The organism is Magnetospirillum sulfuroxidans (assembly GCF_018224925.1).
Classification (GTDB): Bacteria; Pseudomonadota; Alphaproteobacteria; order Rhodospirillales; family Magnetospirillaceae; genus Magnetospirillum; species Magnetospirillum sulfuroxidans.
Genome location: NZ_JAGTUF010000005.1, coordinates 1 through 111,398, shown reverse-complemented (window position 1 = coordinate 111,398; position 111,398 = coordinate 1). Strand labels below are relative to the sequence as shown.

Sequence of the window (111,398 nt, the reverse complement as noted above, 5' to 3'; positions counted from 1 at the left end):
GACCGCCCAAGGGCAGCGCCCCCCGGGTGGAAGAACCGCCGCCATCCAGTCGGGCCGACGAACCGCCGACCGGCTGGCGGTTGTGGCTGGCGGCCATGCGGCCCCGCACGCTGACCATCGCCGTTGCCCCGGTCATCGCCGGCGCCGGCTGGGCCTGGACCGAGTTTCACGCCTTTCGTCCCATCCCCTTGCTGGTTGCCCTGCTGGCGGCGGTGTTGATCCAGGCCGGCACCAATCTGTGGAACGATCTGGGCGATGCCTTGCGGGGCGGCGATCAGCCGTTGCGCCAAGGCCCGCCTCGGGTCACCGCCTTGGGCTGGGCCAGCCCCGAGCGGGTCCGGCGGGCGGCGCAATTGTGCTTTGCCGCCGCCGCCTTGGCCGGGCTTTATCTGGGCTGGGTTGGCGGCTGGCCGATCCTGGCCTTGGGGGCGGCGTCGCTGGTCGCCGGCTGGGCTTATTCCGGTGGACCGCGTCCCATCGCTTACACGGCGGTGGGCGAGGTGTTCGTGATCGCCTTTTTCGGTATCGGCGCTGTCGCCGGCACGGTTTGGCTGCAAGCCGAGGCTATCTCAGCCCGCACCGTGTTGCTGGGATTGGCCATCGGTTTGCCGGCGGCGGCGGTGCTGATGGCCAACAATTTCCGCGACCTGGAGCATGACCGCATGGTCGGGCGACGGACTTTGGCGATCCGGTTGGGCGGGGCGGGATCAAAAATGGCTTATGCCGCCCTTGTCCTGCTGCCGTTTCCGCTGTTGCTGTCGCCGATGATGCCGGTGGGGGCTTGGCTTTGCCTGTTGGCGGCCCCCATGGCGGTGCGGCTGTTGCTGGCCTTTGCCGTCACACCGCGCGGTCCCGCCTTTAATGCCATCTTGGCCGGCACCGCCCGCTTTCAAGTGCTGCTGGCGGTTTTGCTGGCGCTTGGGATTGTCTGGTGATCACCGAAATATTGTTGCCGCTGGCATTGGCGTTCATCATGTTCGCCATGGGCCTGACCTTGCGGCCCGGCGATTTCGCCTTGGTCTTCACCCGCCCCAAAGCCATGGCGTTGGGGCTGCTGGCGCAGATGGTCGGCTTGCCGGCGGTGGCGGTGGCGGTGATTTGGCTGTTCCGCCTGCCGCCTGATTTCGCCGTTGGTCTGCTGATCCTGGCGGCTTGTCCTGGCGGGATCACCTCGAATTTGCTGACGCATCTGGCTGGCGGCGCCACCGCCTTGGCGGTGTCCTTGACCGCCATCACCAGCGTCGCCGGCGCCGTCAGCGTGCCATTTTTGGTCAATTTGGCGCTGGTGCAGGTGGGCGGGCAGGGCGGCACGACGGATTTGCCGGTGGCACGCATGACCATCGGGGTGTTCGCCATCGCCACCTTGCCGCTGATCGTCGCCATGATCGTCAATGCCAAGGCGCCACAGGGGGCGGCCCGGCTGGAAAAGCTGGCGCGGCCGGTGGCCACGGCCTTGTTCGCGCTGATTGTCGCCGGGGCCTTTGTCAGTCAATGGCGGGTGATGTGGGAACATGCCGCCGACGTGCTGCCGCCGGCTTTGGCCGTCAATGCCGGGGCTTTGGCCGTGGCCTGGGGCATCGGCCGGCTGGGGCGGCTGGAACGGCGGGAAAGGCTGGCCGTTATCCTTGAGGCCGGTTTGCAAAACGGCGCCTTGGGGATCTTCATCGCCGCCACGTTGCTGGCCTCGCCGGCAATGATGGTGCCCAGCATCGTCTACGCCTTGGTGATGAATGTCACCGCCTTGGCGATCATCGCCTGGGTCAGGATCGGCAGAAAAGAAAAAGGCGGGGTTTCCCCCGCCTTTCCCGAATAAAGACTTTTTCCTTATCCCGACGCGTTGGTCTTATCGGGATTGGGGATCATGTCTTACTTTTCGAAATAGACTTCGACGCGACGGTTCTTGGCTTCGACCACGCCGTCCTTGGTCGGCACGGCCAGCTTGGTTTCACCCAGCGACTTCAGGTCCAGAACCTTGGTGGGCACGCCCATCTTGGCCAATTCCTTGGCCACGGTTTCGGTCCGCTTGATCGACAGAGCTTCGTTGGTCTTGGCGCTGCCCGAAGTGTCGGTGTGACCGGCCAGATAGACGCTGGTCGGCTTCATCGAGGATTCGTCCTTGACCACATCAACCAAGGTCTTCTTGGCGGTGGGGGTCAGGACCGACTTGCCCAGGTCGAAATAGACGACATATTGCTTGATAACCTTGGGCGAGGGCGGGGCGGCGACGACAACCGGCTTGGGCACGCACAACGGGATGGCCTTGTTGTAGCCGTCCTTGGCTTCGGCGATATGGTCGGCCTGGAAGCCTTCTTCCAGCTGTTCCAGCCAATGGTCATGCCAGGTCTGGGCCAGGGCGCAGGCGTCCGGGGCGTCCTTGGTGGCGTTGGGAACGGCCAGGGCGGCGACCAGCTTTTCGTGCGAAGCCTTGACTTCGGCATTGCCGGCAAGGCCGCGTTCGGACGGATGCTGCGGCGCCGGGGCGATACCGGTGGAAGCCTGACGCGCCTTCTTGGTGAAGTAATCGACGTCGTACCAGTCGGATTCGCCCTTTTCGAAGCGGGCGCGCTCCAGGTAGCGGGTCTGCAACGCCTTGGTGAAGGCATCGCCCGCATTGGGGGTGGCGGCGACGCCGTCGATATCCCAATGCGAGGCGCAGGCGCCCAAGCTCAGCAAAGCGGCGCCGGCGATGGCGCGGGTCAGAAATTTATTCATTGATACAGTCTCCTAGTGAAAGTGAACGCGAACTACTTAACGACCGAACAGGCTTCCCGGATTGATCGGGAGGGGGCCAGCCTTTTGTTCGTTTCCAGAACCGCCCCCGACAAGCCCCCCCAAACCGCCGGCTTTGCCGCCGATGGCATCTTGAATGGCCTTGCCGGCCTGACCTTTCAGCATGGCTTCCAGGTCGGGGCGATAAGAAAGATTTTCCCAGGGGCCTTCGATGATGACCGGCACCTGAATGCCGCCGACATCGGCTTTGCCGCCTTGGCCTTCCAGGCTGGCCACGGCCTTGGGCTCGACCCGGTAATGCACCGTGCGCGGCGGCAATTCGACACTGCCCTTGCCTTCGACGCGCAGCAGCGGCGATTTCAGCGCCAGATCCTGGTTCCTGACGATGCCGTCGGTAATGGTGAAGGTGCCGCCCAATTCGGCGAAATCGGTCTTTTGCGCGCTGCCGCCGCCGCCAAAGGCGGTGGTGACGTTGCGGACCATTTCGGCCAGATTGATTCCCTTGATGGCGCCGTCAAGGAACGAGACCGCGCCCTTGCCGTTGAGGGCGGAAACCAGCTGGCGTTCGGTGCGGCCCCGACCGCTGACTTGGACATCGAAATTACCGGTGCCTTCCAGTCGGTTGAAATCGGCGGCATCGGTGAGGAACGGCTCGGCCTGCAAGCCCTTGAGGACGAAAGAGGCGTCAAGGCCAATGCCCGGCTGGCTGCCGTCCAGTCCGATCTTGCCCTTGCCGCTGCCTTGATACAGGGCCAGTTCGGTCAAATCGGCATTAAGCCGGCCGTTGTTCAGCACAAGCTTCAAGGCGCTTTTGCCGACCTTGATTTTATTGACGGTGATCGAGCCGACCGACAGGGCGAAATCGACATCGGCGGCTTTCAGGCCCGAGGCATCGATGGGATCATCGCTCCAGCCTGATTTGGCCGCCTTGCCGCCCGCGGTCGCGGCCGGAGCGGCGGAGCCGCCAGCCGAAGACGCCGCCGGCTTGTCGGCGGGCAAATAGGGGTTAAGGTCCAGGGCTTCCACGTCCAATTTACCCTTGAGCGCCGGTCGGGCGCCGCCGGTATCGACGTTGAAGTCGCCCTTGGCCTTGATGGCGTCGATGGCGATGTTGGTTTGGGTCAGCGATATCTTGGTGCCGGCGGCGGCCAATTGACCGTTCAACGCCAACGGACCCAGGCCGCTGCCGGCCATGGCCAGGGGCTTGCCGGTGGCCCATTGCGCCAAGGCGCGGATGGACGGCACCGACAGATCCAACGCTCCGGTGGCGCCGGCATGGGGGCCGCCATTGGCTTGGCCCTTGAACGACAGCTTGACCGTCTCGGAATTGATCGAAAGGTCGGCATCGGTGCTTTTGCCGTCCAGCAAGGCCCGTGGCTTGGCCACATTCAAGCCCAAATCAATGGCCTTGGCGTGCCAGTTCAGGCCGCCCTTGACCGCCAGCGGGGCATCCAGGCTTTTCAAGGAAACGGCCAGATTGATGCCGTCGACGTCTTCCTTGGTGCCGGCCGGACCGTCGATATAGGTCAGTTTGCCGTTTTGGATGCGCACGTCACCCAAGACGATGTCGTCAAGACCGGAAGCCGAGCCCGAGCCCGAGGCCGAAGTGGCCGGGGAAGGGGTTTTTTCGGCCGGGGCCGGTTTGCCCTTGGCGGCGGTGGCGGGGGTATCGAAGACCCAATTGGCCTTGCCCTTGCGGTCCACTTCCAAGGTGATGACCGGATCGACCAGAACGAAGGAATCCACCTCGACTCGACCCGACAGGATCGGCAACAGCTTCAGCTTGACGTCCAGCGCCCCCAGACGGATCAGATCCTTGGTGGAAAAACCGGCCGGGTTGGCCAGGGCGACATTGTTGACCTCGACCCCCAGGGAGGGGAAGGCGGAAACCGAAACCTTGCCTTGGATCGACAGGTCGCGGCCGGTGGCGGCCTTGACCTGGGCCACCACTTCTCCCTTGATCTTGTCAGCCGGGACCAGCGATGGCAGCGCGACAAGCGCGGCAATCAGCAGAACGACGATGACGCCGACAATGGCGAGAATCTTTTTCATTCCTGGCCCCAAGTTCAGTTGGAGAAAACCTTACGCAGAATATCGGTGGTGCGTTTGGCGGGATCCTGGCGAATGGCGGTTTCTTCCTTGGCCAAATAGGCGAACATCCCCGACAGCGCATAATCGAGCACGTGATCGGTCAACAGGCTCTGGCCGTCCATTCCCGGCGCCAAGCCCTTGGCGGCGCTGGTCATGGAATTCAGACTTTTGACCGCCCCCGCCGCGGCGACGTTTTTATCGACCACCGGGCGCATGGCGGTTTTCAGATCGGGGCTCATGGTCCGTTTGAAATACTGGGTGGCGGCGTCTTGGGGGCCATTGAGAATGGCGCGGGCGTCGTCCACGGTCATTTTTTCCAGCGCGCTCCAAAAAATGCGCTTGGCTTCGGGGGTCGCGGCCTCGGCGGCGCGATTCAGGCGCAATTCCAGATCGTCGGCCAATCCCGACATCCCCACCATCTTCAAGCCCGACTGAACCTTTTGCAAGGTCGCGGGCAGCGGGATGTGGATGCTTGGATCGGCGTTGAAACCATCCTGGGCCCCCAGCTGGCTGGTGACTTTCCCGGTTCCGGTTTTCAATGCCTCCTTGAGGCCGCTGGCGATGTCGCCGACCGACAGCGACTGCCCCAGCGCGCCGGAAGCAGACGTGCCGCCGCCATTCATTTGCTGCCGGAGCGCGCTTTTGCCAAGGTCCATCAACGACCCTTGGGCGAAAGCCGCGGAAGTGCTGGCAACAATCAAAAATACTGGAAACAGCCGACGCATCAGCCCCCCCGCTGAATATCCGATATGTAGGTATGGTACTCGCATACGCTGTGCACATCCATGCAGAATTCTATACTCCAACCAAAGAACCAGTTCTAGGTCAGCCTTGTTGACGGTTGTTCACACAGGCCTTACATCCATCATGGGAAAAAATTGAGGCAAAGAAATGACAGCGCTATACCTGGAAGATATTGCCGTGGGGCAAAAATTCGGCACGGGCACATTCACGGTGACCGCGCAATCGATCAAGGACTTCGCCGGCCAGTGGGACCCGCAAGTCTTTCATTTGGATGAGGCCGGGGCGGCGGATAGTTTTTTCCAAGGTTTGGCGGCCAGTGGCTGGCAAACAGCCTGCATCACCATGCGATTGCTGGTGACCGGCGATTTCCAGCCGGTCAATGGCGTCATCGGCGCCGGCATCGAGGATTTGAAATGGTTCCGCCCGGTCCGTCCCGGCGATGTCTTGCGGGTCGAAGCGGAAGTATTGGAAATCCGGCCCATGCGATCGAAGCCCGGCTATGGCATCTGTCGTATGCGGACCACCACCTTGGACGAGGCTGGTGAAGCGGTGCAGGTCTTCACCACCCCGCTGGTGGTGCAAGGGCGCGGATAAGGAAAATCCCCCGCGCAGGGGCTGCGCGGGGGATTGAAACGCGGGCTGGCGGGCGATCGCATGCCCCGGTGAAAATCAGTGGCTCATCAGCACCGGCAGGGTCATGTGCTTCAAGATATGGCGGGTGCCGGCACCCTTGAAGAAGGGCAGGTGATAGCCGCCGTGGCCCCCCATGACCAGCAGGTCGCAGCCTTGGTCAAAGGCGCGTGACAACAACAGGTCCATGACGCCGATATCCTCGCCGGCCAGAACCTCGCGCGTCACCTTGGCGCCGTGCTGGGTCATGTGCTCGATGATGCTCAACGGCGGCAGCTTGGCGTCGGGGGAGCGTTGCTGTGCCCGGACCGAGATGATTTCCACCGCTTCGGCGCCTTCCAGCAACGGCATGGAATCGTGCAGGGCGCGGCTGGCCTCGCGGCCGCCGTTCCAGGCGACCATGATATTGCTGCCGATGGTCGGATAAGTGTCGACCGACGGCAAGATCAGCACCGGCCGGCCCGATTGCAGCACCAATTGCTCGATCAGATCCTCGGGGGCGTCCTTGCCCTCATGATGCTGGCCGACGATGACCAGATCATGGAAACGGGCGGCGATGGCGGTTTCCGCCAGCACATGGCTTTGCTCGCCATGTTCCAGCCGCCACCAGCGGGTGGGAATGCCGGCCGCGGCGGTGGTTTCGGCGAATTGCCGCTCAGAGATCAGCGCCGCCGCCTCGAAGGCTTCGGAACCGCGGCGGGCGATCACCGCCACGCGCTGGTTCTCGGCCCGGGCGAACAGGCCGGTCAGGCGGCCGCCGAAGCGCTTGGCCAGGATGGCGGCGGCCTCGATGCGCAGCGGATCGCGATGGCCGCCATCCAGGTGAACGAGGATATCCTTGTACATTTTGTTCTCCTTAGGCCTCGATGCCGCGCTTTTTCAGCAGCGGCGCGAACACGCCGACGATGCCGGCCCGGAAGGCCAGGACGCAGATGACGAAGATGAAGCCCTGGATGATGGTCACCCACGATCCGGCCGAGGCGAAATAATTCTGGATGGTCACCACCAGATAGGCGCCGGCGGTGGGGCCAAAGATGGTGCCGACGCCGCCCAGCAGGGTCATCAGAACCACCTCGCCCGAGGTATGCCAATGGACATCGGCCAGCGACGCCAACTGAAACACCAGGCTTTTCACCGAGCCGGCCATGCCCGACAGGCCGGCCGAGATGACGAAGGCGATCAGCTTGTAACGATGAACCTGATAGCCGAGCGAGATGGCGCGCGGTTCGTTGTCGCGGATGGCCTTGAGCACCTGACCAAAGGGCGAATGCAGCACCCGGTACAAGAACAGCACCGCCAGAACGAAAACGGCGAGGACGAAGTAATACATGTTCATGGTGTCGGACAGGTCGATCAGCCCGAACAGATGACCGCGCGGCACGCCTTGGATGCCGTCTTCACCATGGGTGAAGGGGGCTTGCAGGGCGACGAAGTACATCAATTGAGCCAAGGCCAAGGTGATCATGGCGAAATAGATGCCCTGGCGGCGAATGGCCAGCCAGCCGACCACCGCGCCCAGGGCGGCGGCGGCGGCGGTGCCCAGCAAGATGGCCAGTTCAGGCGTCAATCCCCATTCCTTGGCCGCATGGGCGGTGATATAGGCCGACCAGCCGAAGAACATGGCATGGCCAAAGGACAGCAGTCCGACATAGCCCAGCAACAGGTTGAAGGCGGCGGCGAACAGGGCGAAACACAGCCCCTTCATCAAGAACACCGGATAGACGGCGAACGGGGCGGCCAGGGCCAGCACCAGCAAGATGCCGACGAAGATGGTCTGACGCGACGGTCCCGACGATGGGGCGGTGGTGGTAACGGATTGCGAGGTCATTGTCTCAGGCTCCCTTGCCGAACAGGCCGGCGGGCTTGATCAGCAGCACGATGACCATGACCATGAAGATCACGGTTCCGGCCGCTTCCGGGTAGACAACCTTGGTCAGGCCTTCCAGCAGACCAAGCATGAAGCCGGTCACGATCGAACCCATGATCGAGCCCATGCCGCCGATGACCACCACCGCGAACACCACGATGATCAGATTGGAGCCCATCAGCGGGTTGACCGAATAGATGGGGGCGGCCAGAACACCGGCAAAGGCGGCCAGCGCCACGCCGAAACCATAGGTCAAGGTGATCATCACCGGCACGTTGATGCCGAAAGCCTGCACCAGCGCCGGATTTTCAGTGGCGGCGCGCAAATAGGCGCCCAGCTTGGTCTTTTCGATCAGCACCCAGGTGCCCAGGCACAGGATCAGCGAGGCGATCACCACCCAGGCGCGATAGATGGGCAGATACATGAAGCCCAGATTCCAGCCGCCGGCCAATTCCTTGGGCACCGCGTAGGGCATGCCGGAAATGCCGTAAAGCTGCCGGAAAAAGCCCTCGATGATCAGCGCCAGACCAAAGGTCAGCAGCAGCCCGTACAGATGGTCGAGCTTGTACAGCCGCGACAGCATGGTCCGTTCCAAAAGGATGCCGAAGGCGGCGACGATCAGCGGGGCCAGGGCCAGCGCGACCCAGTAATTGGTTCCCAAATAGGTCAGCCCCAGCCAGGCGACGAAAGCGCCCATCATGTACTGGGCCCCATGGGAGAAATTGATGATGTTCAAGAGGCCGAAGATCAGCGCCAGCCCCAGGCTGAGCATGGCATAGAAGGCGCCGTTGATCAGGCCCAGCAAAAGCTGGCCGAACAATGCGCCGGCGGGGATGCCGAACAGGGTCATCATGGTGGCTTGGTCTCTCTTCGCTGTCAGCCGACCGATTGGGGCGCCGCCTTGGCGACGCCCCGTTCAGGACGGAAAGGTCTTACTTCTTGACCAGATCGCACTTGCTTTCCGACAGCGGCTGATAAGCGTCGTCGCCGGGAATGGTGCGCAGGATGTTGTAATAATCCCAAGGAGCCTTGGAATCGGCCGGCTTCTTCACCTGGGCCAGGTACATGTCATGGACCATACGGCCATCGGCGCGGATCTTGCCGTTGATGGCGAAGCCCGAGGCATCCTTGATCGGAATGGCGCGCATCTGTTCGGCGACCTTCATACCGTCATCGGTCTTGGCGGCGGCCAAGGCCTTCAGGTAGTGGATGACCGAGGAATAGGTGCCGGCATGGACCATGGAGGGCATCTTGCCATCCATCTTGGCCGACCAGCGCTTGGACCAGGCGCGGGTTTCGTCGTCGCGGTTCCAGTAGTAACCGGTGGTCATCATCATGCCCTGGGCGGTTTCCAGGCCCAGCGAGTTGATGTCGGTGATGAACACCAGCAGACCGGCCAGCGACTGGCCGCCCTGGGTGATGCCGAATTCCTTGGCCTGCTTGATGGCGTTGATGGTGTCGGCGCCGGCATTGGCCAGACCGATGATCTGAGCGCCGGAAGCCTGCGCCTGCAACAGGAAGGACGAGAAATCCGAGTTGGGGAAGGGGTGACGGACGGCGCCCTTGATTTCGCCGCCATTGGCCTTGACCACCCGCTCGGTCTGAGCCTGGAGGTCATGGCCGAAAGCGTAATCGGCGGTCAGGAAGTACCAGGTCTTGCCACCGTTCTTGACCACGGCGTTGGCGGTGCCATTGGCCAGGGCGGCGGTGTCATAGGTCCAGTGGAAGCCGGTGGCCGAGCACTTGGCGTTGGTCAGCGCGGTCGAGGCGGCGCCCGAGATCAGATCGATCTTGCCGCGTTCCTTCGACACTTCGCGCACGGCGACGGCGGCGGCGGTGGTCACCAGTTCGGCGACGGCGTCGACGCCTTCGGCGTCATACCACTTGCGGGCGATGGAAGAGGCGATATCGGCCTTGTTCTGGTGATCGGCGGAGATGATTTCCACCGGCACGCCGTTGACCTTGCCGCCGAAATCCTCGACCGCCATCTGGGCGGCGATGATGGTGCCCTTGCCGGCCAGATCGGAATAGGTGCCCGACAGATCGGTCAACACGCCGATCTTGATCTTGTTGTCGCTGTACTGGGCTTGGGCCTGGGCCGCGCTGAGCGCGGTCAGGGCGACGGCGCCGATCAAAGCTTTCTTCAACATATGAATGTCCTCCCGTTGATTTATTTTAGGGTGTTAAACCCCCAGATAGCCCTTGAGCTTGCCCATGTTGGCTTGCAATTCGGCATTGGGAATCATGTCGATGACGTGGCCGTGTTCGACCACGTAATGGCGGTCGGCGACGGTGGCGGCGAAGTGGAAATTCTGTTCCACCAGCAAGATGGTGAAGCCGCGTTGCTTAAGCTGGCGGATGATTTCACCGATATGCTGGACGATGACCGGGGCCAAGCCTTCGGTCGGTTCGTCCAGCAGCAAGAACTTGGCGCCGGTGCGCAAGATGCGGGCGATGGCCAGCATCTGCTGTTCGCCGCCGGACAGCTTGGTGCCCTGGCTGTTGGCGCGTTCGGCCAGCCGGGGGAACAAGTCATAGACCTCGGACAGGGGCAGCCCGCCCGGCTTGATCACCGGCGGCAGCACCATGTTCTCGCGGACGTTGAGCGAGGCGAAAATGCCGCGTTCTTCCGGGCACAGGGCCAGACCCAGGCGGGCGATCTTGTTCGACGCCATGGCGATGGTTTCGGTGCCTTCGTAAGCGATCGAACCCTTGCGCTTGGCCACCATGCCCATGATCGAGCGCATGGTGGTGGATTTGCCGGCGCCGTTGCGGCCCAGCAGGGTGACCACTTCGCCGTCATGCACCTCGAATTTCATGCCGTGCAGGATGTGGGATTCGCCGTACCAGGCTTCCAGCCCCTCGACCTTGAGCAAAGCGCCGTTGTCGTTACGCATGGCTGCCCACTCCGTGTCCCATGTAAGCCTCGATCACTTCCGGGTTTTGCGAGATTGCGCTGTACGGCCCTTCGGCCAGAACCTTGCCCAGTTTCAGCACGGTGATGGTGTCGGACAGATCGGCGACCACCGACAGATTGTGCTCGACCATCAAGATGGTGCGGTCCTTGGAGACCCGGCGGATCAGTTCGGCGGTGCGGGCGACGTCTTCGGTGCCCATGCCGGCCATGGGTTCGTCCAGCAGCAGCATTTCCGGTTCCAGCGCCAAGGTGGTGGCGATTTCCAGGGCGCGCTTGCGGCCATAAGACAATTCGCCGGCGGGGATATCGCGATATTCCTGCACGCCGACATCTTCCAGCAATTGTTCGGCCTGTTCGTTCAGCGCCGCCAACGAGCTGTCTGATTTCCAGAAATGGAACGAGGTGCCCAATTTGCGTTGCAGGGCGACGCGCACGTTTTCAAGGGCGGTCAGGTGACCGAAGACGGCGGAAATCTGAAAGCTGCGAACCATGCCCAGACGGGCGATGTCGGCCGGCGCGGTATTGGTGATGTCGCGACCATTCAGCAAGATCGTGCCGCGCGATGGCGGCAGGAACTTGGTGATCAGATTGAAACAGGTGGTCTTGCCCGCCCCGTTCGGTCCGATCAGGGCGTGAATGGTATGACGCCGAACCTTGAGGTTGACGTCGGAAACCGCAACGAACCCTTTGAATTCCTTCGTCAGATTCTTTGTCTCGACGATGAAATCGTCACCCATGCATGCCTCCCGAGGGTTACCCGCCTTAACCTCGGCCGAGATTCGGCGGTGAGGGAGCGGGGTTCCTGATGGGCCATGCGGTTTTCGCAAGGCACCCATCCACTTTTGCCGATATTAAGGGCATGCCTCTGGGCGCTTGTCAAACACGACGTGGCAAAAACCGGGATATTTTTTCCGATAAAATCAGTAATGAAGCTGTACAATTGGTTACATTTGGCAAACTTTCAATAAAAATTGAGTTTTGAATGCTGTCGCGGCAAGTATAATTACATGGCCTAGTGTTATGCTTGTGTTGTGTGAATGAATTTAAGTCATTGGCCTGGAAATCTCACTTGATAATCGCCACATGATTGATGGATTTGGGGAGCGCCGTGTTGAAAGCCAAGTGTCCGCAACACGAAAGATGTGATTTAGCCGCCCTGGAATTGCGGCTTTGGCTGTTTATGGCGGTGGCGGCATTGGCCGTGGCCGGGGCCTTGGCCCTGGGGCTGGCCTTGGCGCGGACGCCGGGGGTGCAAGATTGGTTGCCGTCGGGGCCGGCGTTTTTTCACAAGGCTCTGGTCACCCATGTGGTGTTTTCGTTTCAGATTTGGCTGTTGGCCATGCTGGCGGCGGCTTCGGTCCAGCCGGCGGCGCCGCGTTGGCCCGGCTTTGTCGGCTTCGCCCTGACCATTTGCGGCTGTCTGGCCTTGCTGCTGGTGACCTTGGCCGGTTGGGGCGAAGCCTCCTTGAACAATTACGTCCCCATCCTTGACCATCCCTTGTATTTCGTCGGCCTGGCCTTGTGTGCCGGTGGTATTGGCGGCGCATTGTTTCGTCCGCGCACCGGCCTGGGGCTGGTGGCGTCAGCCTATGCGGTGGCGCTGCTTTGTTTCGCCTTGGCCGCTTTTCGCCTGCCCAGTGATTTGGAACCGGCTTTCCGGCACGAACGGCTGTTCTGGGGCGGCGGCCATGTGCTGCAATTCGTCAATACCGGTCTGGTCATGTGGGCGTGGCAACGTTTGAGCGGGCAGGCGCAGACCCGGCTGTCTGCCCTGGCCTTTGCCTTGTTGGCGGTGGGAGCGCTGGCGGCCTTGGTGATCGAGGCCCGCCTTGATCCCCAAGGTCTGGCGTGGCGGCAGGCCTATACCCAGATGCTGTGGTATCTGCTGCCGGTGCCGCCGATGCTGCTGGCCGGTCCATTGCTGTGGCGCTTGCGGCGATCCTTGGATTGGCGTTCGCTCGCCGGCTTGGCCTTGCTGGCATCGTGGCTGGTGTTTGCCCTGGGCGGCGGCGCCGGCTTTGCCCTGGGGGCCGGCGATACCCGCACGCCATCGCATTATCACGCCATGATCGGCGGCGTGAATGTGGCGTTGATGGGCCTCGTTCATGTCGTGCTGTTGCCGCGCCTGGGGCGGGTGGTGCGGTCGGTTCGGCTGGTGCGCTGGCAGATCGGCCTTTATGGCGGCGGGCAGATTTTACATGCGCTTGGTTTTTATCTGGCTGGACTGGCCGGGGTGGCGCGCAAGACGGCCGGGGCCGAGCAGGGGCTGGACAGCGTTTTCAAACTGGTTTCCATGGGCTTGGTCGGCATTGGCGGCGCCATCGCCGTGCTGGGCGGGGTGTTGTTCGTCGGCCATGTCCTCACGCGGTTGGTGCGCCATGATTAAGGGTCTGATCGCGGTGGCTTTGTTCGCTGTGCTGGCCGGGCTGTGGCCGGGCTGGCGGATGCCCGAAGCCGGGTCGGGCCAAGCGGTGGATCCTGCTGTTTTTATCGACCAGGTCCGCCAATTCGCCGCCGCCCATGACCAAGACGGCGTGGTCGAGCCGCCACCGGGGGATGTGCCCATGCTGGCTCGCCGCTTCGAGTTCTGGCCGGCCGTACATTTGCAGGCGGGGCAAACCTATCGTTTGCGGCTGATGGCCGAGGATGCGGTTCATTCGGTGGTGGTGGCGGGGCATGAAATGCTGCTGGCGCCCGGCCGGGTGCAGGAACTGACGGTGACGCCACAGGCCGGCGATACGGTGGAATTGCGCTGCAACGAATATTGTGGCCTGGGCCACAACCGCATGCGGTTGAAGATTTATTGAGCCGCGTCGCAACGCTGGCGCAGGCTGGCGACGTCGTCGATGCGGACGGCATTGCCTTCGGTGCGCACGCCCATGTCACGCAGGCGCGCCAGCACGCGCGACAGGCTTTCGCGGCGGATACCGACGCGGCTGGCCAGGATTTCCTTGTTGAAGGGCAGGGCGACGATGGCTTGACCGTGGCGGGCGTCGGTCAGCGCCAGCAGGAACTCGGCGACGCGCTGCCACGGCGGAATTTCCTTGAGGTGACGGATTTCCGAGCTGAGCCGCTGATGCCAGCGGCACATGCCGGCCAGCATGCGATATCCGACCACCGGGTCAGAGCGCAAGGTGGCGACAAAGGCGCGGCGGCCGACACGGATGACGGTGGCGTCCTCGATCACTTCCGCATGCAGGGGGAACATTCCCATGGACAGCATGGCAGCTTCGCCGAAAGAGGAAACCGGGGTGAAGACCTCGACGATGCTTTCGCGCCCGTCCGGGGTCAGCGCCGACAGTTTCACCTGACCATCCAACACGATGTAAAAGCAATCGGCCACGGCCCCGGCGGAAAACAGCAAGGATCGCCGCTCCAGGCTCAGGGCGGTGGAATCGGCCATCAGCCGTTCCAAGATGTCATGTTCCAGGCCGTCGAACAGCGGCAGCGCCATGACCTGCTTGGCCAAATGGGGGCCGGTGGCGCGATGGCGCGGCAACTGGCCGCGGACCTTGGTGCAGTCCGGCTTGGGCACCAGACATAACGCGCGACAGGGACAGGTCATGACATTTCTCCGTCCGCAAGCATCTCCAGCGCTTCGCCCAGCCGCCGCAATTCGGCCAGATCGGCAATGGCGACGCGGTCGCCCCGTCCGCTCTCGACCCCGATTTCGCGCAATTTGGCAAAAGCTCGCGACAACGTCGCCGGCTCCATCCCCAGACGCTCGGCCAGCAGGCGTTTTTCGAACGGCAAGCGCACTTCCACGCGGTTATCGGCGCTGTGACCCGCCGCCAGTCCGGCCAGATAACTGGCCAGCCGTTCGGTGGTCGATTGCAGTTTCAGTTCGGTGATTTCCTTGACCAGACCGTGCAGGCTGCCGGCCATTTCGGCGATCATCGCCAAGGTCAGGTCAAAATGCCCATCCAGATAGGCCACCAGTTTGGCCCCATCGACGATCGCGGCGCGGCATTGGGTCGCCGCCTGGGCGGTGGCGATGTGCTGGGTGCCGGGAATGAGCGCATCAACCCCGAGCGCCGCCCCCGACGACAGATGCGACAGGACTTCGGGGGCACAATCGGGACGCCGCACCGCCAGTTCCACTTGACCATCAATCACCACATAAAGCCGGGTGGCGGGATCGTTTTGGCAAAACAGGCATTCCCCCGCGGCGAACGATCGCCACGGCGGCTGGTCCAGCAAGGCGGGTAAATCATCTTCCGGCAGGGTGCCGAAGACCGGATGGCGCCGTAAGATGGCAAGAGCGTCGGTCAGCACGTCAGTCACCCCCCGTAACCCGTATCCCCGCTGGTTGCACACTGGACCCGCGCCGGTTCCGCGCCCTTGACTTTGGTTAGGCAATAAAAACCCCCGGAGAGACGCGCTCTCCGGGGGGGAAGGGCCAGCTATCGCGACTTAGTAGATGTCGTGCTGGGTATTCTTGACGTTGAACTTGCCGGTGGGCGTGATCAGCTTGGGATCCTTGATCACCGCCTTCATCTTGCGGGTCTTGTCGTCCAAGATGACGATGGCCGAAGGCTCGGTCTTGCCGGCCCACAGCGAGAACCAGACTTCGTCGCCGGTTTCGTTGTATTCGGCATGAACGGTACGCTTGATCGCCTTGCTTTCCGGCAAGCCGGCCATCTTGGCGACGTTGATCACCTCGGGGCCTTTGTCCAGATTGTTGATGTCGTACACGGTCACCGATTCGGCCGCTTCCCGATCAGGCATCAACGGCGCGTCGGCCCACAGATTGTGCGAAGCCGGATGGGTTTTGACGAACAGCGAACCAGAACCATGGTTTTGCAGTTCTTGGACCACCTTCCAGGCGCTTTCCGGGTGCTTTTCCGGGTCGGTGCCGATCAAGGTGATGACGTCGGCGCCCAGATGCGAGGTTGCCCACACCGGCCCGAACTTGGGATGGACGAAATTGGCGCCACGGCCCGGATGCGGCTTGGCCTTGGTATCGACCAGAGCGGCGAGCTTGCCTTCCTTGGTATCGACCACGGCGACCTTGTTCGACGCGTTGGCGGCGACCAGGAAGTAACGCTTGGACGAATCCCACCCGCCGTCATGCAGGAACTTGGCCGACTCGATGGTCGTTTCCTTCAAGTTCTTGATGTCGGTGTAGTCGACCAGCTTGATCAGGCCGGTTTCCTTGACGTTGACGACGAATTCCGGCTTGATCTGCGACGCCACGATCGAGGCGACGCGGGGTTCCGGGTGGTATTCGCCCTCGATGGTGTTGGAACGGGTGGAAACGATCTTCAACGGCTCCAGCGTCAGGCCGTCCATGATCACGTATTGCGGCGGCCAGTAAGATCCGGCGATCGCATACTTGTCCTCGTAGCCCTTGAACTTCGAGGTTTCCACCGAACGGGCATCCAGACCGGTCTTGATGGTGGCCACCACTTGCGGCTTTTCCATCCACAGATCGATCAGGTCCAGCTTGCCGTCGCGGCCGATGACGTAGACATAGCGGCCCGAATAGGAAATGCGCGAGATGTGCACGGCATAGCCGGTCTTGACGATGTTCCAGATCTTCTTGGTGTCACCGTCGATCAGGGCGACTTCGCCGCTATCGCGCAAGGTCACCGAGAAAACGTTATCCAGGTTGACGTTGTTCATCTTCTTGGTCGGACGCTGGTCCACCGGGACGACGACCTTCCACGACCCCTTCATGGCGGTCATGCCCCATTCCGGCGGCGAGTCCGGCGGCATCTGGATATAGGTGGCCATCATCTTGATCTCATCCTTGGTCAGGATGTCGTCAAAATTGACCATGCCGCCTTCGGTGCCGTTGGCGATGATCTTTTCCAGGCGGTTCTGGCCCAGCTTGGTGGTGTTGGCCGGCTCGAGATTCTTGCCGGTGGCGCCTTTGCGCAGCACGCCATGGCAGCCGGCGCAGCGTTCGAAGAATATCTTGGCGGCGGCATCCTTGGTGGCGCCGGTCAAAGCCGGTTCATTGGCGAAGGCGCCCGTCGCCATGGCCATCGGCATCACCGACAACAGCAAGGCGTTCTTCAGTCCCTTCCACATCACTCGTCCTCCACTTGATATGTGATCGCGCCGCTCCCCCCTTTTGAGAGTTCAGCGTATCGAGTGGGGCCACATTGGGCGTCTGGGGGGATAGAGACTTTAACCAAAGTCAAATAGAGCGGCGAAAAGTCGATGGCGGCCGAATATCAGCATGTGTTGTGACTAACACCAAATTGACCAATGTCACAAAGCCGCCCGGCCAGCTCGGGATAGGGTCAGCTCACTGGCCGGTACTGGTTTCGGGTGGTTTGCCCAACGTCAAGTTCCGGTCCAGGGGGGGCGTGATACAAGCGCCATAAAATACCGGAGCAAAAGGAGACCCTCGGGGTAAAGCCATGGCTTCCAATCAGTCACTGTTCAGCCGAGTGTCAAAGATGAAGATACTGGGGGCGTCCCTGTTGGGGGCGGCGGTTATTTTCGTCGGCGGCATTGTCTTCTGGGGCGCGTTCAATACCGCCATGGAAGCCACCAATACCTTGGAGTTCTGCATTTCATGTCATGAAATGAAGGACAACGTATATCAAGAGTATGTAAAGACGGTTCACTACACCAACCGTTCCGGCGTTCGCGCCGCATGCCCGGATTGCCATGTCCCCAAGGATTGGGTGCACAAGGTGGCGCGTAAGATCCAGGCCTCGAACGAGCTGTACCACAAGTTCATGGGCACGGTGTCGACACCCGAGAAATTCGACGCCAACCGCTTGGAAATGGCCAAGCGCGAATGGGCGCGCATGAAGGCCAGCGATTCACGCGAATGCCGCAACTGCCACGCCTTTGATCAGATGAATCCGGATAAGCAAAAGCAGCGGGCGCGCAAGCAGCACGAAAATGCCCAGGAAGAGGGGCAGACCTGCATCGATTGCCACAAGGGCATCGCCCATAAGCCGGTGCATCAGGATTTGGAAGACGAAGAAGACGCCAAGGAGTGAGAATGATGATCTATCGGAGCGCGCTGAAAACCCTGAGTGTGGCCGCCTGTGCCCTTGTCTTTGGCGGGGGGATCTGGGGGGCAGGATCGGCGCTGGCCGCCGGCAAGACCATTGATTGGGCCAAGGTTCCCGAGGCCAAGACGGTTTTGTTCTATCCCGGCCAGACCTCTTATGAATGGATTCAGACCGGCACCGATCACGGCGGCGCCCGTTCGTTCCTGAAAAAGGGCGACAATTGCGCCGGCTGCCATTCGGAAGAAACCGCCGACATGGGCAAGAAGATGGTGAGCGGGCAAAAGGCCGAGACCACCCCCATTCCCGGCAAGCGCGCCTCGGTGCCGCTGTCGATCAAGGCGGCCTATGACGCCGATACCTTGTACATGCGTTTTTCCTTTCCCGTCGGGCCGCACAATGCCGTGCCGTTCGCCGCTGGCGGCATGATGGATGCCGACAATGAAATCAAGCTGGCCATGATGTTCGATGGCGGCAAGGTCGATAAGGCGGCGCAATCGGGCTGCTGGGCCAGTTGCCATAACGACGCCCGCGACATGCCGTCGGCGCCGAAAAAAGAGGCGTTGGCCGCCGCCAAGGGGATCGACACCTCGCATGGCTATGTCACCAAGTATCTGCCGGAAAGCCGCACCGCCATTTCGGTCAAGGAAGAACCGCGCGGCGGCTGGGACAAGGTCAAGCCCCAGGCTGAACTGGATGCGCTGCTCAAGGACGGCACTTTCTTGGACCTGGCCCGCTTTAAAAGCGGCAAGGGCGGGGTGTCGGAAGATGGTTACATCCTGGCCGAACGCGTATTGAAGGAAAATGCCGGCGCCATCTTCACCGGCAAGAAAGACGGCGATCAGTGGGTGGTGACGATGACGCGCAAGCTGAAATCCGGCCTGCCCGGCGATGTCGCCCTGGAAGACGGCAAGGCCTATACGGTCGGGTTCGCCGTCCATGACGATCACGCCGCCGGCCGCTTCCACCATGTGTCCGTCGACATGCGCCTGGGGCTGGGGGCCGAAGGCGAGATCAAGGCGGTCAAGCAGTAAAACTCCGTTCCTGTCGTCACTCTCGCATTGGCGGGGGTGACGGCGGTTTTTGGCAGGGGGAGCTGACCATGACAGGCAAAATCTATCTGGTGGGGGCCGGGCCGGGCGACCCGGAATTGCTGACGCTCAAGGCCGCCCGCCTGATCGCGGCGGCCGAGGTGGCGGTATTCGACCGGCTGGTTGCCGATGCCGTGCTTGATCTGCTGCCGCCGGCGTGTTTGCGCATTGATGTGGGCAAGGAAACCGGCCGTCATTGCGTGCCCCAAGATGAAATCAACGCCATCTTGGTCAATCTGGGTTTGGCCGGCCATCGGGTGGTGCGCTTGAAGGGCGGCGATCCCTTCATTTTCGGCCGTGGCGGCGAAGAAGCCGAGGTGCTGGCCGCCGCCGGCGTCGCCTTTGAGATCGTCCCCGGCATTACCGCCGCCGCCGGTTGCGCCGCCGCCGCCGGCATTCCGCTGACCCATCGCGGCGTGGCGCAAGGATTACGCTTGTTGACCGGTCATCGTCAGGATGACGGTGAGCTGGATTTCGATTGGCACCGGCTGGCCGACCCCACTTGCACCCTGGTGGTGTATATGGGGGTGGCAAGCGCGGAGCGTCTCGCCGGAGGTCTCCGGGGCGCGGGGCTTTCCGGCGAGACGCCCGTGGCCATCATTGAACGCGGCACCACCCCGGATCAGCGCACGCTGTTTTCGTCCCTGGCCGATCTTGCCGCCGACATGGTCCGCTGGCAGCCCAAGCCGCCGTCCTTGCTGATCATCGGCGCCGTGGTCAACCACGCCTTGACCCCGCATATGGATCATGTGGGCCGCGAGGCGGCGCAATGAAGCGGCTTTTGCTTTCGACCTTGTTGCCGCTGGCCTTTCCGGCTTGGGCGTCCGAGCCCAGCGCCCAGCGGCAACAACAATTAAGCGCCTTGCTGGATCAAGATTGCGGGTCGTGTCACGGCATGACCCGCAAGGGCGGCCTGGGCTCGCCCTTGACCATGGAGGCCATGCGTGAACTGGGCGACGAGGCCCTGGTCGCCACCATTCTTGACGGTCGCCCCGGCACGCCGATGCCTCCGTGGAAATTGATGCTGAGCGAAGCCGATGCCCGCTGGCTGGTGCGGCGGCTAAAAGGGGAAACGCCATGAAGACGATCCTGTCCGCCGCTTTGCTGCTGTTGTTGGGAGCTTGCGCCCCCACCTTGCGCGCCACCGGCGATCTGGGCTTGGTGGTGGAACGCGCCGATGGCCGCCTGAAAATGGTGGAAAACACCCATTCGACCACGCTGGCCGAGATTTCCGGGCTGGGGGATCTGTCTCACGCCTCGGTGGTGTATTCCCGTGATGAACGTTTCGCTTTCGTCTTTGGCCGCGATGGCGGCCTGACCAAGATCGACATGCTGCAAGCGCGTATCGTCGGTCGGGTGATGCAATCGGGCAATTCCATCGGCGGCGCCATCTCGCAGGACGGTTCGTTGGTGGCGGTGGCCAATTACACGCCGGGCGGCGTCAAGGTGTTCGACAGCGACAGCTTGGAACTGGTCGCCGATATCGCCGCCATTGGCGCCGATGGGAAATCGTCCAAGGTGGTCGGGCTGGAAGACGCGCCGGGCAATATCTTTGCCTTTTCCCTTTATGATGCCGGTGAAATCTGGCTGCTGGACCTAAAGGACCGTTCCAGCCCGAAAGTCCGCAAATTTCCCCATATCGGCAACCAGCCCTATGACGCGCTGATCACCGAGGATGGCCGCTATTACATGGCCGGTCTGTTCGGCGAGGACGGCATCGCCATGCTGGATTTGTGGAACCCGGATTTGGGCGTGCGCCGGATTCTTGACCATTACGGCCGTGGGCAAGAGGCATTGCCGGTCTACAAGATGCCGCATCTGGAAGGCTGGGCGGCGTCGGGAAATCTGGCCTTTCTGCCGGCCATCGGCCGCCATGAAGTGCTGGTGGTGGACATGACCAGCTGGCGTGAGGTCGGGCGCATCGCCGTTGCCGGTCAGCCGGTTTTCGCCATGTTGCAACCGGGCGGGCGGCGGCTATGGGTCAATTTCGCCATCCCCGATAACGGCAAGGTGCAGGTGATCGACGTGCCTTCCTTAAGCGTGCTCAAGACCATCGAGCCGGGGCTCGCCGTCTTGCACCTGGAATTCACGCCGCGAGGCGAACGGGTGTGGCTGTCGGCCCGCGATTCCGACCAGGTCACCGTCTGGGATACCGAAACCATCACCCAGGTCGCGGCGCTTCCGGCGTCCAAGCCGTCGGGCATCTTTTTCACCGCCCGCGCCCACCGGATCGGGCTTTAGGCCATGGACGCCATCGACCGCCGCCTGCTTGACGAATTCCAACATGACCTGCCGCTGGTGCCCGATCCCTATGCCGCCATCGGCCGGGAATTGGGGATTGGCGCGGCCGAGGTCATCACCCGTCTTGATCGGCTGTGCCGTGCTGGCTGCGTCAGCCGGGTCGGCGCGGTGATCAAGCCGGGGTGTGCCGGCGCTTCGACGCTGGCGGCCATGGCGGTTCCCGGCGACAGGCTGGAACAAGTGGCGGCGTTGGTGTCTGAATATCCCGAGGTCAATCACAATTACCAGCGCGAGCATCGCCTGAATCTGTGGTTCGTGGTCACCGCCGCCAGCCGCGAGGATGTCGACAGGGTTCTGGCCGACATTCGCCGGCGCAGCGGGATCGAGGTGCTTGATCTGCCCATGCTGGAAGATTTCCACATCAATCTGGGGTTCGGATTGCAATGGACGTAACCGCGCGCGAGCTTGACCTGATCAACGCCCTGGCCAGCGGCCTGGACCTGTGTGACGCCCCTTATGCCCAATTGGGCTTGGCGGTGGGCATGGACGAGGTCGAGGTGATCGAAAGACTGACCGAGTTACGCCGGCGCGGCATCGTCCGTCGCTTGGGAATCATTGTCCGCCATCATGAATTGGGCTATCGCGCCAACGCCATGGTGGTGTGGGATATCCCCGATTCCGAGGTCGCCGAGATCGGCCGGCGGCTGGGGCAATGCCCGGAAGTCACCTTGTGCTATCGTCGGCCGCGCCGGCTGCCCGACTGGCCCTATAATCTGTTCACCATGGTGCATGGCAAGGACCGCCAGACGGTGGAAACGGCCATCGCCGCCATCGCCGAGCGTGAAGGCGTGGCCCAGCATCCGCATCAGCCGCTGTTTTCGCTGCGCCGTTTCAAGCAATGCGGCGCCCGTTACGGTCGCCGGCTGGCGGCGGCGGAATAAGCGGATGGACGAGATTGACCGCGCCATCATCAACGCCTTGCAAGGCGGTTTTCCGCTTTCGCCGACCCCTTTCGCCGATGCCGCCGCGCCGCTGGGCTTGACCGAGGCTGAACTGATCGACCGCATCGCCGCCTTGCGTCGGTCCGGGGTGTTGTCGCGCTTCGGCCCGCTGTATAACGCCGACCGTTTTGGGGGGCACAATACCCTGGTGGCCATGGCGGTGCCGTCCGACCGTTTCGACGCGGTGACCGAAATCGTCAATTCCTTCGCCGAGGTCGCGCATAATTACCAGCGCGACCATCACTTCAACATGTGGTTCGTCATCGCCGCCGACAGCCGGGAAAAGGTGGCGGCGGTCTTGACCGAAGTCGAGGCCGGCACCGGATTGCCGGCGCACGATATGCCCAAGCTTACCGAATTCCATATCGGCTTGAAGTTCGAGGCATGACCCAACTGGATTCCATCGACCGCGCCATCATTGTCGCCACCCAAGATGGCTTGCCGCTGGTGCCGCGTCCCTATGACGCGGTGGCCGAACAGGTGGGAATCGCGGCAGCCGAGGTGACGGCGCGGATGGTGGCGATGATCGAAGCCGGCGTCATCCGTCGCATCGGCGCGGTGCCTAATCATTACGCCCTGGGTTATCGCTGGAACGGTATGAGCGTCTGGGACGTGGCCGATGGCGACGTGGCCGCCGCCGGCGCGGCGATGACCGCTTTGGGGTTTGTCAGCCATTGCTATCAGCGGCCGCGGCTGTTGCCGCACTGGCCCTATTCCCTGTTCGCCATGGTTCACGCCCGCAATCAGGACGATGCCGAGCTTTTGGTCCGGCGTATCGCCCAAGCCCTGGGGCCGATGAATCGCGGCCACCGGGTTTTGTATTCCACCCGCATCTTGAAAAAGACCGGCCTGCGGCTGACCACCTGAAGGGGAGGGAACCATGTTCCGCCTGAGCCAGTTTCTACGCGAAATCCATAATCCCAGCCCGGTCGGCCCTCGGCGCAATCCACCCGGTCCAGTGGTGATTTGGAATCTGATCAGGCGGTGCAATCTGTTGTGCCGACATTGCTATTCGACCTCGGCCGACAAGGATTTCGCCGGCGAGCTGGATCTTGATGAAATCATCGCGGTGATGACCGATTTACGCGCCTTCAAGGTGCCGGCGCTGATCTTGTCCGGTGGCGAACCGCTGTTGCGCCCCGATATCTTTTCCATCGCCGCCGAGGCCAAGAATTTGTGCTTTCCCTCGTTGTCGTTGTCGTCCAACGGCACCTTGATCACCGAGGCGTTGGCCGACCGCATCGCCGATACCGGCTTTGATTATGTCGGGGTTTCGCTTGACGGCATTGGCGGCGTCAACGACGCCTTTCGCGGCCGTGACGGCGCCTTCGCCAGTGCCTTGCATGGCTTGCGTCTGTGCCGCGAGCGCGGCGTCAAGGTCGGGTTGCGCTTTACCATGACCGCTGAAAATGCCCATCACTTCGCTGACATCCTTAGGTTGACGGCGGATGAGGGGGTGGGGAAGTTCTATTTCTCCCATCTCAATTACGCCGGGCGCGGCAATGTCAACCGGGCGGATGACGCTGGTTTCACAATGACGCGCAAGGCCATGGAAACATTATTTGATTTTGCTTTGGCTCACCCTTTGGTCGAATGCGTCACCGGCAATAACGATGCCGATGGACCGTTCTTTCTGGCTTGGGCTGCTTCCCGCTGGCCTGCTGCGGCCGACCATCTGGCGGCCAAGCTGCGGCAATGGGGCGGCAACGCTGCCGGCGTCAACGTCGCCAATATCGACAATCTGGGCTGGGTCCATCCCGACACCATGTGGTGGCACGAACGGTTGGGAAATGTGCGCAAAACCCCGTTTTCGGCTTTGTGGTCCGATCCTGACAACCCGGTATTGACGGGGTTGCGGCCGCATCCGCGCCGGGTCGGCGGCCGTTGCGGCGGTTGCCGTCACCTGTCCATCTGCAACGGCAACAGCCGCGTCCGGGCCGATCGCGCCGGCGGCGATCGCTGGGGCGAAGATCCCGGCTGCTATCTGACCGACAAGGAAATCGCATGAAACGCCTGCTTCCCCTGGCCTTGGTTCTGCTGGCGGTTCCGGCCTTGGCCGATGACGTCAACCGGCTTTACACCGAAACCTGTGCCGCCTGTCATGGCGCCGACCGGCTGGGGGCCATCGGTCCGGCCTTGTTGCCGGAAAATCTGGGGCGGCTGAAACCGGCCGAGGCGGAAAAGGTGGTGGCCGAGGGGCGCGCGGCGACGCAAATGCCCGCCTTCAAGGACCAGTTGAGCGGCGAACAGATCAAGGCGCTGGTCAAACTGGTCTATTCCCCGGTGCCGGCCTTGCCGCTATGGCGGGCAGAAGAGATTACGGCGTCGCATCTGGTGGTGACCCGAACCGCCGATCTGCCGGTCAAACCGCCGTTCAAGGCCGATCCGATGAACCTGTTCACCGTGGTCGAGGGCGGCGACCATCATGTCAGCATCGTCGATGGCGATCATATGAAGCCGCTTTATCGGTTTCAAAGCCGCTTTGCCTTGCATGGCGGCGCCAAATATTCCCCCGACGGCCGCTTCGTTTATTTCGCCTCTCGGGATGGCTGGATTTCCAAGGTCGATATGTGGACCGGCAAGCTGATGGCGGAAATCCGCGCCGGGATCAATACCCGCAACGTCGCTGTCTCTGACGATGGTCGCTTCCTCATGGTCGGCAACGTGTTGCCCCATACGCTCGTCGCGCTGGATGCAAACGATCTGTCGTTGTTGCAGGTGATCCCGGTGGAAGGCGACGGCAAGACCAGCCGGGTGTCGGCGGTCTATACGGCGCCGCCGCGGCATTCCTTTGTCGTCGCCTTGCGCGATCTGGAGGAAATTTGGGAAATCCCCTATGCCGACGATGCCGCCCCGGTGATCAACGGTTTGGCCCATTCGCGCGAAAAGGGGCTGGAAGAGGGCGTCGGCACCGACGGACGTTTCCAGGCGTTGCGTATCCGTACCCCCGATTATCTGGACGATTTCTTTTTTGACCCAGGCTATGAAAAAGTCATGGGGGCTTCGCGCGACGGCAAGAAGGGCATGGTGATTGACCTTGATCTGAAACGCAAAATCGCCGACCTGGATCTTGGCGGCATGCCGCATCTGGGGTCGGGGATCGTCTTCAGGCAAGGCGAACGCTTGCTGATGGCGACGCCGCACCTGAAAGAGGCGATGGTCAGCGTTATCGACATGCGGACCTGGGAAACGGTCAAGCGCATCCCCACCTTGGGGCCGGGCTTTTTCATGCGCGGTCATGAAAACAGCCCCTATGCCTGGGTCGATGTCTCCATGGGCAAGGAGCGCGACGCCATGCAGATCATCGACACCCGCACGCTGGAGATCGTCAAGACCGTGCGTCCGGCCAAAGGCCGCCTGACCCGCCATGTGGAATTCAATCGCGACGGAACCAAGCTGTTGTTGTCGGTGTCGGAAAAGGATGGCGCGGTTATCGTCATCGACGCCAAAAGCTTCGCCGAGGAAAAGCGTCTGCCGATGAATGCCCCCATCGGCAAGTATAATGTCTGGAACAAGATCACCTATTCCAATGGGACATCGCATTAGCCCTGCTTGGTATCGACAGCGTAAGCACAAAGAAAAACGGCGGAACCCGCAGGTCCCGCCGTTTTTTTATTCCGCCCCTTCTGTGGCGGTGTGGTGGAGCGTTTCCGGCTCGACCTTGCGGCCGCGATCGGTGGCCAGGAAAGTGTAGATCACCGGCAGCACGAACAAGGTGAACAAGGTGCCGATGCTCATGCCGGCGACGATGACCACGGCGATGGAAAAGCGGCTGGCGGCGCCGGCGCCGCTGGCCATCAGCAGCGGGATCAGGCCGGCGACCATGGCGGCGGTGGTCATCAAGATCGGGCGCAGACGCAGGCTGGCCGCCACTTGCACCGCTTCCATGCGGCTGAGACCTTCTTGTTCCTGGCGTTCGCGCGCCACCTCGCAGATCAAGATGCCGTGCTTGGTGATCAGGCCGACCAGGGTGATCAGGCCAACCTGGGTGTAGATGTTCATGGTGGCGACGCCCAGCGCCAGCGGGATCAGCGCCCCGCACAACGACAACGGCACCGACACCAAGATGACCAGCGGATCGCGGAAGCTTTCAAACTGCGCCGCCAGCACCAGGAAGATGATCAGCAGGGCGAAGACGAAGGTGATCGCCAGGGAATTGCCTTCTTGCATGTACTGACGCGACTGGCCGCCGTAATCAAAGGTGGTGCCCTGCGGCAACACTTCGGCGGCGATGCCGTCCAAGGTCGACAAGGCTTGCCCCAAGGTGATGCCGGGCATGGGGAAAGCGGTGATGGTGAAGCTGTTCAGCTGGTTGAACTGATTGAGCGATACCGGCTTGATCGCTTGCTTCAAGGTGACCAGAGACGACAGCGGCACCGATCCGCCATCGCCGGTACGGACGTGGAAACGGCCCAATTGACGCGGATTAAGGCGGAAATCACGCGGAACCTGCGGGATGACCTGATACGAGCGGCCTTGCAGGTTGACAAGGTTGACGTAGTTGCCGCCGGTCATGGTGGCCAGGGCTTCGCCGATCTGTTGCATGGTGACGCCGTAAGACCCGGCTTTGTCGCGGTCGATATCGACCACCGTTTGCGGGCTTTCGAACTTCAAATCGCTGTCGATGAAGGCGAACTGGCCGGAAGCGGTGGCGCGGCGCATCATCTCGGCCTGCAAGTCGTTGAGCGCCTTGTAATCCGAAGTCGAGGTGATGACGAACTCCACCGGCAGACCATCCGAGCCGGGCAACGGCGACGGCGAGAACACCGAGGCGCGGACGCCGGAAATCGCGTCCAGCCTTTTCTGGAATAGCGGCGTCAGCTCCTTGGTTGACAGTTTGCGCTCTCCCCATGGCTTGGTCACCGCGCCGCCAAATCCCTGATTGATCGAGCCGATGCCGGCGATCAGGAAGCGGTCGCGCACCTCGGGAAATTCCTTCAGCGCATCGTCGATCTGGTGGGCGAACACTTCCATGTATTCGGTGTTGGCCGAAGCCGGGCCGGTGAAAGCGGTGAAGACCACGCCTTGATCTTCTTCCGGGGCCAGTTCGGTCGGCACCGCCAGGAACAAAAAGGGCAGCACCACCACGACGATGGCGGCGAAGACCAAGGTGGTGGAACGATCCGTCAAGGATGCCGCCAGAGCGCGGCGATAGCGTCCTTGCAGGCCGTCGAAGATGGCGTCGATACGGGCCGGCAGGCCTTTTTTGTCTTCGTCGTGTTTCAGGATCAGCGAACACATCATCGGCGACAGGGTCAGGGCGATCAGCCCCGACACGATCACCGATCCGGCCAGGGCCAGGGCGAATTCCTTGAACAAAGATCCGGTCAGGCCACCCATGAAAGCGATGGGGGCATAGACGGCGGCCAGGGTGATGGTCATGGAAATCACCGGTCCGGCAATTTCGCGGGTACCGACAATGGCGGCCTGGAATGGCGAAAGCCCTTCCTCGATGTGGCGATGGACGTTCTCGACGACGACGATGGCGTCATCGACGACCAAACCGATGGCCAGGACCATGGCCAACAGCGTCAGCAGGTTGATGGAAAAGCCCAATGCCAACAGCAACACGCCGACGCCGATCAACGACAACGGCACGGTGATGACCGGAATGGCGACCGAGCGGAACGAGCCCATGAAGGCGAAGATGACGATCATCACGATCACCGCCGCTTCCAGGATGGTCTTCACCACCTCGTCGATGGCCGCTTGGATGAATACGGTCGAATCATAGGCGATTTCGGCGTCCAGGCCGGGCGGCAACTGGGCGATGATGGCGGGCAGGGCGGTATCGCGGATTTCTTGGACCACCGTCAGCGGATTGGCTTCCGGGGTGGTGAAGATGCCGACGAAGATGGCCCGTTTGCCGCTGGCGAACACCGCCATTTCGTCATTTTGGGCACCTAACGAGACTTCGGCGATATCGGACAGGCGGATCAGCCGGGTGCCGTCGTGACGAACCACCAGATTGCGGAAATCGGCGATGGTGTTCAGATCGGTGCGCGCCTGGGTGGTGACCACGTCATAGGCGCCCTTGGTCGAACCGGCGGCGGCGGTGAAGTTATTGGCGGTCAAGGCGGTATTGACGTCGGCGGCGGTCAGGTCCAGCTGCGCCAGCTTTTCCGGGTCCAGCCAGACCCGGATCGAAAAGTTCTGGCCGCCGAACACTTCCGGGTTGGCGACGCCAGGCACCGAGGCCAGTTTCGGCTGGATCACCCGGTTGACGTAATCGGTGATCTGTTCCTGGGTCAGCACGGCCGAGGAAAACGCCAGATAGGCCGAGGCGAAGGTCTGGCCGGTTTCTTTTTTCAGCACCGGGTCGTTGATGCCGCGCGGCAGCACCGAGCGCACTTCGTTGACCTTGCTCATCACTTCGGTCATGGCGGCGTCGGGGTCTTCGTTCAGGCGCACATAGGCCTTGATCACCGAAGCGCTTTGCACCGATTGCGAGGTGATGTAATCCAACCCGGCCGATGTCGCCACCGCCTTTTGCAGCGGTTGGGTAATGAACCCCTGGATCAGTTCGGCATCGGCGCCGGGATAGGTGGTGGTGATGGTGATCACCGTGTTTTTCATTTCCGGATATTGCCGCACCGGCAGCATCATCAGCGCGCGCAGGCCGATGAAAAGAATCAACAGACTGATGACGCTGGCCAGGACCGGGCGTTTGATGAAAATGTCGAACATGACCCGCTCCTATTCGGCCTTGGCCGCTTCTTGCTTCAACGGATCGGCGGCGCTGACCTGAACCTTGGATCCATTTTCCAGCTTTAACTGGCCGGTGGTGACCACGGCGGCGCCGGCTTGCAGGCCCTTTTTGACGACGACGCGGCCGTCGCGGCGTTCGCCCAGATCGACCACCAGACGGGCAGCCTCGGGGCCGTCGGCGCCGTCCTTGACCACGAACACGGCATCGCCGTGCAGGTTATAGGACACCGCTTCCACCGGCACCGTCACCACTTCGGCCACGGCCGGGCGCAGGATTTGGATGCGGGCGAACATGCCCGGCCGCAACACCCCCTCGGCATTGGGAAAGCGGGCCTGGGCCAAGATCATGCCGGTCTTGGCGTCGACCTGGGGCTCGACGGCGGCGATGACGCCCTCGAACACCCGGTCGGGCCAGGCGTCGGTGGTCATGCGGATCGGGCGACCGACACTGGCCAGTTCCAGATCGCGCTGCGACACCGAGAAATCGGCCAGCATCACCGACAGATCCTGAAGATTGACGATGGCGGCGCCGGCTTGGATGAACTGACCCAAATCGACCTTGCGGACGCCCAGCACGCCGTCAAAGGGGGCGTGCACCTGCTTTTTGTCGATCTGAGCCCGCAGGCCGGCGACCTTGGCTTCCTTGACCTTGAGTTCGGCATCGCTTTTGTCCACCGCCGATTGGCTGACCGCGTCGGATTTGACCAGCTTGCGCTGACGCTCGGCCGAGATGCGGGCCAGATCGGCATCGGCCTGGGCCGAGCGCAGGTCGGCGCGTTCAACGTCTGAATCCAGGCGCAGCAAGGGCTGGTTCTTTTTCACCGCCTGACCGGATTGAAAGCCGATATCGACGATCAAACCCGAGGTCGAGGCGCTGATATCGACACCATTGACGGCGGCCAAGGTGCCGACGGCGGCGATGCTGTCCTGCCACTTTTCCATCTTGGCCACCTGGGTGGTCACCGCGATCACCGGCTTGGGCAGCGTGGCGAAATATTGCTTGATCATCATCTGCTTGAACTGGACGAAGGCCAGGACTCCGCCGAAGATGACGGCACTGGCGGTCAGCATGATGGCCATGCGTTTGATTTTCATGATGAAGGCTCCGTCACTTTCATTTCAGCAGATCAAGGGCGGTTTGTTGAATGCGACCGTACAGATCGGGGTCGGATATGGGCAGATTGAGCATGCGCTCGAAGACATAGCCGTCCATGGCCATGCAAATCAGCGCCGCCAAGGAGGGGTTTGGGCTGTCGCTTTTGACACGGTCGATCCATTCGGCGAATTTGGCGTGAATGGGGGCCAGCAGATCGGGATTGACGGTCACCGCCGCCAGCAAGGCGCCGCCGATGGGGTCGCCGGCCGGCCCGCGCGGATCAAAGGCGGTGCGCACCACCGTCCGGGCCCAGCGATAGGGGCCGGCGGCTTCGTGTTCGTAATATTCCATGTGCAAGGCGTCGCAGGAATCGATCATCCGCTGGATCATGCCGCGGATCAGATCGTCCTTGCTTTTGAAGTGGTAGAGCACGCCGCCCTTGGACAGACCGGCCACCTTGGCCGCGGCGTCCAGGGTCAGCTTGCCGACCCCTTGCTCGCGCACGACGGCCATGGCGGCATCGATAATGTTGTCCCGGGTGGTGGGAGAGCTCATGCCATAGGATCCTTACTGTACCGTCTGGACGGTTAAGTCCCCGGCGAAACGGTATATGGCATGGGCGTACCGAATTTACACCCCATACTGACGCATTGCAGCATTGTGCAAGATTACACTCTTGCCGAAAGGGGGCCGGAATTGGCTGAGAAACAGCGCTTTCACGCGGTTTCCTCCCTTCTGCTTGGGGAATTGCCCCCGTCAAGGATTGGCGATGGGGGAAGGATCAACCGGTGTTGATGCCTGCTTTTGTCAGGCGGCTTGCACCGCGCTCAGAAAGGCGCTGACTCGTTGGTCAAGATGGCTGGATTGTTCGGCCAGGGCATTGGCGGCGCTCAGAACGTCATTGGCGGCGGCACCGGTCTGTTGCGACGCGCGGGTGACGCCGCCGATATTTTGGGTGACCGCATCGGTGCCTTCCGCCGCTTGCTGGACACTGCGGGTTATTTCCTGGGTGGCGGCGCCTTGTTGTTCGACGGCGGCGGCGATGTTGGCGGAAATATCGCTGATCCGTTCGATGGTGCGGGCAATACCAGACAGGGCCTGCACCGCTTCGTTCGAGGCGGCTTGCACGGCGCCGATCTGGGTGGTGATTTCGGTGGTGGCGCGGCCGGTTTGATTGGCCAGCGCCTTGACCTCGCCGGCAACCACGGCGAAGCCCTTGCCGGCTTCACCCGCTCGGGCTGCCTCGATGGTGGCGTTGAGCGCCAGCAGATTGGTTTGGCTGGCGATGTTGGTGATCAGGCCGACCACCTGGTCGATTTTGGTCACCGCCTGGTTCAAGCCGTTGACGATGCCGTCGACCCGCGCCGCTTCGGCGACGGCGCCTTGCGCCACGGTCGAGGCCTGTTGCACCTGGACCGAGATTTCCCCGATAGAGGCCGATAATTGCCCGGTGGCGGCGGCGACGGTCTGAACGTTGAGCGATGTCTGTTCCGCCGCGACCGAAACGGCGCTGGCCTGATCCTGGGTCTGGGTGGCGATGGCCGACATCGCTTGCGACGTCGATTGCATCTGTTGCGAGGCAGCGGAGACCTCGTCCAAAGCGTTGCGGGCCAGTATCTCGAATTCCCGGCTCAGGCTGGCGATGCGGTCGGCGCGATCCATTTGGATCTTCTTTTCCGCTTCTTGTTCCGCCGCCAAGTGATCGACCTTGATCAGGGCTTGTTTGAAGCTTTGTACGCTGCGGGCCATTTCGCCGATTTCATCCCGCAATTCCTGACCACTCACGATGGTGTCGTAATTGCGTTGTTCCAGGTGTCGCATGGCCGTGGTCAGCGATTTGATCGGAGTCGAGATGCGGGTCGACAGGCGCAGGGTCAGGGTGATGGCGGCGACCACCGCCACCATGGCGGCGACCAGAAAGGTCCAGCGGGCGGTGGCGATGGCGCTGGCGGCGTCCATGCTGGCCGCCGTGCTGAGCCGGTCGATGGTCGTGACCAAGGCATCCAGGCTTTTGTGGGCTTTTTCAAAGTTGCGGTCCACCGGGCTCATCATCGTCAAGGCGGTGCCGACATCGGAATCGACCATGTCCGTCACCACCTTGGTGCTTTTGATAAAGCGTCCCAGATCGGTCATGCCGGCGTCGATCTTGGCGGCTTCAAGACCCAGTTCGGTGGCCATGGACTGGAATTCCTTGAGCTTGGGGGTCAAGGCATCGATCTCGGCCGCCGAGGCGGTTGCCAATTTGGTGATTTTGTCCGGGTTGTCTTCCATCGAGGCGATGGAAACCATCCGGTACAGATTGCTTTGGGCCATCAACATCATATTGGCGAAATTGGCGGCCTGGGTGGTCCTGGTCGCCAATTCCCGTTCATAGGCCATGTGCCGGGCGCTGTTGGTCATGACGTAAAGACCATAACTGACCAACAGCAGCAGCAAAGCGATTAACAAACCCGGCGCCAGAGCAATTTTGGCCCGAATGCTGAGAGTGTTTATTGTAATCGCCATGACTGCCACCATAATCAATTGAAATTACTTATAAATTCCAACGCAGACGATTGTTTCGCCGGTCTTTTCGCAATAGGTGGATTTGGGTTCGATTTTTTTGGTGGTCGGATTGGTGAACTTGTAATCTTGCCAGAAGGTGCCCTTGCTCGTGGCCAGTTCGACCCGTTCCTTCACATAGAACTTGCCGTCGGTATCCTGATTTTCGATCAAATCCTTGCCGACCAACTTGGCGTTGGCGCCATGGGCCAGACATTTTCCGTTCAGGTCGTAGACGATGACATAGAGGTCGCGATCAACGAATCGGGGATCCTTGGCGATGATCGCTTCATAGGTCTTGGCGGCGCCATCGGCGGTGATCGCTGTCACCGCCTTCTTGGTCATGGCCGTCGCTTCGGCGGCCGTGCCCTTGCCGTCGGCGGCGACGGCTTGGGTCGCGAACAGACCCAGCGCCATAGTGGTGGCGATACAGCTTTTGATCATCGTTCATCTCCCGACATGATGGAATTCGACTGTGCTTTGGCTTTTATGCCTTATGTCGATAGTTATATTTTTGCGGGAGATTGCAAAGGCATTTTTCTTGATCAATAGGTCGGTATGCCTGCAACTTTGGTCTGTGTTGATCGGCAAAATGGGTCTGCGGATCAGGGGGAAATGCGTCCATCGACCAGATGGAGGCGACGATCGGCGGTGGCGGCCAGATCGTTGTCGTGGGTGACCACCACGACGGCCCGTTGTTGGGTTTGGGCCAATTGCCGGAACAAGGCGAAGACGAGTTCAGCCGATTTGGTGTCCAGATTGCCGGTGGGTTCGTCGGCCAAGATCACCGCCGGATCGTTGGCCAAGGCGCGGGCGATGGCGACGCGTTGGCGTTGGCCGCCGGACATCTGTTCGGGCAGCTTGCCGGCGTGTTCGGCCAATCCCAAGGTGTCGAGCAGCCAATCGGCGTGCGCCCGAATGGCGCGGCCATCCAGTGTGCCCAGGCGACGCATGGGGATTTCCACATTGGCGCGGGCGGAAAATTCCGGCAGCAGGAAATGGAACTGAAAGACGAAGCCGAAACGGGCCAGCCGTAAATCGGCCAATTGGTCGTCGCTTAATCCGGCGGTGGCGGCGCCATCGACCAGAACCTCGCCGCTGCTGGGGCTATCAAGCAAGCCCAAGAGATACAAGAGCGACGATTTGCCGGACCCCGAGGGGCCGGTGACGGCGACGAACTCGCCGGGTTCGACCACCAGATCGATCTCGCGCACCAGGGTGACGGGCACCGGGCCGGGCAATGTGCGGGTCAGCTTGCGCGCTTGCAGGACCGGCATGACTAGGCCCCGCCGCGCACGATATCGACGGGCTGGAGCCGGCTGGCCCGTCGCGCCGGCAGCCAGGCGGCGAAAGTCGAGGCGGTCAGCGCCATGGCGCCGCTGATGGCGTAATGCTTGGGCGTGCGATACAAGACGAAACCCTGGGCGCGGACGAAACCTTCCATCTTGAAATCCAATGTGCCCATGAATTCCACCAATCCATAGCCCAAAGCCCAGCCCAAGATCACGCCGATGACGCCCAGCATCAGACCTTCGTAGACGAAGATGCGGCGGATATCGGCATCGCGAAAGCCGATGGATTTCAAGATGCCGATATCCTTGGTTTTTTCGAACACCACGGTGGAAATGACGTTGAAAATGCCAAAACAGGCGACGATCAGGATGGCGCCGACGGTGGAATACATGATGGCGTTCTGGATGACGAAGATGCCCAAGACGTTGGACGATTGTTCCTGCCAGCTTTCGCTGCGATAGCCGAAACGGGCTTCGATGGTCTTGGCCAGATCGGCGGCCTGTTCGACGTCGTCCAGCCGGATACGGATGCGGTTGATGATGTTGGGGCGGTTTTGCAGCACTTGCGCCTTTTTCATCAGCGCATAAGTCTCGAAATTGTCCATCAGGGTGATGCCGCTGACGAAGATGCCGACCACCTTCATGCGCATGACCACGCCTTCGGGGCTGACCACCGACACCATGTCGTCCATGCCGATACCGGCCTTTTGGGCAATGCCTTCGCCGATGATGATGCCGTTGGCGGCGGTGTACAGACTGTCGAGCGAGCCGGAAATCAAATCCTTTTCCAGCTTGGTCACCAGCCGTTCCTTGTCGGGGACGATGCCGGTGATGTTGGCGGAAATGTCCTTGGCGCCAAAGCGCAGCAAAATGTTGCCCGACAGTGTCGGCGCCACTTTCAGACCGGGCATTTCTTCCAAGCTGGCGATGATCGAGCGCGCCCCCCTCAGGCCGCGCACTTCGTCCTTGGGCTTGATGCCGCGCAGGCCGATGACGGCGGCGGGATAGGCGGTTTCGACCGGCTGGCGCGGTGGGGCGCGGAATTCGTCCTTGATGGTGATATGGGGGGCGACGTCGATGATGCGGCTGACAAAATCACGCTGGAACCCTTGCATCATCGCGGCGATGGCGATGAAGAAAGCCACCCCCAGCGCCACTCCCAAGAGCGAGGTGACGGTTTGCCGCCGCCGGTGCAGCAGATGACGGGTGGCGATGGCCAGTCCCAGCGGCAACGCCATGATCTATTGCGCCGTGATGCGGTCGCCGGCTTTCAGGCCGGCGGGCGGGCTGGCGACGATGCGGTCGGCGGCCTTTAGGCCGGACAGCACTTCCACCCGGTCGCGGCCCTTGATGCCCACAACGATCGCTCGGCGCGCCGCCTTGCCGTCTTCGTACACCAGGACCGCGTCCTTGGCCACGGCGCTGGCCGGGATCAGGTTGGCGTCGGGCTTTTCGGCGGTGATGATGTTGATTTCCGTGGTCATGCCGATCATCAGCGGCGTGTCGTCGGGCAATCGCACGCGGACGCGAAAGGTTTTGTTGATGGGGTCGCCCTTGGGGGTGATGCGGTCGATGGTTCCGCTCAGTCCTTGGTTGGGGAAGGCGTCAGCCTTGATCAGCACTTTCTGACCCGCCGCCACCACGGCGATATCCTCCTCATCGACATCGGCGGTGATGCGCAACGGGCGTTGTTCGCCGATCCAGAAAATGGTGTTTTCCGGCTTGACCACCTCGCCCGGTTCGGCGTCGCGGCGTAACACCATGCCGTCCATGGGGGCGGTGACAGCAAGATCGCTGCGACGCTGGCGGGCGGCGTTGATGGCGGCCACCGCTTGATCATATTCGCTGCGGGCTTTTTCCGCCGATTCGCGGGCACGGATGCCGCGATCGGCCAAGGTCTTGGCCCGGTTCAGTTCTTCCCGCCAATAGACGGCGCGGGCTTGCAATTCGCTGACCTTGGCCTGGGCTTCGCGGTCGTCCAGGCGGGCGAGGGGTTGGCCCAAAGTCACCCGATCGCCTTCGCGTACCAGCATTTCGGCGATGCGGCCGGTGGTGACCGGGCCGATCTTGGCCCAGTTTTCCGGCTCGACCGTGCCGGTGGCATAGATGGCTTCCACCGCCAGCCCTTGTTCCAGCGATACCAGAGCCACCGCACGGCCGCCATTGCGGGTCAGGGCGAAGACGGCGCCGCCGGCCAGGATGGCGGCGATCAGCAGCAGGGGGATGATACGGGTCGGCTTGCGTTTGATCATGCGCGGCAGAATACACCAGCTTGCCTGTTCAGCCATGCGCATCCGCAATGTCATGAATATAACGCTCAACATGCGGCGGACCGAAGCGGCCGCCGCATGCCGTCGGTGTCGATCAGCCCAGCGAGTTAAAATAGCTGAGGGTGACGGCGCTGTCGTTGTAATCGGTGCCGCCACCATCTTCGGAAATGAAATTGAAGGTCTGGTAATAGACGGTGCCGCCATAGACCAGGGCATCGGCATCCCAGATCACGCTGCTCCACTGGGCGCCGTTATTGGTGCCGATATACATGGTGTAATTGGCGTTGTTGGGAACGACGAAATGGCCCTGACCGATCTGGTTGGGGGTGCCGCCGGTGCCGCCAGAGCCGGTGGCGGTGAAGACGACGGTGCCGTTGGTGTCTTTCAACTGCACGAATTGGGTGTAAGCCGCCTGGGCGGTAACCGTCCAGAAAACAGTTTTGCCGGGGGCCAGGGTGATGGCAATGCCATTGCCGGAAACGGGACCAACGCTCATGGATCTCTCCTGTTTGTATCTTTTGATTTAAAATGAATGGCGCAATGCACGTATTCATCGAAAGCAATCTACAAACTTAGATTGATCGTATCAATGATATTAACGTTAAAGTTGTAATTACGCACACCATACTGGCGTTCTATCCGGGGCTTTACGGATAAAATATGTCTATTTTCCTTGCAAAATCAGGGCGGTAATCAAGATCAGCAGCACGATCGCCACGGCGATGGCGTGTTTTCGGCCTTGTGCCGATGGCCGCGCGGGCATGGGCGGGGCGGGAGCCGTCGTTGTTTCCGGCACGATGTCGGCAATGGGAGCCACTGGGGGAGCCACAGGGGGAGCCACAGGGGGAGCCACGGGGGGAGTCACGGGGGGACCCAATATGATGACGGGGCGTTCGACTGGCGGCGGCCCCAAGCGGATGCTGGGGCCTTGCGGAATTGGCGGCGGCAATTGCGGCGGCGGCGGGCAGGGGGGCAGTGCCGGGATCACGACCGGCGGTTCCACCTGTATCGGGGCCTGCACCGGGGGCGCAGCCGGTACCGGAACCGGAACCGGTCTTTCTTCTTCCTTGGTCGCCGCCGGTTGAACCGGCTTGGGCTGGCGGGGGGCACGCGGTTTTTTCGCTCTGGCGGTCTTGGCCGGCGGCGCCGCGGCGGCTTTGGCCCGCTTTTGCTGGATGGCGACGATCATGGCCTGGGCTTCGGCGGTGGACACCCCCACCGGCCGCAAGCGGCGCAACGACGCCTTGTCGGCGATCAGCGCCGCCAGTTTTTCGTCACTTAGGGCATCGAGGGCATAGCGGAACTCGTCATCCATGGCCCCGACGATTTCCTCGATGCGCAGCACGCGGCGTCTCCTGAAATCTTGGAAATCACATCGTCGATGATATCCCATGCATGGTGCAATGCAGCATCATCCATGCAATAGGGTGGCAACACATACATTACATTGCCCATGGGTCGGGTTAAAAGCCCGCGTTCGCGCAATTGCAGTTTCAGCATGGGGCCAATCTCGGCGCCATAACCGTCGCCGGGCAGATCAAAGGCGGCGATGGTGCCGCACAGGCGCGGGTGGGCGACGATGTCCAGGCGGGCGATATGGTCCAGGCGTTGGCGGTGCAAGGCTTCGATGCCCTTGATGCGGGCCTGGCATTGCGCCCCCAGCAGCAATTCCAGCGAGGCGAGACCGGCGGCGCAGCCCAGCGGATTGGCGGTGTAGGAATGGCCATGGAGAAAGGCCCGCGAGACCTGGGGGGCGAGGAAGGCCTGATAGATGAATTCCCGCGTCACCGTCATCGCCATGGGCAGGAAGCCGCCGGTCAGGCCCTTGGACAGGCAGATCATGTCCGGGGTGATGCCGGCCTTGACGCAGGCAAAGCTGGCGCCGGTGCGGCCGAAACCGGTCATCACCTCGTCCAAAATCAGCAAGGTGCCGGCCTGCGCCGCGCGCTCGGCCACGGCGCGCAGGAAATCTGGCCGGCACATGCGCATGCCGGCGGCGCCCTGGATCAAGGGTTCGATGATCAGGGCGGCGATACGGTCGCGGTTGCGGTCAAGAATGGCATCCAGGGCATCCAGGGCGGCGGCTTCGCGCGCCTGGATGGTGTCGTCACCATCCCAAGTGGTCGGGAACGGGGCGATTTCCACCGGGAACAACATGTTTTCCCAGGCGCCGAAATACCCCGAGGACCGCCCGACCGACATGGCGCCGACGGTATCGCCGTGATATCCGCCGTCGAAACCGACATAGACTTGGCGGTTCTGTCCCTGATTGCTCCAATATTGCCGCGCCATTTTCATGGCCACTTCCACCGCCGTCGAGCCGTCGTCGGAATAAAAGACCCGGTCCAGATCGCCGGGTAATTGCTGGCATACCTTGGCGGCCAGGCGCACCGCCGGATCGTGGGTGAATTCGGCGAAAATGGCTTGTTCCAGCGTCGCCGCCTGTTCGGCCACGGCGCGGGCGATCACCGGGTTGGCATGGCCGTGCAGATTGACCCACCACGACGACACCAGATCGACATATTCCTTGCCGTCGGCGGTCTGGATCATGGCGCCGCTGCCACGCACGGCATGCAGCGGCGGGGCGGCGGTGGCCGCCTGGGTGAACGGGTGCCAGATGTATTTGGCGTCAAGCGCCAAGATATCGTCGTCGCTCATGACCTAAACCTTTGGACAGAAAACGTGGGGGCCGGCAGGCTGGCCACCAGCGAGGCGGTCACCGCCGGCAAGGGCTGAATTTCCGCCAAAACCTCGACGGCGCCGAAATGTTCGATGGCCTGACGGTTGGCCGGATTCTTCTGCCCGTTCAGCACCACGCCCAGCACGGGGATATGGCGGCGGCGTAAGGCGTCCAGGGTCAACAAGGTGTGGTTGAGGGTGCCCAATCCCGACCGCGCCACGATCAGCGCCGGCAGATTAAGCGCTTCGATGAAATCCACGGTCAGCGCCACTTCGTTCAGCGGCACCATGATGCCGCCGGCCCCTTCGACCACCAGCGGGCCAAGCGGGGTGGGGGGGTGCAAGCCGGACAATTCGATGCGCGCGCCTTCGCGCCGTGCCGCTTCGTGCGGCGACAGCGGCGCTTGGAACACGTAAGCCGGCGGATGAATCACCGCCCCCGGCGCCAGCTTGGCCACCGTGTCGGAATCGGAATCGTCCAGCGCCCCGGTCTGGATCGGTTTCCAGTATTCGGCCCGCCAATGATGGGTCAGCCAGGCCGAAACCAGGGTCTTGCCGATGCCGGTATCGGTACCGGTGACGAACACGCCTTGCATGGATTTACTCCGCCGTGATCACCGCGTGCAGCACATGATAGGTCATTGGGGCCGGCTGGCCCAAGCGTTCCAGCACCCGGCGCATGTCCTTGACCGTCAACGGCCGGTGTCCGGGGGCGGGGGTGCCGGCGCCGATCAGCTTCAGCTCGGCGGCGAAAGCGCGGCCATGGGGGTAATCCAAGGTGAAATCCTGTTCCTCGATTCGGGCGCCAGCCGGCAGCACGGCGGCGAAGGCCTCGGCGGCGGGGAAGACGGGAACGCCGCAGGGCACGTCCAGAAGCTGGTGCACCTGCCGCCATTGTTGGAACGAGCGCAGCCCCAAGGTGGAAAAAGCCAAATGACCGCCAGGTTTCAGCATGGCGGCAAGGCCGGCGATGGTGGCGCCCAGATCGGCGAACCATTGCGCCGCCAGATTGGAGACGATCAGGTCGAAGCGACGGGCGCCCAAATCGGGGTTTTCGGCGTCCAGCACCTGGAATTCAGCATCGGGGGCGGTGCGCCGCGCCGCTTCGATCATGGCGGCGGAAAGGTCGGTGACCAGCCAGCGGCCGGTGACGACGGGGCGCATCCGCCGGGTCAGCAGGCCGGTGCCGCAGCCGATTTCCAGCACCTCGGGGGTGGTGGGGCGGTTCAGCCCGCCGACGATGGCGGTCAGGTGGGCGGCGGCGATGTCTTGCGCCCGGGCGGCGCTTTCGTAAGTGGAGGCGGCGGCGGAAAAGGCGGCGGCCACCTGATCCTTGCGTTTCATCTGATCCCCGACGCGAACAGACGAATCTGGCTGGCCACCCAATCGGGATGAGACCACGGCAGCAGATGGCCGGCGCCTTCGACCAGGGTCAGGCATTGCGGCGGAAACGAATCGCGGCTCATGGTTTCGGGCACGATCAGGTCGCGGGTTCCGGCCAGGGCCAGCAAGGGGCATTCCAGCGCCGCCATGGCGGCGCGTTCGTCGCATTCGGCCAGCCATTTCAACGCTTCGGCCATCGGTGCCGGGCGGATGGTTTCGGTATCGGGCTTTTCGACGCCGCAACGTTCCAAAAACTCCGCCGTCACCTCGACCGGATGGTCGGCGAAACGGGCGATCATGCGCTCCAGGCTGCGCGGCGGCGTGCCGGAGACGAAATCCTGGGCGCGGGTGAAGCGGGGAAAGGCGTTGACCGCCACCGCGCCGGACCAGGGTTGGGGGAAAGCGGCCAAGGCCCAGGCGAAGCCCATGGAATGACCGACGACGATGGGATTGTTGGCGCCGGGACGCAGTTGTTCGGCCTTGAAGCCCAGATCGATGAAGATGCGGGCGAATTCCGGCAGACGGTCGGCGACCGGACGCCAGAAATGGGCGTCAAAGCCCCAGCCGTGAATGAAGGCCAGGGTTTTCATGGCGTCGCCTCGACGGCGGCGATGACCGATGTGGCCAGTCGCTCGATATCGTCCTCGGCATGGGCGGCGGACAGGGCGAAACGGATGCGGCTGGTGGCCGGCGGCACTGTCGGCGGCCGGATGGCGATGCCAAGAAAGCCTTGCTCTTCCAGCCGCGCGGCCACCTGTAACGTCCGCTTCTCGTCGCCGATGATCACCGGCACAATCTGGGTGCTGGAATGGCCGGTATCCAGCCCGGCCTGATTGAGGCGTTCGCGCAGCATGGCGGCCATGGCCTGCAATCGGGTCCGTTCGGCGGTCAGCGTCGGCACCAGATCGAGGGCGGCGTCCATGGCCCCGAGCACCGCCGGCGGCAAGGCCGTGGCATAGATCAGCCCCGATGCTCGGTTGACCAGGAATTCCTTGAGCGCCCGCGATCCGGCGATATAGGCGCCAAAGCCGCCCAAAGCCTTGGAAAAAGTGCCCATGGCCAGATCCACATGGGTGCCCACCGACAGGCCAAAGCCGTTTGAACCCAATACGCCGGTGGCGTGGGCTTCGTCCAGATAAAGGAAGGCGTCCCATTCCTCGGCCAGCGCCACCAATTGATCAACGTCGGGGGCGTCGCCATCCATGGAAAACACCGATTCGGTGACGATGAAGCGCGGCCCTTCGCCGCGTCCGGTGCGGTCCAGCAATTCCTTGAGATGGGTCAGGTCGTTGTGGCGGAAGCGGTTTTGCTTTACCCCGGCCGATTGACACCCCATGTGCAGGCTGGCGTGGTTCAGCCGGTCGGTGAACACCAGCGGCTCGGCCGCCCACACGGTGCGATCCAACAACGCCGGCAAGACCGAGGCGTTGCATTGCCAACCGCTGGCCAGCACCAGCGCCGCCTCGACCCCCTTGGCGGCGGCGATTTTTTCCTCGACCGCTTCCAGGGCGTCGGAGTGACCGGTGACCAGACGCGACGCCCCCGAACCGGCGCCGTATTTCGCCGCCCATTCGCGGGCGCGCTCGATCAGCAGCGGGTGGTGGGTCAGGCCCAGATAGTCGTTGGACGAGAAATTCAGCAATTCCCGTCCGTCCTTGCGCACCCGCCCGCCGGGCAGGTGCTCGACCACGCGCAACGAACGCCGCCGGCCGGTTTCAGCCAGATCGTCAAGCACGCGGGACAGTGTTGCATCAAGATTTTGCATGCCCGACCTTCTAACGCCTAATCGGCAATCTTGCAAAGGCGGTGTTCGCGGTTCTACATTGCGCACCCGGAAAGCGGCGAAAAACCACGCTTCCAACAGGGTTACTAAGGAGATTGGCACGGTGAACGCAACAGCGCAGATCAAGGCCCAAGACGACGGGCTTCGTCACGACTGGACGGTGGACGAGGTGGAAGCCCTGTTCGCCATGCCGTTCATGGATTTGATGTTTCAGGCGCAACAGGTGCACCGCGCCAGTTTCGACGCCAACAAGATCCAGGTCTCGCGGCTGATTTCCATCAAGACCGGTTCCTGCCCGGAAGATTGCACCTATTGTCCGCAATCGGCCCATTACGCCACCGGCTTGGAAAAGGAAAAGCTGATGGCGGTGGAAGAGGTGGTGGAAGCCGCCCGCCAGGCCAAGGAAGAAGGCGCCTCGCGCTTTTGCATGGGCGCGGCCTGGCGCGGCCCCAAGGGTGAGGATTTCGAGGTGGCGGTGGCCATGATCGAAGGCGTCAAGGCCCTGGGCATGCAGACCTGCGCCACTTTCGGCCTGCTGGACAAGTGGCAGGCGCAGCGCCTTAAGGATGCCGGCCTGGATTATTACAACCACAACATCGACACCAGCCCCGAGCACTACAAGGAAGTCATCACCACCCGGACCTTCCAGGACCGGTTGGACACCTTGGATACCGTGCGCGAGGTCGGCTTGCATGTCTGCTCTGGCGGCATCGTCGGCCTGGGGGAAAACAATACCGATCGCGCCAAGATGCTGCTGACCCTGGCCAATATGGAGCGTCACCCCGATAGCGTGCCGATCAATCTGTTGATCGCCATTCCCGGTACGCCGCTGGAACACGCGGAAAAGCCCGATCCGTTCGATTTCATCCGCACCATCGCCGCCGCCCGCGTGATGATGCCGAAATCCTTTGTCCGCCTGTCGGCCGGGCGCGAGGGGATGAACGAGGAAATGCAGGCGCTGTGCTTCCTGGCCGGGGCCAATTCCATCTTTTGCGGTCACAAGCTGCTGACCGCCAAGAACGCGGCGCCGGGAACAGATAAAAGTCTGTTCGGACGGCTGGGGCTGTCGCCCCTGTAAACCAACAAAACCCGCCAGAGCTGCTCTGGCGGGTTTTTTGTTGGGATCAAGGCCTGGAAGCGGCGGCCCGCCGGTTTGGCGCCGGAACGGTCCCGTTTATGGTCGGTTCATGTGACCCGCAAACGTTGTTCAATCTTTGGCGATATATGCTCTCTCATCCATATATGGCGGGAGGATGTGATGGTTTTGCGTGGATTGGCGGTCTCCTTGGCTTTCGCCATTGCCGGGCTGAACGCGGCGCATGGCGAAACCCTGACCTTCGCCCCCCTGCCGATGGAGAGCCCGGAAACCGTGGTCAAGCAGGTCAAGCCCATGCTGAACTACCTGGAAAAGGGGCTGGGGGTCTCGATCAAGATTGATTATTCCTCGGATTACGCTGAAATCCTGGCCAAGTTCGAAAGCGGCGCGCTGGATCTGGCCTATCTGGGGCCGCTGCCTTACCTGACGTTGCGTGATCGCGTCGCCGCCGCTACGCCGCTGGTCCATTTCAAGGAAGCCTCGGGCAGCGCCACCTATACTTGCGCCATTGTCGCCCCGGCGGATGCCAAGCCCGATCTGGCCCGCCTCAAGGGCCGCAAGGTGGCCCTGACCCAACCCCTTTCCACCTGCGGCTATCTGTCCACCGATGGTTTGTTGCGTCAGGCCGGGTCTCGACTGGAAGACAATCTGTACCGCTATCTCGACAAGCATGACGAAGTCGCCCTGGCGGTAACCCGAGGCGAATTCGATCTGGGCGGGCTGAAAACCGCGATCGGCAAGAAATACGCCCATATGGGCCTGGTGGTGGTCGCCGAATCGGGGCCGTTGCCCGGTTTCGCCCTGGTCGCCAATGCCAAGACGGTCTCCCCGGAACGTATGGCCCAGTTGCGCGACGCCCTGGTCGCCGTCGATGCCGAGACCGCCAAGGGCTGGGGCGACAACATCCGTCGCGGCAGCGTCGCTGCCTTTGATGGCGATTATGACGGCCTGCGTCGGCTGCGCCGCACGGCGAGCATTCCCAATAACGGGAATTTCTAAGTCCAGATTGGGGATGTTGGGGGATGGGCCGCATTCTCGCTGTCTTTGTCGTGCTGGAAGCCTTGGTCGTGCTGTTCCTCAACATGGTGCGGCTGGACAAGGAACAGCAGCATTTCGCCCAGTACACGGCGGTGCTGGAAACCGCTTATCGCTCCAGCTTGCAAATGTACCGTCTGGCCATGGAGCTGTCTTATTTCGATCTGGTGGCCAAGCCCGAGGTCATTGATATCCTTGACCGCGCCAACAGCGCCGACGATCAGGAAAAAGCCCTGCTGCGCGGCCGGCTGTACCGAACGCTTTATCCGTTGTATCGGGAATTGCAGCAGCGCAATCTGCGTCAATTGCACTTCCATTTGCCCGATGGGACCAGCTTCTTGCGGTTCCATCAGCCCGATCGTTTCGGCGACCCGCTGTTCGATGTTCGGCCGTCGGTCCGCATCGCCAATACCGAGTATCGCAGTGTTCAGGGGTTCGAGGCCGGGCGCATCGCCTCGGGGTTTCGCTTCGTCCATCCCATCGCCCGCGACGGCCGCCATCTGGGCAGCGTCGAAACCAGCCTGACCTTCAAGGCCATCCGCAACGCCATGGCCGAACTGGACGCCACCCGCGAATATGCCTTTGTCGTCCGCCGCGACGTGGTCGAAAGCATTTTATTCGCCAGTCAATCCAATCTGTATCAGCCTTCGGCCCTAAGTTCAGATTTCCTGGTCGAGGATCCGGGGGTGCGGCTGGCCGACAGTCCGCCGGCCCTGACCGGGGAAGCCCAGCGCATCAACGCCGAACTGGCCGCCATGCCCGCGGTGATCCGCCGCATGGGTGACGGCGAAACCTTTACCGTCAAGGCGGTGAGCGATGGTCTGACCTATGCCGTGTCCCTGGTGGCGGTCACCGATGTCGGCGGGCGGCAGGCGGGCTACGTGATTTCCTATAGCCCGGCGCCGCTGGCCGCCCTGATCTTTCGCGAATTCGTCGTCTCGTTGGCGGTGGCGACGCTGATGCTGGCGGCGGCCTGTGTTTTGTTCGGCCGTTTGCAACGCAGTTCTACCGCGCTGGAGCATGAACGGGCCAGTTTGAAGGCGATTACCGACACCATGGCCGATGGTTTGTTCGTCATGGACAATCATGGTTTGATCGTGCTGGCCAATCCGGCGGCTTGCGCGGTTTTGGGCTATCAGGAACAGGAGATGCTGGGGCATCAGGCCCACGCCTTGTTCCATTCCCATGCCGTCAACGACCATTTGCCAATCAGCCAATGCCCGGTTTTCCAAGCGGTCAGCCGCAGCCAGCCCTATAGCGGCGAGGAATATTTCAGTCATCGCAGCGGCAAGGTCATTCCCATGGAGGTTGCCTCCATGCCGCTGATCCAAGATGGCCAATTGACCGGGTCGGTGAATGCCTTCCGCGATATCACCCCGCGCAAGGAAACCGAACAGGCGCTGATCGCCGCCAAGCTGGCGGCGGAACAGGCCAACATGGCCAAGTCCGATTTCCTGGCGACCATGAGCCATGAAATCCGCACGCCGATGAACGGCATCATCGGCATGACCAGCCTGTTGCTGGATACAAGCTTGTCGTCGGAACAAAACTATTACACCAACACCATCCGGGTTTCGGCCGAATCGCTGCTGACCATCATCAACGACATTCTTGATTTCTCGAAGATGGAAGCCGGCAAGCTGGAATTCGAGGATACGCCGTTCCTGTTGACGCCGTTGGTGGAAGGGGTGGTCGATATCCTGGCGCCGCGGGCCAAGGCCAAGGGCATCGAGCTGACCTTCGCCGTGCCGCGCGGCGGGTCAGGGGTTTTCGTCAGTGACGCCGGGCGATTGCGCCAGGTTTTGCTTAATCTGGCCGGCAATGCCGTCAAGTTCACCGAAGCCGGCACGGTGGCCATCGCCGTCGAATTGGCGCCCCGTGACGATGTTTCGGTGACGGCGCGTTTCGCCATCACCGATACCGGCATCGGCATCGCCGATGAAGCCAAGCAACGCTTGTTTAGCCGTTTCACCCAGGCGGATTCGTCGACCGCTCGTAAATTCGGCGGCAGCGGCCTGGGCTTGGCCATCTGCCAACGCATCGTTCACTCCCTGGGCGGCGATATCGGCTTTGACAGCCGGGCTGGGCAGGGCAGCACGTTTTGGTTCCAGTTTCCGTTACGGTTGGGCGATGCCCAGATGGCTTTGGAAACCCAGGGCAACGCGCTGGAGGGCCTGTCCATCTTGGCCGTGGCGGCCGATCCCGCAATGCGCGAGACCATGGGCCAATGCCTGAATGAGTGGGGGGCGCAGGTTGAATGCGCCGCCGATGCCCTGGCGGGGCTTACTGCCGCCCGTGCCGCCCTGCAATCGGACCAGCCTTTCGCGGTGGCCCTGATTGAAGCCGAAATGGTCAATATGAACGGCCGCGATCTTGCCAGTATTTTGCGCGCTGATCCGGCCCTGGTCGGGCTGAAATTGATCCTGCTCAGCCGCGATCCCGCCAGTATCGGCGCCGATGACCGGCGCCGGCTGGGATTGTCGGCGGTTCTTGATATACCGGTCCGGCAAAGTCAGTTGCTTGACAGTCTGATGCCGCTGGCGCCGCTTCACTCGGAAGCGGCACGGGGGACAGAGGCGACGCCGCCCTGTCCCTTGCGCATTCTGGTGGCCGAGGATAACGCCATCAATCAGCAGGTGGCGGTGGGGCTGCTGAGCAAACTCGGCCATCGCGCCGACGTCGCCCATGATGGCGCCGAAGCGGTCAGCCAGGTTCAGCAGGGCGAGTATGATCTGGTGTTGATGGACATGCAGATGCCCAACATGGACGGGCTGACTGCCGCCCGGACGATTCGCGCCCTGGCCGGGCCGGTATCGCGCATCACCATCATCGCCATGACCGCCAATGCCATGGATGAAGACCGCAATGCCTGCCTGGCCGCCGGCATGGATGATTATATTTCCAAGCCCATCGACCGCCAAAGATTGGCGGCGGTGTTATCGCGTTGGCAAGGCCGTTGCGCGCTGACGACGATCGGGGAAGCCGAAACGCCCCCGGCCCCTGTGGCGCCGCTGATTGACGCCGAGATGGCCGAAGAATTGTGCGATGCCTTGGGCGAGGAATATTTTCGGCGGCTGCAAGACAGTTTCATGGCTTCGCTGTCTGAACAGGTCAATGAGGTGGAAATCGCGCTCGGCGATGGCGATCACGGCAAAGCCGCCGCTGTCGCCCATTCCATCAAAGGCAGCGCGGCTAATCTGGGTTATGTTCGTTTGGCGGAGTGCGCTGCCGCCATGGAAGACGCTTGCCGCGGCGGTCACGGCGATGACGGCAAAGCGCGGATGGCGGTTCTGGTCGATGCCGCCGAGGCGACACGGATCGCCGTCTTCGCCCGCATCCCCCCCGGCTCAAGGGGGGCACCCTGAATCGCCGGTCAATGGGTGGCGGGATCTGCGGCCAATGCGGCAAAAGCGGCGGGCGCCCCTTGCAAGAAAGTGGCGATCAGACTGGTGATGACCTTGGTCACTTCGTCCGGGACCGGGGCGTTATAAATCCAGCGCCGCATGCCGACATATCCGATGGCGCCGTGCAGGCCGGCGACACATTCGATTTCGAATTCGGATACCGGGCGCTGGTTGTTCAGCCCAGCCTCGATCCGGATTTCGTGAATGAGCGGAACAAACAGCGTTTCGCGGATGAAGCTGAGATAGCGATTGGCGATCTCGCGGTCCTTCAGGCTGGCGAACATGAACAGGCGCACCCGTTCATAGCTGAAATTGGCCTGACTATAGCTGACATACAGGTTGATCAGACGATCCCGCAATGGGCGCGAGCGGTCTGACAGCAAGGCGGTCCAGCCGTTTTCCCAGCCGCCGACGAATACTTCGGCATAGACCCGGTCGATCAGCGATTCCTTGTCGGGGAAATAGCGATACAGCAAGGGCTGGGTCACGCCCAGGCGGTTCGCCAGGGCACGGGTTTGACCTTCGAAGCCGACTTCGGCGAAAAAGCGGATCGCTTCATCGACAATCAGCTTTTCGCGCTCGGAACGAGGCAGGCGGCGGCGGGTTTGGGCTGTGTTCTCGATCACGGTTGGCTTCCGGAAACGTCGTTTATGTGAATAAGGATATACCCCTTCGGTTATAGGTAGCACGATTGTGACAAAATGTGCCAGTGAAGATACGGGCAGATTTAATGAAATTTTCAGATAATTTTATCGATGGGCTCAGGCCGGCCAAGGCATTGGGGCGCCAGCGAAAAATGCGCACAAATTGGCGATCGAATCGCGGCCCATGCGGGCGCGGGTCTGTTCGGTCGAAGTCCCGATATGGGGCAGCAAGTAAGCGTTTGGCAGGTCCAGATAGCGACGGTCGAAAGAAGGTTCGTTGGCGAAAACATCCAGGCCGGCGGCGGCAACCCGGCCGTGTTGCAACGCGCCGATCAAATCCGAATCGTTGACCTGATCGCCCCGGGCGGTATTGATGAAAATAGCCCCCTGGGGCAGCCAGGACAGGCTATTGGCATTAATGAATCCAAGGGTTTGCGGTGTGCTTGGCGTGTGCAGCGAGACGAAGCGGCTGACCCGGAACAGCGATTCCAGGCTGGCATGATAGACGGCGCCCAGTTCGGCCGCCTGGTCCGCCCGGCGGCGTTGGTGGTAATGAATTTCCATGCCGAAGGCGCGGGCGCGGCGGGCCACGGCTTGGCCGATTCGGCCCAAGCCGACCAGTCCCAGAATCTGACCGCCGGGATCCCAGCCCAAATTTTCCCAGGCATTCCAGGCCCCCCATCGGCCTTGGCGCAATTGCATTTGGAATTCGTGGGCGCGGCGGCAGGCGGCCAGCAGCAAGAACAAGGCGACATCGGCCGTGGCCTCGGTCACCGCCAAGGGGGTGAAGGCGACGGCGATGGAACGGTGCCGTGCTGCCTCCAGGTCAATGTGATTGGTGCCGACCGAATAGGTGGAAATGATCTTGACCGTGTCGGGCAAGGCGGCGATGGCGGCGGCATCCAGGCGATCGGTCAGGGTGATTTGCAGGCCGTCGGCGTGGTGCGCCTGGGCGCGGGCGACGATCTCGGCCGAGGACAAAAGCTGGTCGTCCTGGTTGGATAAAAGCGCGAAATGGGAGGCCATTTCCCGCTCCACCGGGTCCGGCAGACGGCGGGTGAGGACAAGGCGGGGTTTGCTCATGACGGCTCCGACTAAATTACTGTGGTATTCGGCTGTTGATATTGACCTGTATCACTCAGGTTGTCATAATGTTCGTAGCGAGGCAGTGCTTTTTAAAAGGCTGTTTCCAGGGATCGGCCCGACCGACGTTCAAGGTGGGCCAAATGTGTTGCTCTGTTGGGAGGACCGCCATGCGTGCCACTGTGCCCGCCTTTTCCGCTGACGACAGCGGCCTAAGCAAGTATCTGCGCGAAATCCGTGACTTTCCGGTCTTGGAACCGCAGCAGGAATACATGCTGGCCAAGCGCTGGATCGATTACGAAGACACCGCAGCCGCCCACCAATTGGTCACCAGCCATCTGCGTTTGGTGGCCAAGATCGCCATGGGGTACCGTCATTACGGCCTGCCCATGGCCGACCTGATTTCCGAAGGCAATCTGGGCTTGATGCGGGCGGTGAAGAAATTCGAGCCCGAACGCGGGTTCCGTCTGTCCACTTACGCCATGTGGTGGATCAAGGCGTCCTTGAACGAATTCGTGCTCAATTCGTGGTCGTTGGTCAAGATCGGCACCCTGGCGGCGCAAAAAAAGCTGTTCTTCAATCTGCGCAAGATCAAGACCAAGCTGCGGCTGCTGGATCAGGTGGAACTGGCCCCCGCCGACGTCGCCGCCATCGCCACCGAATTGAACGTGTCCGAAACCGATGTGATCAATATGAATCGCCGCATGGGCGGGCGTGATTCGTCGCTGAACATGCCGGTGGGGGAAAGCGGCACTGAAATTATCGAGCTGTTGCCCGACGATGTCGACGACCAAGAAATCGGCTATGGCAAGCGCGAGGAATTGTCCAAGGGCCGCAAGCTGATCGCCACGGCGCTGGACAGCCTGAACGAGCGTGAACGCGAAATTTTCATCGAACGCCGTCTGCGCGACCAGCCGTTGACGCTTGAGGAATTGGGGGAACGCCACGGCGTCAGCCGCGAACGTATCCGCCAGATCGAGGTCAAGGCCTTCGACAAGGTCCGCGCCATCGTCTCGGCCGGTTTTGTTCCGGCGGCGCTGCCGGCGGCTTAACGCAACGCAGCTTCCATCAGGCGCGTTGCTTTGGCCAGGGTTGAACGAGCGGCCAAGCCCCCGAGGGGGTGCCCGGCCAGGGGCACGCAAAAGCCGAGACCGTGATGCATATTCAAGGCATCACGGTTTGGACTTCCTGGGTTTGATCATGAAAAAAGGCGCCCGGTTCACACCGGACGCCTTTTTGTTTCCTTCCGCCGATCAGTTGGCGCCGGTCAGGCGGCCGCCCTTGCGGGTGATGTCGAACAATTGCTTGAACACCTGGCCTTCGATGGCGCCCGACATGGTGCGCGCCGCCTTGCCGTCGGCGCCGGCGACGACGAAGCTGGGGGTGGACGAAATGTCCAGCGCGTGTGCCAGTTCGATGTTCTTGCGGATCTGCTTTTCGATCTCGGGGGCCATCATTTCCTTTTTGATCTGGTCGACATTGGCGCCGGCCTCGCCCACCAGACGGAAGATGGTCTTTTCGTCCAGCTTGCCGCGGAACTTCATCATGGCGCGGTGGACGTCGTCATACTTGCCCAACTTCTTGGCCGCCAGGGCGACGCGGGCGGCGGTCAACGAATCTTCCGACAGGATCGGCATATCCTTGAAGACCACCTTGACCTTGCCGTCGGCCTTGACCGCTTCCATCATCGGGTCCAGCACCACCTTGCAATAGGGGCAGTTGTAGTCAAAGAACTCGACGACGACGACGTCGCCCTTGGCATTGCCGGCAACCGGGTCGTTGACGTCGCTAAAGATTTCATCCTTGCGCGATTCGATGGCCTTTTTGGCGTCGCTTTCCGCCTGGGCGCGCATCTTCTCGCGCAGGGATTCGATGGCTTCGCCGATCACTTCGGGGTGTTCCATCAGATAATCGCGCACGATCTTGCGCACGGCATCGGTCTGCTTGGCGTCAAAAGTTTCCTGGGCCTGGGCGGGCAGGGCGGCCAAAGTGGCGGCCGAGGCAAGCAGGATTGCGGCGAAGGTGTTGCGGATCATCTGTTGAAAAACTCCTGGATCGGAATGCGTGGGCATATTGGCGGAAGCTTTGGGGCTGGGCAAGGGGCCTTACTTCTTTCGCTTGTCGTCGGGGGTGTTGATGGAGGCTTGTTCCTTGATGTCTTGGATGCGCAGCCACACCGTGCCGGTCTTGGGCAGCAGGCGTTCGGCCTTGCCGGCCAGGAAGGCGGCGTCGGTGTCGCGCCTTTCCAGCAGCGCCTGTTCGGCCATGGCATAGGCGGCCATGCCTTCGTCGCCTTCGCGGCCATAAGCCACCGACATCAGCCGCCAAGCCGTCAGGTTCTGCGGTTCTTGGTGGGTGGCCAGCGACAGCAATTGCTGTGCTTCGGTCAGCATGGCCGGATCTTCTTGTTCGATCAGCGCCTGGGCCAGGCCGATACGCAGCAAGGCGTTGTCGGGCAACAATTCCACCGATTTGCGATAAGGGGCGATGGCTTGGGCGCCGCGGCCGTTCTCGAACAGCATCTGCCCCTTGAGTTCATGGAAATAGGGGTCGTTGGGGCGTTCGGCGATCAGGCCGTCGATCAACGGCAGCGCCTTGTCCATATCCGGTTTGCGGTAATAGGCGATGGCGCGGGCATAGCGGGCTTCGATGGCTTGATCGTTTTCCTTATAGCGCAGCAAGGTGCGGCTGGGCGCTTCAAGGAAGGCGAAAAGCTTGGCCCGCATGCGGCGGTGCATTTCGGCGAATTCCGGCCGGCTGGGGCTGGCGCTATAAGGGGAGCGGCTGACATAATCACGAATGAAGTTGACGCGGTCGCGGGTCAGGGGGTGGGTGCGGACATAGGGGTCCTGGCGGGTGGTGATCAGCAATTCCTGATCGCCCAGCACTTCGAAGAATTCCAGCAGGCCCTTGGCGGATTGATGGGTGCTGTCCAGATATTTGACCGCCGCCTGATCGGCCGAGGATTCCTCCATGCGGCTATAGGTCAGCAAATTGCGCACGGCGACGTCTTGGCCGCCCAGGGCGATGGCGGTGCCGACATCGCCACGACCCGAGGCGACGCCAACGGCAGCGCCAAGCAGCATGGCGACCAGCGCCTCGGTCGAGGCATTGCCGGCGGCATCTTGCAAACGGGCCAGATGGCCGCCGGCGATGTGGCCGGTTTCATGGGCCATGACCCCGATCAGTTGATTGGGCGTTTCCGAACGGATCAGCAGACCGGTATGGAAAAACATGTTCAATCCGCCGGCGACAAAGGCATTGAGGCTGTTATCGACGATCAGATGCAGGCGAACGGATTCGGGAGGCAGGCCCGCCGCCTGGAAAAGTGGCGCGGAGTAAGCGCGGATGGTATTTTCCACCTCCGCGTCGCGGATGAAGCTGCGTCGTTGCTGCTGCTGGGCCTGCCCAGCCGAAGCCGACAGGGTCAGAAACAGGGTTGCCAAAAGGAACAAGCGCGTGAGCAAAAGCCATACTCCGTCGGTCGGTCGGTCTCTTTATCGCTCCGCCTTGGGGCCAAGGGTCGCCTTGGCGCTGGCCTTGACGGCGGGACTTGCAGCATGCGGCGATTCGCGCGCCGTGGGAAGCGTCGGTTACGTCAAGGGCTTTGGCGGTTTGGTCGCCGCCGACGAGCCACAGGCGGTTGTTGTCGCCCGTGACGTGTTGTCGGCCGGCGGCACCGCTGCCGATGCCGCTGTCGCCCTGTATTTCACCTTGGCCGTGACCCAGCCTTCCACCGCCAGCCTGGGCGGCGGCGGTGTCTGTCTGGTGCACGACAAAAAGAAGAAGATCACCGAAGTGGTGGATTTTCTTCCCCGCGCCGCCAGCGGCGCCGCCGGTATCCGATTGGCGACCAGCGTCCCCGGCGCGGTGCGCGGTTTCTATGCCTTACACGCCAAATATGGCAAATTCAGGTGGGAAAGCCTGTTGGGCGAAGGCGAAAAGCTGGCCCGCCTGGGGACCCCGGTATCGCGGGCCTTTGCCGCCGACCTTGCCATCGGTGGCCGTTTGCTGGCCAACGACCCGGTCGCCCGCCAAGTGTTTTTCCCCGGCGGCCGGCTGTTGGTCGAAGGACAAAGCTTCGAACAGCACGACCTTGCCGCGGTCTATGCCCGCATCCGTCGCTCGCCCGGCGAGTTTTATAACGGCTCCTTCGCCCAATCCCTGGCCGATGCGGTGGGAAATGCCGGCGGCACCCTGTCCACCGCCGATCTGATCAACATGCGGCCCAACTTTACCCCGACCCAGACCGTCAAGCATGGCGACGAGGTGATTCACTTCGCGCCGCCGCCGGCGGTGAGCGGGGCCGTGGCGGCGCGGATGGTGGCGGCGCTGGAAGACCGGTGGGAAAAAACCCCGGTGGAGGAACGGCCGCACCTGCTGGCGGAAATTTCCGCCCGCGCCTTCGCCGAACGCGGCGGTTGGATGAATGCGGACGGATCGGCCAAGCCGGCTTTTTACGCCGAGACCGGCAAGGCCCTGGCCACCGGCTATGACCCCGATCGGCATCAGCCGGTGCAGGGGGATCGCCCCAATGACGCGCTTCCGGCCTCCAGCTTCGTCGTCTTGGATGGCGATGGCAATGGCGTCGCCTGCAACGTGACCACCTATGGTCTGTTTGGCACCGGCCGCATGCTGTCGGGCACCGGCATCTTCATGGCGGCGGCGCCGGGGGTCAATAGCGGCCCGCCGGCGGTGGGACCGGTGATGGTCATCAATCCGCATGTGCAGGAAGTCCGCTTCGCCGCCGCCGCCAGTGGCGGCGTCACCGGCGCCAGCGCCATGACCCAGGTCTTGCTGGAAAACCAGCTTGGCGGCGTCAAGCTGGGACAGGCCTTGGCCGCGCCGCGCCTGCATCATTCCGGCAATCCCGATATTTTGTTCGTGGAAGAAGGCAGCCCCGGCGAGGCGGCGTTGACCAAGCGTGGCCATCAGGTCAAGACGGTGGCGATGCCGTCGCGCGTCAACGCCTTGCGCTGCGACACCGGTCGGCCCAATTTCGGCAAATGTCAGGTCGAGGCCGATCCGCGTGGCGCCGGCATGGCCGTCGTGGTGGGCAGGGACTGATCCATGGCTTTCAAGGTTGCCGGACGCGGGGCCATCTCGCCCTTTATCGTCATGGATGTGATGCGTGCCGCCAATCAGCGCGCGGCCGAAGGCGGTGACGTCATTCATCTGGAAGTGGGGCAACCCTCGGGTCAGGCTCCGGCGCGGGTGTTGGCGGCGGCTAAGGCGGCGCTGGACAGCGACCCCATCGGCTATACCGAGGCGTTCGGGGTGCCGCGCCTGCGTGAGCGCATCGCCGGCCATTACCGCGATGTCCACGGCGTCGCGGTCGATTCTGGCCGCATCGCCATCACCACCGGTTCTTCCGCCGGGTTTTTGCTGGCCTTCTTGGCCGCTTTCAATCCCGGTGATCGGGTGGCGGTGGCGGCGCCGGGCTATCCGGCCTATCGCAACATCCTGACCGCCCTTGGCATTGAATGCGTCTTGGTGCCGGTGGCGGAAGCATCGCGCTGGCAATTGACCGTCGCGGCGCTGGAACAGGTCGAGGGCAAACTGGATGGGGTGGTGGTGGCGTCACCATCCAATCCCACCGGCTCGATGCTGTCGGCGGCCGAAGTGGCGGCTTTGGCCGTCTGGTGCGAAGGGCGGGGCATCCGTCTGATTTCCGATGAAATCTATCATGGCATCGTTTACGGCGCCGCCGCCGGCTCGGCCATCGGCGCCGGCGAGCATGCGGTGATCGTCAACAGCTTTTCCAAATATTACGCCATGACCGGGTGGCGGTTGGGATGGATGGTCTTGCCGGCCGATCTGGTCCGCGCGGTCGAGTGCTTGCAGCAGAACCTGTTCATTTCCGCCCCCACTCTCAGCCAGTTGGCGGCCTGCGCCGTGTTCGACTGCACCGAGGAACTAAATGATCGCGTCGCCGTCTATCGCGCTAATCGCGACGTGCTGCTGAACGAATTGCCGGCGGCCGGCTTTAGCCGGCTGGCGCCATCAGACGGCGCCTTTTATCTGTATGCCGATGTGGCTGAACTGACCAATGACAGTGCCGAATTCTGCCGGCGCATGCTGGCGCAAACCGGGGTGGCGGTGACGCCGGGGGTGGATTTCGATCCCCTGGCCGGAAGCCATACCCTGCGCTTTTCCTTTGCCGGCGCCACCGCCGAAATGGTCAGCGCCGCCAAGCGGCTTAAGGCTTGGCGGAAATAGGCAGGTCGAGCACCTGTTCGGCGTGATCCATCAGCAGCGTCGCCAATGAGGTGGCGGCGAAATGGCTGCAATGGATCAGGCACGAATCGCCGGCGGTGATGATGGCGCGGCCTTCTTCCGGTTCCAGCGCCTTCAGCATGTCGCCGACATTGGTCACCGAAATGGTTGCCCCTTGGGCGAAGATCAGGACCGCCTCCACATCGTCGGGCAAGGCGGCAAGGCCGGCGGCAAACGGGTTGTCGTCGTTTCGCAGCAATCGGATATCGCAGGGCGGCAGGTTTTCCTCGGCCGCGTCGCTGTTGTTCGAGGCCACCACCACCAGCGGTTCAAGACCGGCGGCCAGCGCCGTTTCCACCGCCGGGGCGGCGTCACTATCGCCGGCCAGGACGATGGCGGCGGCGTGCGGCATGGCGTTGGGGGTGGAAATCCCCGGCCATACCGTGCTGACTTGACCGCCCAAATCCTTAAGCAGACCGCCAGCCCCCATGCGCATGATGTCGGCGGGCTTGATCGACACCCCGGCGGCAAGGCGGGATAGCACCCAATCCAGGCCGTTGGGCTTGGGCGAACGTGCACAGCCGGGCAGCGTCACCACCGGCACGGCGCCGACATGGCCAAGCAACAGCAGATTGCCGGGATCGACCGGCATGCCGAAATGATCAATGCTGCCGCCGGCTTTTTCCAAGGCGCTGGGGGCGACGTCGCGGCGATCGACGGTGGCCGAGGCGCCGATGATCAACACCAGATCATGGCCGGCGGCCAGCGCCTTGGTCAGGCAGCGTTCCAATTGACCGATGTCGTGCGGACAGCGGTATTCGGCGGCGACGGCGCCGCCCAATCCTTCGATGCGGGCGCGGGTAACGGCGGCGGCGGCCTTTAAGGTCTTGTCGCGGATGCCGGGCAGGATGGTCAGAATCAAGGCGGCATTGAACGGTTTCATCGGCCGCACGCTGATCAGCGGCCCACCGGTCGAGGCATAGGCGGCGCAGGCGTCGACGGTATGGCGGCTGACGCCGAACGGAATGATCTTGATGGTGGCGATCATTTGTCGCGGCCGGGCGATGACGAAGGGCGGCACGGTGGCCACGGTCACCGCTTCGTCCACCAGATTAAGCCGATCCAGGCGGTCACGGTCGATGACCACGACGCCGCCTTGGGTGGCGAACAAGTTGCAGCGGCCGGCGAAAGCGCCGTTGCTTTGCACGCCGGGGCCGCACAAGGCGTCGGCCACCGCTTGGGCGGCGTCATTTTCCCCCAGATCATTGTCTTCCAGCCGGGCGCCGGTGATGAAATTCATCCCCGCTTGTTTCAGCAAGGCGATGTCGGCGGGGGACAGCAGACGGCCTTTTTTCAGCATGGCGGTGGGAAGGCGCAGGGAATGGGCCAAAATCAGCCCCTCGGCTTCATCGATTCGCACTTCCCCGAACAGCATCGTCCATCCTTTCCTCAGCTGGTTTTATTGTAATCATCCCAGCGCACTTTGCCACCGCCAAAGGCGGCGTTATGATCATGGCCAAGCAAAGGAGAATGGCATGCCGTTCGCGGTGAAATCCTGTTTCGACGTGGTGCTGTGGTTCAGCGACAGAGCCTTGAACGACAACGAATATATCCAGCCGCAAAAGCTGCACCGCCTGATTTTTCTGGCCCAGGCCTATTACTCGGTGGCCTATCCGGGGCGCAAGCTGATGCCGGCGACGTTCGTCACCGACACCTTCGGTCCGGTCGAGCCCACGGTTTTCCATGCCCTGGCCTATGGTCGTCCGCCCATGCTTGATCCCAATCCACTGCCCGATCAGGTGTCGCATTTCCTGGGCGGGATCTGGCGTCGCTTCGGCTCGCAGACCGCCGACCAATTGACCCGTAAGCTCAACGAACATCCGGCGGTGGCAACCGCCATGAACAAGGGGCCGAACGAGGAAATTCCGTTGGCTTCCATGGTCAAATACTATGTCGATGTCGCCAAGGCGGCCAAGGGCGGCGATGCCGCCGGCGTGGCGGACGAAATCGCTAAGGTGGTCAAGCCGCGACTGATGCGTTCGCAAGGCGGCAAGGCCGTGGCGGTGACGGCGTGGGCGCCCAAGGCGCTGGGCAAGAAACCTGAATAGGACGGCGCCTTTAAAACCCCTTGAACCGGTAAGTCAGGCCCACCATCACCGCGTGCGTGTCGAGGTCGGCCTTGTGGGCCAGGCTACCACCCGAGTCATTGGTCGATGTGGTCTCGGACATTGACTTCAGGGCCCCGAAATTGGTGTAGAGATATTCGCCTCGAAGCGCCCATCCCCCGCTCAGCGCGTATTCACCGCCCAGGCCCAGGCTCCACCCAGTTCTGATTTCCGTGTCCGAGCTTTTGGAATAGCCGCTCCAGGCATTGTCAACGAACAAGGTGTCCAGTTTCAGCTGCGTTACGGAAAGTCCGCCGGTGACATAGCCCAGCCAATTGTCTTCCGCCCAACCCAACCGGGGGCGTAAACTCGCCATCCAATCGGCCCGGACCGATTGCCTGAGAATGAAACGCGAGGCGGGGGCCGTGACGTAATTTTCACTCACCGTGCGCTCATCGTTCAGGTAAATGCTGTTGGCGCTGGCCTCGAGCCCGAGCAGGATGTGGCCGAACTGCTTGCCATACCCCCCCACCAAACCGGCCGACGGCTGCCATTGGGCCAGACCGCTGTCGCCGGCCCGGGCCATTTGCGCGGCATCGGTCGCGTTCAGGTATTTCTGGTATCCAACGGTCGTCTTCGCTTGTGTTTGGCTGTTGGTTGCGCCCACAAGGCCGCCGACGTAGAAGCCCGACCAATCAACCGTCGGCGCCGACTGCGCCAAGGCGGCCCCGCTGCTCATCCCCCCGATGAGGCAGGCCACGAGTGAAGCTTTGTATCCCAACATTTCATCCCCTGTCGCTCAGAGCCTGATCGTCTGTTGGATGTGATCCCAACACGTTAATTGAAATAGTTACGTTACACATTCGATTGGCTTCTACAAGTCTTCATAAGGATATAGCGTCACCAAATAACGCAAGTTGGGAGTTTTGTTCTATTTTTTGTGGTGACTGTCTGATGTCATGTTGCGTCTAGGTTATGAGGGCTTTTCTCCATCCAGGCGCGAGGGGGCCTTGGCCATTTCTTCGTACCAATCCTGGTCGAAACCGGCCTGGGCGCGGGCGGCGTGGTTGAACGGGGTTTTCAGTCCGCCGGGGAAACGTTCGGCCATCAGCCGCTGATATTCGCTTTTGCCGTCGACGCCGCGCTTGGCCGCCACATGCTTGAACCAGCGCACGCCGGCCGCCACATGGCGGATTTCATCGTCATAGATGACCTTGAGCGCCGGCGGGGTCATGGTGTCGCCGTTGCGGGCCAGACGTTCCATGGTTGCCGGCGTGGTGTCCAATCCGCGCGCTTCCAGGGTCATCGGCACCACCACCAGTCGCGCCGCCAGATCGTCGGCGGTTTTTTCCGCCGCTTGCCACAAGCCGTCATGGGCGGGCAGCTCGCCATAGCCAGAGCCCAGATTAATCAGCAAATTCTGCAACATCTCGAAATGCAGGGCTTCGTCCACCGCGACTTGAATCCAGTCGTCGTAAAACCCCTTGGGCATGTCTTCGTCCGGGAAGCGGCAGACGATGTCCCAGGCCAGATCAATGGCGTTCAGCTCAATATGGGCCAGGGCATGCAGCAGGCCGATGCGGCCGCGATCCCCCTTATAGGCGCGCTTGGGCATCTCTTTGGGGGCCAGCAATTGCGGTCGGGCCGGGCGGCCTGGGCGCTCGGGCGGCAGGCTGTGGCCGGGACCAGCGAGACGTCCGCCATGCCAATCGGCGGCGGCTTGCCGGCTCAGGCGGCATTTGTCGGCGGGATCGGTGGCGGCAAGGGCGGCCAAAGCCGCATCGGACAAGGTGTTCATGGGCCGTCCTTAGCAGATGCGGCCCATGATCGCCAATGGAAGGATTACAGATCGTGCAGCGCCGCCAGGATTTCGTGAATGTGGCCGGACACCTTGACCTTGCGCCAGACGGCGCGAACCAACCCGTCCTCGTCGATCAGGATGGTGGAGCGCTCGATGCCCATGTGCTTTTTGCCGTACATGGACTTTTCCTTCCACACGCCGAAGGCTTCGCACAAAGCGCCTTCGCTGTCCGAAACCAGCGGAAACGGCAGATTGTGCTTGGCCCGGAATTTTTCGTGCGAAGCGATGGAATCCTTGGAGACCCCCAGAATTTCCGCCTTGTTGATGGTGAAGCGCAGATATTCGTCGCGAAATTGCTGCGCTTCCGAGGTGCAGCCCGAGGTGTCGTCCTTGGGGTAGAAATACAGAACCAGACGCTTGCCCTTGTAATCGTCAAGGCTGCGCGGTCCTTCATCGGTGACGACGGAAAAGTCGGGGGCCTTTTGGCCGATGGTCACGCTCATCGCTTCGTCCTTCGTCTGTCGAGGTTCCGGTCCGGATGACCCGATGGATTTGTATAAGTCCCTATCCAACAATCAAGTTACGGTTTTTAGGTCACGGATTTGTCATTGCCGGCCCGCGCCTCGCGCATGGCGCGGCCGGGGGCGGCGATCAGCCGTTCGAACACTTCGAACGCAGCCGCGGCGCAATCATCCATGCGATCGACCATGGTCTTGAAATCGGTCAGTCCGGTGGCGCGAACCATCACTTCCTTTAGGCCGCGCGGCGCCGTGTTTTCATCGAAGGCGCCGGCCACGGTCTGGCGCAACACCAATTGTACCGCCGACCACAAGCGCCAGGCATCGACCAGGGCGTCGCAATCGGATCGGGCCAACAGCCCGGCATCGCTGGCCCGTTCCAGCACCGCACGGGTGTTGGTGGCCAAGATTTCCGGGTGTTCGGCGCCGTAATGCAATTGCAGCCACTGGGCGATGAATTCGATATCAACCAGCCCGCCGCGGAGATGCTTGACCTCCCAGCGATTGGCGGCCTTGTGTTCCTTGGCCATCAGCTCGCGCATGTCGGCGACGTCGCCGATCAGCTTGGCGGTGTCGCGCCGCGCCGTCAGGGTGCGTTGGATGATCGTCTCGACCTCGGCCGCCAAAGAGGCGCTGCCGCAAACCACGCGGGCGCGGGTCAGGGCCATGTGCTCCCAGGTCCAGGCCGATTCCAGTTGATAGCGGTCAAAGGATTGCAGACGGGTGGCGATGGGGCCGGAATTGCCCGATGGCCGCAACCGCATGTCGACTTCGTACAGCGTGCCCTCGGCGGTCTTGGCGGTCAGCGCGTTGACGACGCGCTGAGCCAGTCGGGCGAACCATGCCGTTGCCGCCAACGCACGCCCCCCCACCGATTCGGCCGTGGGATCGGGCGAATCATAGATCAGGATCAGATCCATGTCCGAGGTCGAGGTCATTTCGTGCCCGCCCATCTTGCCCATGGCCAGGATGCACCAATGGCCGCCCTCGACCCGGCCATTGACGCGGGCCAATTCGTCTTCGACCTTGGGGCACAAGCTGGTCAACACCGCGTCGGCGATGTCGGCGAAGGCGCGGGCCGCCTGATCGGCCTCAAGCATATTGCGCAAGATGTGGACGCCGACCTGGAATTTGTGCTCGGCGGTCCAGCGGCGGCTGATATCAAGAATTTCCTGAAAGTCGCCGGCCTGGTTCAGGCTTTTGTTCAGTTCGGCCACCAGCTCGGGCGTGGTCGCCGGCGGCTCGAAGAAGCTGGGGGCGACCACCGCGTCCAATTGGCTGGTGTGGTGGGCCAGGTGTTCGGCCAGCTTGGGGGCGTTGCCCATCAATTCGGCCACCAGTTCCAACAGCGACGGGTTGGAATAAAATAGCGAGAACACCGGCACCCCGGCCGGCAGCCGCGACAGGAACTCATCCAGGCGCAAGAAAGCGTCGTCGGGGCTGGAGGTGGCGGCCAGGGCCGTCAGCAAAGTCGGGGTCAGCTCGGTCAGTAATTCGCGGGCGCGGGTCGAGCGGGTGGCGCGGATGCGGCCATGGTGCCAGCCGCGAATGGTGTCGCAGACGGTGTCGGGTTGATGAAAGCCCATGTCGGCGATGGTGCGCACGGTCTCGGGGTCGTTTTCGCCGCCGGTGAACACCAGATTGCCGCCGCTGGAGAGGGCGGGCGCGTCCTCGAACAGGCCGGCATAATGGCTTTCCACCGTTTGCAGGCGGCGGACCAGGGCCTGGGCGAAATCCTCGGCGCCGTCAAAGCCCATGAAGGCGGCGATCTCGGCCAGACGCTGGGGGGAATCGGGCAAGGTCTGGGTCTGCTTGTCGTCGATCATCTGCAAGCGATGCTCGAGCTGGCGCAGGAAACGATAGGCCTCGTCCAGTTCGGTGACCGCGTGATCGGCGACTTGCCCCATCAGGGCCAGGGCGCGGATGGCGTCAAGGGTGCGGCAGCAGCGGATTTCGGGGACGCGGCCGCCCCAGATCAGCTGTTGGGTCTGGGCGAAGAATTCGATTTCGCGGATGCCGCCGCGTCCCAGCTTGATGTTGTGACCGGCCACGGCGATGCAACGGCCGCCGCGATGGGCGTTGATCTGGCGCTTGATCGAGTGGATGTCTTGAATGGCGGCGAAATCCAGCGATTTGCGCCAGATGAACGGCTTGAGGAATTTCAGGAAATAGTCGCCGGTCACCGGGTCGCCGGCCACTTGGCGCGCCTTGATCATGGCGGCGCGTTCCCAGTTCTGGCCAAAGCCTTCGTAATAGATTTCCGCCGCCGCCAGGGAAATGGCCACCGGGGTTGACCCTGGGTCGGGACGCAGGCGCAAATCGGTGCGAAAGACATAGCCTTGGGCGGTGCGCTCATCCAAAATCTTCACCAGATCGCGGGTGGCGGCGATCATGCACTCGGCCAGGGTTTTGCGGCCCTTGTACTCAAGCTTTTCATGGTCGTAGAAAACGATGATGTCGATGTCGCTGGAATAGTTCAGCTCGCGCGCGCCGAATTTTCCCATGCCCAAGATGATCACGCCCGAATCTTTTTCCGGGTCGTCGGCATGGGGCAGAACGATGTCGCCCTTGGCCGCCTCGCGCCGCAGCAAAAAGCGCAAGCCGTGACGGGTGGCGGCTTCGGCGAAATCGGCCAGCGCTTCGGTCACCGATTCCAGCGGCCACAGGCCGGCGATGTCGGCCAAGGCGGTCAACAGGGCGACGCGGCGCTTGGCGATGCGCAAAATCCTCATCAGGCCGGCGATGTCGGTCTGACTGTCCGCCTCGGCCGCCAACGCGGCCAACAGGGCGGTAAAGGTGGCATCGGGACCATCGGCCAGCAGCCGGCGCAGGAAGGCCGGTTCGAACAGGCAGCACTGGGTCAGGAACGGCGAATTGCCGAAAACCGCCGACAGCAATTTATTTGCCATCAAATCGCCGGGAAGCTGGCGCATGAACGCTGAAAGATCGGTATCGTCCAGGCCGTCGGCGATTTCGCCCCAGCGTTCGAATCCGCGGCTCATCAGGGCGAGGTCGGCGACCTTTGGTAACAACTGTTCATTGACCGGAAAGTTCACCTTGTGCATTCCCAGATGTTGTGATTCCTTCACACTGGTCAAACCAAGGCGACGGGTCAAGTCGATGATGGAGGAAGGGGCGTAGTGGTTCACGGTGCCGTCAGAAGCCTGTTCCAGCTTCTGGGCGTTCTCGTCGTTGGTTTGTTGGTGATCCTGCCGGTGCTGCTGTGGCGTTTGTCCAGCGCCCCCATCGCCCTGGATTTCCTGACGCCCTATATCGAGGAAGCCCTGACCGCCCCCGAGGGCGGCATTTCCGTGCGCCTGGACGGGACCGTGTTGGCCTTGGCGGCCAATCAGCGCACCCTGGAAATCCGGGCGCTTGGCGTCAACGTCTATACGGCGGATGGGGCGCGCCCCATCGCCTCGGTGCCGGAAATCGCCCTGACCTTGTCGGGTAAGGCGCTGCTGAACGGCGAATTGGCCCCCAATTCCATCACCTTGCTGCGGCCGCGCCTGCATCTGGTGCGCGGCAATGATGGCCGTTTGCAAATGGATATCGGCAACCGCGAAGACATCGCGGCGACGCCGGATCAGCCATCCGGCGCCGTTGCCGCCGGCTTGGTCGCGGCCTTGGTGGGAGAGCCCGATCCGTCCCAGCCGGGGCGGTCCTTGCAACGTGCCGCGATTATCGATGCCGTCTTGGTGGTCGATGATCTTTATCTGAACACCACCTGGCAGGCATCCGACGCCGATATCGAGATGCGCCGGGTTGATGGCGGTTTGGAGGGCGCCCTTCATCTGGAATTCGAGTTGGGCGGCGAAGCCGGAACCGCCTTGGCGTCGCTGCAATATCGCAAGGATGGCGAACAGTTGAAGGCCGAGGCGGAAGTCACGGGCCTGCGGCCGGCGGTGCTGGCCCAATTGGGCGGACCGCTCAAACCACTCAAGGCGCTTGATCTGCCCTTGGCCGGTATGGTTCGGGCCAGCGGCAACCTGTCCGGTCATGTGGACGAGGTGACCTTCGAACTGGCCGGCAGCGCTGGTTTCTTCGACTTGCCGGAACCGGTGAACATGCACCGCAAGGTCGACAGCGTGTCGTTGCGCGGCGCGGCCTTCGCCGGCTTGACCAGGGCGCGGCTGGATGAACTGGCCATTGATTTCGGTGGTCCGCGCCTGTTGTTGTCCGGCGTTGCCGACGGTTTGGGCGGGGCGACCGCGCTGAATTTGGAATTGGCGCTGCACGACGTGCCGTTCGATGAATTGCCGAACCTGTGGCCGGCCTTTGCCGCCCCCAACCCGCGCGAATGGGTGCTGAGCAACCTGTCCAAGGGGATCGCCCGCGAGGCCCACGCCACCTTGGCGGCGCATTCGGTCTCGGGTAATTTCGATGATCTGGCGGTCGATCATCTGGCCGGCGAATTGCGCGGCGATGGGGTTCAGGTCGATTATCTGCACCCGATGCCGGTGGTCAAGAACGCAGCCGCTCACGTCACTTTCGATCAGTCCGATTTCCGCATCGCCGTCAAGGGTGGCGAGGTCTATGGGTTGTCGCTCAAGGATGGCCGGATCGTGCTGTCGGGGCTGAATGCCGCCGATCAATTCGCCGATATCGACCTGACCATCGCCGGCCCCGCCCGTGATGCGCTGACGCTGATCGACAACAAGCCGCTGCGCTATGCCAGCGCCCTGGGCATTGACCCGGCCACGGTCAGCGGCGACGGCGTTACCCGGTTGCGTTTGAAGTTCCCGTTGCTGAAGAATTTGCGGCTGGATGATCTTGAGGTGAAGGTTCATTCCTCGGTCAAAAAGGTGTTCCTGCCCAAGGTGGTGATGGGGTTGGACCTGACCCAAGGCGATCTGGAAATCGATGTCGATGCCAAGGGGTTGGACGCCAGCGGCCCCATCGTCTTGGGTACGATCGCCGGCGATTTGAAATGGCGCGAGAATTTCGCCTCCAAGGGCGTTGCCTTCCGTTCGCGCTATGAGGTCAAGGTCCCGGCCATCAGCGAGGATCAGCGCAAGCTGCTGCGGCTGGAAGGGCCGCCTTTCGTCGCCCCGTTCATGACCGGACCGGTGGCGGCGCAGGTGGTCGCCACCCTGTATGGCGGCGGCCGGGGCGACATTGACGCCAAGGTCGATCTGTCGCCGGCCTTCATGCGCTTGCCCGGCCTGGGGTGGCACAAGCGCGAGGGCACAACCGGCGGCGCCGAGGTGTCGGTGCGGTTGGAAAAGAACGAAATCGCCGCCATTCCGCGCTTTTCCGTCGTTGCCGGCGATTTGCAGACGCGCGGCGCCGTGGCTTTTGCCGATGGCCGGCCGCGGCGAGTGGATTTTTCCAAGCTGAGCTATGGCGGCCGGACCGATCTTGAGGGCAGTCTGACGCTGCGTCCCGGCGGTGGCTTGGACATCGTCGCCAAGGGTGAACAATTCAACGCCGAGCCAGTGGTGGGCGAGGAAAACCCGGTTCCCGGTGACCCGCCACCGCTGACCGGCGCCGACAAGCACCGCAAGAAAGCCGATTTGCCGCCCATGAACATCCAAGGTTCGGTGAAGACGGCGTGGCTGTCCAAAAACGGCAAGCTGACCAATGCCAGCGCCCAATTGCAACGCGACGATCAGGACTGGCGGCAGATGCACGTCAAGGGCGGCGTCGGCGATGGCAAGGCTTTCGAATTCAGCCTGCGCCAGACCGCCGCGAACCGCCGCGCCGTCAAGGTGACCTCGGATGACGCCGGGGCGGTACTGCATGCCTTTGACAGCTATGCCCACATGGTTTCAGGCAAGCTGGACGTGGATGCCGCCTATGAGGATGACAAGGACGGTCAACCCTTGGTCGGCACCATCAAGGTGGCGGATTATTACATCGTCAACGCCCCGGCCTTGGCCCGGTTGCTGACGGTGGCGGCCTTGACCGGTATTTTGGATGTCATGCAGGATCAGGGCGTCGGCTTTTCCACCTTGGACGCCCCCTTTGTCCTGAAAGACGGGCTGTTGACCTTGAACGATGCCCGCGCCTATGGCGCCGCCTTGGGGCTGACAGCCAAGGGCGAGCTGGATCTGGATGCCGGACGGATGGCCTTGGAGGGGACGGTGGTGCCGGCCTATGCGCTGAATTCGGTGCTGGGCAATATCCCGGTGCTGGGCTGGCTGGTGACCGGCGGCGAAAAGGGCGGCGGTCTGGTCGCCTTCAATTATTCCATGAAGGGGGAGACCCAGGACCCCGATGTCATGGTCAACCCGCTATCGGCCCTGACCCCCGGATTCCTGCGCAATCTGTTCAACATCTTCGATGACGGATCGGAAACCGAGGCACGGAAGAAGCCTGGGGCGAAGTGAGCATGGGCGGGGGCGCCCTGCGCAACGCCATTTTGGCCTGGCCCAACCAAGATTAACGGAAAGGGGGGAGGAGGTGGTCTCCTCCCCCCCTTTATCTTATTCCGGCTTGACCAGGGCCAAGCGCTTTTTGCCGGCGCTCAGCTTGATCACCCCATCCTTGAGGGCATCCTGGCCGATGACCGAGGCGGGGTCGGTCACCTGGATGTCGTTGACGCGGCCACCGCCTTGTTGCAGCAGGCGGCGGGCCTCGCCATTGGACGTGGACAGGCCAGCCTTGACGAACAGGGCGAAGGCGGCAATACCGGCGGCCAGATCGGCGGCTGGGATGGACACGGTCGGCAGGTTGTCGGCCAAAGCCCCTTCCTCGAAGGCTTTGCGCGCGGTTTCCGCCGCCTCGCTGGCGGCGGCTTCGCCGTGGCACAGGCGGGTGACTTCGTTGGCCAGCACCTTCTTGGCCTCGTTGATCTCGGCCCCTTGCAATGCTTCCAGGCGGGCGATTTCATCCAGCGGCAATTCGGTGTACAGCTTCAAGAAGCGGCCGACATCGGCGTCTTCGGTGTTGCGCCAGTATTGCCAGAATTCCCAAGGCGACAGCATGTCGGCGTTCAACCACACCGCGCCGCCGACGGTCTTGCCCATCTTGGCGCCCGAACTGGTGGTCAAAAGCGGGCTGGTCAGGCCGTAAAGTTCAGCCTGATGCACGCGCCGGCCCAGTTCGACGCCATTGACGATGTTGCCCCATTGGTCGGAACCGCCCATTTGCAGCACGCATTTATGCCGGTTCCACAGCTCGGCGAAATCATAGCCCTGGAGGATCATGTAATTGAATTCCAGGAAGGTCAGCGGCTGCTCGCGCTCTAACCGCATTTTGACCGAATCAAAGGTCAGCATGCGGTTGATGGTGAAATGCTTGCCGTAATCGCGCAGGAACGCGATGTAGTTCAACTGGTCCAGCCAGTCGGCATTATTGACCATTTGCGCGTCGGTGGCGCCATCGCCGAAGCTGAGATACTTGGTGAAAACCTTTTTGATGCCGGCCATGTTCTTGGCGATGGCGGCATCATCCAGCATCTTGCGGGCTTCGTCCTTGCCGGTAGGGTCGCCAATGCGGGTGGTGCCGCCGCCCATCAGCACGATCGGCTTGTTGCCGGTCTTTTGCCACCACCGCAGCAGCATGATCTGCATCAGACCACCCACATGCAGCGATTCGGCGGTGCAGTCAAAACCGATATACGCCGCCGCCGGACCTTGCGTCAGGCGCTTGTCCAGCGCTTCCAGGTCGGTACACTGATGCATGTAGCCGCGTTCGGCGACGACGCGCAGGAATTCGGAGCGGGCGGTGGTCATGGCTTCATCAATCATTCGGTTGCTTGAACAAAGTTTGCCCGTTTAGCACAATCGTCGTCGGTCAACAATCAGTGCAAAGGCGCATCGCGTATGAACAAGCTGGCCTTGGGGCTGATGAGCGGCACGTCGTTGGATGGAATCGACGCCGCTTTGGTCGAAACCGATGGGGAAACCGTGACGGCCACCGGGGCGGCTTTGACCGTCGCCTATGATGACGGCTTGCGCGCCGGATTGCGCGGTGTGCTGGGGGGGGGCGGACCGGTGGCCGAGATCGAACGACGGCTGACCGAAGCCCATGCCCAGGTGGTGACCCGGTTGCTGGATGTGGCCGGAATCAGCGCCGCCGCCATTGATGTCATCGGTTTCCACGGCCACACCATTTTACACCGTCCCGACCAGCGCCGGACCTGGCAGATCGGCGATGCCGCTTTGTTGGCGCGGCTGACCGGCGTCACCGTGGTTAACGATTTCCGAAGCGCCGACGTGGTCGCGGGCGGGCAGGGGGCGCCGCTGGTGCCGGTCTATCACGCGGCCCTGGCCCACGATCTGGCCGGCCCGCTGGCGGTGCTTAATGTGGGGGGGGTCGGTAACGTGACCTGGATCGGCGCCGATGGTCGCTTGCTGGCCTTCGATACCGGGCCGGGGAACGCCTTGGTCGATGATTGGGCCTTGCGCCATACCGGTATGGCGATGGACATGGATGGCGCCCTGGCCGCCGCCGGACAGGTCGATATGGCGGCGGTGGAGGCGTTTTCCCGCCATGCCTATTTTGCCGCTTCGCCGCCGAAATCGTTGGATCGTGATGATTTCCAATCCCTGGCGGCAACGTTGGTCGCCGGCAAATCGGCGGCCGATGGCGCCGCCACCTTGACCGCTTTCACCGCCCGCGCCGTTGCCATGGCGGCGACCCATTGTCCGATCCCACCGCGACGATGGCTGGTCTGTGGCGGCGGACGGCGCAATCCAACGCTGATGGCGGCATTGGCGGCGGAATTGGGGACCCCGGTGGAACCGGTGGAGCAGGTCGGCTGGGATGGCGACGCGCTGGAGGCGCAAGCTTTCGCCTTTTTGGCGGTCCGGTCGTTGCGCGGGCTGGCCCTGACCTTTCCCGGAACTACCGGCATTGACCGGCCGCTGACCGGTGGCCGGGTAACCGTTTTCTAACCCCTGTTCGGGTTAGATGGGGGGCCAATGCAAAGGAGCATGCCATGAAACGTATCCTGACCGCCGCCGCCGTGGCCGCAATCGTCGCGGCAGCGCCCGCCCAGGCCGATCAGGCGACCGCCCTGGCGGCGATCCGCGAGCAGCCCAAGGTGATCGACGTCAGCGCCGATACTTCGGGCAATGTCTACGTGCTGGTCAAGGCCGAGAATATCGCCTGGCCCCAATATGCCGGCTATCTGTGCAAGGTGGCGGCACCGCATCAGGGCCGGATTTTCCGGGTGCGAATCATCGAGTTGACCAAAGCGGTCAGAACTCAGCCCGCCGCCAAGTGGGATCGTCTGGGCGAGGCGGCGTGCAGTTAGACCGCCACAGGATACGACACTTTAAGGACGCCGCCCGACCAATGGCCAGATCCGCTGGGTCGGTTCATTGGCCGGGCGATAACGTTCAAAGGGCCGGGATCAATAATCAGGGGGTCACCGCGCCTTCGAAGGCCGAGGTGTCGCGCTTGGGCCGCTGGTCGTTGAGCGCCCGACCGGTCGAGATGAAATAGGTCATCTCGGCGATGTTGGTGGCGTGATCGCCGACCCGTTCAATGTTCTTGGCGATGAACATCAGATGCGAACAGGCGGTGATGGTGCGCGGGTCTTCCATCATGTAGGTGAGGATTTCGCGGAACAGGCTGGAATACAGATCGTCCACTTCCTGATCGCGCGACCGCACCGCCAGGGCGCGTTCGGCGTCATGGGCCAAGAAGGCGTCCAGGACTTCGTTCAGCAATTCGGCCACCAGCTTGCCCATGCGCACCAGCGACCGCATGGGCGCGACGGTGGGCATCTGGTTCAGCACCAGCGACCGCTTCGCCGCGTTGGCGGCATGATCGGCGATGCGTTCGATGTCGCCGGCGGCTTTCAAGGCCGAGATCACCAATCGCAGGTCGTCGGCGACGGGGGCGCGCAAGGCCAGCAGGCGCACGGTTTGTTCGTTGATGAAATGCTCGCATTCATCAACCTTGTAGTCACTGTTCATCACCTGGGTGGCGATGTCGGAATCGCGCTTTTCCAGCGCTTCGATCGAGGCGGCCAATTGCGCTTCGGCCAATCCGGCCATGCGGGCCAAGGCGTCGTGCAGACGCTTCATTTCGTCGTCGTAGGACTTGACGATGTGTTGCTCGCCGATGGTGGGCATGGGAATTCTCCGTTCAGCCGAAGCGGCCGGTAATATAGCCCTGGGTCAATTGCTGGGTGGGCGCGGTGAAGATCTGTTCGGTATCGCCGACTTCGATGACTTCGCCAAGATGAAAAAACGCCGTGCGCTGCGATACGCGGGCCGCCTGCTGCATGGAATGGGTGACGATGACGATGGTGAAATTTTCCCGCAATTCGTCGATCAGTTCCTCGACCTTGGCGGTGGCGATGGGGTCCAGCGCCGAACAGGGTTCATCCATCAAGATCACTTCCGGGGAGACGGCGATGGCGCGGGCGATGCACAGGCGCTGTTGCTGGCCGCCGGAAATGCCGGTGCCCTTTTCGTACAGACGGTCCTTGACCTCGTGCCACAACCCGGCCTTTTCCAGCGCCTTGGTGACGATCTCGTCCAAATGATCCTTGTCGCGGTACAGGCCGTGGATGCGCGGGCCGAAGGCGACGTTGTCGTAAAGCGATTTGGGGAACGGATTGGGTTTTTGGAACACCATGCCGACGCGCATGCGCAGCAGCACCGGGTCGATGCCGTTGGGGCCATAGATGTGGTCGTTGTCCAAGGTCACCTGGCCGCTGACGCGGGCAATGCCGATGGTGTCGTTCATGCGGTTAAGGCAGCGCAGGAAGGTCGACTTGCCGCAGCCCGAAGGTCCGATCAAGGCGGTCACTTCATTGGTGCGGAATTCAAGATCGACGCCCTTAAGCGCCAGCTTGTCGCCGTAATGAACCTTGACATCGCGCGAGGTCATCTTGGTATCAAGGGCGACGGTGTCGGCAGAGGCTTCCGGCATGGGGTCCATCCGTATCGGTCAAAGGCAGCGCTGGTATAGCGGCAGCCGGGCGTCAGGCAATATGAAACTTACGTGTCACTGTGCAAAAGAGCATGGACCGAATTGCGTCTGGGTTTCCACAACCCACGTTCAATGGCTTCACCCAGGCGGGCTTTTATTTCGGCCAAGGCGGCGGGATTATTGGCTTGCAGGAAGGCGCGGACGGTCTCGTCGCCGAGATAGGCATCGGCGATCAGATCGAAATGGTGGTTTTTGACCGCGTCGGTGGTGGCGGCGAAAGCGAACAGGTAATCCACCGTCGCCGCCATTTCAAAGGCGCCCTTATAGCCGTGGCGCATGATTCCGTTGATCCATTTCGGATTAACCGCGCGGGCGCGCACGACACGGGCGATTTCCTCGGAGAGCGTGCGGATGCGCGGGCTTTCCGGGCGGGAATGGTCGGGGTGATAGATCGTCGGCGCGGTGCCGCTGGCATGCTTGACCGCCGCCGCCATGCCGCCTTCGAACTGATAATAATCGTCGGAATCCAGCAAATCGTGTTCGCGGTTGTCCTGGTTTTGGATCACCGCCTCGATATGGGCCAGACGGTGTTGGAACAGGTCATGGGCGGCCTCGCCTTGGGCGCCGTCGCCATAGGTCCAGCCGCCCCAGGCGATATAGGCCTGGGCCAGATCACTTTCATCGCTCCAGCCGCCTTCGTCGATCAACGCCTGCAAGCCGGCGCCGTAGGCTCCGGGCTTGGAGCCGAATACGCGGGCGGCGGCGGCGCTGCCCCGGCGCGGCGTTTCGGCGCGGACGCGGGCGGCCAGGGGATTGACGTCCTCGGCCTCGTCCAGGGCGGCGACGGCCCGCACCGCCGAATCGAACAGGTTGATGAGGTCGGGGAAGGCGTCACGGAAAAAACCCGAGACCCGCAAGGTGACGTCGATGCGCGGCCGGTCCAGCACGGTGTGCGGCAAAATCTCGAAACCGGTGACCCGGCGCGAGGCGGTGTCCCAGGTCGGGCGGGCGCCAAGCAGGGCCAGGGCCTGGGCGATGTCGTCGCCGCCGGTGCGCATGTTGCTGGTGCCCCAGGCGGTTACCGCCATGGCGCGCGGCCAGTCGCCGTGGTCTTGGAAATGACGCTCGACCAGTAATTGCGCCGATTTCCACCCCAGCATCCATGCCGCCGGAGTGGGAACGACGCGGGTGTCGACGGAATAGAAATTGCGGCCGGTCGGCAATACGTCGGGTCGCCCCCGCGTCGGCGCCCCGGATGGACCGGGGGCGACGAAGCGGCCATCCAATCCGCGCAGCAGCCCGGCGATTTCCGCCGCGCCACAGCCATCCACGGCCGGGGCGATGGTGGCGGCGATGTGATCAAGCACCGCCTGGGTCCGTTTCCAGGCCGGATCGGGGGCTTGGCCGGCAACCAGGGCGCGGGCCAGGGCTTCCAGTCGTTCGACGGTGTCGCCATGGCTTCGCCATGTTCCGTCGCCCAGGATGGGCGGACGGGGGCCTTGCCATGCCTCGCCCAGCACGCAATCCAATGGATCGAAGCCCAAGCACAGATCGTCGGCCAAGGCCCGCAACAGCGATTGCTGTCCCGCTTCGCTGCCGCGGCCGATGCGGGCGAGGGCGACCAGCAGATCAAGCCGCTGGTCCCCGGTGGGGCTAAGGCCGAAGATGTGCAATCCGTCGCGGATTTGCAGTTCCTTCAGCTCGCACAGATGGTTGTCCAGCTTGTTCAAGGCGGCGTCGGCATCATCGCCGGGGGTAATGCCGAGATCGGCGTCCAGCCCGGCGACGGCGGTCAGCGACAAGATATCCTTGCGCAAAATGGCGAGGCGACGGGGATCGACACCCGCCGCTTCGTAATATTCATCCACCAGCCGTTCCAGCTCGGCCAGCGGGCCATAGCTTTCCGCCCGCGTCAGCGGCGGCGTCAGGTGATCGATGATCACCGCGCTGGTCCGGCGCTTGGCCTGGGTGCCTTCGCCCGGATCATTGACGATGAACGGGTACAAATTGGGCAGCGGCCCCAGACAGGCCTCGGGGAAGCAGGCGGCGGACAGCGCCAGCGATTTGCCCGGCAGCCATTCCAGATTGCCGTGCTTGCCCATGTGGATGACGGCGTCGGCGCGGAACTGTTCACGCATCCAGGCATGGAAGGCCAGGTAATTGTGCGGCGGCACCAGATCGGGATCGTGATAGCTGGTCGCCGGGTCGATGTTATAGCCGCGTGCCGGCTGGATGCCGATGGCGATTTTGCCCAGCACCAAGATGGGCAGCAACAGCCGGCCGCACGACAATTCACCGGGGCGGAAGAATGGATCGGCCTCGGGCGTGCCCCAGCGCAGTGCCACCGCCTGTTGCACCTGATCGGGCAGGGAGTGGAAAAAACTCAGATAATCGGGCAGGGCAATGCTTTCGCGTTCCTGCCGCTGGTCCAAGTGCCGCCAATCGTTGGTCGAGCCCTGTTGCAGCAGGGTCAGCAAGGCGTTGCCGTCGGCGGGCAGGGTGTCAAGACCATAGCCGGCCTGTTGCAGGGCCCGGAGCACCTGGACGGTGCCGGCGGGGGTGTCCAGGCCGACGCCATTGCCCAGCCGGCCGTCGCGGTTGGGGTAATTGGCCAGCACCAGCATGATTCGGCGTGTGGCCGGGCTTTTGCGCCGCAATTTGGCCCAATTGGCGGCCAGGGCGGCGGCGAAATCGATGCGGTCGGCTTCGGGCTGGTGGCGGGCCAGATCGCACTGGGTGGCGGCGTCGCGCCGCGCCGCCTTGAACGACACGGCGCGGATGAGGACGCGGCCATCCACTTCCGGCAGCGCCACGTTCATGGCGATGTCCTTGGGGCCCAGGCCATTGGCGCCGGCGGACCAGTTTTCACGGCTGCCGCCGGCGAACACCACTTGCAGCACCGGGCAATCGCTGGCGGCGAAGGCGGTGTCCTCGGGCTTGCCGGGGGTGGCGACGGCGAAGCCGGTGGCGTTGACGATGACATCGGGGCGCATGCGCGCCAACATGGTTTCCACCGTGCCGGCCGAGGCCGGGTCTTTGAGCGATTGCACATACAGCGCGGCGGCGTTGAGACCGCGGGCGCGCAGGCCATCAAGCAAAGCATCCACCGGGGCAATGTCGCCGGCCAGGACCAGGGCGCGGTAAAACACCACCACCGCACTGGGTTTGGCCAGGTCCCAATCCGTGGCCCAATCCAGCGACGGATAGGGACCGGCGGCGGGCAATGGCTTGGGTTCCAGCCAATCCTCGGCCCCGGCGGCCCAGCGCAGCAGGCTGGTGACATTGTCGGGGCCGCCCTGGATCAGCCAGCGCCAGACCCGATCCAGGGTGGCCCCGGCCAGGGTGCTGGCCGTCATCAGATCAGGGTCGGGCTTGTCGTCGCCGGGCAGCAAGGCCAAGGCGATGCCGCGCTGGCGGCACACGGCGGAAATCTGCTCGACGCCATAGGGCCAATAGGATTTGCCGCCAAGCAGGCGAATGATCACCAGTCGGGCCGAGGCAATCACCTGATCGACGTACAAATCCACCGACAGGTGATGCGACAGCCGCAGCAGGTTGGCCAGACGCAGCGAAAACGGCGCCCCCAGCCGGGCATGAGCGGCGGCGATGGCCGACAATTCGGTGTCGGCAGCGGACAAGATGACCACTTCGCCGGGGCTTTGCCCCAGATCGACGGCTTCGGCGCCGTCATTGATGGTTCCGGGCTGGGCGGCGAGAAGATGCATGGATCTAGGCCAGGATGGCCGCCTCGATGGCGGTGCGGTCCAGGCCTTTTTCGCCAATCACCACCAACCGGCTGACGCGGTCTTCGCCGGCCTGCCACGGGCGGTCGAACCAGCGTTCGATGCGGGTGCCGACCGCCTGCACCACATGGCGGGCCGGTTTGCCCGATACCGCCAAAAAGCCTTTCAGGCGCAAGATATCGTGATCGGCGATGGCTTGGATCAGCCGGCCTTCCAGTGCCGCCGGATCGGCGATTTCGGCCAAGGTGACGGCGAAGCTTTCGAAATCGTCGTGATCGTGGCCGTCTTCGCCGTCGTGGTGGCTGGGGCGTGCGGCCAGATCATCCTCGGCCGCCGCCGACAGGCCCAGGGCGATCATCGGGTCGATGGCGCTGCGGCTGGTGCGGATCACCCGCACGCCGGGGCGCAGCTTGGCGGCCAGTTCAGCGTGGGTGCGGCCAAGTGCGGCGTCATCCAGCAGATCGGCCTTGTTGAGCAGCACCATGTCGGCGCAGGCCAATTGGTCCTCGAACACTTCTTCCAACGGGTTGTCGTGGTCGGGCTGGGCCATCTGTTCCGGCGTGTCGGCGAAACGTCCGGCCGCCACCGCCGCCGCATCGACCACCGCCAGCACCCCGTCAACGGTGACGCGGGAACGGATTTCCGGCCATTGAAAGGCTTTGACCAGCGGCTTGGGCAGGGCCAGGCCCGAGGTTTCGATGATGATGTGATCGGGCGGATTGGGGCGATCCAGCAATGCCTGCATGGTCGGCAGGAATTCGTCGGCGACGGTGCAGCATAGACAGCCATTGGCCAGTTCGATGATGTCGTCCTCGGTGCAGCCCTGCACCCCGCATGACGCCAGCAAATCGCCGTCGATGCCGATATCGCCGAATTCATTGACGATCAGGGCGATGCGGCGGCCGTGGGCATGTTCCATCAGATGACGGACCAAGGTGGTCTTGCCGGCGCCAAGAAAGCCGGTGATGACGGTGGCGGGGACTTTGCGCATCAAACACTATCCTTCAAGACAAGGGGCAATCCGGCGGCGACGAACACCACGCGGTGACAAATTTGGGCGATCCGCTGGTTGACGCGGCCCTGATGATCGCGGAAGTCGCGGCCCAGCCGGGTTTCCGGCACCAGTCCCAGACCGACCTCGTTGGAGACCAGCACCACTGTTCCCCGCGCCGTGGCCAGCACCTCGGCCAGGGCTTCGGTTTCACAGCCGACGTCACGGCCGGCATGCATCAAATTGCTGATCCACAGGGTCAGGCAATCGACCAGGATGGGGCGGGCCGGGTCGAGATGTCGGTCCAGGGCCTGCGGCAGCTCCAGCGGTTCCTCGATGGTGCTCCAGGTGGGGCCGCGCCGGTCCATATGCAAGCGGATCCGTGCGGCCATTTCATCATCAAAGGCCTGACCGGTGGCCAGATACAAGGCCGCGCCCGCGGTCAGCAGGGTTTCCGCATAGACGCTTTTGCCCGAGCGGGCGCCGCCGATTATCAAGGTGGTGTGGATCATGCCTTGATCATCTACCACATATTGCTAGGCGGCTTCCACTATCCGTTTGACCATGGCGCTGTCGATGTCGCCATGTTCGCCCAAGGGCGCCTGATGGCGGGCCGCCAGCCGGCCGGCGATCTGTGCGGCGATATCGGCGGGCAGATCGTAAGAGCTCAGGCCGGTGGGCACGCCCACCGATTCAAAAAAGGCGCGGGTCTTGGCGATGGCCGCCAGGGCGCGTTCGTCCTCTGATCCGTCGCGGATATTCCACACTCGCTCGGCGTATTGGGCCAGCTTGGCCTTTTTCGCCTCGAATTTCAGCGCCATCACGCCGGGCCAGATGGCGGCCAGGGTGCGGGCGTGATCAATACCGCTCAACGCGGTCAGTTCGTGGCCGATATAATGGGTGGCCCAATCTTGCGGCACCCCCGATCCGACCAGACCGTTCAAGGCCATGGCGGCGCACCACATCAAATTGGCGCGGGCCTGATAATCGGGCGGATTGGCCATCGCCCGCGGGGCGATTTCCACCAGGGTCGACAGCACCGCCTCGGCCAGCCGGTCGGTCAGCGGGGCGGCGGCGGGGAAGGTCAGATATTGTTCCAGCACATGGACATAAGCATCGACGATGCCGTTGCCGAGCTGGCGCGGCGGCAGGCTATAGGTGCTGTGCGGGTCGAGAACCGAGAATTTCGGCCACACCGCCGGGTGGCCAAATGACAGCTTTTCGTGGGTTTCGTCGCGGCTGACCACGGCGAAGCAATTCATTTCCGAACCGGTGGCCGGCAGGGTCAGGACGATGCCCATCGGCACCGCCTGGGTGATGCGGGCGCGCTTGGCCAAGATATCCCAGGGGTCGCCGACGAAGGGAATGGCGGCGGCGATGAACTTGCAGCCATCGGCGACCGAGCCGCCGCCTACCGCCAAGATAAAATCCAGCTTTTCGCGTCGCGCCAGTTCCACCGCCTGCATCAGGGTCTCATAGCGCGGGTTGGGCTCGATGCCCGCGAATTCCGCCCAATGCAGGCCGGCGCCCTGGAGGGCCGCGACCACCTGATCATAGACGCCATTGGTTTTGATCGAGCCACCGCCAAAAGCGAACAGCACGCGGGCGCCGGTGGGAATTTCCTTGCTCAACTGCGCGATCTGGCCTTGGCCAAAGATCAGCCGAACGGGATTATGGAAGGTGAAATTATCCATGGCGCGCACCCTTGCTGGCGGAAATCCGGGGGCGGATTGGGCCATGCTCGGGCCACTCAGGTCAAGGATGCTCGTGTATGGACCCGCGTCATTCGCGGTTTTGATCGACCATGATACCGGGCGAGGCAAGGCTTTGTTTACCAGTGCGCCGACACTGTGTTTTTCAGAACCGCACGGGGGCTGCAATGTCTGGGAATGTGACACTGAATTTCAGGTATGAAGAGCGTTTTTGCTGGATTGCCGAAGGTGTGGCCGAGGCTTTTCCGGGCGAAGCGGCCGATACCATGCAAGCCTATGGGTCACGCCTGGTCGTGCTGGAGGATGGGGTTGCGTTGCCGTCCCCGCACCAGCCTCATTCCGAAATCCGCTCGCTTGGCGCCGGCCGCTATTCCCATTGGGCCGGGACGGTCCGCTTTGCCACCAGTGACAATTCCTCGCCCTTGGACAATGGGCGGAAATATACGTTGGCCATTGGCGATCATCGGGTCGATCTGATCGCCGCGGCCTGGCTGACCCCGGATCGTGCCCGGACGATTGCCCGGCAACTGGAGCACTGGACCGGCATGGCGGTCGATGTCTCGCGGTTTCTGCGCCATGAGCGCCGCCATGCATGGCGGCTTGATCTGGAGGCTTTGGCGGAATGGGCGGGGGTGGCGATCAATCGCACCGACGCTTTCGCCTTAAGCGAAGATGGTCATGTGCTTGACGCTTGTGTTGATGATGTTGACCAGGTGGCCCAATTGGGGGGCGGGCGGTGGTGCTTGCGTTATCCCCATGTATTTTTCTCGGGCCGAACGATCGCCAACGTCAAGGTGAATGGTTGCCGTTACGTCGTGCGTTTGGGCGCGGCCGAGATCGCCGTGCCGCTATCCCTGTCCGCGTTGGCCTTGGGCAAGGCGCGGCGCCCCGTCGCCCCGGCGCTGCGACGGATGATCGAGGACGCCCAGGCGGTCGGTTCGTCAATCCAGGTCATTCCGCCGCAAGTGTGCGACGGATACGAAGCCGGCGATTATTATCATTTCCTCGCCGGGTTGGTGCGCCAGCAAGGGTGCCGCCGGGTTCTTGAAATCGGCACCCGACTTGGCGGTTCGGCTTGGGCCATGGCTCAAGGCATGGGATCGACGCAGGAAAAGCTGGTGACGGTGGATATTGTCGATGCCGCTCTCAAGCTCGAGCAATTCGATCCGCGCATTTGTCGGATCGTCGGCGACGCCGCCGCTGATCCGACCGTGCGGGCGGTGCTGGAAGCCTTTGACTATCAGCCCATCGATTTGTTGTTTGTCGATAGCGCCCATGATTATCCATCGACATTGGCCCATTTCAGCATCTTCGATGCCCTTTTGGCGCCCCGCGTCGTGGTCTTCGATGACATCGTGCTATGTGAAAGCATGGCGCGTCTGTGGGCCGATCTGACCGCGCTTTATGGCGACGCCGCCGCCGACGCCACCTGGGTCGAGCCGGCGGTTCGTTCGGGGGAATGCGGCTTCGGCATCATCTTGCGCCGGCCTTAGACCGTGATGCCCTAAATGTGCATCACGGTCTAAGCTTCATCATTTTCCCTCACCGGGCGCAGGCCTGGCCGCGCCCGCAAGGGGCGCTGAAGCGTCAAAAAATATCAAAGGGGACATAAGCGCGCACGATCCGGCCCAGGCTGCCGTCACGGGTTACCTCTTCCAGGGCTTCGTCGATCTTCGCCTGCAAATCCGGACGGTTCTTGGCGATGACGATATGGACTGGCCAGCCGGCGTCAATCGGGTCCGAGACAAAGCCGAATTCGGCCCCCGATGGGGTGATCAGGAAGGGCTGAACGGTCATCATCGGCGCCAGGGCCAGATCGGCGTGATTGTTCTTCAGGGCGGCGATTACCTCGGAAATCGTCGGTTTCGTGACCGGGGTGAAGTCGGCGCCAAAGTTATCATGCAGCCATTTGGCTTGGCGCGACCCCTCTTGCACCGCCACCTTGCGGCCCTGCACCAGCTTGGTCATGGAGGTCCCGGCCAAGTCACGACGGCCGATGAAGACGGAGGTTGAACGCCAATAAGGCTGCGAGAACAGCATGGTTTGCGCCCGTTCCGGCGTCTTGATCAGATTGCCAAAGCCGATCTGGGCGTGGCCATCGCGGATCTGCGCCACCAGGGCGGCCAACGGCATGGGCTGATACCGGCAGTGCAGCCCGATCCGCGAACAGAGCAAGGCCGCCAGTTCGACGTTGATGCCGGTGGTGCTGCCGTCAGGCTGGCGCATGCTGAAATTGGGGGTGGAATCGGTCAGCGCCACCACCACTTCTTGCGCCGCTGCCGGGAAAATCACCGCCAGCCCAATTAACACCGCCATTGCGATCTGTCGCATGCGCGTGCCCCCTTTCCATATAGAAAGTATGGGCATTATGCGCGGCCCTGGCAAGTCTCAGAACGACGTATCGTTGGGGTCCATGCACCAGGAATCGGTGCGGATGGCCAATTTCAGGGCGATGCGGGCGACATCGTTGTCGATGGCGCCGGCATGGCGCCATTCGATGCGCAGGGTCCCCAACGCTTCGAACACGCGGATGACCCGAAATTGCGGCGGCAGGTGCAGGCGGGCAATGTCGCGCATGGCTTCGTCGAAGGCCTGGGCCCAATCATCGGGCATGGCGGGGATTTCGGCGATCAGCCATGGCCACGGCATGGGTTAGGCCTTGATTCCTGCGCCGGCCGCCTTGGGGGCGGTGGGGTCCAGCGGCCAGCGTGGGCGAGGGGCGAAATCCAAGGAATCGACTAATCCCAGACGGAAGCGTTCCACCCCGGCCCAGGCGATCATGGCGGCGTTGTCGGTGCATAAATTCAGCGGCGGCGCTAAAAAGACCAGGCCGGAGCGGGCGGCCAGCACGGTCAACGCCGCCCGCAACGCCGCATTGGCGGCGACGCCGCCGGCAACCACCAGATGGCGGCCGTGCGGCCATTGCCGGGTAAAGATGTCGATGGCGCGTTTGGTGCGGTCGGCCACCGATTCGGCCACCGCGGTCTGAAAGGCGGCGGCGACGTCGGCGATATCGGTGTCGGACAGCGGTTTGGGCAGGGTTTCCACCAGCAGCCGCACGGCATTTTTCAGGCCGGAGAAACTGAAGTCACAGCCGGGTTTGCCCTTCATCGGCCGGGGCAGGGAAAAGCGGGTGGGATTGCCCTTGGCCGCCCATTCTTGAATTTGTGGGCCACCGGGATAGCCCAGGCCGATCATCTTGGCCGCCTTGTCGAAGGCTTCGCCCACCGCGTCGTCAATGGTGGTGCCCAGGCGGCGGTAATCGCCGACGCCCAGCACCGCCAGCAATTGGCAATGCCCGCCCGAGGCCAGCAGCAGCAAATAGGGAAAGTCGACGCCGTCGGTCAGCCGGGCCGTCAAGGCGTGACCTTCCAGATGGTTGACGGCCAGGAATGGTTTGTTGGCGGCCAAGGCGATGGCCTTGGCGGTCATCACCCCGACCATGACGCCACCGATCAGGCCGGGACCGCCGGTCGCCGCCACCGCATCAAGATCGGCAAAGCCGACGCCGGCCTGCTTCATCGCCGCGGCCACCATGGCGTCCACATTTTCCAAATGGGCGCGGGCGGCGACTTCGGGCACGATTCCACCATAGGGACGATGAACGTCAATTTGCGACAGCACAACATCAGCCAGAATGCGGCGGTCGCCGTCGACGATTGCCGCGGCGGTTTCATCGCAACTTGTCTCGATTCCAAGAATCAGCACCGAAAAGCCCTTTCCAGATACGCCATCATTACCTACAACAGGCTGATCATGACGAAAACCGTAAACACCGCTCAGCTCACCATCGGCACGCGCGGATCGCCGCTTGCCTTGGCCCAGACGCACGAAACCCGCGACCGCCTGGCCGCCGCCTGGCCCGTCCTGGCGACCGCGGACGCCATCGCCATTCAGGTCATTCAGACCACCGGCGATTTGATCCAGAACCGGCCGCTGGCCGAAATCGGCGGCAAGGGATTGTTCACCAAGGAATTGGACGATTCCATGCTCGATGGCCGCATCGACCTGGCCGTCCATTCCATGAAGGATGTGCCGACGGTTCTGCCCGACGGCATCGTTTTACCTTGCGTGTTGCCGCGCGAAGACGTGCGTGACGCCTTTTTATCGCTGAAAGCCACCGGCATCGCCGATCTGCCGGCGGGCGCGGTGATCGGCACCGCCAGCTTGCGGCGCGGCGCCCAAATTCTTAATCGCCGTCCTGATCTGAAGGTGGTGAACTTCCGGGGCAATGTCCAGTCCCGGTTGCGCAAGCTGAGTGAAGGGGTGGTTGACGCCACTTTGCTGGCCATGGCCGGCCTTAATCGCCTGGGCCTGTCCGAACATGCCACCAGCGCGCTGGAAGCCGAGGAGATGTTGCCGGCGGTGGCCCAAGGCGCCATCGGCATCACCTGCCGCGCCGACGATCAGCGGGCGTTGGATTTTCTGGCGGCGCTCAATTGCCCGCAAACCATGGTCCGCATCACCGCTGAACGGGCCTTTTTGCTGACGCTGGACGGTTCGTGCCGAACCCCCATCGCCGCCTTGGCCGAAATTGACGGCGGCACGCTGTCGTTTCGAGGTCTGATCGTCAGTCCCGACGGCCGCACCATTCATGCCGTCAGTCGGAGAGGTTCCTTGGCCGATGCCCAGGCCATGGGCGAGGATGCCGGGCGTGAACTGATCGGCGTCGCCGGGCCGGGTTTTTTCGACTTCAAGGCCTGATTGTGGTGACGACGGCGTTGGTCACCCGCCCGCGTGAAGATTCCGAGGCCTTGGCGGCGGAACTGACGCTGCGCGGTGTCGGTGTGATGGTCGAGCCGTTGCTCGATATCGTGCCGGTGACCGGGGCCGAGGTTTCCGCTATCGGCATCCAGGGGATTTTGGCCACCTCGGCCAATGGTGTGCGGGCGCTGGCGCGGGAACTGGCGGATCGTTCGCTGCCGGTATGGGCGGTGGGCGATGCCTCGGCCCGCGTGGCGCGGGAACTGGGCTATCAGCGGGTGGAAAGCGCCGGCGGCGACGTCGACGACCTGGCCGCTTTGGTCGCGGCCCGGTGCCGGCCGCAAGACGGCGGCTTTTTACACGCCGCCGGAACGGTGACCGCCGGCGATCTGGCGGGGATGCTGGGGGCGGCCGGCTTTGTCGTGCGCCGCGTGGTTTTGTACCAAGCCCGAACCGCGACCGCCTTGTCCGCCGGGCTGATCACCACCCTGGAGCAGGGGGGGATCGACGTTGTCTTGTTTTTCTCTCCCCGCACGGCGGCAACCTTTGTTACCCTGGCCATCGATGCCGGTGCCGGGGGATGGTGCGCCGGGATTGTCGCCTATGCCCTTAGTCCCGCCGTTGCGCGGGAATTGGCGGGTTTGCCGTGGTCCACCATTCGGGTGGCCGACGCACCGACGCAAGCGGCGCTGTTATCGGCGCTGGATCACGATTTGAAGCGGGGATAATCCATGACCGAAAGCCAAAAGCCACCCTCGGACGAGGAAAACACCGCGATTGTTGCCGAACCGGAGGCGTCTTTAGTCCCTAAATCGGAGACGCCATCAGACGACGCAGCAGAGACGGCGACGGCGGCCAAGGAAAAATCCGGCGGCCCATGGGCCGCTCTGGCGCTGTCCCTGGTGGCCATTGCCGTGGTTGGCGGCGGCGTCGCCACGTTCGATCAATGGAAAGGTTTGGTGCTGCCGCCGGCCAAGGCCCCCTCGGTCGCTTCGGCGCCGCAATCGCCGGTGTTTCGCCCGGCCACCGACACCGATTCCATGCGGGTCGAGCTGAATGGTCTGCGCGATCGTCTCGCACAGTTGGAAATGCGGCCGCAAGGGGATGACGGCGCCGCTTTGGCGGGGCGTTTCGATAAGGCCGAGACGGCGATCCAGGCTTTGCAGGCGCAGCCGCAAGTGCCGGCTCGGCTGGTCGGCGAGGTCGAGGACCTGGGCAAGCAGGTCGCCGAGTTGAAGCGCACCAGCGCCGATGCCGCCGCTGTTTTGCGGCTGGCCGATCGAGTGGAAAAGATTGATGCCGAGTTGCGCGAAGTGCAGGCGCGGCGTTCGTCGGCGGTGGCGGTTCTGCTGGCCGTCGGCCAATTGCGCGAAGCCTTGGCCCGGGCCATGCCGTACGATGCCGAGTTGCGGGCGCTTTTAGCCCTTGCCGGTTCCGATCCCGAGGTGGTGACCATCGCCGCCACTTTGAAAAACCGCGCCACGGTCGGCATTCCCACCTCTCCCATTCTGATCAGCCGGTTTCACCGTCTGGCCCCCGATCTGGTCCGTGCCCAGGTTCTGCCGGCGGAACAAAGCTGGTGGCGCCAGACCCTGGACCGCCTGACCTCGCTGGTGGTTGTCCGGCGCGAGGATGGCGACGCCGCTGGGACCAGCACCGCCGCCATTGTCGCCCGTGCCGAAGCCCGTCTGGCCGAGGACGATCTCGAGCATGCCGCCGCTGAAATCATCAGCCTGCCCGCCGTCGCCGCCGAGATCGCCGCCCCCTGGTTGGGCGACGTACAGGCGCGGCTGATCGCCGACAAGGCCGCATCGGCGCTGACCGCCCATGTGGTCGCCCAGGTGGGGGCGAAGCAGTGATGGCGCGCCGGCTCTTCCTGTTCGCCCTGGTCGTCGCCGCTTTGGTCGGCGGGGCCGTCTGGTTGGCTGATCGCCCCGGTTCGGTGACCATTCATTGGCAAGGCTGGCGTGTCGATACCAGTGTGCCGGTGCTGATCTCGGCCATGCTTGCCTTCATGGCCGTGGTCACGGTACTGGTGCGGCTGGTTGGTTCGATTATCGCGGCGCCGGGGCGCTTTCTTGCCATTCGGCGGGAAAGGCGGCGGCGTCAGGGCTATGCGGCGCTGTCCGATGGATTGGCGGCGGTGGCCGCCGGCGATCGCCGCAGTGCCGGCAAGCTGGCTCGCCGTGCCGACAAGCTGCTGGCTGACCCGGTGCTGACCGGTCTGTTGACCGCCCAGGCGGCGGAACTCGCCGGCGACGAGGGCGAGGCGGAGAAGCGGCTGAGCGCCATGGTCGAGCGGCCACAGACCGCCTTGTTGGGTCTGAAAGGTCTGCTGACCCTGGCTCAGCGTCATGGCGACAATGCCGGTGCCTTGGATTACGCCCGTCGGGCTTGGGCCTTGGGGGTGCCGGTCGAGGGGCTGGCGGCCAGTCTGTTCGATTTGCAGGCCCGTGCCGGCCAGTGGGTGGAAGCCGAGGCGACCCTGGCCGAGGCGCGGAAGCGCCGGGCCTTACCGGTCGAGGATATCCGTCATCGTCAGGCCTTGGTTCATTTCGAGCGTTCGGTCCGGGCGGAACAAGATGGCGATCAGGCCGGGGCCTTGGCTTTGGCGGTAAAGGCCCATCAGGGCGACTTTACCCTGGTCGAGGCGACGGTCCGCGCCACGCGGCTGTTGCATCGCGCCGGGAAGGACCGCAAGGCCGCCGCCGCCCTGATCACCACTTGGCAGGTTGCGCCACATCCGATTCTGGTCGAGGCGATGATCGCCCTGGCGCCGGCGGAAACGCCGCTGCAACGGGTCAAGCGTCTGGAAAAGCTGGTCAAGGCCAATCCCGACGCCGCCGACGGTCACATCGCCCTGGCCGAAGCTGCTTTGGCGGCCAAGCTGTGGGGACAAGCCCGGACCCATCTGGAACTGGCGGCGGCGCAACGGCCCAGCGGCGGTGTCTATATCCTGCTGGCGCGGCTGGAGCGGGAAGAACGCCAAGACGAGCCGGCGGCCCAGGCTTGGCTGCTGAAGGTCGCCGCGGCCCCAGGAGAGCCGGCGTGGTACTGCGCCGCCTGTGGCAAGCCGGCCGACGGTTGGACCAGCGCCTGTCCGGCCTGTGGCGCCGTTGACGGCCTGCATTGGCGTCAGCCGGCCCAAGCCTTGTTGCCGGTTCCGGTTTAGAAGTTCAGGTCCTGGCCGTATTTGGCCTTCAGCTCGTCGGCCAGAACCTGCGGCAGCCGGTTGGCGCTGTCACGGGTCGAGATCCATTGCCCCTCGGCGAAATCGTAATGGCTGGCGCCGCTGAACGGCGACGACATCCAGATTTGCCGGTTGGGGCCATGTTTGTTGATGACGTATTGACCGCCGCCATCCAGGGACATGGTCAGGATGCCGCCTTGAATTTCGGCGTCGATATCGTCCCCTAAAATATCGTCGACGCTGTCGGCGATACGGTTCAGCAGATCGTCGGCGGCGGCGGCGAAACGGCTTTCATCAACGCTCATGGCACATCCTTTTCAACTGGCGGCGGATGGTACCTAACCCCGCCGCTCTCGCCAAGTCCTCAGGTCATAACCGTATTTTAATTGGACCTTTTGCCGTGCGGTGGTGATACAGTCAGCGATGCAGGCGCCACGTCAGATGGCCCGCCGACAGAGGGAGACATCCATGAAGTGCATCATGGTCATCGAGACCGAGGCACGGGCCAGGCAGGCCTTGAAATCCATTTTGGAAAGTGCCGGATACGAGGTGGTGGTCGCTGTCGATGGCGGTGATGCGCAGTCGCGCCATACGCTGCGTCCCGCCGATCTGGTTATCGCCGACGGCATCGACGAACCGCCGGCCGGGGCCAGGATTCTGGCCGTGCCGGGCGGGACCGATCAGCGTCGGGCCATGTTGTCGGAACGGCTGCGGCTTTCGGGCGCCAACACCTTTTTGCCCAAGCCGTTTCGCCGTGACGATCTGCTGAACGCGGTGCGCGCCAGCCTGGCGTGAAACCCAGTGTGAAAAAAAATAAACCCCGCGCTTGCACCCTCATGGGGTTTTCTGTATAGAGGGCCCCTTCGATTTGCAAAGCAGGACGGCCATGAAGAACGACATTCATCCCGACTACCATGAGATCAACGTGGTGATGACGGACGGCACCGAATTCAAGACTCGTTCGACCATGGGCAAGGCCGGCGACACTCTGCGTCTGGACATTGATCCCAAGTCCCATCCGGCTTGGACCGGCGTGCATCGCATGGTGGATTCGGGTGGCCAGATCGCCAAGTTCAACAAGCGGTTCGCCAGCTTCGGCATCAAGTCGTAAGTTTGCCGCCAGCGGCTTTGCCGCACGGTTGCCAGAACGAAGAAAGTCGCCGGATTATGGTCTGGCGGCTTTCTTTGCTTTATGGTGGACTTCGTCCCGTGAAGACGGTACAGCAGGCAGGGATAGGGAGGCTTTCGGGCCGAATAGGCGGACGCGCATAGACCATGATCATCGTCCACTACGAGGTTTACGTCCTCGAAGGCCGCGGATGGATGCTGCATGCGCGTTTTCCTCGCATGGAGCGCGAAAGTGCCTTGGCCGAAGCCAAGGAACTTGAATACGCCCTGAAGATCAAAGTTCGGGTAGTTCGCGAAACCTATTACACCGACAACAACGCCTTCGAAGAAGCCGAAATTTATGTGACCGGGGGCAAGAACCCTGAGCGCGCCAGCCCGGCGCCAGCCACGCCATCCGCGCGGGCCGGGGGAGCTGGCGGCGGGCGGAAGGTTGCTTCCGCCGCCCGTTCGACACCTGCCGCCGCCGCCCGACGCATGCCAGCCGCACGGCCCAAGTCCAAGGCGTCGGATGAAGAGATCGCCCAGGCCCGTCAATTGCTTGGCCGTCTGCTGGCCATTGTCGCCTTGGGGCTGGCGGCCGCCCTGCTGGCCATCAAGCTGACCCCCAATGTCATCTTGATGCTGTGGAAGATGGGCTTTGGCATCAAGGTCGATGCCAACAGCTATTCCCAGTTGCTGATGATTATTTTCGCCCTGACCTTCCTGATGACCTCGGTGCCGCTGGCGCTGAAATTTCTGCCGCGCAAGACCGCCTTGCCCAAGTTCCGGGCGCCGCACTTGGCCCTGGCCGGCGCGGCGGCGGCGGCGCCGTCGAAATCGGGCCTGAGCAAGGAAATGAAGAAATCCTTGAACAAATTGGCCAAGGAAGCGCAGCAAGAAGCTCCCAAAAGCAGCGCCGCCGACGACGACGATTTGCCGCCACTGGATCTGGATTTGGCCGACGATCCGTCACCGGACGAGGTGATGGCGGCGGCGGCGAGTCAGGAGCAGGCGCAAGAACAACAACCGCCAGACAAGCCGACGGCGGAAAGCAAGGGCGATGAGCCGGCGGTTCCGAGCCAAAGCGTCGAATCCCAGATGCCCAAGGTGTCGCGCTTTCTTGATGGCGCCTTGGAGCAATGCCGGCAAGAACGCATCGGCATGGACAATTACAATAAATTCGCCCTGCACCTGTACATGGCCGGCGCCGTCGAGGCTTTGGCCGAGTTCCGTAAATTGGGCGCCGCCGCCAAGGTGCCGTTGATGAGCGAAGCGCTTGACGTCTTGGGGACGCGCGGCGAGATGGCCCGCAGCTTTTTTGACAAGCTGCCGGAATATCGCCGCGAGGCGCGCTATATGTCGGTGATCGAGGCCGGGCGCAACGCCATGGGCAATTATTTGCTGGGCGATGAGATGGGGGCGCATATCTCGCTGCGCGATGTTTTCCGCGACTGGAACCGCAAGACCGACCAGACGCAGGGGCAGATGATGACGGTGTTGTTCACCGACATGGTCGATTCCACCAACATGACCCAGATCCGCGGTGATGCCGCCGCCCAGGAAATCGTTCGTCGTCACAACCTGATTGTCCGCAACGCCTTGTCCAAATTCGGCGGTCACGAGGTCAAGCATACCGGCGATGGCATCATGGCCTCGTTCCTGTCGGCGGGGGCGGCGGTTGACGCCATGATCGTGGTCCAGCGTCAGGTGGCCGAACACAACACCCGTATGCCCACCCAAACCCTGCATTTGCGCATTGGCCTTAATGCCGGCGAACCGATTCAGGAAGAAGACGATCTGTTCGGTTCCACCGTGCAATTGGCCGCGCGCGTTTGCGCCGCCACCAATTCGGATGAAATCCTGTGCACGGCTTCGGTGATGGAATTGGCGGGCAAGCCCAGTTCCTTGTTCCGGTCGGTCGGGGCCAAGGCGGTGAAGGGGTTTCGCGATCCCATCACCATGTACGAAATCAGTTGGAAATAAGGACCGGCGTGTCTTTCCGCTGAGCTGTTCGCCGGGATAATTTTAATTCAGCCGTTGCAGCATCTGGTTTTCCAGGCGGGCGATGCGCTGATAAAGCCTCAACGAGCGTTCCAGCAGGCTGCGCAAGCCGGTGGGCAGGTTTTCATCGGCTCCGAACGAATGGTCAAGGCAGACTTCGAATCCCGACAGCCGGTTGGGCTCGGCCAGGGCGGCGGTCGAATCGATTTCACCCTCGTGCACGGCGCGTTGCATCATCAGCCAAGCCATCACCTGGGTCAGCCGCGAGGTCACCCGCATGGCTTCACACGACATGCGCAGCCCGGCGATGGCTTCGACCTTGCGGCGTTCGCGTTCTTCCACATAGGACATGTAATTACGGGCTTCGACCATCAATGTCATGGCCTCGTCATAGGTCCCGCCAAAAAAGGCCGGCTGCTGCATGGCAACACTCCTGTTGCGTCCGCGGCTCCCCCGAAGCCTTGGGCATTTTCCCCGCCGAGGCCACATCATGGCACCCGGTCCACCTAAGATGGAATATTCCCAAAAAATATCAAGAGACAAAAATAGCGGCAAAGTGAATGTTAAATTGGATAAAATTATAAATATTGAATAGTAATGACGCCATTGTCATAGTGATGGTGATGTAATTATCTCGGTCTGTGAGGTCATTATGCGCTTCGTCGTCACGGAATCGTTCGACAAGAGCGAGATAAACCACTTTTTCGATGCCGAAATCAGTTGTCGCATTGGCGGGGTCATCCAATCCCGCAGCGGCAAGATTTATCGGGTCGAAGATGTTGCTTGGCACAGCGATACTTTCGACCATACGCCAAACGTCAGGGTCCTGCTGAAACGGGAGAAATAGCCCGGTTCGGCCTTCTGATCTTTTCGGAGGAGGTTTGGCGCTTTTGGCGGAGATCGCACGCTACTGGTGGCCGAGGAACACCTGTCGGATGGCTTCGGGGATGGCAATAGGGCGTTGGCTCTGACGATCGACGAAGACGTGAGTCCAGTGGCCATCGGCGGCGGCGTCATCGCTGCTGTCGTCGAACAGGGCGATGGCGTAGCGGACCGAGGAATTACCCAAATGTTCGATCTTTAGCCCGCCGACGACGCCGTGCGGCCAGGATAGCGGCCGCCGAAAGCGGCACAGGCTTTCGGCGGCGAAGGTCAGGACCGGACTGTTCAACAAATCCATGGCGCACGGCCCGCGCAGGAATTCCACCACGATCATCTCGAAGAAACGGTAGTATTCCACGTTATTGATGTGGCCGAACATATCGTTGTCCGACCACCGTGTCTGTATTTGAGCAAGAAAGCGGAAGTCTTCCTTGCGGGCCGCGACGCTTTTGCTCATTGGGCGGTCCAGCCGCCATCCATGGTCAACGAACTGCCGGTCATGTTGCCGGCGGCATCCGACGCCAGGAACACCGCCAGTTCGCCCAGCTGTTCGGGGGTGGTGAAGCGCTTGGACGGCTGCTTTTCACTCAGCAGATCGCGGCCGGCATCAGTGATGGAGATGCCTTGCGCTTCGGCCCGCGCGTCGATCTGCTTTTGCACCAAGGGCGTCAGCACCCAGCCGGGGCAGATGGCGTTGCAGGTGATGCCGGTTTCGGCATTTTCCAAGGCGACGACCTTGGTCAGGCCGATGATGCCGTGCTTGGCCGCCACATAGGCGGCCTTGTTGGTCGAAGCCACCAGACCGTGCACCGAGGCGACGTTGATCAGCCGGCCCCAGCCGCGTGCCTTCATGCCGGGCAGGGCAGTGCGGATGGTGTGAAAGGCCGATGACAGGTTGATGGCGATCACCGCGTCCCAGCGGGCGGCGGGGAAGTTTTCCACCGCGTCCACATGTTGGATGCCGGCATTATTGACCAAGATGTCCACCGATCCCAGCCGCAACTGGGCGTCGGCGATCAGGGCGACGCATTCATCGGCCTTGGACAGGTCGGCGCCATTGTAAAGCACGGTGACGCCGAATTCATCGGCGAGGCTGGCGCGCAGCGCCTCGATGCCGTCGCCGAAGCCGTTCAGCATGATACCGCAGCCTTGGGCGGCGAAAGCGCGGGCGATGCCCAGGCCGATGCCGCTGGTCGAGCCGGTGACGACAGCGTTGCGTCCCTTCAACATTGTGATTCCCCTTATAGCTTTCTGAACAGGGCCTCGGCCCCCAGTTTGACGGATTCCTTGGCGGTGATGGCAGCTTCGGCGCGGACGATCTCGGCCTGCAACTGGTCGATATATTCGCGCAATTCGGTCACCCCCATGATTTCAAGATTGCGCCTTTGCGCCGGGGTTTTCTTGGGGTCCAGGTCTTCCCAGTCCATGGGGCCTCCTTCGCCGCTTGCCATGACGGCATGAACGTACCAGATTGACTCGACCAGGGACAGACCAAGGAAAAGACACGGCCATGCTGCCTGAAACCATGACCTGCATCGAGATTTCCACCCCCGGCGCCGCCGATGTTTTGACGCCGGTTCAGCGGCCCTTGCCGGCTGTGGCCAAGGGGCAGGTGTTGATCAAGGTGGCCGCCGCCGGCATCAACCGTCCCGATGTGTTGCAGCGCCAGGGCGCCTATCCGGCCCCGCCCGGCGCTTCGGACCTGCCCGGCCTGGAAGTGGCGGGCACCATCGCCGCCCTGGGCGACGACGTGGATGGCTGGGCCGTGGGGGATGCGGTGTGCGCGCTGACCGCCGGCGGCGGTTATGCCGAATACGCGGTTTCCGCCGCGCGCCATTGCCTGGCCGTGCCCGCCGGTCTGGACCTGGTCCAGGCGGCGGCGTTGCCGGAAACCTTGTTCACCGTTTGGCACAACGTGTTCGAACGCGGTGGCCTGAAGGCGGGCGAGCGGTTTTTGGTCCATGGCGGCGCTTCGGGGATCGGCACCACCGCCATTCAATTGGCCAAGGCGTTGGGGGCGACGGTGTTCGCCACCGCCAATGGCGCGGCCAAATGCGCCGCTTGCCGTGATCTGGGGGCCGACCGCGCCATCGACTACGCCGCCGAGGATTTTGTCGAGGTGATCAAGGCGGAAACCGGCGGCAAGGGCGTCGATGTCATTTTGGACATGGTCGGCGGCGATTACCTGCCGCGCAACGTCAAATGTCTGGCCATGGATGGGCGGTTGGTCAATATCGCCTTTTTGAAGGGCCCGGTGGCGGAAATGAACATGATGCCGGTAATGCTCAAGCGATTGACCTTGACCGGCTCGACGCTGCGTCCGCAATCGGATGAAGCCAAGGCGCGCATGGCCGAAGGGCTGAAAACCGCCGTCTGGCCGCTGGTCGCCGCGGGTCGCATTCGTCCGCTGATCCATGCGGTTTTCCCGCTGGCTCAGGCGGCCGAGGCCCACCGGTTGATGGAATCCAACGTCCATGTGGGCAAGATCGTGTTGACCGTTTGACCCGCCGGGCGGCGTCCCATATAACTACGACAATTCCCTCATGTGCCTGCCATCGGCACCGGGACCGAAGCCTTGACCGGCCGGTTCCGATCGAGACCTTTAAGGAGGATTCATGGCTCTGCCGCTCATGCCCAAGGCAACTGCCGTCTGGCTGGTCGAAAATACCGCCCTCAGCTTTGAGCAGATCGCCGAGTTCTGCGGCCTGCACTCGCTGGAAGTGCAAGCCATCGCCGACGGCGAAGTGGCGACCGGCATCGTCGGTATGGACCCCGTCGCCAACGGCCAATTGGTCAAGGGCGAGGTGGAACGTTGTGAAGCCGATCCCGATGCCCATCTGAAGCTGAACATCACCGATTATCCGCAGCCGCGGGCCAAGCCCAAGGGGGCGCGCTACACCCCGGTGTCCAAGCGCCAGGATCGACCCGACGCCTTGGCTTGGCTGCTCAAGCATCACCCTGAATTGTCGGACAGCCAGTTGTGCAAGCTGATCGGCACCACCAAGCCGACCATCCAGTCGGTGCGGGAAAAAAGCCATTGGAACGCCGCCAACATCAAGCCGCGCAATCCGGTGACCCTGGGTCTGTGTTCCGAATCCGACCTGGAAAAGGCAGTGGCCATCGGCCGTGGCCGCGCCGGCGCCCCGGTGGCGCCGCAATATCATGACGACGAGGATCACCACGCCGAGTAATCGGATCGCGGTTCCGTCTGGAAAGCGCCCGCCTTTTGGCGGGCGTTTTTTTATGAAAAAAAGCCCCCGTCGGACCTGCCGGCGGGGGCTTTGACTCTATCGCCGGTCAGGGGGCGGCGGCGGCGGCCACGGCCACGCCCGGCTGGGCGCTGCCGGTGTCGCTCAGGCTTTCGCTCAGATACTGATCGACCATCTCGGCCAGCGTGTCCAAGTGATTGCCAAAGAAGTGGTTGGCGCCTTCCACCGTGCGGTAGCGCACCCGGATATTCTTCTGGCTGCCCAATTTGGTCGCCAGCTTGGCCACCGAAGCTTCCGGCACCGCTTCGTCGGCGGTGCCGTGAACGATCAGGCCGGAAGACGGGCAGGGGGCCAGGAAGGTGAAGTCATAGGCGTTGGCCGGCGGCGCCACCGAGACGAAGCCGTCGATTTCCGGCCGGCGCATCAGCAATTGCATGCCAATCCAGGCGCCGAAGGAAAAACCACCCACCCAGCAGGCCTGGGCATTGGGGTTATAATTTTGCATCCAATCCAGGGCCGAAGCGGCGTCGGACAATTCGCCCTGGCCTGCGTCGAATTTCCCCTGGCTGCGGCCGACGCCGCGGAAATTGAAGCGCAATGTGGAAAAGCCGCGCTTCACGAAGGCGTTGTAAAGCGCGTAAACCACCTTGTTGTTCATGGTGCCGCCGTGCTGCGGATGCGGATGCAGCAAAAGCGCGATGGGTGCGTTGGTCGTCTTGGAATGGTGATAACGGCCTTCCAGGCGTCCATCGGCTCCGTTGAAAATGACCTCAGGCATTATGCCCCCTACCTGTAATGGTTTTTTATCGCGGCGCAAACGGGGAATTCCCGAGTTTACGCGTCGGGGAATGGGTGACGGGTTTTGGGCTTATTTCCGGTCATACTTGACCGGCTTTGTCGGGCATCCTATATTCACCTTCAGTGAATGCAGCCCGGCCTTAAGGCCCCCCTTGGTCCTTGAGACATCAACGGGCTGCGTCCTCAAGCGGGAAGATTAGCATATTGCCGGCCATGGTTTTCAAGTCCCTTCGCGAAGATATCGCTTCGATTCGTAGCCGAGACCCGGCAGCGCATTCGTGGATCGAAGTGGTTTTGTGCTATCCGGGGCTGCACGCGCTGCTTATTTATCGCTTGTCGCATTGGTGCTGGGGCGTGGGTCTGAAGGTGCTGGGGCGCGTTCTTTCCCATGTCGGCAAGGTGTTCACCGGCATCGAAATTCATCCCGGCGCCACCATCGGCCGCCGTTTGTTCATTGATCACGGCACCGGCGTGGTGATTGGCGAAACCGCCATCATCGGCGATGACGTCACCTTGTATCACGGGGTGACCTTGGGCGGCACCTCGCTGCACAAGGGCAAGCGTCACCCGACCTTGGAAGACGACGTCATCGTCGGTTCCGGCGCTCAGGTTCTGGGGCCGATCGTCGTCGGCAAGGGGGCGCGCATCGGCGCCAATGCCGTGGTCCTGACCGAGGTGCCGCCCGGCGTCACCATGGTCGGCATTCCGGCCCGTGCCGTTTTGCGCAAACCCAAGGACGGCGAGCCGACATTTTGCGCCTATGGCTTGGATGACCAGAATTTGCCCGATCCGGTGGCCCGCGCCATCGACAATCTGCGCGCCCAGGTCAACACCTTGGTCGAGCGGGTGCATGAATTGGAAAGTGCGCGCGACATTGAACTTCACCCGCGTCACCCGGATAACGTGGTGGTGCTGGGCGAAGATGACCGTAATCAGGCCGCCGGCGGCTGAAACCGGTCACTGGCGGCTGGGGCCGCCTTAAGACCGGGGCAATGTTTTAACCTTCGGACTGGGGTCCGAACGTTCAGGAGAGACAGCAGTGAAACTCAGCACCAAAGGTCGTTACGCCGTCATGGCGATGGTCGATCTGTCCAGTCATTCGCAAGGAAGCCCGGTCGCTTTGGCTGATATCGCCGAACGTCAGGAAATCTCGCTTTCCTATCTCGAACAATTGTTCGGCAAGCTGCGGAAGGGCGGATTGGTGAAAAGCGTGCGCGGTCCCGGTGGCGGCTATCTGCTGTCGCGTCCGGCCCCGCAGATGCGCATTTCCGATATCATCTTGGCGGTGGATGAACCGATTCAGACCACCCGTTGCTCGCCCGGTTCGCCGGCTGGCTGCCACCACAACAAGGGCCGCTGCCTGACCCATGATCTGTGGGAAGAATTGGGCAACCAGATTTATCTGTACCTGTCGGCGGTGTCGCTGGCCGATGTGTGCGAACGCCGGATCTTGGGCAGTTCGGGCATGTTTCATGGCAATACCGGCACCGTTGCCGCTCAGTAACCCCCGTTGAACGCCAAGGAGGCGATTGTTCCGTGACCCTGTCGGCCTACCTCGATCATAACGCCGGCGCGCCGGCGCGACCCGAGGTCGTGGCGGCCATGGTTGACGTGCTGTCGGCCGCCGGCAATCCATCCTCGGTCCATGCCTTTGGTCGTCGCGCCCGTGCCGTGCTTGAACAGGCGCGGCGCGGCGTTGCCGCCGCAATCGGCGCCGATGCCGCGGGGGTGGTGTTTACCTCGGGCGGGACCGAGGCCAATGCCTTGGCCTTGCGCGGCAGTGGTCGTTCGCGGCTGCTGGTGTCGGCAATCGAACATCCGTCCGTGCGGGAATGCGCCGCGGCCGAGATCATTCCGGTCACCGGCGATGGCGTCGTCGATCGGGCGGCGCTGGAGCGGATGCTGGCCCAAGACGAGCGTCCGGCTTTGGTGTCGGTCATGCTGGCCAACAATGAGACCGGCATCATTCAGCCGGTGGCGGAGGTGGCGCGCATCGCCCATGGGCGGGGCGCCCTGGTTCATTGCGATGCGGCCCAGGGTTTGGGGCGGATGCCTGTTTTTTTGTCGGAACTTGGTGTCGACTTTCTGACATTGAGCGCACACAAAATGGGCGGTCCGGCCGGAACGGGTTGTTTAGTGTTGTCGAAACCCGACATTTCCTTGGCACCCATCTTGCTAGGAGGAGGTCAGGAGAAACGTCGTCGAGCGGGAACCGAGAATCTTGCCGGCATTGTTGGCTTCGCCGTCGCCGCCAGATTGGCCGCGGCGGAAGTCGATGGGGGCGATGGTCCGGCAAGGATGAGCAGGCTTCGGGATTGGCTGGAAGCCCAAGTGGCGGACCGGTTGCCCGAGGCGGTGGTGGTGGGCGGTGCGCTGCCCCGGTTGTGCAACACCTCATGCCTGATCTTGCCGCATATTCCGGCACAGCTTCAGGTGATGGCCTTGGATTTGGCCGGGGTGATGGTCAGCGCCGGGGCCGCTTGTTCATCGGGCAAGGTAGCGTCCAGCCCGGTGCTGGAAGCCATGGGCCTGGATCAGTCCTTTGCCGGCTGCGCCGTGCGCGTCAGCTTAGGGACCGACAGCCGGGCCGAAGAGATCGAAGCTTTCCTGGCCGCATGGTGCGATTTCGCCCGGCGGAAAGGAAAAACAGTCAAGGATGCGGCGTAATCGCCGCCTTAAAGAAAGGACCTGAAGCGATGACCAACTCCTCCATCGGCCGGCGCCCGGGACAGCCGATTTATCTCGACTATCAGGCCACCACGCCGTGCGATCCGCGCGTGGTCGATAAGATGCTGCCTTATTTCACCGAAAAATTCGGCAATCCCCATTCGCGCAATCATGCCTATGGCTGGGAAGCGGAAGAAGCGGTGGAGGTGGCGCGCGAACAGATCGCCGCCATCATCGGCGGCGATGCCAAGGAAATCATCTTCACCTCGGGCGCGACCGAATCCAACAATCTGGCGATCAAGGGCGTTGCCCAGTTCTACAAAGGCAAGCGGGATCACATCGTCACCGTGGTGACCGAGCATAAATGCGTGCTCGATACCTGCCGCCATCTGGAACAAGAAGGCTTTAAGGTCACCTATCTGCCGGTGCAGACCAATGGCCTGATCGATCTGGCCGAATTGGATGCGGCGATCACCGACAAGACCGCCATCGTTTCGGTGATGGGCGTCAATAACGAGATCGGGGTGATCCAGCCGCTGGCCGAGATTGGCGCGTTGTGTCGCAAGAAGGGCGCTTTCTTCCACACCGATTGCGCTCAGGCCGTGGGCAAGATTCCGCTGGACGTCAACGCCATGAACATCGATCTGATGTCCATTTCCGGCCATAAGATTTATGGCCCCAAGGGCGTCGGCGCCTTGTTCGTGCGTCGGCGGCCGCGCGTGCGGCTGGTGCCGATGATCAATGGCGGCGGCCAAGAGCGCGGCATGCGTTCAGGCACCCTGGCGACACCGCTATGTGTCGGCCTGGGCGAAGCCTGCGCCATTGCCCAAGCCGAAATGGGGGCGGAAACCGAACGTCTGCGCGGCCTGCGCGACCGCCTGCTCGGCGGCCTGCGTCAGCGCCTGCCGGAAATCTATGTCAATGGCGATTTGGATAACCGAGTGGCCGGCAACATCAACATTTCCTTCGCCTTCGTCGAGGGCGAGGGGCTGATGATGGGGGTGAAGGATCTGGCGGTGTCGTCGGGTTCGGCCTGCACCTCGGCCTCGTTGGAACCGTCCTATGTGCTGCGCGCCCTGGGCTTGGATGCCGAGATGGCCCATACCAGCCTGCGCTTCGGCCTGGGACGCTTCACCACCCAGGACGATATCGAATACGCCATCGATCACACGGTCAAGGCGGTCGAGCATCTACGCTCGCTGTCGCCTTTGTGGGACATGCACCTGGAAGGCGTCGATATCAAGTCGATCCAGTGGGCTGAACACTGAACCGTACCCATATATGATTGAGAGCCGGTATCGTCCGGTCGAGAGTTTGGAGGAACACATGGCTTACAGCGACAAGGTTGTCGACCATTACGAACACCCCCGCAATGTCGGCTCCATGGACAAGGATTCGACCGATGTCGGCACCGGTCTGGTGGGCGCCCCCGCTTGCGGCGACGTCATGAAGCTGCAAATCAAGGTCAGCGCCGAAGGCATCATCGAGGACGCCAAGTTCAAGACCTTTGGCTGTGGCTCGGCCATCGCCTCGTCTTCGCTGGTGACCGAATGGGTCAAGGGCAAGACCCTGGACGAGGCCGCCGCCATCAAAAACACCGACATCGCCAATGAATTGGCCTTGCCGCCGGTCAAGATCCATTGTTCGGTCCTGGCCGAGGATGCTATCAAGGCGGCCATCGCCGATTACAAGAAAAAGTCGGCTCCGGCCGGTGACGAAAGCGAAAAGGCCGCCGGTTAAGCCGGCGCCATAGCAAGAGAGGGACTGGTCATGGAACTGAAAGCCCCCATCACCATCACCGAAAGCGCCGCCTCGCGGGTGCGGACCATGCTGGACAAGCGCGGCAAGCCGTCGGCCGGCATCCGCATCGGCGTGCGGTCGAAGGGATGTTCCGGCATGCAATACACGCTGGAATATGCCGACGAAAAGTCGCCCTTTGACGAAGTGGTCGAACAAGACGGCATCACCGTGCTGATCGATCCCAAGGCGGCCATGTTCATCTTCGGCACCGAAATGGACTGGGTGGAAGAAAAGATGCAATCGGGCTTCGTCTTCCGCAATCCCAACGAAAAGGGCCGCTGTGGCTGCGGTGAATCGTTCCATGTCTAAGGAGACGTCCTGATCATGCCGGAAGGGGGAATGATGTCGGGAAGTGCCAGCGCCGTTGCCGCCGTGGTGCCCTGCTGGTCCTGCAAGGGACCGGTGGCCACCCGCGCCTTGTTCTGTTCGGTTTGCGGGGCGGTGCAAGGCCCCGGCACCATTGATCATTTTACCCGTCTGGGCATGCAGCCCACTTTCGACGTCGATCAGGATTTGCTGGAAAAGCAGTATTTCGGCTTTCAGCGTCGCCTGCATCCCGACCGCTTCGCCGCCAAATCGCCGAAGGAACGGGCGTTGTCGCAAAGTCAGGCGACCAGCCTGAACGAAGCCTATGAGACATTGAAGGACCCGTTGAAGCGGGCGGCCTATCTGATGGAGATGAAGGGGCGCAAGGTCGATCTGACCGCCTGCGGCACCATCAACGACCCCATGTTGTTGATGGAACAGATGGAAAAGCGCGAAGCCATCGCCGACGCCGATTCGGTCGCCACCATCACCAGGCTGTCCGCCGATGCCGATTCCGAAGTTATCGCCTGCCAGTGCCACATCTCGGCCGCTTTCAATGCCGACGATCTGGAACAGGCCGGTCATCTGACCATTCGGCTCAAATATCTCGCCAAGCTGGCCGAAGAGGCCCGCAGCAAAAAGACCCGCATGACGCGGGCCATGCGCTGATCTCACGAAAGGATTTCCCCCATGAGCGATGACGGGCTCGTCCTGCTGCAATTGCATGAGCCGGGGGAAACTCCGGTCCCCCATGAAGCCGAAAGCGGACTTGCCGTTGGCATTGATCTGGGAACCACCAATTCGGTGGTGGCTTTTTCTTTCGATTCCGAGGTCGAGGTGCTGAAGGACGAGAACGGCAAGGCGCTGATCCCGTCGGTGGTCCATTACAAGGATGACGGTTCGGTCGAAGTCGGGGCGGCGGCGCGTCGGGCCATTCTGGAAAGCCCCGATCAGGTGGTGTCGTCGATCAAGCGGTTGATGGGGCGCGGCATCGAGGATGTCAAATCGCTGGCCGGCACGCTGCCCTACGAAGTGGTGGTCCCGCCAGAGGGCAGCCCTGGGGGCGGCATGGTTCGCCTGCGCGTCGCCGGCCGCACCCTGACCCCGGTGGCCATTTCCGCCCATATCCTGATGGCCATCAAGGAGCGGGCCGAGCAGGCCATGCTGGGCAAAAGCGTTACCCGCGCCGTCATCACCGTGCCGGCTTATTTTGACGATGCCGCCCGCACCGCCACCAAGGACGCCGCCCGTCTGGCCGATATCGAGGTTCTGCGTCTGGTCAACGAACCCACCGCCGCCGCTTTGGCCTATGGCCTGGACAGTTCGGTGGAAGGGCTGTACGCCGTCTATGATTTGGGCGGCGGCACCTTTGATATTTCCATCCTGAAGATGGAAAAGGGCGTGTTCCAGGTCAAGGCCACCGGCGGCGATGCCGTGTTGGGGGGCGACGACATCGACCATGCGGTCGCCGAGCATTTCCTGTCGCAGCGCGCCGCCGGCGCCGCCATCACCGCGGGCGAGGTCAAGCAGGCGCTGATGACCGCCCGCGTGGCCAAGGAATGCCTGACCAGCCAACCCAATGGCGAATGGATGATCGAACTGAACGGCCTCACCAGCCGTCACAAGATGACCAAGGCCGAACTGGAAGCGTTGGCGGCTCCCTTCGTCGAACGCACCATCGAGATTTGCCGGGGCGTGGTTGAAGATGCCGGCATCGACGTTTCCGCTATTCACGGCGTGGTGCTGGTCGGCGGCTCCACCCGCATGCCGCTGGTGCGCCGTCGCGTCGCCGAATTCTTCGGCCGTCAGCCGTTGGCCGACATCAACCCCGATGAAGTGGTCGCCGTCGGCGCCGCGTTGCAGGCCGAGGCGCTGACGCGCGGTTCCGACACCTTGCTGCTTGACGTGACGCCGTTGTCCCTGGGCATCGAGACCATGGGCGGCATCGTCGAAAAGGTGATCCCGCGCAACACGCCGATTCCGGTGGCCATGGCCCAGGAATTCACCACCTATCAGGACGGCCAGTCGGCCATGTCCATTCACGTGGTCCAGGGCGAGCGCGAGATGGTCGACCAGTGTCGCTCGCTGGCCCGCTTCGTCTTGCGCGGGATTCCGCCCATGGCCGCCGGCGCCGCCCGCATTCGTGTCACCTTTCAGGTCGATGCCGACGGCCTGTTGACCGTCTCGGCCCAGGAAATGGCCACCGGGGTGGAACAGCACGTGGCGGTCAAGCCGTCCTATGGTCTGTCCGAGGACGAAATGGCCACCATGCTGCGCGATTCCCTGGTGCACGCCAAGGATGACATGGCGCAAAGATTGCTGACCGAAGCGGTGGTCGAGGCGCGCCGTTCCGTGCTGGCGGTAAAATCTGCACTGGGAGTCGATGCGGACCTCTTGTCTGATGACGAACGACAGGCTATCGATGCAGCTATCGAAGCTGTGGAGACGGCATGCGCGGGAATTGACCGCGATGCCGTGACCGCCGCCGTCGAGTCTCTGGAGGAAGCCACCAAGGCCTTCGCTGAAAAGCGCATGGACCGGGGTATCCGCCAGGCGCTGGCCGGCGTGTCGGTGGACCGCCTCGATGACGCCCTGGGGGGCGCCGAGTAGCCACTGCGTTCCGTCTGCGGCGGGACCCAAAAAGATGAGGAAGGCAGGAAGTATATGCCCAAGATGACGTTCATCACCGCCGATGGTTCGCGCAACGAGGTTGACGCCCCGGAAGGCCTGTCGGTTCTGGAAATCGCTCACCGCAACAAGATCGACCTGGAAGGCGCCTGCGAGGGCTCGCTGGCCTGTTCCACCTGTCATATCGTCGTTGATCCCGATTGGTACGAGCGTTTGGCCGCGGCCGAGGAAGACGAGGAAGACATGTTGGATCTGGCCTTTGGCCTGACCTCGACCTCGCGTCTGGGCTGCCAGATCATCATGAAGCAGGAACTGGACGGCCTGGTGGTTTCGGTGCCGGTCGCGACCCGCAACATGAGCGTCGACAAGAAGTAAAGGCCGCCGCGGATGAAGTGGACCGATATCACCGACATCGCCATCGCGTTGGAAGAAACCCATCCTGACGTCGATAACGTCAATTTGCGTTACACCGACCTGCACGCCTGGGTTTGCGCCTTGCCTGATTTCGCTGATGATCCGCAAAAATCCAACGAGAAGATCCTGGAAGCCATTCAAATGGCCTGGATCGACGAGCGGGATTAAAGTTGTAAGGGGCCGCAAGGCCCCTTCGGCTTTTCGAGGTGTTCATGATCAGTGTTCAAGGCATTCCCGTTATTGATATCGTCGCCCTGGCCGCGTTCGTGGTGCTGTGGGTCGGCTATACCGTGTTGGCCGAGCATCGCAAAGTGCGCAGCCGCACGTTGTCGGCGGTGATGGCCGCGCACCGGGAAATCTGGATGCGGTCGCTGTGCGACCGTGAAAACCGCATTTCCGATACTTCGCTGATGGGCAATCTGATGCGGGCGGTGTCGTTCTTCGCTTCGGCGTCGATCCTGATCCTGGGCGGTCTGGTGGCGCTGATGGGGGCGGGAGAACACGGCTATCAGGTCTATCGCGAAATGCCGTTCGCCGGTCAAACCAGTCTTGAATCCTTCGAGATGAAGATTTTGCTGTTGGCCGGGGTTTTCGTTTACACCTTTTTTCAGTTCACCTGGGCGCTGCGTCAGTTCAATTACTGTTGCATCCTGATGGGGGCGGCGCCGGCGATCGATGCCGACGCGGCGGCCAAGACCGGCTTTGCCGTTCATGCGGCGCGTTTACAAGATCTGGCCGCGAACACCTTTAATCGGGGCCTGCGCGCCTATTATTTCGCCTTGGCGATGATGATGTGGTTCGTCCATGCCGGGGCTTTTCTTGTTGCCGCCGCGTGTGTCGTCGCCATTTTGTACCGGCGTGAATTTCACTCGAAAAGTCTGCAAACCTTGCGCGCCGTCCTGCCGCCGGAATGATCACGCCACCGGTTCGGGGGTGCGGTCATAGGCGATGCGGTCGCGGCCTTCGCGCTTGGCCCGGTACAGGCATTCATCGGCGCGATGCAGCATGGAATCGAGATCGTCTCCGTCGCGCCATTGCGTCACCCCGGCGCTGAAGCTGAAGGCCAAGGGCCCCCGGTCCGTGGCGATGCATGCGCGCAGGCGTTCCAGCACCCGGCCGGCTTCGAGGACGGTGGCGGCGGGAAAGGCGATCAGGAATTCCTCGCCCCCCCAGCGGCCGCAGAGATCGCTGCTGCGCAGGACATGGCCAAGATGGCCGACCAGCCGCATGATCACTTCGTCGCCGGCGGCGTGGCCATGGCTGTCGTTGATGCGCTTGAAATGGTCGAGGTCGATAATCGCCAGACTGAGCGGGCGGTCCTCGCGCTGCCGCCGTGCCGTTTCCTCGCTCATCCGGCGGGAAAAGCTGCGGCGGTTGTACAGATCGGTCAAGGGGTCGCGTTCGGCTAATGCGGTGACCTTGCGCAGCAAGGCCTGCGATTCGGCGGTGGCTCCGGCGATTTCGCGTTCCAGCCGCCGGGTGGTCAGGTGGACGCCGGCGACCAGTACCGTTTCCACAACGATAAAGGCCAGCAAGGCCCCGGCCATGGTGGTGCGCAAATCGGCGTGCAATCCATCGATCAGATCGGTGGCGTCCTGCCAGACCGCCACCATGCCGATGGGTGGGCGGGCGGCGTCGGCCTGGGCCGGAAAGTCCAGCAACGGGAAGGTGGTCACCCCCAGCCAACGGCCCGCGGGGGAACGCAGCAAGCGGGTGTCCGACTGGCCGCGTGTCGGTTGGGGCAAGGCGTCGATGACCGCGCGGGTGATCGCCGGATTGGACGAAGCTTCCATCAGCCAGCCGCGTTCGCTGATGCGGTCGGGGGTAAACAGGGCGTCACGGCTGGCCGGGGCCATCGCCGCGGCGGCCAGGGGCGACAGCAGGACCGAGACGCCGCATTCGGCCGTTGGACAAATGGGCACCAGCATGGGGTCGAACGAGGTGCCGACTTCGACCACCCCCAGTAAGGCGGTGGCGCCATCGGCATCTTGCATGGTGATCGGCGCGGTGGCGCGCAGGCCGGTGGACCAGGCCCCGATCTCGAAGCCGCTGCGGATGCGCCGGCTGGCGATGCTGGCGTCGACCAGCCCGTGCTCGGGGGTGGTTCGCTCGCCATGCTGATAGGGGCGTTCGATCCGCAAAAAGGTGGTGCCGTCGGGAAGATGGAACGCCAGTTGCCGCAACAGGAAACGGAATTGCAGATTGGACCAGCGGGCGCCGATGATGTGCTCTAATTGCGAGCGGTAATCGTCCATGGCCGCGGGCGGAATGTCGCCGAGAACCTGGGCCAAGGCCATGAACCGGCGGACATCTTCGACATCGGCGATGAAATTGGCGATGGCTCCCAATTGCATCTCGGTGGTTGATTGGGCGATGGCGAAGCCTTCGCGCAGGGTGGCGCCGCGATCTTGGATGGTTTGTTCCATGACGCGGCGGGCCGATAGCCATGATGTCAGCACCAAGCCGGCCTCGGTGGTCAAAATGGCCAAAGTGATGATGGCGATGATCTTGGTGCTGCGCTTCATGGGGGCTCTCCGGCGGCGCAGACTAACGGCTGGAGCCATCGGCGAATGCCGAAGAATTGATGACATTTTCGTGGTGCTTTACCCTTAAGCCCCTGGACTTGGCGGCGGGCGGTCGCATATATGCCTGCATGAACCAGACAACATCCTTGGGCCGCATCGTCGTCGCCATGTCGGGCGGGGTGGATTCCTCCGCCACCGCCGCCTTGTTGAAACAGCAGGGCTGGGACGTCGTCGGCGTCACCCTGCAACTCTACGATCACGGTCAGGCGGTGTGCCGGCCCAACACCTGCTGCGCCGGCAAGGACATTCATGACGCCCGCGCCGTTGCTGACGTTTTGGCCATTCCCCATTACGTCATGGACATGGAATCCACCTTCCATGCCGACGTGGTCGATAAATTCGCCGAATCCTATGTGCGGGGCGAAACCCCGATCCCGTGCGTGTTATGCAATCAGACCGTCAAGTTCCGCGACCTGTTCGCCATCGCCCGCGACCTGGGGGCCGATGCTTTGGCCACCGGTCATTATGTTCAGCGGAGCGAGGGCGAGCACGGCTCGATCATGTTTAAAGGTGCCGATCCAGCCCGCGATCAAAGCTATTTCCTGTTCACCACGACGCGGGAGCAATTGGATTTCCTGCGCTTTCCCCTGGGCGGTTTCCTGTCCAAGGACGAAACCCGCGCCATCGCCGCCCGTTATAATCTGCCGGTGGCGACCAAGCGCGACAGCCAGGATATCTGTTTTGTTCCCGATGGCGATTACGCCGGTCTGGTCAACAAGCTCAAGCCCGGCGCCATTCGTCCGGGGCAGATTGTCCATGTCGAGGATGGTCGCGTGCTGGGGGCGCACCAAGGCATCATCCATTACACCATCGGTCAACGCAAAGGCCTTGGGGTAGGCGGCGGCGATCCGCTTTATGTGATCCGGCTGGATGCCGAGCAGGCGCAAGTGGTGGTCGGCCCGCGTGAGGCATTGGGGCGGACACGGATCAGCCTGCGGCAGGTCAATTGGCTGGGCGAGGGCGATGGCGCCGATTTCCGCTGTAGCGTCCGCGTACGCTCGACCCGTCCGCCCATGCCGGCTCGTGTCCAGTTGGATGGGACGGGCGGCGGCCAAGTCATGCTTGATCTGCCGGAACAGGGGGTTGCCCCCGGACAGGCCTGCGTGTTCTATGACGGCGAGCGCGTGCTGGGCGGCGGCTGGATTGCCTCCGCCCGTTAACGCGCCTTGGAATTGTTTGAAATAATCCCTTATTTTCTGTAGGCTTTTGTTGCCGCACAGAGGAGCTGAGCCATGAAATCGGTCGAAGAATTCCTGGTCTACGCCGCCCGCCTTGAACAAGAGGCGGCGTTGCGCTTCGATGAATTGGCCGATGCCGCCGGCAGTTTCGACAATACCGAGGTTTCGGGGTTCTTCCGCCAGATGGCCGAATATTCCCGCATGCACCTGGAAGAAGCCCGCAAGCGCGGCGGGTTCCGCGATCTGCCCGATATGGCGCCGGGCGATTACGACTGGCCGCAACTGGAAAGCCCGGAAGCCGCCGCCATTTGGGCCGCCGATCCGCAAATGGACGTGGCCATGGCCCTGAGTGTGGCTTTGGATGCCGAAACCAACGGTCTGGCCTTTTACCAAGGGGTGTTGGACCGGACCTCTGATCCCGAGATCAAGGCCATGGCCGCCGAATTCGTCGAGGAAGAAGCCGAGCACGTCGCCGCCATCCAACGGTGGATAGCCCGTAGCGCCGCCTAATTCGTGATGCCGTGAATGTGCAGCACGGTCACAGTTTTTGTTTGCCCCTTGTTCGCAGAGGCAAAGCCTACCGGGCCGGCAGCGTTAAAACGCGTTAAAACACTTTATAAATGGATAGTTAACGCCATGGACCATGCGCTTGTTTGGCGCTTGGCATGGCCTGTTTTGGCCCGATTTTGATTGACATTCCAGGTGTGCTGAGGTCCCCTTGTGCATTCTAAAGTAATATGCACCCTGGGGTAGATATGCGCGTCAACGAGCCGATCACCGATCACGAAGTGGAGATGGAGGACGGCCAGATACTGGTCTCCAAGACCGATTGTGGTGGCCGGATCACCTTCGTTAATCAGGATTTTGCCACCATGAGTGGCTTTTCGGCGGAAGAATTGATCGGCTCTGCGCACAATCTGGTGCGTCACCCGCACATGCCGGCGGCGGCTTTCGCCGATCTGTGGCAGACGGTGAAGAATGGGCTGCCGTGGGAAGGTCTGGTCAAGAACCGCTGTAAGAACGGCGATTACTACTGGGTGCACGCCAACGTCACCCCGGAAGTGGTTGATGGTCAGATTGTCGGCTTTATCTCGATCCGCGGCAAACCCAGTCGCGATGCTGTTGTTGAAGCCGAACGGCTTTATGCCGACATGCGCGGCGGTCGGCTTGTTGGCTCGGTCCTGAGCGAAGGGCTGCTTGTCCGCACCGGGGGGCTTCAACGGCTTTTCCGTTTCGGCCGTTCTTTGGCCGGTCGGGTTAGCGCCATTGTTGTCTCGTTGCTGCTGATGGTGGCGGTTGCCGCCGGAATCGGTCTGCTGGGCATTGCCGCTTCGAACGAAGCAATCCGCACGGTTTACGAGGATCGGGTGGTTCCGGCGGCGCAATTGGGGGAAATTCGCGATCTGTTGCGCGATTGCGTTCTCATCGCGGCCCGGATCTCGCAGAATCCGGATGCCGCCAACAAAATCACAGCCAACCTCTCGCGCTTGGACCAGGTATGGCAAGCCTATCTGGCCACATATCTGACCCCCGAGGAAAAGACGCTGGCGGATGGCTTTTCGCGCATGCGTGACCGTTTGGACAAGGCGGTGTTCACCCCCTTGAGAAGCGGTCCGCTCCCCGCCGATCCGGAAGCTTTCTTCGTTCAGGTGGTCCGTCCGCAGACTTTGGTTGCCGAGGCCCATCTCGGCCAGATGATCCATTTACAAGAGCAGGTGGCGCAACAGGTCTATCAAGAGGCCATGGCGGATTTCGCCAACCACTTGCTTTTTGGCATCGTGATCGTGGTGGTCAGCGCGGCTTTATCCTTGCTGTTGGCCCGCCGCCTGTTGCAGGGATCGACCAAGCCGTTGGCGCGGATGGAAAACAGCTTTGCCGCCATCGCTCGGGGGGAACTGGCCTATGTCATTCCGGCCGAACCTATTCCCGATTTTCATCGGGCCACCGCCATGTTGCGGGCCATGCGGGCCAAGTTGGCTTATGGCATCGTCGAAAATCAGGAAATTGCCCGCCGCGGCGAGGAAAAGCTGAAGCACGAGATGCTGAACCTGACCGAGACCTTGGAAGGCGAGGTTCAGGAAACCGTTGGCGATATTTCGGTCCAGGCCCGCCGCCTGTCGGAAGGGTCGGTGGAATTGTCGCGGGTGGCGGTGCAATTACGCCAGATGGCCGAACATGTAACCGAAGCGGTCCAGATCACCAGTGGCAATGTGCAAACGGTGGCCGGCGCCACCGAGGAACTGGAAGCGTCGAGCCGGGAAATCCTTTCCCAGGTCGGCAATTCGTCGCAACTGGCGGAAGTCGCCCGCATCAATGTCGATGAAGCCAGTCACCGCGTCGCCGGTTTGTCAGAGGCGACGGCGCGAATCGGCGACGTGGTCACCATGATCCAAAATATCGCCGGCCAGACCCGCATGCTGGCGCTTAACGCCACCATCGAGGCGGCACGGGCGGGGGAGGCCGGCAAGGGCTTCGCCGTGGTGGCGGAAGAGGTCAAGAGCCTGGCCAATCAGACCGAGCACGGCATTGCCACCGTCAATTCCCAAGCCGAGGAAATTGGCCGCACCACGCGTGAGGCGGTGGAAACGGTGGAATCGGTGGCCCAGGTCATCCGACAGATCGACGCCATCGCCTCGGAAGTGGCCCGCGCCACCGACGAACAGCGTGCGGCCACCGCCGAGATCATGGGAAGCGCCGCCCAGGCTGCGGATCACACCCGTTCCGTGGCTGAAAACGTTACCTTGATGATGGAAGGGGTCGAAGCCACCGGCACCACCGCCATGCGGGTCAATGAATTGTCCGCCATGGTCAGCCGCGACATCGCCGCCTTGCAACGCCGCCTGTATGTGATCATGCGCACCTCTTATGGCGGCGACCGCCGCCAATTCAAACGCATCACCGCCGCGCTTCCCTTCAGTTTTGAATATGGCGGGACCAGTGTGCGCGGCTATACCGGCGACATCGACCTCAAGGGCGCCTTTCTGGTGTTGGTTGGCGCCAAGACCCGGCCGCCCACCGGCACACAAGGGGTGTTGCGCATGGAAGGTATCGGCAGCCTTAAAGTGCGTATCGTCAACGATACCGGCATTGGCTTGAATGCCGAATTTCCCGCCGCCGACACACAGGCCAAGAATGCCTTGGCCACTCGTCTGGAACAGGCCGAACGCGACGACCAGCCCTATCTGGAGATGATTGAAAAGGTGGCGACGGCAGCATCGCGACGCCTGGAGCAGGCGGTGCGGGATCGCACTCTTTCCATGGCCGACCTGTTTGATGCCGAATATACCGCCATCCCTGGTACCGATCCGATTCAGGTGACGGTCAAGCATACGGAAGTGGCGGAAAAGCTGTTCCCGGAACTGATCGAAGCGCCGCTCAGTCGTGACCCGGCGGTGGTTTTTTGCTGCATTACTGATCGCAACGGCTATATCGCTGCCCATAACCGCAAATATTCGCAACCGCAGCGGCTTAATGATGCATTGTGGAACGCCGCCAACAGCCGCAATCGTCGAATTTTCGATGACCGCACCGGTATCTTGGCGGCGCGCACGACCAAGCCCTTGGCTCACACTTATGCCCGCGACATGGGCGGCGGCACCTTTATCGTGCTGAAGGAAATGGATATGCCGGTGACCGTTGACGGTCGCCATTGGGGCGCTGTGCGCATGGCCATGAAGCTGGGTGCCTAATCCCGGCACTCCTTTGGGCCGCCAGCCATGACGCCGCCCCCCTGGTGACCGGGGGGCGGCTTATACCAAATCCCGCTGAGTGGAACTCATCGGGATTTGGCTAAGCCCAAGGGGCTGCGCGGCTTATGCCGCGGGAGGCAAGGGTTTCGGAGAAACCCGCCCGCCGCTTGAGGGCACCGGGGATCGGTTGCGATCACCGGGATATAGGTATTAAGCGGTCGGCGGCCGTTCAGGCGGCGGCCAAGGCCTCTTCCACCGCCAGGATGGCGAAATTGTGGGAATCGCCGGCGAAGTGCAGGATGCGGCCGACCGGATCATTGGCGGGATCGGCGATCAGCGACAACGCTTCCTCGTGACTGATGCCACACCGGACCAGGGCACTGACGTAAATTTTCTGCAGATCGAAGGGCTGGCCGGAATTGGTGGCCGAGTGGCGGGCGCCATCGATCAGGGCTTGAATGCGTTCGGCGACGGAAGAAGACATGGTTACTCAAAACCTCCTGGGCCGGCACCGGGCCGGCATGGTGTGGCTGGAGGTTTCCTCTGTACCTGACGTTGCAGGAATGCGCTGATTTTCACCGCATGATAATGATAGCACAAAACGTCTTAACTATTCCTTTTTGATTTATTGCTGGGTTGAGGGGGGAAGTCAATAACGTCCTTTTTTCACCTATGGATATGTCTTTAATGTTTCAGTGTTCCCCCGTTTACCTGGCGTTTATGCGCAACCCAAAACCTTGACATAGTCATAGGGTATAAGATGGAGGTATGCCCACCCTGGGGTCAAAGACCATGCTGTTCGTGCTGATCGATCGATTCCTCGATCCCTTGTCGCCAGTGCCTTCGCCCCGTGGCGATGCGTGGGATGATGATGACGGGGGGATGCGCCCGATGGCTGATCGTCTGGTTTGCCAATATTACGATAACGCTTGGTCACGGAAGCAAAATCCTCGTGACGAGGAGGAACAATGTTGATGAAACGCCAGAGTGCCCAGAGGGGCCAGTCCCAATCCGAGATCGGCGATTTCGATCGCCGTCGCCATTCCCGCCATGACGGCGCCGGGTTGGTCATCGAGATTGGCGGTCAAAGTCTGCCGGTGGTCGATATTTCCACTGGCGGGTTGAGCTTGCGCGATTTCGACCGCCCCCTCGGGGCGCAATTCCGTCTGGTGCTCAGCCGCGCTGGCGCTGCCGCCGCCGGCATCGCTACCGAATGCGAAGTGGTGTCCAAGGATGGTCGCTTGACCCGATTGACCTTCACGCGCCCAACCCTGCCGTTGCTCCGCCTGGTCGTCACCCATGTCAGCACCATCACCGGCATCGTGCCGCATGTGCTGACATCAGGTTGATGATTTCCCCCTCCATCCGCATGGATGGAGGGATTTTTCATGAACGTCTAAAACCAAAAAACCCCTGATAAGTCATTGACCTATCAGGGGTTTTTGTTTCGCAAGGTTGGTAGCGGGAGAGGGGCTTGAACCCCCGACCCCAGGATTATGATTCCGGAGCCAACGTGAACATTTGTGAACATGGCGGAACGTCCGGACTCACGCTAACACTATAAAATCATTGATTTTTATCTCTGTCGGCGCAACATGGGCGAATCGGGCGCAATAGGGCAAAACGGAAACGTTTGTGCCCCCAAAACGACCATAGGATATGCCCGAAAATGCCCCGTCTGGCCGCCCGCAAAGTCATCACCGCCGCCATGGTCGACAGGCTCAAGCCTGCCCCCAAGGGATCGCGCACCGAGCATTGGGATGCGATGGTGCCGGGGTTCGGCCTTCGCGTCACCGATGCGGGCGGCAAGTGGACGGCCTGGGAAATCCCGAGCATGCGGACGAAGAATTCCCGCCCGCATGTCGTCCCCCTGTCGCCTCTTGCCGCCAAGATCATTGCGGGCCGTCCGGAGATCGGCGAAGCGGGTCTTTTGTTTTCGGCGACCGGCACCACTCCGGCCTCCGGATTCAGCCGGGCCAAGCGGCGCATCGACAAACACATCAATGAAGCCCGCAAGAAGGCCGAGCAAAAGCCCATGCCGGATTGGGATTTGCACGACCTGCGGCGCACCATGGTGACGATGATGAATGAAAAGCTGGGCATCGCCCCTGACCTGCCTTGGGAAATCTCCTCCAGTTTGAAGTAGAGTCCGGCCCATCAGAGGACGGACGACATGAAACGCAGCAGGTTCAGTGAAGAGCAGATCATCGGCATCCTGAAGGAACAGGAGGCCGGGGCGCCGACGGCGGATGTGTGTCGCCGCCATGGCATATCGAGTGCCACCTTCTACAAATGGAAGTCCAAGTACGGCGGCCTTGAGGTGTCGGAGGCCCGGCGGCTGAAGGCGCTTGGCCGCTCCCGAAGTCGTGGCGGAGCATGTCTTTCGTCGCCGCCCCTGGCGAGACAGTGGAAAGGCCTTTATCGCCTGCGCTTCCATGCTCTCAGCCAACCGCTTGGGTCTGCCCGAAGCCCGACAGTATTTCCGCCTACTCGTCTGTTACCAACTCGAACTTCTCAACCGTCCCTTCGGCGGGCTCGTCCGCCAGTTCGTCTGCGTCCCCGCCGAACGTCGGCGATTCGAGCAGACTAACGTCCGCCAACCGTCGGGTCTCAATGAGAAGGCGCCGCTTGTCGGAGATGCCGACATCCGCGTAGTACGTCTTTCCCAACGCGTGGCAGATAGTTGCCGATCTCGTCCGCTTCGTTCTCCCCGCTGAAGGTCACCTTCCGCACGGCTTCCGCCAGTTGGCGGGCCTTGACGCCCACCTCCGCCAGACGCAGGGGATGGAGGGGCGTGACGAGCATACCGTCCCTCTCCCCCTTGATTTCGGCCATGCCGATCCTCAGCAGCGGCGCCCACACCCAGGAGACGGCGATCTGTGGACGTGCCTCGGACATGACGACGCGCAAGGCGGCACCGTATAGTTGGACTTGCCCGGAAAGAGTGGAGAGCGTTTCTCTGTCTATGCAGCTTCGGCCTCGAAGCGGCACGGGCTTTTATATCCCAGGGCGGAA

General features: G+C 62.4%; 110 protein-coding genes and 1 pseudogene (1 of these 111 running past the window's edge). 55 read left to right on the top strand and 56 right to left on the bottom strand.

Annotated elements, in window-relative coordinates; all coding sequences use genetic code 11:
* A protein-coding gene (locus tag KEC16_RS07950; RefSeq protein ID WP_211547613.1) for a 1,4-dihydroxy-2-naphthoate polyprenyltransferase crosses the window boundary here: on the top strand, positions 1-935 show its 3' portion. Its footprint begins 16 nt before the window's first position; 935 of the gene's 951 nt are visible here — the last part of the coding sequence; its start codon lies off the left edge, out of view; the stop codon is at positions 933-935.
* Positions 932-1,813 carry a bile acid:sodium symporter family protein gene (locus KEC16_RS07945; protein ID WP_211547610.1) on the top strand — a complete coding sequence of 294 codons (882 nt, stop codon included), beginning with the start codon at positions 932-934 and terminating at the stop codon, positions 1,811-1,813. The genes KEC16_RS07950 and KEC16_RS07945 overlap by 4 nt, the downstream gene beginning before the upstream one ends.
* A gap of 53 nt (positions 1,814-1,866) precedes the next feature.
* Here the strand turns inward: KEC16_RS07945 and KEC16_RS07940 are convergent, their stop codons facing one another.
* The 3 genes from KEC16_RS07940 to KEC16_RS07930 are packed head-to-tail and all read right to left on the bottom strand — an operon-like array spanning position 1,867 to position 5,477.
* A complete protein-coding gene (locus KEC16_RS07940) occupies positions 1,867-2,712 on the bottom strand; it encodes an OmpA family protein (protein WP_211547608.1) in 846 nt (281 codons plus the stop codon).
* A gap of 36 nt (positions 2,713-2,748) precedes the next feature.
* Entirely contained in the window at positions 2,749-4,782 is a 2,034-nt protein-coding gene (locus KEC16_RS07935) for an AsmA family protein (RefSeq protein ID WP_211547606.1), read from the bottom strand.
* Between the two features lie 14 nt (positions 4,783-4,796).
* Positions 4,797-5,477 (bottom strand): DUF4197 domain-containing protein, encoded by a 681-nt coding sequence (locus tag KEC16_RS07930; protein WP_249208930.1) that lies wholly within the window; start codon positions 5,475-5,477, stop codon positions 4,797-4,799.
* A 235-nt stretch (positions 5,478-5,712) separates the two neighbouring features.
* Between KEC16_RS07930 and KEC16_RS07925 the strand changes: the two genes are divergently transcribed.
* Positions 5,713-6,159 (top strand): MaoC family dehydratase, encoded by a 447-nt coding sequence (locus tag KEC16_RS07925; RefSeq protein WP_211547602.1) that lies wholly within the window; start codon positions 5,713-5,715, stop codon positions 6,157-6,159.
* A 75-nt stretch (positions 6,160-6,234) separates the two neighbouring features.
* On the opposite strand, the gene KEC16_RS07920 is transcribed toward KEC16_RS07925, so the two are convergent.
* From KEC16_RS07920 to KEC16_RS07895, 6 genes are all read right to left on the bottom strand, one after another.
* Positions 6,235-7,041, bottom strand: coding sequence for a universal stress protein (locus KEC16_RS07920; RefSeq protein ID WP_211547600.1), 807 nt, complete (start codon positions 7,039-7,041; stop codon positions 6,235-6,237).
* Positions 7,042-7,051: 10 nt separating this feature from the next.
* A complete protein-coding gene (locus KEC16_RS07915) occupies positions 7,052-8,023 on the bottom strand; it encodes a branched-chain amino acid ABC transporter permease (protein ID WP_211547598.1) in 972 nt (323 codons plus the stop codon).
* Between the two features lie 4 nt (positions 8,024-8,027).
* Positions 8,028-8,915 (bottom strand): branched-chain amino acid ABC transporter permease, encoded by an 888-nt coding sequence (locus KEC16_RS07910; RefSeq protein ID WP_249208928.1) that lies wholly within the window; start codon positions 8,913-8,915, stop codon positions 8,028-8,030.
* 79 nt (positions 8,916-8,994) lie between these two features.
* Positions 8,995-10,212 (bottom strand): ABC transporter substrate-binding protein, encoded by a 1,218-nt coding sequence (locus KEC16_RS07905; protein WP_211547596.1) that lies wholly within the window; start codon positions 10,210-10,212, stop codon positions 8,995-8,997.
* Positions 10,213-10,245: 33 nt separating this feature from the next.
* The gene (locus KEC16_RS07900; protein WP_211547594.1) at positions 10,246-10,959 is read right to left on the bottom strand and encodes an ABC transporter ATP-binding protein; all 714 of its coding nucleotides are present in this window, start codon (positions 10,957-10,959) and stop codon (positions 10,246-10,248) included.
* On the bottom strand, positions 10,952-11,716 hold the full coding sequence (locus KEC16_RS07895) for an ABC transporter ATP-binding protein (protein WP_211547592.1): 765 nt from the start codon (positions 11,714-11,716) through the stop codon (positions 10,952-10,954). The genes KEC16_RS07900 and KEC16_RS07895 overlap by 8 nt, the downstream gene beginning before the upstream one ends.
* Before the next feature lie 68 nt (positions 11,717-11,784).
* On the opposite strand from KEC16_RS07895, the gene KEC16_RS07890 reads away from it, so the two are divergent.
* From KEC16_RS07890 to KEC16_RS07880, 3 genes are all read left to right on the top strand, one after another.
* A complete protein-coding gene (locus tag KEC16_RS07890; protein WP_211547590.1) occupies positions 11,785-11,961 on the top strand; it encodes a hypothetical protein in 177 nt (58 codons plus the stop codon).
* A gap of 129 nt (positions 11,962-12,090) precedes the next feature.
* Positions 12,091-13,365, top strand: coding sequence for a hypothetical protein (locus KEC16_RS07885; protein WP_211547588.1), 1,275 nt, complete (start codon positions 12,091-12,093; stop codon positions 13,363-13,365).
* Positions 13,358-13,786 (top strand): cupredoxin domain-containing protein, encoded by a 429-nt coding sequence (locus KEC16_RS07880; RefSeq protein WP_211547586.1) that lies wholly within the window; start codon positions 13,358-13,360, stop codon positions 13,784-13,786. Before KEC16_RS07885 ends, KEC16_RS07880 begins: the two co-directional genes overlap by 8 nt.
* On the opposite strand, the gene KEC16_RS07875 is transcribed toward KEC16_RS07880, so the two are convergent.
* The 3 genes from KEC16_RS07875 to KEC16_RS07865 all read right to left on the bottom strand — a co-directional run bounded on the left by KEC16_RS07875 (position 13,780) and on the right by KEC16_RS07865 (position 17,015).
* On the bottom strand, positions 13,780-14,544 hold the full coding sequence (locus KEC16_RS07875) for a Crp/Fnr family transcriptional regulator (RefSeq protein ID WP_211547584.1): 765 nt from the start codon (positions 14,542-14,544) through the stop codon (positions 13,780-13,782). The two genes, KEC16_RS07880 and KEC16_RS07875, sit on opposite strands and share 7 nt — an antisense overlap.
* Entirely contained in the window at positions 14,541-15,254 is a 714-nt protein-coding gene (locus KEC16_RS07870; protein ID WP_211547583.1) for a Crp/Fnr family transcriptional regulator, read from the bottom strand. The genes KEC16_RS07875 and KEC16_RS07870 overlap by 4 nt, the downstream gene beginning before the upstream one ends.
* A 138-nt stretch (positions 15,255-15,392) precedes the next feature.
* A complete protein-coding gene (locus KEC16_RS07865; RefSeq protein WP_211547581.1) occupies positions 15,393-17,015 on the bottom strand; it encodes a cytochrome D1 domain-containing protein in 1,623 nt (540 codons plus the stop codon).
* Between the two features lie 335 nt (positions 17,016-17,350).
* Between KEC16_RS07865 and KEC16_RS07860 the strand changes: the two genes are divergently transcribed.
* The 11 genes from KEC16_RS07860 (at position 17,351) to KEC16_RS07810 (ending at position 25,835) form a co-directional block, all read left to right on the top strand.
* Complete coding sequence (locus tag KEC16_RS07860; RefSeq protein WP_211547579.1) at positions 17,351-17,944, top strand: NapC/NirT family cytochrome c; 594 nt, start codon at positions 17,351-17,353, stop codon at positions 17,942-17,944.
* Positions 17,945-17,946: 2 nt separating this feature from the next.
* Positions 17,947-18,990, top strand: a complete 1,044-nt coding sequence (locus KEC16_RS07855; RefSeq protein ID WP_211547577.1) for an ethylbenzene dehydrogenase-related protein — start codon at positions 17,947-17,949, stop codon at positions 18,988-18,990.
* Positions 18,991-19,058: 68 nt separating this feature from the next.
* Complete coding sequence (gene cobA, locus KEC16_RS07850; protein ID WP_211547575.1) at positions 19,059-19,820, top strand: uroporphyrinogen-III C-methyltransferase; 762 nt, start codon at positions 19,059-19,061, stop codon at positions 19,818-19,820.
* Positions 19,817-20,128, top strand: coding sequence for a c-type cytochrome (locus tag KEC16_RS07845; protein ID WP_211547573.1), 312 nt, complete (start codon positions 19,817-19,819; stop codon positions 20,126-20,128). Before cobA ends, KEC16_RS07845 begins: the two co-directional genes overlap by 4 nt.
* Positions 20,125-21,288: a cytochrome D1 domain-containing protein gene (locus KEC16_RS07840; RefSeq protein WP_211547571.1), complete on the top strand. Its 1,164-nt coding sequence runs from the start codon at positions 20,125-20,127 to the stop codon at positions 21,286-21,288. Before KEC16_RS07845 ends, KEC16_RS07840 begins: the two co-directional genes overlap by 4 nt.
* Positions 21,289-21,291: 3 nt before the next feature.
* Entirely contained in the window at positions 21,292-21,741 is a 450-nt protein-coding gene (locus KEC16_RS07835) for an AsnC family transcriptional regulator (RefSeq protein ID WP_211547569.1), read from the top strand.
* Positions 21,732-22,229: a siroheme decarboxylase subunit beta gene (ahbB, locus tag KEC16_RS07830; RefSeq protein WP_211547566.1), complete on the top strand. Its 498-nt coding sequence runs from the start codon at positions 21,732-21,734 to the stop codon at positions 22,227-22,229. Before KEC16_RS07835 ends, ahbB (KEC16_RS07830) begins: the two co-directional genes overlap by 10 nt.
* Positions 22,230-22,233: 4 nt before the next feature.
* A complete protein-coding gene (locus tag KEC16_RS07825; RefSeq protein ID WP_211547564.1) occupies positions 22,234-22,677 on the top strand; it encodes an Lrp/AsnC family transcriptional regulator in 444 nt (147 codons plus the stop codon).
* The gene (ahbB, locus tag KEC16_RS07820) at positions 22,674-23,156 is read left to right on the top strand and encodes a siroheme decarboxylase subunit beta (protein ID WP_211547562.1); all 483 of its coding nucleotides are present in this window, start codon (positions 22,674-22,676) and stop codon (positions 23,154-23,156) included. Before KEC16_RS07825 ends, ahbB (KEC16_RS07820) begins: the two co-directional genes overlap by 4 nt.
* Before the next feature lie 13 nt (positions 23,157-23,169).
* The gene (gene nirJ, locus KEC16_RS07815; RefSeq protein WP_211547560.1) at positions 23,170-24,297 is read left to right on the top strand and encodes a heme d1 biosynthesis radical SAM protein NirJ; all 1,128 of its coding nucleotides are present in this window, start codon (positions 23,170-23,172) and stop codon (positions 24,295-24,297) included.
* On the top strand, positions 24,294-25,835 hold the full coding sequence (locus KEC16_RS07810) for a nitrite reductase (RefSeq protein ID WP_211547558.1): 1,542 nt from the start codon (positions 24,294-24,296) through the stop codon (positions 25,833-25,835). Before nirJ ends, KEC16_RS07810 begins: the two co-directional genes overlap by 4 nt.
* Positions 25,836-25,901: 66 nt before the next feature.
* On the opposite strand, the gene KEC16_RS07805 is transcribed toward KEC16_RS07810, so the two are convergent.
* The 15 genes from KEC16_RS07805 to bioF all read right to left on the bottom strand — a co-directional run bounded on the left by KEC16_RS07805 (position 25,902) and on the right by bioF (position 42,023).
* Positions 25,902-28,976, bottom strand: a complete 3,075-nt coding sequence (locus tag KEC16_RS07805) for an efflux RND transporter permease subunit (protein WP_211547556.1) — start codon at positions 28,974-28,976, stop codon at positions 25,902-25,904.
* A 9-nt stretch (positions 28,977-28,985) separates the two neighbouring features.
* Complete coding sequence (locus KEC16_RS07800; RefSeq protein ID WP_211547554.1) at positions 28,986-30,092, bottom strand: efflux RND transporter periplasmic adaptor subunit; 1,107 nt, start codon at positions 30,090-30,092, stop codon at positions 28,986-28,988.
* A gap of 19 nt (positions 30,093-30,111) precedes the next feature.
* Positions 30,112-30,648: a TetR/AcrR family transcriptional regulator gene (locus tag KEC16_RS07795; protein ID WP_211547552.1), complete on the bottom strand. Its 537-nt coding sequence runs from the start codon at positions 30,646-30,648 to the stop codon at positions 30,112-30,114.
* 252 nt (positions 30,649-30,900) lie between these two features.
* A complete protein-coding gene (locus KEC16_RS07790; protein WP_211547550.1) occupies positions 30,901-32,598 on the bottom strand; it encodes a methyl-accepting chemotaxis protein in 1,698 nt (565 codons plus the stop codon).
* A gap of 24 nt (positions 32,599-32,622) precedes the next feature.
* The gene (locus KEC16_RS07785) at positions 32,623-33,078 is read right to left on the bottom strand and encodes a cache domain-containing protein (RefSeq protein WP_211547548.1); all 456 of its coding nucleotides are present in this window, start codon (positions 33,076-33,078) and stop codon (positions 32,623-32,625) included.
* 161 nt (positions 33,079-33,239) lie between these two features.
* On the bottom strand, positions 33,240-33,911 hold the full coding sequence (locus KEC16_RS07780; RefSeq protein ID WP_211547546.1) for an ABC transporter ATP-binding protein: 672 nt from the start codon (positions 33,909-33,911) through the stop codon (positions 33,240-33,242).
* A gap of 2 nt (positions 33,912-33,913) precedes the next feature.
* Positions 33,914-35,164 carry an ABC transporter permease gene (locus tag KEC16_RS07775; RefSeq protein WP_211547544.1) on the bottom strand — a complete coding sequence of 417 codons (1,251 nt, stop codon included), beginning with the start codon at positions 35,162-35,164 and terminating at the stop codon, positions 33,914-33,916.
* 3 nt (positions 35,165-35,167) lie between these two features.
* Positions 35,168-36,214: an efflux RND transporter periplasmic adaptor subunit gene (locus KEC16_RS07770; RefSeq protein ID WP_249208926.1), complete on the bottom strand. Its 1,047-nt coding sequence runs from the start codon at positions 36,212-36,214 to the stop codon at positions 35,168-35,170.
* A 76-nt stretch (positions 36,215-36,290) separates the two neighbouring features.
* Positions 36,291-36,692 carry a fucose-binding lectin II gene (locus tag KEC16_RS07765; RefSeq protein WP_211547542.1) on the bottom strand — a complete coding sequence of 134 codons (402 nt, stop codon included), beginning with the start codon at positions 36,690-36,692 and terminating at the stop codon, positions 36,291-36,293.
* Positions 36,693-36,860: 168 nt separating this feature from the next.
* Entirely contained in the window at positions 36,861-37,541 is a 681-nt protein-coding gene (locus KEC16_RS07760) for a hypothetical protein (protein WP_211547540.1), read from the bottom strand.
* A complete protein-coding gene (gene bioA / locus KEC16_RS07755; protein ID WP_211547538.1) occupies positions 37,475-38,854 on the bottom strand; it encodes an adenosylmethionine--8-amino-7-oxononanoate transaminase in 1,380 nt (459 codons plus the stop codon). Before bioA ends, KEC16_RS07760 begins: the two co-directional genes overlap by 67 nt.
* Positions 38,851-39,471 carry a dethiobiotin synthase gene (gene bioD, locus KEC16_RS07750; RefSeq protein ID WP_211547537.1) on the bottom strand — a complete coding sequence of 207 codons (621 nt, stop codon included), beginning with the start codon at positions 39,469-39,471 and terminating at the stop codon, positions 38,851-38,853. Before bioD ends, bioA begins: the two co-directional genes overlap by 4 nt.
* Positions 39,472-39,475: 4 nt before the next feature.
* Positions 39,476-40,219: a methyltransferase domain-containing protein gene (locus KEC16_RS07745; RefSeq protein ID WP_211547535.1), complete on the bottom strand. Its 744-nt coding sequence runs from the start codon at positions 40,217-40,219 to the stop codon at positions 39,476-39,478.
* Entirely contained in the window at positions 40,216-40,848 is a 633-nt protein-coding gene (locus KEC16_RS07740; RefSeq protein WP_211547533.1) for an alpha/beta fold hydrolase, read from the bottom strand. Before KEC16_RS07740 ends, KEC16_RS07745 begins: the two co-directional genes overlap by 4 nt.
* Positions 40,845-42,023, bottom strand: a complete 1,179-nt coding sequence (gene bioF / locus KEC16_RS07735) for an 8-amino-7-oxononanoate synthase (RefSeq protein WP_211547531.1) — start codon at positions 42,021-42,023, stop codon at positions 40,845-40,847. Before bioF ends, KEC16_RS07740 begins: the two co-directional genes overlap by 4 nt.
* Before the next feature lie 121 nt (positions 42,024-42,144).
* Here bioF and bioB point away from each other — a divergent pair, with 121 nt between their 5' ends.
* From bioB to KEC16_RS07720, 3 genes are all read left to right on the top strand, one after another.
* On the top strand, positions 42,145-43,119 hold the full coding sequence (gene bioB / locus KEC16_RS07730; RefSeq protein WP_346344052.1) for a biotin synthase BioB: 975 nt from the start codon (positions 42,145-42,147) through the stop codon (positions 43,117-43,119).
* A gap of 180 nt (positions 43,120-43,299) precedes the next feature.
* On the top strand, positions 43,300-44,136 hold the full coding sequence (locus KEC16_RS07725; protein ID WP_211547527.1) for a PhnD/SsuA/transferrin family substrate-binding protein: 837 nt from the start codon (positions 43,300-43,302) through the stop codon (positions 44,134-44,136).
* A 23-nt stretch (positions 44,137-44,159) separates the two neighbouring features.
* A complete protein-coding gene (locus KEC16_RS07720; RefSeq protein WP_211547525.1) occupies positions 44,160-47,537 on the top strand; it encodes a response regulator in 3,378 nt (1,125 codons plus the stop codon).
* Between the two features lie 8 nt (positions 47,538-47,545).
* On the opposite strand, the gene KEC16_RS07715 is transcribed toward KEC16_RS07720, so the two are convergent.
* Positions 47,546-48,202 carry a TetR/AcrR family transcriptional regulator gene (locus KEC16_RS07715; protein WP_346344051.1) on the bottom strand — a complete coding sequence of 219 codons (657 nt, stop codon included), beginning with the start codon at positions 48,200-48,202 and terminating at the stop codon, positions 47,546-47,548.
* Positions 48,203-48,337: 135 nt separating this feature from the next.
* Entirely contained in the window at positions 48,338-49,303 is a 966-nt protein-coding gene (locus tag KEC16_RS07710; RefSeq protein ID WP_211547523.1) for a 2-hydroxyacid dehydrogenase, read from the bottom strand.
* A gap of 170 nt (positions 49,304-49,473) precedes the next feature.
* Here KEC16_RS07710 and rpoH point away from each other — a divergent pair, with 170 nt between their 5' ends.
* A complete protein-coding gene (gene rpoH / locus KEC16_RS07705; protein ID WP_211547520.1) occupies positions 49,474-50,355 on the top strand; it encodes an RNA polymerase sigma factor RpoH in 882 nt (293 codons plus the stop codon).
* Positions 50,356-50,556: 201 nt separating this feature from the next.
* On the opposite strand, the gene KEC16_RS07700 is transcribed toward rpoH, so the two are convergent.
* Entirely contained in the window at positions 50,557-51,339 is a 783-nt protein-coding gene (locus KEC16_RS07700; protein ID WP_211547518.1) for a DsbA family protein, read from the bottom strand.
* A gap of 69 nt (positions 51,340-51,408) precedes the next feature.
* Complete coding sequence (locus tag KEC16_RS07695) at positions 51,409-52,770, bottom strand: M48 family metalloprotease (RefSeq protein ID WP_211547516.1); 1,362 nt, start codon at positions 52,768-52,770, stop codon at positions 51,409-51,411.
* Here KEC16_RS07695 and KEC16_RS07690 point away from each other — a divergent pair.
* Together KEC16_RS07690 and KEC16_RS07685 are read left to right on the top strand one after the other, a co-directional pair.
* A complete protein-coding gene (locus KEC16_RS07690; RefSeq protein ID WP_346344050.1) occupies positions 52,763-54,370 on the top strand; it encodes a gamma-glutamyltransferase in 1,608 nt (535 codons plus the stop codon). The genes KEC16_RS07695 and KEC16_RS07690 overlap by 8 nt on opposite strands.
* A 3-nt stretch (positions 54,371-54,373) precedes the next feature.
* Positions 54,374-55,522: a pyridoxal phosphate-dependent aminotransferase gene (locus KEC16_RS07685; protein ID WP_211547512.1), complete on the top strand. Its 1,149-nt coding sequence runs from the start codon at positions 54,374-54,376 to the stop codon at positions 55,520-55,522.
* On the opposite strand, the gene KEC16_RS07680 is transcribed toward KEC16_RS07685, so the two are convergent.
* Positions 55,503-56,954 (bottom strand): 4-diphosphocytidyl-2C-methyl-D-erythritol kinase, encoded by a 1,452-nt coding sequence (locus tag KEC16_RS07680; protein ID WP_211547510.1) that lies wholly within the window; start codon positions 56,952-56,954, stop codon positions 55,503-55,505. The two genes, KEC16_RS07685 and KEC16_RS07680, sit on opposite strands and share 20 nt — an antisense overlap.
* Positions 56,955-57,054: 100 nt before the next feature.
* On the opposite strand from KEC16_RS07680, the gene KEC16_RS07675 reads away from it, so the two are divergent.
* On the top strand, positions 57,055-57,627 hold the full coding sequence (locus tag KEC16_RS07675; RefSeq protein WP_211547508.1) for a hypothetical protein: 573 nt from the start codon (positions 57,055-57,057) through the stop codon (positions 57,625-57,627).
* A 10-nt stretch (positions 57,628-57,637) separates the two neighbouring features.
* Here KEC16_RS07675 and KEC16_RS07670 read toward each other — a convergent pair whose 3' ends face one another.
* The 4 genes from KEC16_RS07670 to KEC16_RS07655 form a co-directional block, all read right to left on the bottom strand.
* The gene (locus KEC16_RS07670) at positions 57,638-58,408 is read right to left on the bottom strand and encodes an outer membrane protein (protein WP_211547506.1); all 771 of its coding nucleotides are present in this window, start codon (positions 58,406-58,408) and stop codon (positions 57,638-57,640) included.
* 189 nt (positions 58,409-58,597) lie between these two features.
* Positions 58,598-59,422 carry a ferritin-like domain-containing protein gene (locus KEC16_RS07665; protein ID WP_211547504.1) on the bottom strand — a complete coding sequence of 275 codons (825 nt, stop codon included), beginning with the start codon at positions 59,420-59,422 and terminating at the stop codon, positions 58,598-58,600.
* 44 nt (positions 59,423-59,466) lie between these two features.
* Positions 59,467-59,928, bottom strand: coding sequence for a peroxiredoxin (locus tag KEC16_RS07660; protein ID WP_211547502.1), 462 nt, complete (start codon positions 59,926-59,928; stop codon positions 59,467-59,469).
* Positions 59,929-60,014: 86 nt separating this feature from the next.
* Positions 60,015-63,008: a bifunctional [glutamine synthetase] adenylyltransferase/[glutamine synthetase]-adenylyl-L-tyrosine phosphorylase gene (locus KEC16_RS07655; protein WP_211547500.1), complete on the bottom strand. Its 2,994-nt coding sequence runs from the start codon at positions 63,006-63,008 to the stop codon at positions 60,015-60,017.
* 75 nt (positions 63,009-63,083) lie between these two features.
* Between KEC16_RS07655 and KEC16_RS07650 the strand changes: the two genes are divergently transcribed.
* Entirely contained in the window at positions 63,084-66,275 is a 3,192-nt protein-coding gene (locus tag KEC16_RS07650) for a YhdP family protein (RefSeq protein ID WP_211547498.1), read from the top strand.
* A gap of 96 nt (positions 66,276-66,371) precedes the next feature.
* Here KEC16_RS07650 and tyrS read toward each other — a convergent pair whose 3' ends face one another.
* Complete coding sequence (tyrS, locus tag KEC16_RS07645; RefSeq protein WP_211547496.1) at positions 66,372-67,622, bottom strand: tyrosine--tRNA ligase; 1,251 nt, start codon at positions 67,620-67,622, stop codon at positions 66,372-66,374.
* 90 nt (positions 67,623-67,712) lie between these two features.
* On the opposite strand from tyrS, the gene KEC16_RS07640 reads away from it, so the two are divergent.
* On the top strand, positions 67,713-68,786 hold the full coding sequence (locus KEC16_RS07640; RefSeq protein WP_211547494.1) for an anhydro-N-acetylmuramic acid kinase: 1,074 nt from the start codon (positions 67,713-67,715) through the stop codon (positions 68,784-68,786).
* Between the two features lie 44 nt (positions 68,787-68,830).
* Positions 68,831-69,148 (top strand): hypothetical protein, encoded by a 318-nt coding sequence (locus KEC16_RS07635; protein ID WP_211547492.1) that lies wholly within the window; start codon positions 68,831-68,833, stop codon positions 69,146-69,148.
* A gap of 106 nt (positions 69,149-69,254) precedes the next feature.
* Here the strand turns inward: KEC16_RS07635 and phoU are convergent, their stop codons facing one another.
* The 6 genes from phoU to KEC16_RS07605 all read right to left on the bottom strand — a co-directional run bounded on the left by phoU (position 69,255) and on the right by KEC16_RS07605 (position 77,207).
* A complete protein-coding gene (gene phoU / locus KEC16_RS07630) occupies positions 69,255-69,974 on the bottom strand; it encodes a phosphate signaling complex protein PhoU (protein WP_211547490.1) in 720 nt (239 codons plus the stop codon).
* A 13-nt stretch (positions 69,975-69,987) separates the two neighbouring features.
* Positions 69,988-70,779 carry a phosphate ABC transporter ATP-binding protein PstB gene (gene pstB / locus KEC16_RS07625; RefSeq protein WP_211547488.1) on the bottom strand — a complete coding sequence of 264 codons (792 nt, stop codon included), beginning with the start codon at positions 70,777-70,779 and terminating at the stop codon, positions 69,988-69,990.
* Positions 70,780-70,847: 68 nt separating this feature from the next.
* Entirely contained in the window at positions 70,848-74,504 is a 3,657-nt protein-coding gene (cobN, locus tag KEC16_RS07620) for a cobaltochelatase subunit CobN (RefSeq protein WP_211547486.1), read from the bottom strand.
* A 4-nt stretch (positions 74,505-74,508) separates the two neighbouring features.
* The gene (cobW, locus tag KEC16_RS07615) at positions 74,509-75,513 is read right to left on the bottom strand and encodes a cobalamin biosynthesis protein CobW (protein WP_211547484.1); all 1,005 of its coding nucleotides are present in this window, start codon (positions 75,511-75,513) and stop codon (positions 74,509-74,511) included.
* The gene (gene cobU / locus KEC16_RS07610; protein WP_211547482.1) at positions 75,513-76,025 is read right to left on the bottom strand and encodes a bifunctional adenosylcobinamide kinase/adenosylcobinamide-phosphate guanylyltransferase; all 513 of its coding nucleotides are present in this window, start codon (positions 76,023-76,025) and stop codon (positions 75,513-75,515) included. Before cobU ends, cobW begins: the two co-directional genes overlap by 1 nt.
* Positions 76,026-76,049: 24 nt before the next feature.
* Positions 76,050-77,207: an iron-containing alcohol dehydrogenase gene (locus KEC16_RS07605; RefSeq protein ID WP_211547480.1), complete on the bottom strand. Its 1,158-nt coding sequence runs from the start codon at positions 77,205-77,207 to the stop codon at positions 76,050-76,052.
* A gap of 185 nt (positions 77,208-77,392) precedes the next feature.
* Between KEC16_RS07605 and KEC16_RS07600 the strand changes: the two genes are divergently transcribed.
* Positions 77,393-78,718: an O-methyltransferase gene (locus tag KEC16_RS07600; RefSeq protein ID WP_211547478.1), complete on the top strand. Its 1,326-nt coding sequence runs from the start codon at positions 77,393-77,395 to the stop codon at positions 78,716-78,718.
* Positions 78,719-78,812: 94 nt separating this feature from the next.
* On the opposite strand, the gene KEC16_RS07595 is transcribed toward KEC16_RS07600, so the two are convergent.
* From KEC16_RS07595 to tsaD, 3 genes are read right to left on the bottom strand one after another with little or no spacing between them, the layout of a single operon-like run.
* Entirely contained in the window at positions 78,813-79,556 is a 744-nt protein-coding gene (locus tag KEC16_RS07595; protein WP_211547476.1) for a substrate-binding periplasmic protein, read from the bottom strand.
* Between the two features lie 57 nt (positions 79,557-79,613).
* Positions 79,614-79,874, bottom strand: a complete 261-nt coding sequence (locus tag KEC16_RS07590) for a hypothetical protein (protein ID WP_211547473.1) — start codon at positions 79,872-79,874, stop codon at positions 79,614-79,616.
* Positions 79,875-79,877: 3 nt separating this feature from the next.
* Positions 79,878-80,933 carry a tRNA (adenosine(37)-N6)-threonylcarbamoyltransferase complex transferase subunit TsaD gene (gene tsaD / locus KEC16_RS07585; RefSeq protein ID WP_211547471.1) on the bottom strand — a complete coding sequence of 352 codons (1,056 nt, stop codon included), beginning with the start codon at positions 80,931-80,933 and terminating at the stop codon, positions 79,878-79,880.
* 48 nt (positions 80,934-80,981) lie between these two features.
* On the opposite strand from tsaD, the gene hemC reads away from it, so the two are divergent.
* Genes hemC through KEC16_RS07565 form a run of 4 tightly spaced genes read left to right on the top strand, consistent with a single transcriptional unit; the run spans position 80,982 to position 85,101 of the window.
* Positions 80,982-81,929, top strand: a complete 948-nt coding sequence (gene hemC / locus KEC16_RS07580; protein ID WP_211547468.1) for a hydroxymethylbilane synthase — start codon at positions 80,982-80,984, stop codon at positions 81,927-81,929.
* 5 nt (positions 81,930-81,934) lie between these two features.
* Entirely contained in the window at positions 81,935-82,657 is a 723-nt protein-coding gene (locus KEC16_RS07575; protein WP_211547466.1) for a uroporphyrinogen-III synthase, read from the top strand.
* 3 nt (positions 82,658-82,660) lie between these two features.
* Positions 82,661-83,788 carry a COG4223 family protein gene (locus tag KEC16_RS07570; RefSeq protein WP_211547464.1) on the top strand — a complete coding sequence of 376 codons (1,128 nt, stop codon included), beginning with the start codon at positions 82,661-82,663 and terminating at the stop codon, positions 83,786-83,788.
* Complete coding sequence (locus KEC16_RS07565; RefSeq protein ID WP_211547462.1) at positions 83,788-85,101, top strand: heme biosynthesis protein HemY; 1,314 nt, start codon at positions 83,788-83,790, stop codon at positions 85,099-85,101. The genes KEC16_RS07570 and KEC16_RS07565 overlap by 1 nt, the downstream gene beginning before the upstream one ends.
* Here the strand turns inward: KEC16_RS07565 and cyaY are convergent.
* Positions 85,098-85,424 carry an iron donor protein CyaY gene (gene cyaY / locus KEC16_RS07560; RefSeq protein WP_211547460.1) on the bottom strand — a complete coding sequence of 109 codons (327 nt, stop codon included), beginning with the start codon at positions 85,422-85,424 and terminating at the stop codon, positions 85,098-85,100. The two genes, KEC16_RS07565 and cyaY, sit on opposite strands and share 4 nt — an antisense overlap.
* A gap of 163 nt (positions 85,425-85,587) precedes the next feature.
* Here cyaY and KEC16_RS07555 point away from each other — a divergent pair, with 163 nt between their 5' ends.
* From KEC16_RS07555 to KEC16_RS07545, 3 genes are all read left to right on the top strand, one after another.
* Positions 85,588-85,914, top strand: a complete 327-nt coding sequence (locus KEC16_RS07555) for a response regulator (RefSeq protein WP_211547458.1) — start codon at positions 85,588-85,590, stop codon at positions 85,912-85,914.
* A 91-nt stretch (positions 85,915-86,005) separates the two neighbouring features.
* Complete coding sequence (gene rpmE / locus KEC16_RS07550; RefSeq protein WP_024079159.1) at positions 86,006-86,230, top strand: 50S ribosomal protein L31; 225 nt, start codon at positions 86,006-86,008, stop codon at positions 86,228-86,230.
* A 164-nt stretch (positions 86,231-86,394) separates the two neighbouring features.
* The gene (locus tag KEC16_RS07545) at positions 86,395-88,209 is read left to right on the top strand and encodes an adenylate/guanylate cyclase domain-containing protein (protein WP_211547456.1); all 1,815 of its coding nucleotides are present in this window, start codon (positions 86,395-86,397) and stop codon (positions 88,207-88,209) included.
* Positions 88,210-88,251: 42 nt separating this feature from the next.
* On the opposite strand, the gene KEC16_RS07540 is transcribed toward KEC16_RS07545, so the two are convergent.
* The 5 genes from KEC16_RS07540 to KEC16_RS07520 all read right to left on the bottom strand — a co-directional run bounded on the left by KEC16_RS07540 (position 88,252) and on the right by KEC16_RS07520 (position 90,536).
* Positions 88,252-88,650, bottom strand: a complete 399-nt coding sequence (locus KEC16_RS07540; RefSeq protein WP_211547454.1) for a DUF1465 family protein — start codon at positions 88,648-88,650, stop codon at positions 88,252-88,254.
* Positions 88,651-88,759: 109 nt separating this feature from the next.
* Positions 88,760-89,035 carry a hypothetical protein gene (locus KEC16_RS07535; protein WP_211547452.1) on the bottom strand — a complete coding sequence of 92 codons (276 nt, stop codon included), beginning with the start codon at positions 89,033-89,035 and terminating at the stop codon, positions 88,760-88,762.
* Positions 89,036-89,134: 99 nt separating this feature from the next.
* On the bottom strand, positions 89,135-89,566 hold the full coding sequence (locus KEC16_RS07530) for an acyl-CoA thioesterase (RefSeq protein ID WP_211547450.1): 432 nt from the start codon (positions 89,564-89,566) through the stop codon (positions 89,135-89,137).
* A complete protein-coding gene (locus KEC16_RS07525; RefSeq protein ID WP_211547448.1) occupies positions 89,563-90,339 on the bottom strand; it encodes a 3-hydroxybutyrate dehydrogenase in 777 nt (258 codons plus the stop codon). Before KEC16_RS07525 ends, KEC16_RS07530 begins: the two co-directional genes overlap by 4 nt.
* An 11-nt stretch (positions 90,340-90,350) precedes the next feature.
* On the bottom strand, positions 90,351-90,536 hold the full coding sequence (locus KEC16_RS07520) for a DUF1192 domain-containing protein (RefSeq protein ID WP_211547446.1): 186 nt from the start codon (positions 90,534-90,536) through the stop codon (positions 90,351-90,353).
* An 83-nt stretch (positions 90,537-90,619) separates the two neighbouring features.
* On the opposite strand from KEC16_RS07520, the gene KEC16_RS07515 reads away from it, so the two are divergent.
* Together KEC16_RS07515 and KEC16_RS07510 are read left to right on the top strand one after the other, a co-directional pair.
* Positions 90,620-91,612, top strand: a complete 993-nt coding sequence (locus KEC16_RS07515; protein WP_211547444.1) for an NAD(P)H-quinone oxidoreductase — start codon at positions 90,620-90,622, stop codon at positions 91,610-91,612.
* 112 nt (positions 91,613-91,724) lie between these two features.
* Entirely contained in the window at positions 91,725-92,300 is a 576-nt protein-coding gene (locus KEC16_RS07510; protein WP_211547442.1) for a DUF1013 domain-containing protein, read from the top strand.
* Positions 92,301-92,406: 106 nt separating this feature from the next.
* Here the strand turns inward: KEC16_RS07510 and KEC16_RS07505 are convergent, their stop codons facing one another.
* The gene (locus tag KEC16_RS07505) at positions 92,407-93,096 is read right to left on the bottom strand and encodes an alpha/beta hydrolase (protein ID WP_211547440.1); all 690 of its coding nucleotides are present in this window, start codon (positions 93,094-93,096) and stop codon (positions 92,407-92,409) included.
* Positions 93,097-93,329: 233 nt separating this feature from the next.
* On the opposite strand from KEC16_RS07505, the gene cysE reads away from it, so the two are divergent.
* The 11 genes from cysE (at position 93,330) to KEC16_RS07450 (ending at position 101,845) form a co-directional block, all read left to right on the top strand.
* Complete coding sequence (gene cysE, locus KEC16_RS07500; protein ID WP_211547438.1) at positions 93,330-94,067, top strand: serine O-acetyltransferase; 738 nt, start codon at positions 93,330-93,332, stop codon at positions 94,065-94,067.
* 88 nt (positions 94,068-94,155) lie between these two features.
* Positions 94,156-94,620, top strand: coding sequence for an Rrf2 family transcriptional regulator (locus KEC16_RS07495; protein WP_211547436.1), 465 nt, complete (start codon positions 94,156-94,158; stop codon positions 94,618-94,620).
* Positions 94,621-94,652: 32 nt separating this feature from the next.
* A complete protein-coding gene (locus KEC16_RS07490; RefSeq protein ID WP_211547434.1) occupies positions 94,653-95,783 on the top strand; it encodes a cysteine desulfurase family protein in 1,131 nt (376 codons plus the stop codon).
* Positions 95,784-95,812: 29 nt separating this feature from the next.
* Complete coding sequence (locus KEC16_RS07485) at positions 95,813-97,051, top strand: IscS subfamily cysteine desulfurase (protein ID WP_211547431.1); 1,239 nt, start codon at positions 95,813-95,815, stop codon at positions 97,049-97,051.
* Positions 97,052-97,109: 58 nt separating this feature from the next.
* Positions 97,110-97,523 (top strand): Fe-S cluster assembly scaffold IscU, encoded by a 414-nt coding sequence (gene iscU, locus KEC16_RS07480; protein WP_211547429.1) that lies wholly within the window; start codon positions 97,110-97,112, stop codon positions 97,521-97,523.
* A 30-nt stretch (positions 97,524-97,553) separates the two neighbouring features.
* On the top strand, positions 97,554-97,892 hold the full coding sequence (locus tag KEC16_RS07475) for a HesB/IscA family protein (RefSeq protein WP_211547426.1): 339 nt from the start codon (positions 97,554-97,556) through the stop codon (positions 97,890-97,892).
* Positions 97,893-97,922: 30 nt separating this feature from the next.
* On the top strand, positions 97,923-98,558 hold the full coding sequence (hscB, locus tag KEC16_RS07470; RefSeq protein WP_249208923.1) for a Fe-S protein assembly co-chaperone HscB: 636 nt from the start codon (positions 97,923-97,925) through the stop codon (positions 98,556-98,558).
* A gap of 21 nt (positions 98,559-98,579) precedes the next feature.
* Positions 98,580-100,499 carry a Fe-S protein assembly chaperone HscA gene (gene hscA, locus KEC16_RS07465; protein ID WP_211547424.1) on the top strand — a complete coding sequence of 640 codons (1,920 nt, stop codon included), beginning with the start codon at positions 98,580-98,582 and terminating at the stop codon, positions 100,497-100,499.
* 54 nt (positions 100,500-100,553) lie between these two features.
* Complete coding sequence (locus KEC16_RS07460; RefSeq protein WP_211547422.1) at positions 100,554-100,892, top strand: ferredoxin family 2Fe-2S iron-sulfur cluster binding protein; 339 nt, start codon at positions 100,554-100,556, stop codon at positions 100,890-100,892.
* Positions 100,893-100,904: 12 nt separating this feature from the next.
* The gene (gene iscX / locus KEC16_RS07455; RefSeq protein ID WP_211547420.1) at positions 100,905-101,099 is read left to right on the top strand and encodes a Fe-S cluster assembly protein IscX; all 195 of its coding nucleotides are present in this window, start codon (positions 100,905-100,907) and stop codon (positions 101,097-101,099) included.
* Between the two features lie 44 nt (positions 101,100-101,143).
* The gene (locus KEC16_RS07450) at positions 101,144-101,845 is read left to right on the top strand and encodes a DUF599 domain-containing protein (protein ID WP_211547418.1); all 702 of its coding nucleotides are present in this window, start codon (positions 101,144-101,146) and stop codon (positions 101,843-101,845) included.
* On the opposite strand, the gene KEC16_RS07445 is transcribed toward KEC16_RS07450, so the two are convergent.
* Positions 101,846-103,456 carry a GGDEF domain-containing protein gene (locus tag KEC16_RS07445; protein WP_211547416.1) on the bottom strand — a complete coding sequence of 537 codons (1,611 nt, stop codon included), beginning with the start codon at positions 103,454-103,456 and terminating at the stop codon, positions 101,846-101,848. It abuts the gene before it with no gap.
* A 128-nt stretch (positions 103,457-103,584) separates the two neighbouring features.
* Between KEC16_RS07445 and mnmA the strand changes: the two genes are divergently transcribed.
* From mnmA to KEC16_RS07430, 3 genes are all read left to right on the top strand, one after another.
* Complete coding sequence (mnmA, locus tag KEC16_RS07440; RefSeq protein WP_211547414.1) at positions 103,585-104,676, top strand: tRNA 2-thiouridine(34) synthase MnmA; 1,092 nt, start codon at positions 103,585-103,587, stop codon at positions 104,674-104,676.
* Between the two features lie 72 nt (positions 104,677-104,748).
* Entirely contained in the window at positions 104,749-105,204 is a 456-nt protein-coding gene (locus KEC16_RS07435) for a ferritin-like domain-containing protein (RefSeq protein ID WP_211547412.1), read from the top strand.
* Between the two features lie 245 nt (positions 105,205-105,449).
* Positions 105,450-108,383 carry a methyl-accepting chemotaxis protein gene (locus KEC16_RS07430; protein ID WP_211547410.1) on the top strand — a complete coding sequence of 978 codons (2,934 nt, stop codon included), beginning with the start codon at positions 105,450-105,452 and terminating at the stop codon, positions 108,381-108,383.
* A 229-nt stretch (positions 108,384-108,612) separates the two neighbouring features.
* Here KEC16_RS07430 and KEC16_RS07425 read toward each other — a convergent pair whose 3' ends face one another.
* The gene (locus KEC16_RS07425; RefSeq protein WP_211547408.1) at positions 108,613-108,867 is read right to left on the bottom strand and encodes a hypothetical protein; all 255 of its coding nucleotides are present in this window, start codon (positions 108,865-108,867) and stop codon (positions 108,613-108,615) included.
* 308 nt (positions 108,868-109,175) lie between these two features.
* Between KEC16_RS07425 and KEC16_RS07420 the strand changes: the two genes are divergently transcribed.
* The 4 genes and pseudogenes from KEC16_RS07420 to KEC16_RS07405 all read left to right on the top strand — a co-directional run.
* Positions 109,176-109,358, top strand: a complete 183-nt coding sequence (locus tag KEC16_RS07420) for a hypothetical protein (protein WP_211547406.1) — start codon at positions 109,176-109,178, stop codon at positions 109,356-109,358.
* Positions 109,358-109,732, top strand: a complete 375-nt coding sequence (locus KEC16_RS07415) for a hypothetical protein (RefSeq protein ID WP_211547405.1) — start codon at positions 109,358-109,360, stop codon at positions 109,730-109,732. Before KEC16_RS07420 ends, KEC16_RS07415 begins: the two co-directional genes overlap by 1 nt.
* A 320-nt stretch (positions 109,733-110,052) precedes the next feature.
* Entirely contained in the window at positions 110,053-110,529 is a 477-nt protein-coding gene (locus KEC16_RS07410; RefSeq protein WP_211547403.1) for a site-specific integrase, read from the top strand.
* A gap of 27 nt (positions 110,530-110,556) precedes the next feature.
* Positions 110,557-110,733, top strand: a pseudogene (locus KEC16_RS07405) (transposase); the annotation flags it as partial.
* Positions 110,734-110,993: 260 nt separating this feature from the next.
* Here KEC16_RS07405 and KEC16_RS07400 read toward each other — a convergent pair.
* Complete coding sequence (locus KEC16_RS07400; protein ID WP_211547401.1) at positions 110,994-111,293, bottom strand: hypothetical protein; 300 nt, start codon at positions 111,291-111,293, stop codon at positions 110,994-110,996.
* Between the last annotated feature and the right edge of the window lie 105 nt (positions 111,294-111,398).

Bases quoted from the DNA above. Each gene is read 5' to 3' on its own strand.
- KEC16_RS07940 (WP_211547608.1), bottom strand. From the start codon at position 2,712: ATGAATAAATTTCTGACCCGCGCCATCGCCGGCGCCGCTTTGCTGAGC.
- KEC16_RS07935 (WP_211547606.1), bottom strand. From the start codon at position 4,782: ATGAAAAAGATTCTCGCCATTGTCGGCGTCATCGTCGTTCTGCTGATT.
- KEC16_RS07930 (WP_249208930.1), bottom strand. From the start codon at position 5,477: ATGGACCTTGGCAAAAGCGCGCTCCGGCAGCAAATGAATGGCGGCGGC.
- KEC16_RS07925 (WP_211547602.1), top strand. From the start codon at position 5,713: ATGACAGCGCTATACCTGGAAGATATTGCCGTGGGGCAAAAATTCGGC.
- KEC16_RS07920 (WP_211547600.1), bottom strand. From the start codon at position 7,041: ATGTACAAGGATATCCTCGTTCACCTGGATGGCGGCCATCGCGATCCG.
- KEC16_RS07915 (WP_211547598.1), bottom strand. From the start codon at position 8,023: ATGACCTCGCAATCCGTTACCACCACCGCCCCATCGTCGGGACCGTCG.
- KEC16_RS07910 (WP_249208928.1), bottom strand. From the start codon at position 8,915: ATGATGACCCTGTTCGGCATCCCCGCCGGCGCATTGTTCGGCCAGCTT.
- KEC16_RS07905 (WP_211547596.1), bottom strand. From the start codon at position 10,212: ATGTTGAAGAAAGCTTTGATCGGCGCCGTCGCCCTGACCGCGCTCAGC.
- KEC16_RS07900 (WP_211547594.1), bottom strand. From the start codon at position 10,959: ATGCGTAACGACAACGGCGCTTTGCTCAAGGTCGAGGGGCTGGAAGCC.
- KEC16_RS07895 (WP_211547592.1), bottom strand. From the start codon at position 11,716: ATGGGTGACGATTTCATCGTCGAGACAAAGAATCTGACGAAGGAATTC.
- KEC16_RS07890 (WP_211547590.1), top strand. From the start codon at position 11,785: ATGGGCCATGCGGTTTTCGCAAGGCACCCATCCACTTTTGCCGATATT.
- KEC16_RS07880 (WP_211547586.1), top strand. From the start codon at position 13,358: ATGATTAAGGGTCTGATCGCGGTGGCTTTGTTCGCTGTGCTGGCCGGG.
- KEC16_RS07875 (WP_211547584.1), bottom strand. From the start codon at position 14,544: ATGACCTGTCCCTGTCGCGCGTTATGTCTGGTGCCCAAGCCGGACTGC.
- KEC16_RS07865 (WP_211547581.1), bottom strand. From the start codon at position 17,015: ATGTGGAAGGGACTGAAGAACGCCTTGCTGTTGTCGGTGATGCCGATG.
- KEC16_RS07860 (WP_211547579.1), top strand. From the start codon at position 17,351: ATGGCTTCCAATCAGTCACTGTTCAGCCGAGTGTCAAAGATGAAGATA.
- KEC16_RS07855 (WP_211547577.1), top strand. From the start codon at position 17,947: ATGATGATCTATCGGAGCGCGCTGAAAACCCTGAGTGTGGCCGCCTGT.
- cobA (WP_211547575.1), top strand. From the start codon at position 19,059: ATGACAGGCAAAATCTATCTGGTGGGGGCCGGGCCGGGCGACCCGGAA.
- KEC16_RS07845 (WP_211547573.1), top strand. From the start codon at position 19,817: ATGAAGCGGCTTTTGCTTTCGACCTTGTTGCCGCTGGCCTTTCCGGCT.
- KEC16_RS07840 (WP_211547571.1), top strand. From the start codon at position 20,125: ATGAAGACGATCCTGTCCGCCGCTTTGCTGCTGTTGTTGGGAGCTTGC.
- KEC16_RS07835 (WP_211547569.1), top strand. From the start codon at position 21,292: ATGGACGCCATCGACCGCCGCCTGCTTGACGAATTCCAACATGACCTG.
- ahbB (WP_211547566.1), top strand. From the start codon at position 21,732: ATGGACGTAACCGCGCGCGAGCTTGACCTGATCAACGCCCTGGCCAGC.
- KEC16_RS07825 (WP_211547564.1), top strand. From the start codon at position 22,234: ATGGACGAGATTGACCGCGCCATCATCAACGCCTTGCAAGGCGGTTTT.
- ahbB (WP_211547562.1), top strand. From the start codon at position 22,674: ATGACCCAACTGGATTCCATCGACCGCGCCATCATTGTCGCCACCCAA.
- nirJ (WP_211547560.1), top strand. From the start codon at position 23,170: ATGTTCCGCCTGAGCCAGTTTCTACGCGAAATCCATAATCCCAGCCCG.
- KEC16_RS07810 (WP_211547558.1), top strand. From the start codon at position 24,294: ATGAAACGCCTGCTTCCCCTGGCCTTGGTTCTGCTGGCGGTTCCGGCC.
- KEC16_RS07805 (WP_211547556.1), bottom strand. From the start codon at position 28,976: ATGTTCGACATTTTCATCAAACGCCCGGTCCTGGCCAGCGTCATCAGT.
- KEC16_RS07800 (WP_211547554.1), bottom strand. From the start codon at position 30,092: ATGAAAATCAAACGCATGGCCATCATGCTGACCGCCAGTGCCGTCATC.
- KEC16_RS07795 (WP_211547552.1), bottom strand. From the start codon at position 30,648: ATGAGCTCTCCCACCACCCGGGACAACATTATCGATGCCGCCATGGCC.
- KEC16_RS07790 (WP_211547550.1), bottom strand. From the start codon at position 32,598: ATGGCGATTACAATAAACACTCTCAGCATTCGGGCCAAAATTGCTCTG.
- KEC16_RS07785 (WP_211547548.1), bottom strand. From the start codon at position 33,078: ATGATCAAAAGCTGTATCGCCACCACTATGGCGCTGGGTCTGTTCGCG.
- KEC16_RS07780 (WP_211547546.1), bottom strand. From the start codon at position 33,911: ATGCCGGTCCTGCAAGCGCGCAAGCTGACCCGCACATTGCCCGGCCCG.
- KEC16_RS07775 (WP_211547544.1), bottom strand. From the start codon at position 35,164: ATGGCGTTGCCGCTGGGACTGGCCATCGCCACCCGTCATCTGCTGCAC.
- KEC16_RS07770 (WP_249208926.1), bottom strand. From the start codon at position 36,214: ATGGCTGAACAGGCAAGCTGGTGTATTCTGCCGCGCATGATCAAACGC.
- KEC16_RS07765 (WP_211547542.1), bottom strand. From the start codon at position 36,692: ATGAGCGTTGGTCCCGTTTCCGGCAATGGCATTGCCATCACCCTGGCC.
- bioA (WP_211547538.1), bottom strand. From the start codon at position 38,854: ATGAGCGACGACGATATCTTGGCGCTTGACGCCAAATACATCTGGCAC.
- bioD (WP_211547537.1), bottom strand. From the start codon at position 39,471: ATGCAAGGCGTGTTCGTCACCGGTACCGATACCGGCATCGGCAAGACC.
- KEC16_RS07745 (WP_211547535.1), bottom strand. From the start codon at position 40,219: ATGAAACGCAAGGATCAGGTGGCCGCCGCCTTTTCCGCCGCCGCCTCC.
- KEC16_RS07740 (WP_211547533.1), bottom strand. From the start codon at position 40,848: ATGAAAACCCTGGCCTTCATTCACGGCTGGGGCTTTGACGCCCATTTC.
- bioF (WP_211547531.1), bottom strand. From the start codon at position 42,023: ATGCAAAATCTTGATGCAACACTGTCCCGCGTGCTTGACGATCTGGCT.
- KEC16_RS07725 (WP_211547527.1), top strand. From the start codon at position 43,300: ATGGTTTTGCGTGGATTGGCGGTCTCCTTGGCTTTCGCCATTGCCGGG.
- KEC16_RS07720 (WP_211547525.1), top strand. From the start codon at position 44,160: ATGGGCCGCATTCTCGCTGTCTTTGTCGTGCTGGAAGCCTTGGTCGTG.
- KEC16_RS07710 (WP_211547523.1), bottom strand. From the start codon at position 49,303: ATGAGCAAACCCCGCCTTGTCCTCACCCGCCGTCTGCCGGACCCGGTG.
- rpoH (WP_211547520.1), top strand. From the start codon at position 49,474: ATGCGTGCCACTGTGCCCGCCTTTTCCGCTGACGACAGCGGCCTAAGC.
- KEC16_RS07700 (WP_211547518.1), bottom strand. From the start codon at position 51,339: ATGATCCGCAACACCTTCGCCGCAATCCTGCTTGCCTCGGCCGCCACT.
- KEC16_RS07685 (WP_211547512.1), top strand. From the start codon at position 54,374: ATGGCTTTCAAGGTTGCCGGACGCGGGGCCATCTCGCCCTTTATCGTC.
- KEC16_RS07680 (WP_211547510.1), bottom strand. From the start codon at position 56,954: ATGCTGTTCGGGGAAGTGCGAATCGATGAAGCCGAGGGGCTGATTTTG.
- KEC16_RS07675 (WP_211547508.1), top strand. From the start codon at position 57,055: ATGCCGTTCGCGGTGAAATCCTGTTTCGACGTGGTGCTGTGGTTCAGC.
- KEC16_RS07670 (WP_211547506.1), bottom strand. From the start codon at position 58,408: ATGTTGGGATACAAAGCTTCACTCGTGGCCTGCCTCATCGGGGGGATG.
- KEC16_RS07665 (WP_211547504.1), bottom strand. From the start codon at position 59,422: ATGAACACCTTGTCCGATGCGGCTTTGGCCGCCCTTGCCGCCACCGAT.
- KEC16_RS07660 (WP_211547502.1), bottom strand. From the start codon at position 59,928: ATGAGCGTGACCATCGGCCAAAAGGCCCCCGACTTTTCCGTCGTCACC.
- KEC16_RS07655 (WP_211547500.1), bottom strand. From the start codon at position 63,008: ATGCACAAGGTGAACTTTCCGGTCAATGAACAGTTGTTACCAAAGGTC.
- tyrS (WP_211547496.1), bottom strand. From the start codon at position 67,622: ATGACCACCGCCCGCTCCGAATTCCTGCGCGTCGTCGCCGAACGCGGC.
- KEC16_RS07640 (WP_211547494.1), top strand. From the start codon at position 67,713: ATGAACAAGCTGGCCTTGGGGCTGATGAGCGGCACGTCGTTGGATGGA.
- KEC16_RS07635 (WP_211547492.1), top strand. From the start codon at position 68,831: ATGAAACGTATCCTGACCGCCGCCGCCGTGGCCGCAATCGTCGCGGCA.
- phoU (WP_211547490.1), bottom strand. From the start codon at position 69,974: ATGCCCACCATCGGCGAGCAACACATCGTCAAGTCCTACGACGACGAA.
- pstB (WP_211547488.1), bottom strand. From the start codon at position 70,779: ATGCCGGAAGCCTCTGCCGACACCGTCGCCCTTGATACCAAGATGACC.
- cobN (WP_211547486.1), bottom strand. From the start codon at position 74,504: ATGCATCTTCTCGCCGCCCAGCCCGGAACCATCAATGACGGCGCCGAA.
- cobW (WP_211547484.1), bottom strand. From the start codon at position 75,513: ATGCGCAAAGTCCCCGCCACCGTCATCACCGGCTTTCTTGGCGCCGGC.
- cobU (WP_211547482.1), bottom strand. From the start codon at position 76,025: ATGATCCACACCACCTTGATAATCGGCGGCGCCCGCTCGGGCAAAAGC.
- KEC16_RS07605 (WP_211547480.1), bottom strand. From the start codon at position 77,207: ATGGATAATTTCACCTTCCATAATCCCGTTCGGCTGATCTTTGGCCAA.
- KEC16_RS07600 (WP_211547478.1), top strand. From the start codon at position 77,393: ATGTCTGGGAATGTGACACTGAATTTCAGGTATGAAGAGCGTTTTTGC.
- KEC16_RS07595 (WP_211547476.1), bottom strand. From the start codon at position 79,556: ATGCGACAGATCGCAATGGCGGTGTTAATTGGGCTGGCGGTGATTTTC.
- KEC16_RS07590 (WP_211547473.1), bottom strand. From the start codon at position 79,874: ATGCCGTGGCCATGGCTGATCGCCGAAATCCCCGCCATGCCCGATGAT.
- hemC (WP_211547468.1), top strand. From the start codon at position 80,982: ATGACGAAAACCGTAAACACCGCTCAGCTCACCATCGGCACGCGCGGA.
- KEC16_RS07570 (WP_211547464.1), top strand. From the start codon at position 82,661: ATGACCGAAAGCCAAAAGCCACCCTCGGACGAGGAAAACACCGCGATT.
- KEC16_RS07565 (WP_211547462.1), top strand. From the start codon at position 83,788: ATGGCGCGCCGGCTCTTCCTGTTCGCCCTGGTCGTCGCCGCTTTGGTC.
- cyaY (WP_211547460.1), bottom strand. From the start codon at position 85,424: ATGAGCGTTGATGAAAGCCGTTTCGCCGCCGCCGCCGACGATCTGCTG.
- KEC16_RS07555 (WP_211547458.1), top strand. From the start codon at position 85,588: ATGAAGTGCATCATGGTCATCGAGACCGAGGCACGGGCCAGGCAGGCC.
- rpmE (WP_024079159.1), top strand. From the start codon at position 86,006: ATGAAGAACGACATTCATCCCGACTACCATGAGATCAACGTGGTGATG.
- KEC16_RS07545 (WP_211547456.1), top strand. From the start codon at position 86,395: ATGATCATCGTCCACTACGAGGTTTACGTCCTCGAAGGCCGCGGATGG.
- KEC16_RS07540 (WP_211547454.1), bottom strand. From the start codon at position 88,650: ATGCAGCAGCCGGCCTTTTTTGGCGGGACCTATGACGAGGCCATGACA.
- KEC16_RS07535 (WP_211547452.1), bottom strand. From the start codon at position 89,035: ATGGTCGAAAGTATCGCTGTGCCAAGCAACATCTTCGACCCGATAAAT.
- KEC16_RS07530 (WP_211547450.1), bottom strand. From the start codon at position 89,566: ATGAGCAAAAGCGTCGCGGCCCGCAAGGAAGACTTCCGCTTTCTTGCT.
- KEC16_RS07525 (WP_211547448.1), bottom strand. From the start codon at position 90,339: ATGTTGAAGGGACGCAACGCTGTCGTCACCGGCTCGACCAGCGGCATC.
- KEC16_RS07520 (WP_211547446.1), bottom strand. From the start codon at position 90,536: ATGGACTGGGAAGACCTGGACCCCAAGAAAACCCCGGCGCAAAGGCGC.
- KEC16_RS07515 (WP_211547444.1), top strand. From the start codon at position 90,620: ATGCTGCCTGAAACCATGACCTGCATCGAGATTTCCACCCCCGGCGCC.
- KEC16_RS07510 (WP_211547442.1), top strand. From the start codon at position 91,725: ATGGCTCTGCCGCTCATGCCCAAGGCAACTGCCGTCTGGCTGGTCGAA.
- KEC16_RS07505 (WP_211547440.1), bottom strand. From the start codon at position 93,096: ATGCCTGAGGTCATTTTCAACGGAGCCGATGGACGCCTGGAAGGCCGT.
- cysE (WP_211547438.1), top strand. From the start codon at position 93,330: ATGGTTTTCAAGTCCCTTCGCGAAGATATCGCTTCGATTCGTAGCCGA.
- KEC16_RS07485 (WP_211547431.1), top strand. From the start codon at position 95,813: ATGACCAACTCCTCCATCGGCCGGCGCCCGGGACAGCCGATTTATCTC.
- iscU (WP_211547429.1), top strand. From the start codon at position 97,110: ATGGCTTACAGCGACAAGGTTGTCGACCATTACGAACACCCCCGCAAT.
- KEC16_RS07475 (WP_211547426.1), top strand. From the start codon at position 97,554: ATGGAACTGAAAGCCCCCATCACCATCACCGAAAGCGCCGCCTCGCGG.
- hscB (WP_249208923.1), top strand. From the start codon at position 97,923: ATGATGTCGGGAAGTGCCAGCGCCGTTGCCGCCGTGGTGCCCTGCTGG.
- hscA (WP_211547424.1), top strand. From the start codon at position 98,580: ATGAGCGATGACGGGCTCGTCCTGCTGCAATTGCATGAGCCGGGGGAA.
- KEC16_RS07460 (WP_211547422.1), top strand. From the start codon at position 100,554: ATGCCCAAGATGACGTTCATCACCGCCGATGGTTCGCGCAACGAGGTT.
- iscX (WP_211547420.1), top strand. From the start codon at position 100,905: ATGAAGTGGACCGATATCACCGACATCGCCATCGCGTTGGAAGAAACC.
- KEC16_RS07450 (WP_211547418.1), top strand. From the start codon at position 101,144: ATGATCAGTGTTCAAGGCATTCCCGTTATTGATATCGTCGCCCTGGCC.
- KEC16_RS07445 (WP_211547416.1), bottom strand. From the start codon at position 103,456: ATGAAGCGCAGCACCAAGATCATCGCCATCATCACTTTGGCCATTTTG.
- mnmA (WP_211547414.1), top strand. From the start codon at position 103,585: ATGAACCAGACAACATCCTTGGGCCGCATCGTCGTCGCCATGTCGGGC.
- KEC16_RS07435 (WP_211547412.1), top strand. From the start codon at position 104,749: ATGAAATCGGTCGAAGAATTCCTGGTCTACGCCGCCCGCCTTGAACAA.
- KEC16_RS07430 (WP_211547410.1), top strand. From the start codon at position 105,450: ATGCGCGTCAACGAGCCGATCACCGATCACGAAGTGGAGATGGAGGAC.
- KEC16_RS07425 (WP_211547408.1), bottom strand. From the start codon at position 108,867: ATGTCTTCTTCCGTCGCCGAACGCATTCAAGCCCTGATCGATGGCGCC.
- KEC16_RS07420 (WP_211547406.1), top strand. From the start codon at position 109,176: ATGCTGTTCGTGCTGATCGATCGATTCCTCGATCCCTTGTCGCCAGTG.
- KEC16_RS07415 (WP_211547405.1), top strand. From the start codon at position 109,358: ATGAAACGCCAGAGTGCCCAGAGGGGCCAGTCCCAATCCGAGATCGGC.
- KEC16_RS07410 (WP_211547403.1), top strand. From the start codon at position 110,053: ATGCCCCGTCTGGCCGCCCGCAAAGTCATCACCGCCGCCATGGTCGAC.